Origin of the sequence: Saccharibacillus sp. WB 17, from assembly GCF_008634075.2 — a bacterium.
GTDB lineage: Bacteria > Bacillota > Bacilli > Paenibacillales > Paenibacillaceae > Saccharibacillus > Saccharibacillus brassicae.
The window spans coordinates 1-115343 of sequence record NZ_VPFK02000029.1; the positions used below are offsets into that span (position 1 = coordinate 1).

Below are 115343 nucleotides of genomic sequence, written 5' to 3' on the forward strand. Positions count from 1 at the left end.
GCGCCGGGCTGCGGGCCGTTCCCGTCGGCGCCCGGAGCCGCCGGTGCGCCTGCGGCGGGGCCGCCGCGAGGTCCGCGGCCTTCGCCGGGGCCGTGCGGCGCTTTCGCGTCGAACACGCGGTCGAGCTTTTCGCCCGCGCGCTTTTTGGCCTCGGCGAGGCGCTCGTCATGCTGCGCCTGCGTGATCTTGCCTGCGGCCAGTTCTTCGGCCAGCTTGGCCTGATGCTTCGACACCAGCAGCGCGATCAGCTTCTGCTCGTCGACCTGCTGTTCGGCTGCGATCGCCGACAGCGTCTTGCCGCTCTCCTGCTGCGTGCGCAGCTGCTCTTCCGTCAGGTTCAGCAGCGCGGCGAGCCCGGCCCGCTCGGCTGCCGGGCCGCCTGCGAGGCCGGGTCCGCCGTGCGGTCCGCGGCCCGCGCCGGGCTTGGACGGATCGAATACGCGATCGATCTTTTCGCCGGCGCGCTTTTTGGCTTCGGCGAGGCGCTCGTCATGCTGCGCCTGCGTGATCGTGCCGGCGGCCAATTCTTCGGCCAGCTTGGCTTGGTGCTTCGAGACCAGCAAGGCGATCAGCTTCTGCTCGTCGACTTTCTGTTCGGCGGCGATCGCCGACAGCGTCTTGCCGCTCTCCTGCTGCGTGCGCAGCTGCTCTTCCGTCAGGTTCAGCAGCGCGGCGAGCTCGGCCCGCTCGGCTGCCGGGCCGCCTGCGAGGCCGGGGCCGCCGCGCGGGCCTTTGCCGCCCTTGTCCGCTTGAAGCGGGTCCGCCGCCGTGCCGGCCGCTTTGGGTGCAGCGACCGAAGCATCGGCCGTTTTCGAAGCGGAGTCGGATGCCGACGCCGCATACGTATGCGTGACGGCGGCCGTACCTCCCGCCGCAAGCGTCAAAGCCAACGCGCCTGCCGCGATTTTTTTGTTCATCATGGTAAAAAGCCTCCCTGTCTGTTCCGTTTTGTGACGTTCATCCTTCCGACTTGTCGACTTCCAAAGTGTACCTGCCGTTTCTGTGAGGAACCTGATGCTGCGCTGAATGTTTGCTGAACGTCGGCCTCGCCGGGCATAACAAAAAGGCCGCAGCGCTCAAGCGCCGCGGCCTTGCAGGTAAATTCCGGGGTCGGAACCGGAACGCAACCGGGTAAGGCTCAGACCCGGGTGCGATAAGCAAGCAGCCACGTGTTCGATACGCCGGCCGCTATCCGCTCTCCGTTAAGCCCAGTATTCGTCGGGCTTGTAGGTGATCTCCGCGCCGGTGACGATCGTCAGCGTGGATGTCGCTTCGTCGTAGGCGACGTCGTGTTCACCGACGTAGAACCAATGCTTGACCGGCGGCTCGCCGGGCGGTTCTTCGAAATGGAACACGTTCAGTTCGCGCTGCATGCCGCGAATGTCTTCGGCCAGCCACGGGGAGATGCCCTGAATGGTCAGCACGGCGGCTCCGTCGTCGCCGGTCCGCTCAAGCGTATACGTGACATCGTCGGTTCCGCTGTTCACGAGCATCCGCCCCGTCACCGCATGCTTCACGAGAACGCGGTCGTGATCTTGAATCGTCATTGTCGCTTCCTCCTTTTGGCTTAGGGCAGATCGACGAGCATGTAGAAGACCGGCTCGGCAGCGGTCAGCGCAAGCTCGGGCGCGTCGGTAATGCGCGCCGTGTCGCGGCGGCCGAGCGAAGCGGTATCGCCTGCGCCGGCTACTTCAAGCTGTCCTTCGATCACGAACAGGAAGGTCCGGCGGCCATCGGCCTGCCGGAAGTCCAGACTCTGCCCCGCTTCCAGCCGGCTCAAATAGATGGTCATGTCCTGGCCCATATCGGTGACGCCTTCGAGTCCCTGGCCGGACGCGATCGGCAGCAGCGCGCCGTCGAGCGCCGCCGTGTCGAACTCGCCCGTCGTGTAGGACGGCTGCTTGCCCCGCTCGGTCGGCTCGAACCAGAGCTGCAGGATATGCACGTCTTCGTGCTCCGACGGATTATGCTCCGTATGGATGACGCCGCTGCCCGCGCTCATGCGCTGCACGCCGCCGAAGCCGGTTACGGCCACGTTGCCGAGGCTGTCTTCGTGGCGCAGACGGCCGGACAGAATGATCGACACGATCTCCATGTCGCTGTGCGGATGCGCGCCGAAGCCTTTGCCCGGCGCGATCACGTCGTCGTTGCAGACGCGCATCGGGCCGAATTTGACGTTCTCCGCGTCGTAATATTCACCGAAAGAGAAGCTGTGGCCGCCTTTGAGCCAGCCTTTATCGTATTCGAAACGCGAACTTGCCGGATAAGTCTGAATCGTCATGGGTCTAACCCCTTTCGTGTGCGAAAATGGCGAGGAGACGCGTGAGCGCCTTCTTTCTCTATTATTACTTTTAATTCGAGATTTTCAAGAGGAAAATAAAAATAAAGTTAGAAACTTTATAAAAATTAGCTGTGATCAGCGCCGAAGCCTCACTCACATGCCTCATGAGCTTCATACGCTTCATTATCACTCACATGCCTCATGAGCTTCATACGCTTCATTAGCCTCACTCACATGCCTCATGGGCTTCATACGCTTCCGAAGCTTCAATCCCGCTTCCTACACGCGGAAAATCTCCACCCCGTACGGCGCAAGCTCGATCTCGCCGTCGTAACGCTCGCCGCCGAGCAGCCCTTCGTCCTGCACCGCTTCGGCATACGTATCGCCGAGCCGGAACCGGCGCGTCTCGCGGCCGAGGTTCAGCACGAACAGGTACGTGCCCGACTCCCCGCTGCGGACGGACAGCTGCACGCCGGGCGGCAGGTTCCCGGCATGCACGATGCCGCGCGCCTGCGCAATGTCCAGCAGCAGGCTGCGCAAATAGTCGTCCTCGGGATGCGTGCCGAGATAATACGTCTCGCCGTGCCCGAACTCGTGCCGGACGATCGCCGCTTCGCCGGCGAAGAACGCGCTGCCGCCGTAGCGGGCCAGCACTTCGGTTTGCCTGTTCTCGATCGGGTCGAGAATGTCCGCCCACTGGCTGCCGGCGTACGGTTCGCCGTCCGCCGTATCGAGCCGCACGATGTCGCTGCCGAGCGGGTCGTATTCGCGGACCGTCACGCCCGCGCAGTCCGCCAGCAGTCCCGGCAGCGGCTGCATGACGCAGACGTTGTTCATGTTCTTGACGCCGGTGCGCGCCGTCAGCAGCAGCGTGCCGCCGTCGGCCGCGAAGCGCGACAGCTTCCCGGCGGCGGCATCGTCCAGCAGGTACAGATGCGGCGCGAGCACGAGCCGGTAGCCTTCGAGCGGCTGGCGCCAGTCGATCACGTCGCAGTCGATGCCAAGCTTCGTCAGGACGCGGTGATACGCTTTGATATTTTCGTAATAATCGAAATTGTCGGTCTGCTTCTGGATACGCAGCGCTTCAAGCTGTTCGTGCGACATCAGGATCGCGACTTTGGCGTCCGTGGACGTGCCTTCAAGCAGCGGAGCGAGCCGCCGCACTTCGGCGCTCATCGAAGCGAACTCGGCGAGCCGCCGGCCCGGCACGTTGCTGTGGTCGATCAGGCCGTGCCAGAACTGCTCCGCGCCGATAGCGGCGCTGCGCCAGCGGAAATGCACGACCGTGTCCGCGCCGCGCGCGATCGCCTGCCATGCATAGGCGCGGATATAGCCGGGCTGCGGCATGCGCCACATCGGCATCCAGGCGCCCGGCGAGCCGCTGAGCTGCTCCATGATCCAGAAGTTTTTGCGCTTGATGCCGCGGGTAACGTCCAGCGACAGCGCGCCGCTGTAGGGCGAAGTCGCGGCTTTGGCCGGCGACGTGTTCGGATAATAGTCGAAGGAAGCGAAATCCAGCTCCTCGCCGACCCGGTACAGATCCAGCCGCTGCGGATAGCTGTGGAAATTGTGCGTGATGAAATGATCCGGGCAGTAGGCCCGGATCGCCGCGATCTGCCCGGCCTGGAACTCGGCGACGGTATCCCACTGGAACCTGGCGAAATCGAGCAGGAACGACGGATTCTGATACGGCGAGCCGCCGAGCGGCGGCGTCACTTCGCTCCACTCCGAATACTCGCCGCTCCAGACGACCGTGCCCCATTCCCGGTTCAGCCGGTCCAGCGTGCCGTATTTGCGGTACACCCAATCGCGGAAGTCTTCCGCCGCCTGCGGGCTATGGCTGTCGAGCATGCCGAACTCGTTGTCCGTCTGCCAGCCGATCACGGCCGGATGCTGCGCGTAGCGCTGCGCCAGCTTGCCGACGATCCGCTCGCCGAACCTGCGCAGCGAACGGCTGTTGAAGCAGCGGTGGCCGCGCACGCCCGGCTGGAACACGCCGCCGCCTGGCAGGATCGGCAGCACGTCGGGGTATTTGTCCGTCAGCCATCTCGGCGGCGTATGGGTCGGCGTGCCGATGACCACGTCGATGCCGCGGCGGCCGAACAGGTCGATCGCCCGGTCGAGCCAGCCGAAATCGAACTCCCCTTCCCGCGGCTCCATCCGGCTCCACGCGAATTCGCCGACGCGCACGACGGCTACGCCCGATTGCTGCATCAGTTCGGCATCCGCTTCCCAGATCGATTCGTCCCAATGCTCCGGGTAATAATCGACACCCATTCGAACTTGTTCGTACTTCTTGATCGGCTGCTGCTGCATGATGACTTCCCCTCTCGTAGTCGCTTCGTGCTTTAGACATTCGAGGTTCCGCCGTCAATCCCTGCCCGATCGCAAACGTTTTCCGGTTAAAAGCCCCCGTCAGCCCTTTTCCGTACCCCGCTCTTCCGCAAAGACGCACACCCGGTTGCGCCCCTGCTCTTTGGCCCGGTACAGCGCGCGGTCGGCGGCTTCGATCAGCGCGGCCCCGTCCGGGCGGCCTTCGACAGAAGCGACGCCGAAGCTTGCCGTGATGCGGTATTTGCGCGACGGCGATTCGGACTCCAGCCGGACGCGGAACCGTTCCGCTGCCGTCCGGGCCGCTTCGGACGAAGTGTCCGGCAGCAGGACCGCAAACTCTTCGCCGCCGAAACGGACCGGAATGTCTCCGGCGCGGACTTCGTCCATGAGCAGCCGGCCCACATGCTTCAGCACCAGATCGCCTTCCGGGTGGCCCCACGTATCGTTGAACGTTTTGAAATAGTCGATATCGAGCAGGATAAGGCTGAGCGGCAGCGAGGCGGAACCGGACTCCCGCTGCGCGGCGATGCCGTCGAGCGCCTGCTCGAAATAGCGCCGGTTCCACAGTTCCGTCAGCCCGTCGCGCATCGCCATATTTTTGATCCGCACGGTCTCGCTCGCATTCTCCAGTGCGGTGACGATCATCGGCGACAGCTTTTCGAGCCGTTCCTTTTTTTGCAATGTGAAAAATCCGGTCCGGTCCGACATCAGATTCAGCACCCCGATCACGCGGGCTTCTTTGCGCAGCAGGATATGCATGGACGAGCGAATGCCGAGCGCGTACAGGCCGTCCGTAATCTCGCCTTCGGCGCGGTACTGCGACCAGTCTTCGTGCACCATCGAGAATCCGCCGTTCAGCAGTTCCTGGATGTCTTTCTCCTCGCCCGACAGCATCCGTTCGTCCAGCGACACGGTTCCTTCGGCGCACACGGCTTTGACGGAGAAGCTGCGGTCGGCATTCTGCGTAATGACGGACATGCGCTCGCACACGATCAGCGAACCGAGCGATTTCAAAATGCTGCGGTACGCTTCTTCCGGACTGCGGGACTGGTGCAGCGTATTGATCATCCGGTACGTATTTTCGAGCGTCTGCTTCTCTTTCTCCATCTCGTCGTGCATCCGCCTGAAATTGCGCACCAGCCGGCCGATCTCGTTGTCTTCGACGTAATCCGGCAGCCGCTCGCGAATATTGCCGTCTTCGTAGGAAGCGACGACGCGGTCGAGCTGCATGATCGGCCGCGTGATCCGCATCAATCCTTTTTGCAAATAATTCAACATCAACATCTGGAAAACGATAAAGATCAACGCGATTGCGCCGAACAGCAGGTACAGGCGGTTCAGCATCTCGGTGCGGCGTTCGCCGCGCAGCAGCTCGACCTGTTCGAGCAGCGAACGCTGCTGCATGCGGAATTGGTCCAGTTTTTGTTTGGCGGCCAAAAGTTCGCGTTCGGACACCGATTCGCCGGCCATCGTCGTGCGGATCTGCGCGTCGCCGAATTCTTTTTTCCAACCCAGGCCCGTATCGGTCAGCTGCCGCACCGCCTTCGTAAGTTCGGTCCGCCCCTTCATCTCGCGTACTTCAAGCAGCAGCGCGTCGGACGCGGACCGATAATTCAGGCTGCCCCGGTCGAACGGCTCCAGAAATTCCATACGGCCGGTCAACAGATACCCCCGCTGCCCCGTCTCCTGATCGACCATCGCGTTCTCCAGCCGCAGCAGCTGCGTCCGCAGATCGGCAGTCTGCCGCACCCCTTCGTAATTGGAAAAAAGCGACCGGACGAGATACGTAAATCCGAGCGCCACGATCAGCACGAATCCGATCATGAACACGATGCTCGCTTTGAGCAGTCCCGAACCGACGAACTTTTTTCCCTGAAGCAGGTCTTTGATCATCCTGTTCATGTACATTCTCCTTCAGCCGTTCCGGAGCGCCGAACGCGTCGGACGCATTCGGCACAAAACGTTCCGGCGGCAATTTTGCTGACGGTCCCTGCGCGAAGAACCTCTCTTATTTATCTGCCAAAAAACGAACTTTCATTAGAGCCATGCGGCACGAGAGCCGTGAAATACGCAAAAGCCCGGAAATGCGGACGCGCGAAAAAGCCGCCGGAACGTAAGTCCCGGCGGCTTGTCGAACGGGAATCGGCGCTTAGACCAGATTCCAGAACATGACCGTGTTGGCGACCGTCACCAGCGTGAACAGAATCGTGTTCACGAAAGCGGGCAGCCATACGTTATTCGTTTTCTCGAACAGTTTGCGCGCGTAGATCGCGGCGACGACCAGCACCGGCACGAGTGCGAACAGCAGGATGCCGTTCAGGTTCTGGGCCGGGTAGAGCGCCACGCCTCTGGCGAAGTCGAGGCCGTACTGGGCGATCAGCCACAGGATCAGGCCGCCCACGTTCAGGAAGATCGCAAGCAGGTAGCCGCCTTTGCGCGAGCGGGTATCCGCATTCAGCGCTACGGCGCTGACGAAGTAGTAGATCAGGAAGAACGGCATGTAGCGCAGTCCGGTCACGAAATGCTCGAACGTGAACGTGCGGACGGCGAACGTCCAGATCCGGAAGTCGGTGCCGAAGACCGCCTGCACGGCGAACAGCAGCAGATAGCCGATCGCGACGGCGATAACCGCCGTGCACAGACTTGCAACGATCGTCATCGGATTCAGGCTGATGCCGTAATCCGAGAAGCTGGCGCCGGCATGCTTTTTGTTGAAGTAGTAGAACGCGAACGTGATGAACGCCGTGATCGACGCGGACACGAGCGCCCAGTAGACGATCTGGTTCGTCGTCGGTTCGTTGAAGAACGGGCTAAGCGGCACGATGCCGTCCGCTTTGGCGAACAGAATCCACATCGCGGCCGAAACGACCGCGAGAATGAGGCCGCCGATACCAACGTGGCGCATTGCCGCCGAAGCGCCGGAACGGGCGAAGCCGATCACGGCCGCGACGACGGACACAACCAGCAGCACGATCGCGACGATCGTCAGCGTGTGCAGGCCGCCGGCCTGTTTGTCCATCAGCGTCGGGAACAAAATGGCCGGGATCAGGGCGCTGAAGACGACCGCGATCCAGTAAGCGGCTTTTTGCCCGCCGCGAATCGGTCTGGCCAGCGGAGCCGTGACCGCCGTGATCGATTTGTTCAGGAACGGCAGACGGAGCAGCAGTACCGACATCGGCACGATCATCAGGAAGAAGCCGATCATGGCGACGAAGTTGAACGCTTCCTTGAGCCACCAGATCTGGCTGTCCGAAGACAGGTTCGCGTCGACCTGGTTCGGAGACGTGACGCCTTCGAACGCGTGCGTGTAGAAGTCGATCAGGTAGCCGGTCGTTTCCGGCGAGAAATGGTTCCACGGGTGCGTCTGATTCGGCGTGTAGATGATACGCTCGCCGCTCTGCGAAGGACGCACGACCTGGTCTTCGACTTTGACGTCGCCGGAATCGACCGTGTAATACTGGCCCTGCTTCGCTTCTTCGGCGCCTTCGCCAAGTCCGAGGAACGCGCGGCCCGACAGCGTTTTGGCAAAGTCTTTGCGCATGACGGTGCCGACGATTTCTTTTTCCGCGGCCGTTTTCTCTTCATCGGATTTGTTGAAGAAGAATTCGTCGTAATGGCCCGCGATCATGCCGACCGTCCGGTCGCCGTAAGCTGCCATGAGCTGGTCCTGCGGCGCGACGGCTGCGGCATAGGAGAAGTCCGCGCCGACGGAAATGCCGGTATAGATCATCCGGTGTCCGGCCTGCAGCGAATTCATCTCGTCCATGTACATGGCGAGCAGCGTGGAGAAGCCGCCCATCGAGTGACCGCTGACCGCGAGGTACGCGTTGCCGTTTTCGTCTTTTTTCGTGTAATCCTGTTCGTACATGTATTTGGCGGCGTCGAACTGCGAGAAGATCCAGAACGTCGAGAACTGCTCGCCGACCTTGATGTCGCCGTCCCAGCGCGAATCGCCGTGATCGTACATGTCGAGCGCGAGCACGATATAGCCGCGGCGCGACATTTCGATCGCCGGCGCGTCCTGCATTTCTTTGGTGTTCAAATAGCCGTGCGTCGTGACGATAACCGGGCGGGGATCGTCCGGGCCGGCGCCTTTGGGCATGTACAGCAGGCCGTTAAGCGTGCCGTGATCGGCTTTGAACGAAATTTCCTTGACGTTGACTTTGTAAAAAGACGTGTTGAACATGCCGGCGAGCAGGCTGCCCAGCACGATCAGGATCAACGACAAAGCAAGCAGTCCGGCCGGTTTTCTGAATAGGTTGGATAAGGTTTTCACTGAGCTGTCTCCCTGCGACTCTGTGGTCGCTTCAATATGAACGCTTAAAATTGCGGAAGCCCGAATTGCGGATAACGAACAAGCGGGTGTGCAGGCGCAGGCGTAGAGCCTATAAGCGCGCAGGGCAAAGAGCCGGTCAGCCGGATATTCCCGGCTGCCGTTCGGCTCTGCTCCTCTTGTTCGCGCGGAACGGTTCTTACTTCAGGCTGTCCGACAGCTGCGTGAAGATCACGCCGAGCGCGTGCGCGCCCGCATCCGGATAGCCGATGCTGCGTTCGCCGACCGTACCCGCGCGTCCCATGCGCGCCACGATCTCCTCCGTCTTTTTGGCTCCCGCCACGGCCGCTTCCGCGCCTTTGGCAAAGGCCGTCTTGACGTCGTCTCCGGCCGCTGCGCTTGCCGTCCAGGCATCCGCGCACGGAACGAGCGCGTCGATCAGCGTCTTGTCGCCGACGACCGCCCCGCGTCCGAACGAACGCTCGCCGGTCGACTGGATGCCGGCTACCGCGGCCTGCAGCAGCTCGGCGAAGCCGGCCACGTCAAGTTCGGTGCGGTCGCCCGCCGAACGTCCGGCCGCGCGGAACGCGGAACCCCAGATCGGCCCGGAAGCGCCGCCGCAGTATTCCATGATAACGAGCGAGCACTCGTTCAGGAAGCCGCCGATCGAACGGTCTTCGTGCGACAGAATTTCTTTCCATTCGCGCTTGAGCTGCTTGAAGCCTTTGGCGACGCTCATGCCGAAGTCGCCGTCGCCGGCCTGCGAATCCAGTTCGCAGAACGGGATTTCGTTCTCGATGATGATCTCGCTCATCTTGTCGATCACGTACACGACGTTGTCGCGGGTCATCTTGCCGCCGGACACCTCGGCATATTCCGCCGGCGTCTCGACCGTAAACGAAGCCGAATCGGACACGTCGTCCGCGCCGGAGCGGCGCAGCTCCGTGTAAGCCGGCTGCACGACCGGACCGGACACCTTGAACGCCGGCGTATCGCTTTCGCGAGACAGCAGTTCCTTGAGTTCGTCGTCCAGCTTCATGAACGTGACCGACATGCCCGCCATATCGATGCTCGTCATGTAGTTGCCGACGAACGTGCGGTTGATCTTGACGTTCTTCTCCGTCAATTCGCGCGTGACCGCGTGATTGAACAAATACAGTTCCTGCAGCGGCGTCGCGCCGAAACCGTTGATCAGCAGGGCGATTTCTTCGCCTTCGCCGCCTTCGAGCTTCATGTCGCGCAGCAGGTCCGTGACCGTATGGGCGGCCAGTTGGTCGGCTGTCGCCATCTTCTCGCGGCGAATGCCCGGTTCGCCGTGGATGCCCACGCCGTATTCGATCTCGTCTTCGCCGAGCTTGAACGTCGGCGTGCCTTTCGCCGGCACGGTGCACGACGTCAGCGCGAAGCCGATGCTGCGCACGTTCGCCGCGGCTTTCTCCGCCGCCGCTTTGACTTCGGCCAGGCTGCGGCCTTCTTCGGCGGCTGCGCCCGCGATCTTGTGCACGAGCACGGTGCCCGCCACGCCGCGGCGTCCTACCGTGTAGAGGCTGTCTTCGACCGCGATATCGTCGTCGACGCGAACGTAATCGACTTCGATGCCGTCTTCGCTGGCCAGATGGGAAGCGTTTTTGAAGTTCATGATGTCGCCGCTGTAGTTTTTGATGATGAGCAGCGCGCCTTTGTTGCCGGCGGTCGATTTGATCGCCTGGTAGATCTGGATCTGGGACGGCGAAGCGAACACGTCGCCGCAGACCGCCGCATCCAGCATGCCTTTGCCAACGAAGCCGGCGTGCGCCGGTTCGTGGCCGCTGCCGCCGCCGCTGATCAGCGTCACTTTGTCCGCGTTGAGCTGCTTTTTCTGGATGATCTTATATTTTTGCACGAACTCCAGCTCGGGATGGGCCAGCGCTAGACCGCTGCCCATCTCCATGACCAGATCTTCCGGTTTGTTGATTACTTTTTTCAAAACAAAACCCTCCTCTATAGATAGCTTACAGACCTCTGGCCGCTTTGTACGCGCTGCCGATCCGGTCCGCGGTCTGAACGGCTGCCGCCACTTCTTCTACCGTAACCGGGAAAGGCATGGCGTGAATCGATTCTTCCGGGATGCACGCCTTCTCCGCGATTTGCATGAGCTGCTCGCGGGTAATCGACTTCACGCCGATATCCGCCAGGCAGACCGGCAGGCCGACGTCCAGACAGAAGTCCATGACCTGGTTGAGTTCTTCGGTCGGCGCGTTCTCCAGCACGAGCTGGGCGATCGTGCCGAACGCGACTTTTTCGCCGTGGAAATAATGATGCGCTTCTTCGAGGATCGTCAGGCCGTCGTGGATGGCGTGCGCGCCGGCCAGGCCGCCGCTTTCGAAGCCGAGTCCCGACAGCAGGATGTTCGTCTCGACGATATTTTCGAGCGCCTGGGTCACGACGTTCGCGTCGCAGGCCGCTTTCGCTTTGACGCCGTCTTTGAGCAGCATTTCGTAGCACAGCGTGGCCAGTGCCATCGCCGCGTTCGTGCCGATCGCCGGAGCCGTTTTGCCTTCTCTCGCGCCGCTTGGCAGACCCGCGTTTACTTTCGAGTATGAACGGGACGTCGCGCGGGCTTCGAAGTACGTGGACAGCGCGTCGCCCATGCCGGATACGAGGAATCTCGTCGGCGCGTTGGCGATAACCGTCGTGTCGACCAGTACCACGCTCGGGCTCTGCTTGAAGTACGCGTAGTCGTCAAAAGCGCCTTCCGGCGTATACAGCACAGCCGAGTGGCTCGTCGGTGCGTCGGTCGCGGCGATCGTCGGGCAGATGATCAGCGCTTCGCCCTGGGCTACGCATTTGGCGGCGTCGATCGCTTTGCCTCCGCCGAGGCCGATCACGCAGTCGCAGTTGTTCTCTTCGGCGATCTGCTGCAGACGCGCGACTTCCTGACGCGAACATTCGCCCATGAAACCGCTCTCAACGAACGAGATTCCGAATTTGGCTGCGGTCGCGTCCAACTTGTCTTTCACTCGCGCCGCGTCGTCCGGGTGAGCGATCAGCAGAGCCGATTTGCCGAACGAACCAACAAAGTAACCGAGGTTGAGCAGTTCATTTTCGCCTTGCACGTATTTCGACGGACTGATAAAAGCTTTTCTCATCTTAAATCCCTCCAGGTAGTGGTTTGTTTGATCGTAGAATTGCGGCCGTGAACAGGATATGAAAATACGATTTTAAAAGCCGTAAACGTTCGATTGCGCATCCTGATGCCGCTTTCTTTCATCATAATCTACAATTTTAAGGTTTACAGTGGACTTTCCAAGCAATATATTATAATTTGAAATCGTAATTTGATGTCCTTGTGTCTAAAGTTGTATCTTTTTGTCATCGCTTACATGCTTTTATGCGTTCCTGCATGTATTTAAAATCCCATTTTCGAAAGAAGGAACCCCCCATGACCGGCGAACCCCTCAGCATCCAGACCGTTTTCGATCTTGAAAAATGGGAACGTCTCCAGGATTCGCTCGCCTCCGTCACCAAGCTTGCCATCCTGACCGTCGATTACAAAGGCAACGCCGTTACGCGGCACAGCGCCTGCCAATCGTTTTGCAACGCGGTCCGCCAGGACGAAGACCTGCTGCCCTACTGCCAGAAATGCGACTCCCGCGGCGGGCTGGAAGCGGTGCGCTCGAACAAGCCCTACATCTATTTGTGCCATTACAACATTATCGATATCGCCGTGCCGGTCATGATCGACGGACAGTATATTGGCGCCGTCATGGCCGGACAGGTGCGCTTGTCCGACTCTTCCGCTCCGCCGGAGCTGGAACAGATTCTGACGTCCAAGAACAAGAAGCTGTACAGCGAGAAATGGGAAAAGCTCAAAGACCATTACGCCGATCTGCCGGTCATGTCGTATCAGGAGATCGTCACGATCTCCAATATGCTGTCGCTGCTGTGCAGCTACATCGTGGAAGAAGCGACGAACAAGAACCGGATCACGGAAATTTTCGACAAAGCGTCGGGCAGCGGCACGCTGCCGAGTCTGTCCGAGCTGCTGCCGGGCTACACGCTGCGCCACCCGGAGAACGCGCGCCGCGAAGCGGCCCATCTGCTCGCCGGAACGACGCTTGGCGGCGAGGCGGGCGACGGCGAACGCTGCGACAATCCCGTGCTCCAGCCGGCGTTCGATTATCTGTTCGCGCACAAAAACGAATCGGTGCCGCTCAAGAAAATGGCCGAGCTGTGCCATATCAGTCCGAGCTATTTCAGCCGCCTGTTCGCCAAGGAAATCGGGGAAAGCTATTCCGGCTACGCCGCCCGGCTGAAGATCGTGTGGGCGCGGCAGCTGCTGGAGCAGACCGACCTTCCGATCTCGCAGATCAGCGCGGAGCTGGGCTTCAACGAACCGGGCTATTTTATCAAAACGTTCAAAAAATACGAAAACGCGACCCCCGCCGTATACCGGAAATATTATCGGAAATAAAGCTCGGCCTTTTTGTCGGACCCAACCTGAGCGGATGCTTTGTGCATCGGTTCAGGTTTTTTTGGGCTCCGAGGCTTGCGCAGACGCCGAACAGGATGCTTTTTCCGCAACCGTCCGATGAAACGTCGAACCGCCGAACCGCTGAACCGTCGCAAGCCGGAGCATGAAGGATGATCGATCCGAAAAGCGACCTCAAGTCTCCGCCCAATAGAGAGTCCGGCTTCCGAATCCGGTTGTGTCGGAAAAGCGGACGTCGTTTGACAACGAAGCCTTGTTTCTTTAAGCTGGGTAGAACGAACGTTATACTTAGGTGGGGAGGGCTTGCGGCATGAGCGCCAAAAAAGAAGATCTGCTTCGCACGGCGGAGAACTTGTTTTACCAACACGGCTTCCATTCGATCGGGCTCAAAAAAATCGTCGGCGAATCCAATATCGCCATGATGACGCTGTACAACCATTTCGCTTCCAAAGACGAGCTGGTGTCCGAAGTGCTGAACCGCCGCGAACAGGACTATATGGACAAATTGCAAAGTGCCGCCGCGGGAAGGTTCGGTGACGGCCCGGCGGCGGACGATTCGGTCTACGTCCGGCTGGCTGCCGCGCACGCCCGATGGATGGCCGGCCGCGCGGCGCGCGGCTGCCTGTTCCTGCGGGCCAAGGAAGAGTACGGCGCGGACGATGCCCATCCGATCGTCCGGCTGGCCGACGGCCATAAGCGGCGCCTGAAGGAATTCGTCCGTGCCGCCGATCCCCGGCGTTCCGAAAGCGAAGCGATCCAGCTGTGCCTGCTGCTGGAAGGCGCTACCGCTTTGGCGGAAAGCGAAGGCCCGGACGCGGCGGGCGAACAGCTGCTTGATCTGACCCGCCGGCTGTTCGTCGGCGCGGCAGGATCGAAGCCGGCTGCGAGCCGGCCGTAATTCCGAAACAAAAACGGGAACCGGATTCCCGTTTTTATTTCTACTGTAAATATAGTGATCGTTCTATCTAAATTTTATTCGAAAAGGAGCGCTGTCTTATGAAATCGCTAATCGGTCCCGGCATGGCGATGGTCGCGGTGTGCTATGCGTTCGCCCGCTTCGCTTTTGCCCTGTTCCTCCCCGACATTTCGCGAGAATTCGAACTGGATGCCGCCGCCGCGGGCCGCATGCAATCGCTCAGTTATCTCGCTTACGTGCTGGCTTTGATCGTGTCCACCGCCACGCTGCGGGTGATCGGACAGCGCGGCACGATCCTCGTCACCGGAGCGTGCGCGATCGCCGGACTGACCTTGATCGCCGCGGCTTCCGACGCGCGCATGCTGTCGATCGGTCTGTTCGCGGCCGGACTCAGCACCGGCTGGGTATCGCCGGTGCTCGGGCAGCTCGTTGCCCGTTCGCTCGAGCCGCAGCGGCAAAACGGAGCCAACGCCCGCATCAACAGCGGCAGCGGAATCGGCATCGTCCTGTCGGGACTTGCGGCCATGATCTTCGCCGCTTCCTGGCGCGGCGCTTACGCACTGTTCGCGCTGGTCGGAGTCCTGACCGTCGCCTGGCTGATCTTCCGGCTGCGCGGCGTTCCGAACGAGCGGCCCCGCGGCGGCAGCCTCTGGAGCGAAGCGCGCAAATCGGGCCGTCTGCTTCCCGCTTCGCTGATCGCCGGGCTCGGCTGCGCCGCGTACTGGACGTATCTGATCAGCCATTTGCAGGCGGAGCAGCATCTGTCCGCGCAGACGGCGGCCGGGTATTGGATCGCAGTGGGAGCGGCCGGCATCGCGGGCGGTTCGGCCGGTAAAATCGCTGCCGCCCGGGGCCTTCGGCGCGTTTACCGTCTCGGCGTCGCGCTTCTCTCGGTCTCCGTCGCGCTGATTCCCTTGTCCGTGCCCGCGATCAGCCTGCTCTCGGCCCTTCTGTTCGGGGCCGCCTACGTCCTGCTGACCTCGCTGTTCATTCTATGGGGCACCGGCATTCCCGATGCTTCGCCTTCGGCGCAGATCAGCCTCTCGTTTCTCGCCCTGGGCGTCGGCCAATTCGCCGGCTCCTGGCTGGCCGGCATTTGGATCGAAGCCGTTGGGTACAACGCGGTGTTCCTGCTGTTCGCGCTTGTCCTCCTGATCGGCCTGCTGTTCTATCCGAACGCCGAAAAGCCGGCTCTCCCCAAAGAGCCGGCGGCTTGATAAGATGCGGGCGTTCCGGCTCTCCGCTCAGACGATCGCCGCCGCGCTGGCCTGCACGGTATCCAGCCAGCGCCGCGCCAGCAGGCCGTGCCCGGCCGTCGTCGGATGGACACCGTCCCAGATCCAGTACGCAGCCGGCGCAAGTTCGCATGCGGCGTCGAACGCATCCTGCAGCGGCACGAACACCGCGCCGAATTCGTCCGCCAGCCGCCGGACAGCGGCGCCGCAGGCTCTCGCCGCCGCGTTCCAGGCGGCCCAATCGTAATCCGTATGCCCGCCCGGCAGGATGAACGGCTCGCACAGCACGAGCCGCACAGCCGGAAGTTCCCGGCGGGTCCACGCCAGCAGCCGGCGGTAGTCCGCTTCGTAGCTCGCCGGATCGAAGCCGCCCGGCTCCGCGATCGACGTCAAAATATCGTTGACCCCGATCAAAATGCTGATCGTGTCGGGCCGCAGATCGATCGCGTCTTCCGTCCAACGCGCTTCGAGATCGCTCACCCGATTGCCGCTGATGCCGCGGTTGACGAACGCCGGCTGCTGCGGCGCCAGCGCGAAGCCGCGCTCCGCCGCAATCCAGAACGCATACCCGTGCCCGAGAATATGATTCGGGTCCGAGTCCCGCCCCCGATTACCGTCCGTAATCGAATCGCCCTGAAAAAGAATGTTCCGCGCTTCCGCACAAAATTCCGGACGAACTCCCCCGCGATTTCCTTCTTCTGGCCTCTGCCGCGACTCTCCCTGCCCTGCTATAGTCATTCCGATTCTCTCCTTTTCGAAAACGTTTCAAATCTTGACTATAGTATTCGCCGCGAAGCTTCGTCCTCCTGCTCCTTCCTTCCTTTCTTCCTTCCTTCCTTCCTTCCTACTCACTTGTTGCCTGCTGCCTGCTGCGCCATCTTGCTCACTTGCATTTTTTGCTTGTCTGCAAGGCCTGATGCACGCTTTCTTTATCATGTTTTTGAAAATAACGTCCTCACGACAGTTATTTTAATTGTGCGTACGTGTGCCGAAAAAATAACGTCCTGAGGACAGTTAATTTCGACGTTCCCTGCCCAAACAAGCAAAAATCCGCCGAATAACTGCTCTCTCGCAGTTATTCGGCGGATTTGTTGAATCGGGGCGCAAATAACTGCTTTCTCGCAATTATTTGCTTGGAGGGCGATTTTGAACGCGATCCGGGGCGGAAAAAGCTGTGCGAAGGGCGGCTTGCTATGCGGAATCCGGTTGGCTGCGGGCGGCGCGGCATGAATAGGCGTGCTTACGCCATACTGCGCACTCGCCCGTACTCTGCGGCTGCGAAACGACGAACATCCGCGCTTTCACGACCGCGGTTCTGTGTCCGCCGGCTCCGCTTCGCCCAACGCACGCTTTCATCCGCTTCCTCCAGCAAACTTCGCCTTTGCCTTTGCCTCCTCGCCTCTACTCCGCTTTGCTAAACGCACGCCTCCGTTCGCTTCCTCTTCGCCTTACTCGCCTTACTCGACGCGCGCTTCCGCCCGCCCTCACTCCGCTTCGTTCAACGCGCGCAGCAGCGTATGCCGGTTCAGGCGCACGGTGTGCGCCTGGCGCATGCTGCGCATGAACAGCTCGTCGTCGATGCCGAGCTCGACGCGGCTGGCGGGGCCGCCGACGGCGACCAGCAGGCCGCGGATCTCGCCCTCGGACGGCACGTCTTCGAGCCAGCCGCGCAGCGTCTCGCCGTGGCGGTCGATCGCTTCCGGCCGGCCTGCCGGATAGCGGCCGTGCTCGACGGCGCCGTGGTACAGGCGCGCGATTTCGGCGCAGGCGGCGCCGACTTTGGCGCCATGCAGCAGCTGGCGGTTGCCCCGGCGCAAATATTCCATCTCCCAGTAATGGGACAGATGGTGTTCTCCGCCGGAAGCGGGGTACGATTGGCCGAGCAGCAGCATCGCCAGGCCCGATTCGATCAGCGCGCTGATCAGTGCGAGGATGCCTTCTTCGGTGCGTCTGCCGATTCCGGCCGAATGTTCGACCGTGACGTCGAGCGCATGCTTCGTCATCTCGTACACGCGCTCGTCGTACGCTTCGCCGGACAGCAGATGAGACACTTTCCAATCGAACAGCGACGTATATTTGCCGAGCATGTCGCCGAAACCGGCGGCGATCATCTGCTGCGGCGCTTCGCGCAAAATATCCAGATCGGCGTAGATCGCGATCGGCGCGCAGGCCTGCACCGTCTGCTTGACGCCGCGAATGATGATCGGCGCGCCCGCCGACGTGAATCCGTCCACCGAAGGGGCCGTCGGCACCGACACGAACGGCAGGTGTGTCCGATGCGCGGCAAAGCGCGTCACGTCGTGCAGCGTGCCGGAGCCGACAGCGATCAGCACATCCGCTGCGCCGGGCGGCACATGCAGCAGCAGCTGCACGATCGAACGCTCGTCCGCGAGGACGTCGCCCTGGTCGTCCGGCAGAATCACGCATACGTCCGGCTCGATTCCTTCTTCGCGAAGCGATTGTTCCAACCGCGAACCCGCTATCCGCTGCGTCGTGCCGTCCACGACCAGCACCGGCCGCTTGAGCCCTCTGCGCTTCAATTCGCCCGCCACCAAATCCAGGGCGCCGGCTTCGAGCACGATCGTATCCAGCACGCCCGACGTTCCTCCTATGACCGGAGCCAGCTCTTGCAGAATCGGCCGCCAATCCGTCGTTACCGTAGACATTGTCATTCCTCCTTCGATGTTTCGGGCGCTGCCCGATAAAAGGTACGTACAACTTGAGCAAAGCAATAGCAGATCCTGCTTTCGGACCGATTCTCGCGGCGCCTGCTTGCGGACTTCGCCATGTAAGCGTCTCCCAAGTATTCTTTCCCATCTTAGCATATGGACGAGCGAAGCGGCAAAATCGCGCGGAACCTTCGCTTTCGCCGTACCGACCGCGCTTACAAGCCTGACATCGCCGCGCAGCGGACATGCCGGGCTTGCTCGCCTTCTTCAACCGAACCCCAGTCCGAACGCTTAACGCCGGCATACCGATTTTTTTTCACGGACCAATCTCTTTTTTCAGCAACCGGTCCCTTGTGCATCGATTCGTTCCGTCGTCTACGCGCGCTCTCGCTCAGTAGCCGATTTTGATCGACTGTCCTTCGACCGCGATGCCCGGAGACAACTTCAGGCTCAGCCGCTGGTCTTCGGAGAACCCGATCGTCTCGCCGTCCAGCAGCGTCGCGCCGCAATCCACGATATAACCGGTAATATGAAAAGTCAGTTCAAAGACGTTGACGAGATCTTCGCTTGAACGCAGCACTTCGATCTCTTCGTGCCCGAAATTCCGCAGCCCGACCGTATAGGAAGACACGCCTTCGTCCTCTTCGTACAAGCCGACGAACACCCAGAGCTGCACGGGCAGCTCGCCTTCTTTGAGCAGCATTGCATTGCGCACATACGCTTCCGCGGGCATCACCATCGGCGACATGTACATGGCCAGCGCATGCTCCTGTTTCAACAAGCTGCACAGCACCTGAGTAAACAGCACATGCCCGCTCAGCGGATCGGTCACTCCCGACACTTCGACCGTCACATGCGCCCGGTACCCGTCGATCTGCTTCGCGGCTTCGGACCACAGCGGATTGACGTCGCAGCGTTCTTCCACTTCGCTCTCGGGCAGAGGCTCGGTCACCAGCTCGCACGATACGCGCAGGCCGTCGGCTTCGAACATCATCCGGTTCTGCTCGGGCAGCGAGTTGGCTTCGAGATCCCAGTCGTTTTTCATATTGCGAATAAAGCGCGGAAAGTCGCACTCGGGTTCGCGCAGCAGCACGAAAGCCCGCAGCGTGCGACCGGACTCGGCCGGCCGCTGCCGACGTTCCCTGCGGATCCGTTCTTCTCCGGGGCGTTCGAATAATTCCATTGCCAAATCTCCTTTTCGTCAGAATGTTATTGAACATATACGGAATGTATAAATATGTAGGTTCGAAACTATCATTACCCCAACAAGCGCAACATTTAGCCTTGAACCGCGTAACTCCTGCCGGAGACTCACGGATACGACGCCAAACCGGGTACAGGGGATCAGATGCCTGCCGCCCGAACACGGGTTCCACACGCCGGTTAATAACCAAAAGTCCAAGTCCCGGGGAAAAAAGAGCAAAAAAAATAAACGTTCCGACGGCTGCCTGAGCGGCGGTAGGAACGTTTCCCGGGTGCGGAAGATGGTCGATCCGGTAGGTACGGTAGAGGCGATGGGTACGATCTATACAAGCGATGTGCTCGATAGGATCACTCCGCTCAATAGCTCAATACGCTCGCTGCACTCGACCCGACCCAGACGCTCGATTAAGAGCGTACCGGCACGATCCGGTACGGCGCGGCTTCCCCGCTCGCTTCTCCCGACTGCTGCGGCTCGATCGTCCAGCCGATCGACAGGACCGGCTTCAGGCGATCGCGTTCATCCGGCGTCAGTTCCGAAGCGACGCCTTCGATCCCTTCGCTGCGTTCGACTTCGGCTTCGCGGCCGAAAACGATACGAATCCACGTGTTGATACCGCCGAGCGTGTTATATTTGATCCGGTACCCTTCGGTCACGGCCCGCTCGAACGCCTCCGGCTGTTCCGCCTGAAGCGTCAGCAGCGGCTCGAAGCTCGGAATCGCTTCGTCACGGGAAGCGGGCAGGTCTCCCTGCGCCGTGCGGTGCAAAATCTCTTCGTCCGTGAGTCCGAGCGAGCGCACGCTTTCCAGCACGATCGCGTCCCATTGGGACAGCTTGACGCGTTCGGTGTTGTCCGCCGCGTCCGCTGCGGCCGTCGTTTCGTTCGTCGCGGTCGTGTCAGTCGTCTTGTTCGCCGCGTTCGTCCCGGTCGCTTCGGTCGTTTCAGCCGTCTTGTTTTTCTCGTTGGTCTCGTTTTTTTCGGTCATCTGCGTGTTCCTCCCTGTGCGCGGGTCGGCTTCCGATCCGCCGTTTCCTCCCACTGTACCGCAATCCCGCGGCGCTTGTACAGCGTCCCGGAACGCATGCGGACGAGCATTGGTGTTATAATGGAACCCGCTTGTGTTAGGATACGCCAAATCGATAGAAAGAAGCTGAAGCTCCCCATGATTGCCCGGATTTTACTCGACGTCGTTCTGCCCGTGTTCGTGCTTATTATCGCCGGTTCGGTCATGCAGCGGCTGTTCCGGCTCGACCTGTATACGCTGTCCAAAATCAATTTCTATTACATAACGCCGGCCGTCGTGTTCATGAGCCTGTACCAGTCGAACATTTCGATCGAACTGCTCGGCGGCGTGGCGCTGTTCTACAGCCTGTACGTCGGCGTGCTGTATGTGCTGTCGTTCGCCCTTACCCGCTCGATGAAATATTCCGGCGGGATGCGGGCCGCTTTTACGAACAGCGTGCTGCTCGACAACTCCGGCAACTACGGCCTTCCGATCAATCAGCTCGTGTTCGCTGGCTCGCCGCTTGCCGCTTCGATCCAAGCATTGATCATGTCGTTTCAGAGCCTGCTGACGTTCACTTACGGCGTCCTCTCGATTCAGGGCGCCAAACTGAGCGGCAACTACCGCAGCGTCATTATCGGCTTCCTCAAGATGCCGGTGCCGTACGCGCTCGTGCTCGGCTTCGCGTTCCACGCGTTCGCCGTGCCGCTGCCGACGTTCGTGACGCAGCCGCTCGGCTACGTCCAGAACTCGATGGTCGCCATAGCGCTGCTGACGCTGGGCGCGCAGATCGTGAAATATCCGCTGCGGCTCGGGCGGTCTTCGATCTATTTCAGCATGATCCTGCGGCTGATCATTGCCCCTGTGATCGGCTACCTGCTTATTCTCGCGCTGGGCCTGCAGGGACTGCCCGCGCAGGCGCTGCTGATCGCTTCCGGCATGCCGACCGGCGTCAATTCCTCGATTCTGGCCGAAGAATACGACAACGAACCGGACTTCGCCGCCCAGACCGTGCTCGTCTCGACGCTGCTGAACATCGTGACGGTGACGATCCTGATCACGATCGCGCAGGGATTGTAGGCGCGGCTTCGGCTCTTGGGAAGGGGAGCCTGCCTTGGCGTGTTACCTCGCGCGTTCCCGTTCGCTGAGACATCGCTCACAGCACCGGCTCAGCCGGCAGGGGTATAATGGAGCCGTACGCTCCGACGCAAAAATCCCGCAGCGGAACCCGGAATTTATCCGGCGCTGCGGGATTTTTACGTACCTTCATGAACCTCTGCATGATTCTCGTCGGACGAATTGGACTTACGGGACGTATCGGACATATCGGACGTACCCGACGGAATAACAAGCCAACCGGTCCGACCGGCGTTCCGAACCTACATCCGGAACGCCGTCGTCTTGTCCAGCAGCCTTCCGGTCATGCGGTTCAGCTCTTCCGAAGACGTAGACAGTTCTTCCATGATCGCCGTCTCTTCATGGATCGAGCTGGCGATCCGCTTCGCTTCTTCCGCGAACAGCACCGCGCGGTCGCTGATCTCGCCCGCGTAGCGGTGCGCCTGATCGACGCGGCCGGTCTGCTGCGAGATCATCGTCTCGATGCCGCGGGCGGAAGACGCCATGCTTCCGACCGAACCGTCCAGCCGTTCGAGCTGCTCTTCGACGGCGCCGGTATGCTTCGATTCCCGGTTCACCCGTTCGCTCTGCTGCTCGATCAGCGTGACGGTGTCCCGCACCTGATCCTGAATGCGGCGAATACGCTCGCCGATCTGGCCGACCGAATCCGCGCTCTGCTCGGACAGCTTGCGGATCTCGTGCGCGACGACCGCGAAGCCCGAGCCGTGTTCGCCGGCGCGCGCCGCTTCGATCGAAGCGTTGAGAGCCAGCAGATGCGTCTGTTCGGCGATGTCGCGGATCGAACGGTTGATCACTTCGATGTCCGCCGCTTCGCGCTCCAAATGGCCGACCATTTCCTGCGACCGTACGCTTGACGCGGCCAGTTCGCCCATGCCTTCGCGCAGCGAGAAGAAAATCTCCCGCGTCGCGCGCACGGAATCTTCCATGCCGCCCGACAGCCCGATCATTTCTTCCGAACGGCTCTGCATGCCGCGGAACGCGCCCAGCATCTCGTCGGCGTTGCGGCGCGAACTCTCGGTCGACTGCTGCTGATGCTCGACGCCTTCATAGATCCGGTCGACGCCGCCGGAGATCTCTTCGATCTGTCCGGCCGCTTCCGTAATCGCGCCGCTCATCATGCGCACGTTCTCGGACGTCACGCCCGCGCCGGACGCGATATCTTCGACCATGTCGCGCAGGCTGCCGACCATTTGGCGAAACGCGTCATTGAGCACGGTAATTTCGTCCTGCGCGGTTCTCGACGGCACGTCGACCGCGAGATTGCCGCCGGACACTTCCTGCGCCGTCTGCGCCAGGCGCACGATCGGCTTGGTCAGCAGCCTGGAGACGAGCCAGCCCAGAATGCCGCTCCACATGACGCCCATCAGCAAAATGATCGTCATGTACAACCAATCCGCCATCGAGCCCGCCACATAATCTTTCAGGAAAAAAATACAAAAAGCGCTCGTTGCATAGGTCACCCCGGAAATCAGGATAAATCCGGCGACCAGTTTGGTACCCAAACTCAGTTTCATCTTGGTTCTCCCCCGCCTCTTCGATTCCGTGCCTTTCCGCCCGCGATAGCTGCGCGCGGCAGGCACGCTGCACCGACCCCACCGCCAAGCGCCGATTCCCCCCGGAAGCGGCACTTGGCGGGATACAGCCGCCTTTTCTTCTTCTATATCGTCTTTGCACAAGGCGCAATGAATAAAAGACGAAATTTACTAGACATGTCAGCTATCTACATGAGTCGATTATCCCATACGAGCCGGGCATATTGAACCCCTTTGCCAAAAGAAAAAGGTCCTTTCCCGAGGGAAGGACCTTTTGCATGTTTGCTTTTTCGTCCGCTTAGCGTTTGTCGTGCCAGAAATTGACGGGCGTCATGCCCGAGTCGATCACTTCGAACGTATATCCTTTGCTTTTGAGCGTCTTGAGCACTTCCGGAAGCACTTTGAGGGTCGCTGCCTGGTCGTGCATAAGGACGACGGGAACGGTGCCCTGCCGCTCCAGCGTGTTGATCTGGTCGAGCACGCTGCGAATGACGCGGGTATGGTCGGTCTTGTATTTCCAGTCTTCCGAATCGACGTTCCAATCCCACAGACGGAAACCGGCGGACAGCACTTTATCGCGGTAGGCTTGCTTGAAATACGGCTTGCTGCCGTACGGCGTGCGGATCAGCGACGATTTGACGCCGGCCGCTTTGTAGAGCGCGTCGTTGTCTTGCTTCATTTCCGCAAGCGCGGATTCCGGAGACGCATAGAACTTGTTCTTGACGTGCGTCATGCCGTGCAGGCCGGCCGCGCTGCCGGAAGCGATCAACCGTTTGACCGATTTCGGATACGAAGCGATGTTCGGTCCGAGCATGAAGAACGTTCCGCGAGCGTCGTATTGGGCCAAAATATCGAGCAGTTCGTTCGTATGGGCCGTAGGACCGTCGTCGAAAGTCAGGTAAATCGGCTTGGACGAGACCGGCTTGGACGTCTTAGGCTTGTCTTGCGCCTTGCCGGGTGCTTGACTCGGCTTTGTCTTCTGCTCGATGAAGCTTTGCAGGTTCAGCTTCTGCTTGCCGCTCGTAATACGGACAAGCGGCACGCTCGCGTCGTAAGCGATCGCGTAATTGAACGTTCCCTTGAACAGCGACACCGGAACCATCAGGCGTCCCGCGCTGACGTAGGTTTTGAGGGAAGACGTCTTGGCGCCGCTGACCGCCTGCTGCTTGCCCGGGACGATGACGATGCTGTGCTTGCTGCCGGACACGAGAACCTGTTCGGTCGTGCCGCCGACTTTGAGCTGCAGCTTCTGCGCCGTCTCCCGCAGCGGTACGTACACGGACCCCGCGTTCATCTCGGCTTTGATTCCCGTCAGTTCATCGTTGTAACCGAGCAGAATCTCGCGGGTGCCGGCCGCTTCGGTCTTCGGCGGCGCAGCCGCCAGCAGCAGCACGGCCACCAGGAACATCAGGCCGCCGGTTCTCAACATGCGCTGCCAATCGATCTTTTTCATTTCGCTTACCTCCGTTTTTTTCCGGCAGGACGATCTTTTCGCAAAAGCGGTCGTCTGGAAGGCCGGATTGTACGGAATCTTCATGCGGGTGCTTCGACTGCTTGTGCCCGGCTCCAACTCCTGTGTCCCAGTATAGAGAGGCGGACAAGGCTATGTCTTTACACTCCGGTTAAAATAGGTTACAGATTGTTTGAATTTTCGCGTTTTTTCGACTAATCACGTTTTTAGTAAAATGGTCCTACCTATTTATTTAACGAGCACGTCAATTTCCTATTCACTGCTGAAAACAAATTTCCGAAATATACTTTAGACACAAGTTAGACACTTGAGAAACGAACGACCCCGTCGCCTGTCGCTCCGCCACTTGACACACAATTCCGCGTTTTCCTTGCTTTCATTCTTTTCATTCCTCAAATCCATATGTAAAAAAAGATTTAAGGAAAAATTAATGAACTTTTTGTGAAAGTGTGATATTGTAAATTTACATTCATAGAAGAGGTGACTTCACATGCCAATGCAAAACCGAGTCCAAGAACTGAGAAACCTGCTGCCACAAGAACACAAGGGCATTTCGTCCTACGTCGAGCATGCTCTCATATCGATCGATCAACTCGTTGAACAACATCGCTGCGAGAACGCCGCGCTTGCCATTTACGGAGACCGCATCAACGGAAACGAAGAGCGCGTATATTTCGACACCATCTCGCAAATCAAGGCGGATCTGCTCGCTACGCTCGAAAAAACCGTACAAGATGCGCTGCACACCGGCGATAAGAACTGGAGCAAACATTACAAAGACGGAATCAAAGGCTGAGCCGTATGAAAAACGACAGGAGTCGTTTACCCGAAAAAGAGACCTGACTTCCAACGACGCGTTGGGAAGCCGGGTCTCTTTTGCATGTCCGGACCCGAAAATCGAAGCCCGGCAGCTCCGGGAACGATTCGGTTACGGCATATGTCAAAATCTTAAGAATTTTTCTGAAATACGGTCGGGCTGCGCTCAGACGATGTCCAGCGGAACTTTGCGCCCCGGAGCAGGGAAAGCCTGCTCCAACTGCGCCAGGTCTTCGTCGCTCAAGTGCAGCCGCGCGGCCGCCGCATTTTCGAGCACATGCCCGGGACTCGACGCTTTGGGGATAGCTAGCGCGTCGCCGCTTCGGATGACCCAGGCCAGCAGCACCTGGGCCGGCGTCGCGTCCAGCCGCTTCGCTACCCGGCGCACTTCGGGACTGTCCATCAGTTCGCGGCGAAGCGATCCGCCCTGCGCGAGCGGGCAGTAAGCCATGATCGGCATGCCGACGCGGCGCTTCCACGGCAGCAGATCGTGCTCGATGCCGCGCGAACCGAGATGATACAGCACTTGGTTGATCTCGCAGCCGCGGCCTTCGGGCGCCGTCCACAGCTCTTCCATATCCGCCGTATCGAGATTCGAGACGCCCCAACGTACAATTTTGCCGCTTTGCTTCAGCTTCTCCATCGCTTCGGCCGTCTCGGCTAGCGGCACGCGGCCGCGCCAATGCAGCAGGTACAGGTCGAGCCGATCCGTCTCAAGGCGCCGAAGGCTGTTCTCGCACGCTTCGACGAGCTTCGCGCTTCCGGCATGGCTCGGCAGCGCTTTGCTGACGAGAAAAGCTTCGTCGCGCCGCCCGCGGAGCGCCCGGGCCACGACGCGTTCCGCGCCGCCGCTGCCGTACATCTCCGCCGTGTCGATCACGGTCATGCCCAGATCGAGGCCGAGGCGCAGCGCGTCGGCTTCCCGCTCCGCTTCCTGCTTGGCCTCGCCCATGTACCAGGTGCCCTGCCCGATCGCCGGCAGCGGCGTGCCGTCCGCAAGCTTGATCGTCCGCTGTTCAAGTGCCGCGCGGATCTCGTCCGTGTTCCGTTTATCCATTGTGATCCTCCTTCGCGTTCCCTGTATGGATGCTGCGGGAACCTGTCTGTACTCTATAAACAACTATCATAAACAACTATCGGCAAATTAAAACGGGGAGCCTTCAGGCTCCCCGTTCGGTCAGTTCTGCGGCGTCGCTGGCAAACGGAGCCGGTTCGCTCGCGAACAGCACGCCCGGCGGAAGCGGACGGCTGAAATAATAGCCCTGGAATTCCAGGCATCGCTGATCGGTCAAAATGTCCAACTGCCCTTCCGTCTCGATACCTTCGGCGATGACGTCCATGCCGAGGCTGTAGGCCATGGCGATGATCGTCTTGACGATCGCCTGTTCGCTGCCGCTTTCTTCGAGCCGCATGACGAACGATCGGTCGATCTTCAGACGGCTGATCGGCAGCACGCTCAAATAGCTGAGCGAGCTGTAGCCGGTGCCGAAATCGTCGAGGCTCAGCCGGATGCCCAGGCTGTTCAGCCGTTTCATGATCTCGATCGAAGCCGAAGCGTCCATCATCATGCTCTCCGTGATCTCAAGCTCCAGATATTTCGGTTCCAGCCCGGTCTCGACGAGAATGCGCTCGACCTCGAACTCCAGATCCGGCTGGTGGAACTGCTGCGTCGACAAATTGACCGAGATCGGCACTTTCGGACGCCCTTCGTCGTGCCAGCTTTTGGCCTGCCGGCACGCTTCGCGCAGCACCCAGCTGCCGATCTCGACGATCAGGCCCGTCTCTTCGGCGATCGGCACGAACCGGCCCGGCGGAATCATGCCGCGTACCGGATGATGCCAGCGCAGCAGCGCCTCCATGCCGATCAGTTCGCGGCCCGGCATGCGGTACTGCGGCTGGTAATGCACTTCGAGCTCGCCGCGTTCGATCGCTTTGCGCAGATCCGTCTCGATCTCGATCTTGAACAGCAGCTCTTCGTCCAGGTCGGCGGAATAGAAACGGTAGCCGTTCTTGCCTTCGCGCTTCACTTCGTACATCGCGGAGTCGGCGTTCTTGATCAGTTCCTCGCGGCTCTCCCCGTGCTCCGGGTACATGGCGATCCCGATACTTGCGCTGACGTAAAAATCGTTATCCTTGAGCGTGTAAGGCACCTGAATCACCGAGACGATCCGCTGCGCCAGCTGCGCGATCTCGTCGATCGACGCAAACGAATGGCAGATCAGCGCGAACTCGTCGCCGCCCATCCGCGACAGCGTCGCTTTGGCCGGATCGATAACTTCGCAGATGCGCTGTCCGACTTTCTGGAGAAAAGCGTCGCCGTACGCATGGCCGAGCGAATCGTTGATCATCTTGAAGCGGTCGATATCGAGCACCATGACGGCCAGGCGGCCTTTGCCCTGCTGCAATTCGATCCGCTCCTGCACGATCGTATTGAACTGCCGGCGGTTCGGCAGATTGGTCAGCTCGTCGTGGTAGGCCAGGTGTTCGACTTTGGCCTGCGTCAGCTTCTGCTCGGTAATGTCGCGCACGATCAAGTGGGTACCAGTCACTTCCCCGTCGACGCTCACCGGCACGCCGACGACGCCCAGATGGATCGCCTGCCCGTTCGGATGCACGATCTGCGTCTCGTAGGCGAGCGATTCCATCAGCATCGATTCCTGGTGGTGTTGTTTCGCTTTTCTATATGTGTCCGGATGGAAAAACTGCTGAAGCACCGTGATCGGACGACCGATGTAGTCGCCTCTTTGCGAGCCGGTCATGTTCAAAATGGCGGGATTCATATCGGTCACGATGCCCCGCATGTCGATCGAGATGATGCCGTCGGTGTTGTTCTCGTACAGCGCGCGGTACCATTTCTCCTGGCTGCGGATCATTTTGTCCTTCTGGTTCAACCGGCCGTTGATAAACGCGCCGTAAATCGTAAAGCCGATCAGCAGCATGCTGCTCAGCGCAATGATCAGGGCCAGACTCTGCATGTCGACCTGGTCTCCGCCCATCGCGACCGGATTGTGTTCGTGGATATGGAAGTTCGCGGCCGCCATGCCCGTATAGTGCATACCGGCGATCGCCACGCCCATAATAAGCGCGCTGCTGATTTTGTGGAGCAGCACGCTGCCTTCTTCCCGAAGCTTGCGCATCAGCGCAAGCGCCGCGATGGAGGCGGTCAGCGCGATCACGACGGACAGCGCGACCAGCCACGGATTGTAGGTGATCTTCATCGCCATCGCGGACATGCCCACGTAATGCATGTCGACCACGCCGGAAGCGAGCAGCAGCCCGCCGAGCAGCAGCGAACGCCACGTGAGCGTCTTGCGCGTGACGGTCCACAGCGCGATGAACGAGACGAGGATCGGCACGATCATCGACAAGATGACGATCGGAATATTGTAAGTCATCTTCATCGGCAGCTGCAGGGCGAGCATGCCGACAAAGTGCATCGACCAGATGCCGAGCCCCATCGACACGGCGCCGCCGGCCAGCCAAAATACGCGCAGCCTGCCGTGCGCCAGATGGATTCTGCCCGCCAGATTGAGCGCCGAATAAGACGCGAGAACCGAAATGATGCAGGAGACAAGGACCAGACCCGGGTTATAAGTACCCTGTACGATTTCCATGCGCTCCTCCTTTCCAACCTTTAATTTTGCAAGTTTTGATTTTGAACGAATGTTCACCTAAGGGGTATATCGGCAGAACGAGACTTTTTGTGCAGCAAACGCCGCAAAACGCCGCCGCGCGGGGCGACGCGTCTTCATTCGCCGCGTTCGTCTTCCAGATAGAACCGCAGTTCGGTATAAATCTCGACGATTTCCCGCATCGGCATGCGCACGAGACCGCTGGATGAAGGCGCGACGAAGTCGATGACGCCGTCCACTTCGGATTCCTTCTGGAAACCCCAAGCGGCTTTTTTGCGGCCCGTAAATTCCGTATAGACGCCTTTGCCCACGTAGCAGGCGACGCTCGGCAGATAGCGAGCCAGCTTTGTCCGCAAAATCTCGCGCCCTGCCCGGTATTCCTCGCGGGCGATGTCTTCGACGCCCCGGGTAGGCCGGGCGACGATATTCGTGAAGCCGTAGCCGAGCTTCAGCAGGTCTCCGTCTTCCCAGGGCGCATAGCGGCGGGAAGTCAGTCCCGAAGCTTCGAGGATCCGCCAAAAATTGTTGCGCGGATTCGCGTAATGGTGTCCGGTCTCGCCGGAGCGAAGACTCGGATTGAAGCCGACGAACAGAACGGACAAGCCGTCGTCCAGATGGTCGTTGATGTCCGGCATGAGAAGCGCACGCTCCTTGTCTTTGTTGGAAAAATAATGGGCCGACCTTCTTATTCGGACCTTTGATGGTCGAAAGTGAGGCTATCGGAAGTCCCGACGGTTGGGCAGCGGAAGTCAAACGTGCCAAGGAAGCGAGCGATCGGCCCGCTTCCTTGGTACGCATGCCGAAGCCTGCCGGTTCACTTTACAATCCGCATTTTTAGCGGTACCGTTAAGGGATGAATCCTTTTCTTCATTCGCTTACTTTTTCGCTACCCATTTATCATACAAGGAGTGGATCGCATGTACCAGCCGCACCCCATTTCCCATGAGTCCGACGCCGGGTCCGAAGCTTCTTCGGGCCGCGTGCTTGTCGTGACCGCGGTCGACGCCGAACGCGAAGCGGTGCTTGCCGGTCTTGGCGGCGACGACCGTTTCGACGTCGTCGCCGCCGGCGTCGGCGTCGCCGCGGCGGCGGCCGGCACGGCTATCGCGCTGTCGCGCGGCCGCTATGCGCGCGTCGTGAGCGCGGGCATCGCCGGCGGATTCGCCGGCCGGGCGGCGATCGGATCGATCGTCGTCGCAAGCGCGATGGCCGCTGCCGACCTCGGATCGGACAGCCCGGACGGCTTCCTGTCCGTGGACGCGCTCGGGTTCGGCTCGGCCGTCATCGCGGCCGATGCCGAGCGCTCGGCCGCCCTGCTCGGCGCGCTCGGCGAGGCCGGATTGGCCGCGTGCCTCGGCCCGGTGCTGACGGTGTCCACGACGACCGGCACGCTGGCAGGCGCGCAATCTTTGGCTGCGCGCGTGCCCGGCGCGGCGGCCGAAGGCATGGAAGGCTTCGGCGTCGCGGAAGCCGCCCGGCAGTTCGGCCTGCCCGCGCTGGAAGTCCGCGCGATCTCGAACGCGGTCGGCCCGCGCGATCGCGGTGCCTGGAAGATCGGCGAAGCGCTGGGCGCGCTTCGCACCGCAAGCTCACTATTCCCGGAGGTGTTTTTCGCTTGAAGATCGCATTTTCCCCTTGTCCCAACGATACGTTCGTGTTCCATGCCTTGACGCACGGCCTGGTAGAAGGCGCGCCGGAACTCGAAGTCACTTATGCCGATATCGATATTACGAATAATTGGGCCGCCGCCGGCGAAGGTCCGGAAGTCATGAAGATTTCCTACGCCGCGCTTCCGTGGGTGCTGCAGGATTACGCCCTGATTCCGTGCGGCGGAGCGCTCGGCCGCGGCTGCGGCCCGCTCGTGCTGACGAAGGAAGCCGGGGAGCCGGCAGCCCTTGCCGGCAAACGCATCGCCGTGCCGAGCGAACGCTCGACCGCGTATTTGCTGTTCCGTCTCTGGGCGGCGCAGGCGATTCCCGGCGGGATCGGCGAAGTGGTCGTCATGCCGTTCGACAAGATCATGCCGGCCGTACAGAGCGGCGAGATCGACGCGGGGCTCGTGATCCACGAAGCGCGCTTCACGTACGGGAACTACGGCCTGCACAAGCTGGCCGACATGGGCGACTGGTGGGAAAGCGACACCGGCCTGCCGATTCCGCTCGGCGCGATCATCGCCAAGCGCGGCAGCGTCGATGCCGGCGCCGTCGCCGCATGGGTCCGGTCTTCGGTGCAGTACGCCTGGGCGCATCCCGAAGCTTCCCGCGACTACGTGCTTGAACACGCGCAGGAGATGGATTCGGATGTCGCCGACTCGCATATCGACCTGTACGTTAACGAGTTCACGGCAGACCTCGGCGAAGACGGCTACGCCGCGATCCGCTCCCTGCTGACCCGGGCCGCCCGCGAAGGACTGGTCCCGGCTTTCGACGAACGGCTGCTGTATCCCGCCTGACCGGAACGGTTTTCGGAACACTTTTCCAAAAAGCCTTCGGCTCAACGGCCCGCAGCATCACTTCGGCTGTCGCCGCAAGAACAGTATCGCTGTCCGCACACGAAAACCCCCGATTCTCCTGCGGAGAACCGGGGGTTTTCGTGTGCGGCTTGAGGCCGACTCAGCGGTACAGTTCCGGACGGCGGTCGTCGAAGACCGGAATATGCCCTCTCGTCTCCGCCACGGCTGCCGTATCGATCTCGCCGCTCAAAAGTTCGTCTTTTTCCCCGGCTTCGGCCGTAATTTCTCCCCAGGGATCTATAATCATCGAATGGCCGGCAAAATCGTGGTCCGGGTCGCTTCCGCTGCGGTTGCAGGCGACGACCCAACACTGGTTCTCGATCGCCCGGGCCATCAGCAGCGCGCGCCAGTGGTCCAGCCGCTCGATCGGCCATTCCGCCACGACGAACAGCACCTGCGCCCCGTCGCTCATATGCGCGCGAATCCATTCGGGAAACCGGATATCGTAACATACGACGCCCGCGCTCGGAATGCCGTCCAGCTCGAACAATCCTTTTTCCGCACCGGTCTGCAGATGCAGATGCTCGTCCATCAATTGGAACAGATGCGCTTTGTCGTATTCCACGCACAGGCTTCCTTCGCGGTCGTAGATCAGCAGCGTATTGAACACGCCCTGCGCCGTGCGCTTGGCCGTCGAGCCGCCCACCAGATGGACGCCGTGCTTGCGGGCCGTTTCCGCGAGGAACGTTTTGGCGCGCCGCGCTTCGTCTTCCGCGATTTCGTCCAGCCGCGTCAGATCGTATCCGATCGTCCACAGTTCGGGCAGCACGATCAGATCCGGCTTCTCTTCCATCGCACGCTCGATCCGTCGTTCGACCTCTGCATAATTGCGCTCCGGGTCGCCGTACGCGATGTCGTACTGAATGCAAGTTATTTTCCATTTCACCATGATGTGGCCTCCTGTTCCCAGCCGCATGCCGTTTCCGCGGCTTGACGTTCCCTTTAAGCCTATAGGTCGAACCGTTCGATTGCAAACGCTCCCACCGTTGACACTCCCGTACGGGCATGCGATAATGCAAAAATATGCACCTTTCATAGCATCAACCGAACATCTTATCAAGAGCAGGCGGAGGGACCAGCCCGATGAAGCCCGGCAACCGACCCCATCAGGGGCACGGTGCTAATTCTTGCACGTTTGTCGTCACGCCCCGCCCCTGCGGAGCGCAGCCAAGCGGAGAGATAAGAAGAGACTTCCGCTTATTCGAGCCTCTTCCTCTCTTACGGGAAGAGGCTTTTTCGCGTCTCTTCGATTCGCCCGACTGCCCATCGTCTCGCCGCTTGTCATAAGTCCGGTACCTGCCGGTTCTTATACCGGCGATCTTTCGCGCCGCATATCGCGGAGGAGACGCCGGCCGGACGCGGTCACGCATCCGGAACACGCCCCGTCGTCCAAGTCCCGCGCCGGCAGCCGTCCGGATCGGCATGCTGCATGATCGATCCCGGCTGCAAAATACGCATGATTCCATCCTCAAATGCAATCATCCGGACCGCCGGCGCTTCAGGAACGGAAGTCCGTCGAACGACCAAGCTTTCCCGGCTTGATCGTTCGGCGGGCTTTTTTCCGTGTCCGTTTTCTTGCACTTTTTTGCTCTTTTTCGCGCGCACTTTTGAAATCTGGAATTCTTTTCCTTGTTTTGCCCATAAGAGGGTTCTTCGGTTTTCACGGGGTTTATGTATAAAATAAGACCTTTTCTCCGCAGTTCGATTCCTTCGTGCGCCGTCGTTCGCCCGCCTGTTCCTTGATCCTATTCGATACGGAGGCGATTTCCATGAAATTCGGTACGCAAGCGAAACTACGCGTCGGTTCCTCCTTCGCCGCCCTGCTGTTGGCCGCCGGTTCCTTAGGTTCGGCCGTGTCCGCCGCTTCTCCGACCGCCGCCGCTTCGCAGGAAGCTCAGACCGCGCTGCGCGTCAGCGTGACCGATGCCGTAACCGGCCGCCCGCTGCAGGACGTCGTCCTTACGCTGTATTGGGCCGACACGGCTTCGAACCGCGCGAACGGGCGCACGCCCGGGCAGGCGGTCGCGGGAACGGCATCCGCTTCGACCTCGGCGGACGCCGGACTGTCCGAACGGTGGATCGAACCGGGCGACTACGCGATCGTCGGCGAGAAAGCCGGCTATCTGCCGTTCGACAGCCGAACGGCCAAACCGGCCTCTTCGGCGAACGCGCGGCAGACAGACGGCACGGCGGTACGCGCGGCCGGCTCCGGACCGATCGCGTACGCTTTCGCGCTGACGCCGGCGCGGCATACGTATCCCGCCTATATGAACGGCTATACGGACGGAACGTTCCGGCCCGAACAAAATCTGATCCGCGCCGAACTGGCCGTCATCTTGCAGCGGACGATGAGCGCGGAAACTTCTCCTTCCGGCGCCGATTTTCGCGATATCGCGCCGGATAAATGGCTGACCGCCGGCGTATCGCTGGCCGCGGCCAAAGGCTGGATGCAGGGCACGGGCGGCGCGCGCTTCGAACCCGAACGCGACGTGACCCGGGCGGAAATGGCCCAGATTCTGGCCAACGTCTACGCCTGGCCAACGACCGGACCGGAGTCGGCGTTCGGCGATACGCGGGGACACTGGGCGTCCGCCGCTATTGCCGCCGCAGCCGCGAACGGCGCGATGGACGGTTACCCGGACGGCAATTTCCGTCCGGACCGTCCGGTCACGCGAGCCGAGACGGCCGCGCTGCTCAACCGGCTGATCGAGCGTCCCGCGGACGCCGGTCTGCCGATGACGTGGAGCGACGTCCCGTCGTCGTATTGGGCTTACGGCGACGTCATGGCCGCGTCGCTCGACCACACGCCGAGCAAGGCGCGCTGAGCGTCGGGCGTTGGCGGGATAGCGATAGGGCCGCGGAGCGCGGCGCGGCGTAATAAAGCACGAATCGCGGGGCTGATCGAAGAACGGATCGAAGCACGGACCGAAGAATGACGAAAAACCGCTGTTCCCCCGGCAGATGCCGTGGGAAAAAGCGGTTTTTCGCGTGCGCGGATACGTACGGGCGGTTCCGATTCAATCGGGTTCCGACCGGTTCAGACTTCCCCGGCCATCTCGCGCTGGAACCGGGCGATCGCTTCGTAATCGTCTTTGAGGCTGCGCGAGACGGAGATGAAGATCGGCAGCAGATGCTTGTAGACGGCGGCGTTCTCTTCGATCGGCTCGTGCCGGTGCGTGCCGCCGATCATGCCTTCGACGACGTCGAGCGAATCGACGCGGCCGAGCGCGTACAGCCCGAGCACCGCCGCGCCGAGGCAGGAGCTCTCGAAGCTTTCCGGCACGACGACTTCCTGATCGAAAATATCCGCCATCATCTGGCGCCACAGCGGCGAGCGGGCAAATCCGCCGGTCGCATGGATCTTCTGCGGACGGCCGATCTGTTCTTCCATCGCGAGCATGACCGTGTACAGGTTGAAAATGACGCCTTCCAGCACGGAGCGGATCATATGCTCTTTGCGATGATTCATCGTCAGGCCGAAAAACGATCCCCGCGCATCGGGATTCCACAGCGGCGCGCGTTCTCCGGTCAGGTACGGATGGAACAGCAGTCCTTCGCTGCCCGGGCGCACCTGTTCGGCGATCCGGGTCAACACTTCGTACGGATCGATGCCGAGCCGTTTGGCCGTCTCGACTTCCGAAGCCGCGAATTCGTCGCGCACCCAGCGAAACAGCATCCCGCCGTTGTTGACCGGTCCTCCGATCACCCAAAGCCCGTCCGCCAGCGCGTAACAGAAAAAGCGTCCTTTGGGATCGGTCAGCGGACGGTCCACGACGGTGCGGATCGCCCCGCTCGTTCCGATCGTCGCCGCGACGACGCCCAGGCGGATCGCTCCGACGCCGAGGTTGGACAGCACGCCGTCGCTTGCGCCCACGACAAACGGCGTATCGACCGCCAGACCCAGTTCGCTGGCCGCCGCCGGCTGCAGGCCGTGCATGACATGGGTCGTCGGCACGAGCCGGGACAGCCGCTCCGGCGTGACGCCGGCCACTTCCAGCGCTTCCTTGTCCCAATCGAGCAGTTCCAGATTGAACAATCCGGTCGCGGACGCGATCGAATGGTCGATGACGTAGTCGCCGAACAGCTTGAAGAAGACGTATTCCTTGATCGACACGAAGCGGGCGGAACGGTCGAACCAATCGGTCTGGTCGTGCCGCAGCCAGAGCAGCTTCGCAAGCGGCGACATCGGATGGATCGGCGTGCCGGTCCGGGCGTAGATGCCGTCTCCGTTCAGTTCGGTCTTCAGCTTCTTCGTCCAGGCGGCGCTGCGGTTGTCCGCCCACGTCAGGCAGCGGGTCACCGGAACGCCGTTTGCGTCGACGCCGATCAGGCTGTGCATGGCAGAGCTGAACGACAGCAGCAGAATCTGCTCCGGCCGCGCCTGCGCTTTGCGTACCGCGCCTCCGATCGACGAGAGGACGGCCCGGTAGATCTCGTCCGGGTCCTGCTCCGCCACCGAAGGTGACGGCGTATGCAGCGGGTACCCGACGTTCTCCTGCGCGACCACTTTGCCTGTCTCTGTAAAAACGACCGCTTTCGTGCTGGTCGTGCCGATATCGACGCCGATCATCATTTTTTCGTGCGTGCCGTGCGTACTGTTCTCATCCATGCCGGGGGACCTTCCTTCCGGGTGCGCAGACCTGCGCGTATTTTTGTTTTTTTACAGCAAACTGCGGCCCAAAGTCTCGTCCGAATCGTCGAAATACGCTTTGACGATCTGCCGGATATTTTCTGCGCTGCCCGATCCCAATCCTTCGATCACCATCCGGTGCTTGTCGGCGATCTCGTTCATCCGCCGCTCGCCCCGCGCGAATTCTTTTTCCGTCGTAAGCAGGATGACCGTCTTCACGATCGGGCGGATACTGCTCCACAGATGCCGGATGCGCGTATGCCCCGCGGCCTCGACGATTCTCTCGTGAAACGAAAAATCCTGCTGGGCGAACTCCACGCAGTCCCCGTGCGCGGCCGCCAGCTTCATCCGGTCGATATGCTGCCCGAGCCGGGCGATCAGCGCTTCGTTATTCTGCGCCGCAAGCCGCTGCTGGGCGAAACTCTCGATCAAATGGCGCACGTCGTACAGTTCCTTGACCGCGCCGAGATCCAGTCCCACCACGACCGCGCCCATCCGCTCCAGCCGGATCAACCCTTCGCCGGCGAGCGTCTTGAGCGCTTCGCGCACCGGCGAGCGGCTGGCGCCGAACATGTCCGCCACGCGGTTCTCCGAGATGACCGCTCCCGGCTCGATCTCTCCGCCGATGATCCGCAGCCGCAGCCGATCCGCTATGGATTCGCCGAGCGAAGCGCCCTGCAGCCAAGCCGAAGGATATTGCATATTGACCGACTCCCCGCTGCCGAATTTTGGCTCAGTCTTCCTTCACGACGGCATGGCCGCCGAATTCGTTGCGCAGCGCCGCGACCACTTTGCCGTGGAACGTATCGTTCTCCAGCGAGCGGTAGCGCATCAGCAGCGACAAAGCGATGACCGGCGTGCTCACTTCGAGATCGAGCGCTTCCTGCACCGTCCATTTGCCTTCGCCGGAACTCTGCATGACGCCGCGGATTTCGTCCAGATTCGGGTCTTTGGAAAAAGCGTTCTGCGTCAGTTCCATGAGCCAGCTGCGGATGACCGAGCCGTTCGACCAGACGCGGGCCACCGCTTCGTGATCGTAATCGAACGCGCTTTTCTCCAGCACTTCGAACCCTTCGCCGATCGCCTGCATCATGCCGTATTCGATGCCGTTATGCACCATTTTGAGATAATGCCCGCTTCCGCTCGGTCCGGTGTACAGATAGCCGTTCTCGACCGCCAGGTCCCGGAACAGCGGCTCGATCGTCGCGAACGCGTCCTTGTCGCCGCCGATCATGAAGCAGCCGCCGTTCTGCGCGCCCGACATGCCGCCGCTCGTGCCCGCGTCGAAGAACAGGATGCCTTTGCGGCCCAGCGTCTCCGAGCGGCGAATCGAATCTTTGTACTGCGAGTTGCCGCCGTCGATAATGATGTCGCCTTCTTCCAGCAGCTCCGACAGTCCTTCCAGCACGCCGTCGACGATCGGTCCGGCCGGGACCATGACCCATACGACGCGCGGTTTCGCCAGCTGCCCGACCAGTTCGGCCACGGATTCCGCGGCGATCGCGCCTTTGCCGGCCAGTTCCCGCCCCGGCTCCGGATTCACGTCGTTTACGACGACCTCGTGCTGGTTCTCCAGCAAGTTCAAGACCAGATTGTATCCCATTTTGCCAAGCCCGATCATTCCGATTTTCATCTGAATCACTCCTCCTGTATACCTGTATACAACTGATGTCCGTATTTTAACCCTTTTGCCTTGAATTTGTAAAGAAAACAGGACGGTTCCCGCTGCCGGGACACCGTCCTGCTTATCCATGCGCGGGGTTGGCAGTCGTTTAGGACAACTTTTCGCCTTTGCCGCTCAAAATTTTCATGATGCCGTTCTCATAGCCGACCTGGTACACGGACCGATACGTGGAGTACACTGTCCCCGAGTCCGTGATTTCTTCGGCGGTGATAAAGATCGTCACTTCCGTATTCCCGTCGACCGGCGCCGAATCGATCGAATTGATCACGACGGAGAGCGTATTCGTATAGCCGTTCGCGAAATCCGCATAACCGGTCCCTTTTTGCCAACGACTGCCCAGCAGCGCGTACGCTCCGCCGTAATTCCAGCCCGACAGCTCGTCGTAAAAAGCTTGCACGGTATATTCCGCCTGATCCTGCGCCGCTGCCTGTTCGATGGCCCGATTCTCGGCTGCCGCTTGCGCAGCCGCTTCGGCCGCCACCCTCGCTTCTTCTTCCGCGCGGCGCTGCTCTTCGGCTTCCGCTTTGTCCGCCTCGCGGCGCTCCTCCTCGGCCCGCTCTTCGGTCTCGATCCGGCCGTTCAGTTCGAGCAGCGCGGTATTCGCCGACGCGTACCCGAGCGCCGTCTCCACGATTGTGGCAGCGGAAGAGTAATTGTGTTCCCGCAGCATGCTCTCCGCCTGCGCGGAGCTGACGGAGACGATCTTGTCGACGATCCGCTCGCGCATATCGCGCGCTTCGGCGGTATCCGCTTCTCCGACGCCGCCGAGCAGCGCGATCAGCGCTTCCGCGTCGCCTGACGCTTCAAGCTGCTGCTCGGCGCGCAGCAGTTCCAGCCGGCCGCGCTGCGCGGCGGCGGCGTCCCGCTCGCGCTTGAGCAGTTCGCCCGGGCGTGTGCCAAGCTCCGCTTCAAGCCCGTCCAGGCTCTGCTCCGCCGCCTCCAGCTCGCGGCCGTCCAGCCGGGCGGCGACCTGCTCCAGCTCGCCCTGCGCACGAAGCGCCGCATGGAGCGATTCCGCGTCCGCGGCGATCGACGCGTCTTCGGGACGCAGCTCGGCGGCTTCCGCGAGCCGATCGAGCGCGGCGGAATAATCGCCGCCCTGCGCCAGTTCGCCCGCCAGCGCTTCGAGCTGCGCGGCCTGCCGGTCGATGCCGGCCCGGTACTGGTTCCAGCCGTACCAACCGCCGGCCACGAGCACGATCAGGCTGAGCAGCGCAAGCAGCGAACCGTAACGCGCGGCAAACGTCGGCTTCGGTTCGGGATAGCGGTAGCCGCTGCCGCTGCCGGGCGGATCGCTGCGCGTCAGCAGCACCGACGGCAGTTCGCCGGCGGCCGGGTTGGGGGCCGGGGCGGAGACCGCTTGGGAGGCCGGGGCGGACGGGTTGAGGGCCGTGTCGGGGGCTGGCGGAGCGGCTGATTGGGCGGCCGGTTCCGGCGTTGACCGGGACGTTGGTTGGGGTGTCGGTTCCGAAGCCGCTGGCTGCGCGGCCGGGTCGGGTATCGATTGGGTCGTTTGTTCAGGCGTCGATTCGCTTGCCGCCCGGGCCTGCGTTGGAGCCGGCGGCGCGGACGGCTGCGGCTCCTGCTTGATCAGGCGCGTGCCGCAGGCGGCACAGTACGCCGCCTCTTCCGGCTGCTTCGCTCCGCATTTCGTGCAGTACATCGTAGATCCCTCCTGCAAATAGGCATTTCGTATGAGTAAATAAGGAACAAGCAGGGGCGCAAGACCTCTTTGCTTGTTCGGCTGCTCATAATGTAGCATAATTTATGAGCTTTTAGGGTGACATTTCCTTAAAGGCAAAGAAATATCAAACTTTGCGGATCGCTGCTGCGTTTACTTCAGGGTTCCACAGTCTCGCAAACTCGCATCCGTCCCATACCCGATCCAAATTAAGTGCCTGAGAACACTTATTTTCGCCAAACCGTCTTCAATATCACGAATAACTGCATAGATGCATCTATTTTGCGGAAAAGAGCAGCTTTGGATACCTATATGCCGAAATAACGGTTCTCTCGCAGTTATTTTGTACAGAGCAGACCATCAGACCGAAATAACTGCCCCCACGCCGTTATTTTGCCCAGAACGGACCGACAGAAGGCGATCGCTGCCTTCCTGCCGCCCATTCGATAGAAAACAGGCACAAGGATGAAGCTTACGCGCAAGCCGCGAACCCGAACAGGAGGAGAAATTCGATGACAGCCTTACCGACGCATTACGGAACGTACGAGATCCCTTCGCTTATTCGGCAGTTGTTCGAGTTGGAACAGGAACTGCAGCAGGAAGATTTATCGCTGGACCGCGCTTTTCCGTGCATGCTGATCGAAGACGATTTCCGGTATTCTTTTACACCGCTTGATGTGATCCCTCTGGCCAGCACCGGCATGGACGGGATTCACTACGGATTGCTGACCGATTTCGGCCTGGCTCCGGATTTGGATCAAGCCTGGATCGTAACCGTATCGCCGATGGACTCCGATTGTCCCATCCGGCCGGTCGCCGCCAATTTGCTCGATTGGCTGCGGGCCATGTATACGGATGCCGATGCCCTGATCAACGCGTTCGAACACGGCGCAGACTATCGGGAATATGTCCGTACCCGGGAACCGCATGAACCGGACGAAGAAGCATCCGAGATCCGACGCCGTCTGGCGGAACGGTTCGGGATTATACCGATCACAGATATGGGCGCGTATCTGGACGAGATGCGAGAGCAGCGAAAACAGGCGGTCGACCGGGAGACGGAAGATGGAGTCGGCGTCGTGTCGACGCAGCGGACAGCAGATCTCGGCGGACAGGCCGCGGCAGGTCGGATTGTTCGCGCCGGCGATTCAAGTGATCCGGTGATCCTTGCCGAAGATCAGGGTGATCCGGTAATCCGTGCCGACGATCCGGCTGCTTCCGGCATGGAACACCTTTCGCCGACTGCGCTGCCTGCACTCGACCGGGATTTTGACTGGGGCGAGAGAAGAGAAGAAATCCAATCGTTCTGGGCACAGGCTTCTTCGGATGACAAACACGTGTTTTTGCGAAATGCCCAGTTGTATTCAATTTTCCAGCAGCCGTCCTGTCTGGAGTGGTTTATGGATCGGCTGAAACGGGACGGCCTGCCCGAGTATGCGGCGAACCTCGGTTCTTCGTTTGAATATATGCTTGAGCCGCAGGCGCAAGCATCGCATACGTCCGTCATCATGTGGAGCAGCGAATCGGCGTCGTACGGGGATGAACAGGACGATTAAACGCATAACCGCTTTCCGATCATCAATTTTCCGTATTAAAAAAGCTTCTCTCGACCGGCTTCGCTGCCGGAAGAAAGAAGCTTTTTGACGAGCTGTTTACTTGGGGTTCGCTTGCTTCTCGCCGACCCCCCGCCGGTTCGGCGTCACTTCTTGAACTTCCACTGCTGCGCCCGATTGTCCGGGTCGTATTCGGTCAGAATCGGCTTGCCGCCGCTGCCCGAGGTGAGCGCCAGGCCGTTCGCCGCGTTCAGCAGGAAGGTCTGTCCGCCTTTTTTGCGAACGATCCAGCGCTGGTTGTCGTAGCCGAGATAATCGTATAGTTGCAGCGTGCCGCGCCCGATATCGAGATCGAGCGCCTGCCCGGCGGGCGTGCGCAGCGATACCGAGCCTGCGGCGTCGCCGGTCGGCACGGCTGTCCAGAGCGGAGCGGTCTTCGGCTCCGACTGCTGGAGCCCGACGGCCGAACCGCGGGCGGCGCCCGCCGGCGCAAGCGCCAGAGCGGATTCGCGGTTGATCAGCGCGAAGCGGTCCAGCTTGGCGGCCGAAGTCCGCGTGAGGCGCACGTTCTGGAACGAAGCCCGGCCGCCGAAAGCATGCAGGCCGACCTGTCCGGTCGCAAACGTGCCGTCCCGCACGTCGAGCACCGGCTGGCCGTCCAGCCAGGCGCGGATACGCGGGCCTTTGGCCTGGACTTTGAGGGCATACGTGCCGCCGGACACGATCGGGGCCGGGAAGCTGCCGAGCACCTGCCGCTCCGCGAAGCTGCCGTTGATCTTGTAGAACAGCCGGACCGCGTCCATGTTCGGGTCCAGATTGAGATAATAGCCGCTGCCGCCGGCAGCGTCCGCGCGAAACAGCAGCGAAGCCGCGCCGCCTCCGTCACCCAGCTTCACGGTCGCTTCATATATGAAGTCGCCCGCGGTCCGCTTGGACATGGCCGTCGTATCGCCGCTGTAACTGCCGCGCAGGCCGTTTTCCGCGACGATCCACGCAGCCGCCGACGGAGCACGATCCAACGGACCGAGATTCGTCGCGAACTCGCCTCCGTGCACGACGACGGTCACGCTTGCAGCCGCTCCGCTTGGAGCCGAGACGGTCACCGCCGCTTCGCCCGGAGCGACGGAGCGAAGCACGGCCGATCTATCCGGCCCCGCCGTCACCGACAAGACCGAAGGGTCGGAACTGCTCCAGTTCAGGGGCGCTTCGGCGGACGAAGACGTGCGCGCAGCGGCCGACAGGGTGCGGACTTCGTTCAGCCCCATATCCACCTGCGCCGTGTCGAGCACGAGTTCGCCGCCGGCCTGCTTGGTCCAGACCGAATCGAGCGCGTAGACGTTCAGCGAACGGATCCGCACTTCGCCGCCCTCGGCGTAGAAGCTCATGCCGCGGCGCGCCGCGTCCGGGAAGATCAAGTCGGAGAAGACGACTTGTCCGTCGTCCGCGAACACCTCGACCGACGATTCGTCCACGAAGATGCGCAGCTTGACCGTCCCGTTGTCCGGTCGGAGTTCGGCTTCCTGGCGCAGGTCAAACAGCGGCGAGAAATCGGTCGTGCCCGAAGCGGAACGGTCGACCGACAGCTTGCTTTCGTCTACGGAATACGCGATATCCGTATGCTGCCCGCCTCCTTCGCGGACGCGGAAGCCGAACGAATCCGCCGCCGCCCCGCCCGCAGGCAGCTCAAGCTCGGCTTCGATCTCGTACGCGCCGGCGGACAATCCCTGCAGCGGATTCGGCGAACCGGCCGATACGGTCGTCTCGCCGATCGTGCGCAGTTCGCGGCGCAGACCGTCCAATTCGCCGATCGGCCGCTGAACGAGGCGCACCCCTTCCGCCGTGCGGGTCAGCGACAGCTCTCGCGGCAGGCTCAGCACGCCTTTCCAGCCGATCGTCGGGAAAGCGAACGGATAATCCCAATTCGTCATCCACGCCATCGTAACGACCCGGCCGTCCGGCGCCTCGGCGAACGAAGACGACGCGTAGAACTCTTTGCCCCAATCGGTCTTGAGCACCTGCCCGGCAGCGTTATCGTTGACGAATTTGCCGTCATCCGTCAGCTGCCCGACGAAATATTCGGCGTCCGAGCCTTCGGTCGCCGGATTGGCGCCCGTGCTGATCATGAGCACCCAGCGGATCTCGCCGGTGCCGTCCACCGGCAGCGGGAACAGGTCGGGACATTCCCAGACTCCGCCGCGCACGTAATCGCCGTAGCCGAAATTGTCCGTCAGCGTCCAGTCGGTCAGATTCTTCGAAGTGAAGAACCGGATATGGTCGCCGCCCGACACGACCATGACCCAGCGGTCGCGGGCTTCGTCCCGGACGATTTTGGGATCACGAAAATCCCAGTTCCCCGGATCATCGCCGTTCTTGCCCGGGTTCTCGATCACGATCGGGCGCTCCTGCGGGTAATGCCACGTCCGGCCGCGGTCGGAACTGTAGGCGATCCCGATCCGCTGGTTGCCGCCCGGCGCTTCGGGATTATAGGACGTGTAATACGCGATCAGGCCGCCGCCGTCCGGCGAGCCGTCGAACAAGCCGGAGACGTTATCCGGATCGGCGATCGCGGAACCGGACCAGATATGGCCGAGACCGTTCCATTCCAGCGCCAGCGGCAGGCTTTTCCAATGCAGCATGTCGGAGCTGACCGCATGCGCCCAACGTCCGCCGTCCTGATGGAACAGATGGTATTCGCCTTGATAAAAAATCATGCCGTTGGGATCGCTGGCCGAACCGCGCGGCGGCGAATAATGGTAAGCGGGGCGATAGGGTTCTCCGTAATACTCCGGCGTCGGCGTCATGTATGTATCCTGGAAAACGGCCGTGCCGCGAATTACCGTCAATCCGGCGGACTGTCCGCCGGGCTGAACGCCGGACGGCATCCCGCCGGCTTCGAGCGCCGCTTCCGCATAGCCGTCGACGTGCAGGCTGGCCCGGCCGTCTTCGACGACGATCTCCAGCCGATGCTTGACGCCGTCTTCGCTCGGATACGTGACGGACGATTCGGCGAGTTCGGCTCCGCCCGGCCCGATCAGCCGGGCCCGCACGCGGCCCTGCTCCCGCTCCAGCAGCGCCGCGTAGCCGCCCGTCCCGTCGCTGCCGGCGAGAAAGACCAGTCCGGCGGACATATCCGCCGAACCGGGCGACAGATCGCCTGTAAATACGAGACGGTCGGCAGCGGATGTCGCATACATCTTCGCCGCGGCGGAGCCGCCTGACGCCGTTCCCCGGATGCCGCGGTCGTCGGCGGTCCAGCTTCCTTCACTGATGATAGCGCTATCAAAATTAGAGTTCCAAATCGGTTCCTGCGCGGCCGTCGGCGCCGCTTCGGCTGCTTCCGCCCGAAGCCCGCCTGTCGGCAGCACGCCCAGCAGCAGCACCGCGCACAGCAGCGAAAAAGCCGTTTTTTTCGTATTCATGACATATCCCTCCCTGAATGGGTTCTTGTAAGATCGGTAAGACCGTTTGCCTTTCCTGCCAAATTCGCCCGCCGACGAAGCGTATGTCCGTCGGCGGGCGTTGGAAGGATGAATATCCGGATAAGCGATGAATAAGGACTTTAGCGGCGTGACGAATTTAAACGCCCGACAGACTTGTATCTCCGAGCCCGGACCGGGACTGTTCCAGCGCCCGGATGCCCAGCGCCAGCGCGCCGCGCAGGCCGGACTGCGTGCCGAGTCCCGGCGCGACGATATACTCGCCCAGCCCTTCGGCAAGTTCCGACGCCGCGACGTAGCCGTTCAGGCTCGCCGCCGCGCGCTGCCGGATCAGCGGCAGCAGATGCTCCTGCTGCATGACGCCCCCGCCGAGAATGATCCGGCGCGGCGACAGCAGCAGAACCGCCGCCGCGATCGACTCGGCGATATAATGCGCTTCGATCTCCCACGCGGGATGATCCGCGGCCAGTTCATGTCCGGGAACGCCCCAGCGCGCCTGAAGCGCGGGACCGGCCGCCATCCCTTCCAGGCAGTCGCCGTGGTACGGGCAGCAGCCGGCGAACGTATCGTCCGGATGCCGGCGCAGCCGCAGATGCCCGCCTTCGGGATGCAGCAGGCCGTGCAGCAGCCGCCCTTCGGCATACACGCCGACGCCGACGCCCGTACCGATCGTGTAATACACGCAGCTGTCCAGGCCGCGGGCGGCGCCCCAGATCGCTTCGCCGTAAGCGGCGGCGTTCACGTCGGTATCCCAGCCGTACGGCACGTCGAAGGAGCGGCGCAGCGTGCCGAGAAAGTCGAAGTTCGCCCAGCCCGCTTTGGGCGTCGTCGTGACGAATCCGTACGTGGCGCTGCCCGGGCGCAGATCGATCGGCCCAAACGAGCCGACCCCGATCGCCTGCACGCCGCGGCCGGCGAAATAATCGATCGCCTGCGCAAGCGTCTCTTCCGGCGGACCGGTCGGGAAGCTGATCCGGTCGTGAATCTCGCCGTCCATACTTCCGATGCCGCAGACGAACTTGGTGCCGCCGGCTTCGATCGCCCCGACCCGTACGGAATCCAGTGCGGAATCCAATACGGAATCGCCGAGATGCGGCGTCTGTTCGTTATCTCTCCCGATCATAATTCACGCCTCCCCGTGCGAGCCTGCAATCCGGCTGATCCGCACGAAGCGAAATACCGTGGACTCGTCGCCCGCGAAGACCGACAGCCGGTCCGACTGCCCACTTGGGAAGATCAGGTCCGTCATGACGAGGCGACCGCCGCCTTCGAACACTTCGACCGAAGACCGGTCGACGAAAATCCGCAGCTCCGTCTCCGACCCGGCCCCAAGCTGTACGCCTGTCTTCGTCTCCGACGCAGCTCCTGCGCTGTCCGCAGCCTGCATGGCTGCAGCGCCCGATTCGCGCTGCATGCCCGCTCCGCTGCCCGGCTGCGCCGTACGCGCCGCATGTCTTCCCGCGAAGTCCGCGTGGAAGCCGCACTCGCCCGACTGCGTACGGTCGATGTACAGCTCGCCGGCTTCCGCGTCGAAGCCGACCGGCGTTCCGCAGCTGTCGCCTTCGCGCAGCACGAACCCGAACGAGCGTCCGCTTTCGGCCCGGACTTCCAGCTCGTAGCTTCCCAGCCGCAGCGGCTCAAGCGCAAGGCGCAGCTCGGCCAGCGTCACGTCCGCAAGTTCCAGCACCGGCACGCGCGCTTCTTCCAGTTCCCGCGCCGGACGCTGCATCAGCGTCTCGGCGCCGTCCACCGTCTCAAGCGTCAGCTCCCGCGCGAGGGTCATCGCGCCGCGCCAGCCGTCGGTCGGCGTCTGGTTCGCATAGCGCCAGTTGCTCATCCAGCCGAGGTACAGCCGTCTGCCGTCTTCGTCCGGAATGTCCGACCAGCTGACGCCGGCATAGTTGTCGCGGCCGTGATCGAGCCAGCGCACCTGCTGCGAAGCTTCGTCCGGAGTGAACGTCTCGCCGTCGAACCCGCCGACGAAATACTGCGTCCGCGAACCTTCCGTTCCGCTTCCCCCGTCGCCGATACTGACCAGCATCACCCAGCGGCTCTTGGCAGGGTCACCATCGACGTGCAGCTCGAACAGATCCGGGCATTCCCATACGCCGTCATGCGAACCGATGCCCTGACCAAAATCACTGGTCCACGTCCACTGCTTGAGATCGGGCGAGCGGTACAGCGAGACGATCTGCCCGCAGGCGACGACCATGATCCACTGTCCGCTCGGTTCGTGCCGGAACACTTTGGGATCGCGGAAATCGGGCAGGTCGGCGCGTTCAAGCACCGGATTGCCTGCGTATTTGATCCAGGTGCGGCCTTTGTCCGTGCTGTAAGCGAGACTCTGGGTCTGCACGACCGGCGCATCCGGGCGTTCCAGATGATGGGTGAAGATCGCGACCAGACCCGGTTCGTCCGGGAAAAATCCGGTCGTATTCTGCCAGTCCACTACGGCGCTGCCCGAGAAAATCGTGCCGTGCTCGTCGGGTTCCAGCGCGATCGGCAGTTCTTCCCAACGGATCAGGTCACGCGTGACCGCATGTCCCCAATGCATCGGGCCCCATGTATCGCCAAACGGATGATGCTGGAAAAACAAATGGTATTCGCCGTCGAAAAACACCATGCCGTTGGGATCGTTCATCCACTTTTCTTTTGGGGAAAAATGGTACTCGCCCCGATGGTCGGGCTTGGTTGCTTGCATCGTCATTGTCTGTCCGCCTCCTGTGCCTTCTATATATACGTCGATTTTTGCGTTCATTGTTACGTCAATGTCCGGGCTGCCCGCGTGGTTCCGAATAGATTCAGGATTTCACGACGCTGCGATCGTAGCCGTCCTGCCGAATCTTGAGCCATTCCTGCAGGCCGAGCCGATCGAGTTCCGCCAGGTAGGCGTCCCATTCGCTGTCGGCTTTGCCGTTCTGGTACCATTCCGTGCGTTTGCGCAGCATGTACGGGAACAGGTCGGCTTCGATCGTGGAGAGCCGGTCCAGTTCTTCGATGCTGAAAAAGACGTTCGGATACGTGTTCTCCGCCTTCATATGCGGAACGAGCACTTTCTCCATGAGGTCCATCCGCCATTTGGCGTCGTCCGGCATCGTCGTGTATTTGCCGAAGTATTCGTCGAGAATCGCGAGCGGTCCGCCGATGCTCGTCTTCTGGCGCAGTTCGACCGGCGCGGAGCCTTCGAGCGGCAGATGCTTCAGCATTTTTTTGGCTTCGTCGAATTCGAAAATGTTCTGCTGGGTCTCGTCGCCGTAAGTGCCCCAGTTGTTCTGCACGGATTGGATCGGATCGTAGAGCTGATCGACCCATTTCGCCGTCGTGTCCAACTGCTTGTTCGTGCTGGTCACGACCATCGAGCCGCGGAAAAAGCCCATGCCGTTATTGCGCGTGACGTTGACTTCGCCGCTCGGTCCGGCAACCGGAGGCATCAGGTCGTATTTGTCGTTCATGCCGGTAATGTTCGCTTTGTCCCATGTGAAATACAGGCCGTAACGGTCGTCTTTGCCTTTGGCGACATACGTATTCCAGTCCTGCTGGAACGATTCGATATCGACCAGCTTGTTTTTGTACAGATCGTACACGTAATTGACCGCGTCTTTGTAGCCGGGCTCCGTGCCGGTGAACACCACTTTGCCTTCGTCGGTCACGACCAGATGCTCGGGATTTTCGCCCAGGCCGAACGCGGCGAACAGGAACGTCAGGTTCTCGCCGCCCGGCTTGTCGATAAACGACAGCGGAATCTCGTCGGCTTTGCCGTTGCCGTTCGGGTCCTGCGTCTTGAACGCGGTCAGCACGTCTTTGAGTTCGCCCGTCGTCTTCGGCATCTCAAGTCCCAGTTTCTTCAGCCATTCCACGTTGATCCACGGCATATCGTCAACCGACTGGATACGCTCTTTGCCCGAACCCAATTCCTCGATCCACGGGAACGCATAGATATGGCCGTCCGGCGCGGTAATCATCGAGCGATATTCCGGGTGTTCGTCGAGCACTTTTTTGAAATTCGGCATCTGCTGGTCGATCACGTCTTCCAGCGGCACGATCGCTCCGTCCTTGGCCAGCTTGAGCAGGTCGTAATCGCTGTACTCCGCGGCGAAAATGGCATCCGGCAGATCGCCGCTGGCCATCGCCAGATTGCGCTTCTCCGCGAACACGTCGCTCGTGTAGCTGGTCCAGTCGATATGCACGCCGGTCTTCTCTTCCAGCCGCTTGACAACGAGTTTCTCGTTCGGATCGGCCGGCGCGAGCGGGGAACTTGAAGTCAGCACGCGCAAAATCGGTTTGCCGTCGGCGGTCTGCTGCGGCTCGGACGAACCGCCTCCGCAGGCGGTCACAAGCAGCACGGTAGACAGGGCGGACGCGGAGAGCGCTTTTTTCCAATGCGGCAGACGAAGCTTTTTCATAGGGGGATTCCTCCTTGGGATGATGAACCTCGGTGAGCGGATGATCGGACACGGGCACGGCGGGTTGTCGGACGGTTTTATTTGAGGGAACCGACCATGACGCCTTTTTCAAAATATTTCTGGAAAAACGGATACATGACGATCAGCGGCAGGCTGGAGACGACGATGGACGAATATTTGATCATCTCCGACAGTCGTTTCAGTTCCGCCATCGCCTGCTGGTCGCCGATCATGCCGGGCGCTGCCTGATTCTGGATCAGAATCGAACGCAGCACGAGCTGAAGCGGGAACAACCTGGAGTTTTCCAGATAGATCATGGCGTCGAAGTACGAATTCCACTGCCCCACGAACGCGTACAGCGCCAGCACGAACATGATCGGCTTGGAGAGCGGAATGACGATGCGCATAAAGATCTTCAATTCGGAAGCGCCGTCGACGTTCGCGGCTTCCTTGAGTTCTTTGGGAATACTTTTGAAAAACGTCCGGGCCAGAATGATGTTCCATACGTTGACCGCCCCGGGAATGATGAGCGCCCACGGCGTGTCGAGCATGCCGAGCTGACGGATCAGCAGGTAGGTCGGAATGAGCCCGCCGCCGAAGAACATCGTGATCAGGAACAGCGTCATGACGAGCTTGCGTCCGGCCAGCGTATCGTCGGCCAGCGCATAGCCCGCGCAGACCGAGACGAGCACGGTGAAGATCGCGAACGCACCGGCATACAGCAGCGAGTTGAAGAAGCCGCGGATCATGGCGTTGTTGCTCAAAATTTTGCGGTACCCTTCCAGGCTCCAATCGGACGGGTTCAGCGACAGCCCCCGATTGAGCAGCACGGTCGGGTCCATAAACGAAGCGACGATGATATAGACGAACGGGACGACGACGACCAGTACGGCCAGCGTGAGGAACAATCCGTTCAAGACGAGCAGAAACCGGTCGAACGGCGTATTTTTGACAGTCATCGCGGTTCTCTCCTTTCCGGCAAGATTAGTAAAGGCCCTGATTGTCGTTCAACTTTTTGACGACGAGGTTGACAGTGAGCAGCAGGATGACGTTAATGACGGAGTTGAACAATCCGACAGCCGCCGAGTACGAATAATCGCCGGATTGCAGGCCGACTTTGTAGACGTAGGTCGCGATGATCTCCGAAGACGGCAGGTTCATCGACGTCTGCAGCAGATACGCTTTCTCGAAGCCGATCGACATGATGCCGCCCGCCGCGAGAATGAACACGATCGCCATGATCGGCTTGATCGTCGGCAGGTCGATATGCCAGATGCGCCGCATCAGGCTCGCCCCGTCGAGGCTGGCCGCGTTGTGCAGCTCCGGATCGACGCCGGCCAGTGCCGCGACGTAGATAATCGAAGCCCAGCCGGCGGTTGCCCAGATATCCGACAGGATGTACACCCAGCGGAAGTAGGCGGGATCGGTCATGAACATCAGCGGCTGGCCGAACACCCAGGTCGCGATCGCGTTGATCGGCCCTGTCGGGGACAAGAAGATGAACAGCATCCCGGCGATGACGACGACCGATACGAAGTTTGGCGCGTAGAGGAACAGCTGGATATTTTTTTTGGCTCCGGCTTTGCGGACCTGATTGAGCATCAGCGCAAGCAGGATCGGAATCGGGAAGCCGAACAGCAGCCCGTAAAAACTCAATTTAAGCGTGTTCATAAAAATGACTTCGAAATTGGGCGAGTACAAAAACTTTTCGAAATACTTCAATCCCGCCCATTCGCTGTTCACGATGCCCCGAATCGGGCTGAACTCCTTGAAGGCGATAATGGCGCCGTACATCGGAACGTATTTGAAAACCAGAGTCAATAAAAGCGCCGGCGCAAGCAAAAGGTACAGAAAGCCGTTCTTCTTGAACGAGCCCAGTCCGCTGCGTTCCGCCTTTTTGCGTTGAAGCAGCCGGCCGCCTTTTCCGGTCTCTGCCGAGTTTTCCATTCCCCTTCCTCCATTTCTTGCTTATGAATTTGGTCCCGATCGGTCGTAAGGGCTTACATTTCACATTTGACCGGTTCCGCGTTTACAATTTACCAGAGGGGAAGTTCATATGTCAACTCATTTTGTCAAAATAATTTTTACATTTGTTTGCTGTATATTAGGCATTAATGATTTCAATACTTTACATTTGTAAACTTCAGATTGCTATTTGGTCATTTTTGCGATACATTTGACTATGTAAGCCTTATCTTCGCGCCGCTTGCGGCCGAACTTTTCCACTCAACCGAACCGACAAAGGTGGACCGCATCCATGGCCAAAGAGAAAGTGACGATTCAACAGATCGCGGACGCGCTGGGCATCTCCCGCAACACGGCTTCCAAAGCGCTGAACGACAGCGGCGGCATTCCCGAAGAGACCCGTGCCCGCGTCATCAAAAAAGCGATCGAGCTGAAATACAAACAGTTCGCGTATATGGAAAGCGACGGTTTTCTGCCCAAAAAAACAGGCAATATCGCGCTGCTGACGACCAATCTGCCGAATACGTCCCATTTCGGCTCGCAGGTCATCAGCGGACTGGAGAAAAAGATCAGCATGGAAGGCTACAATCTGTCGATCCATATCGTGCGGGACGACGATCGGGGCGAACGGGCGCTGCCGGTCAATTTCGACGCTTCGGGCGTGGACGGCATCGTCTGCATCGAGCTGTTCGACCCCGTATACAGCCGCCTGCTGACGGAACTTGCCATTCCGGTCATCTTTATCGACTGCGCGGCGGACGCGGCGTATCCGGACTTCCGGGCCGACATCCTGCTGATGGAGAACGAACACAGCACCTACGGCATGACGCGCAGCCTGATCGAAGACGGCTTGACCGAAATCGGATTCGTCGGCGATTTCAATCATTGCAAAAGCTTCCGCGAGCGCTGGATCGGCTACGGACGCGCTCTGGCGGATGCGGGGCTCGACGTTCCGCGCGAACAGTCGATCCTCGACGAAGACCGCTTTTTCCTGTTCGAGAGCGACTGGATGGAGCAGCGGCTGCGGCAGATCGGAAAGCTTCCGCAGGCGTTCGTCTGCGCGAACGATTTTATCGCCGTCCGCCTGATGCGCGCGCTCAAAAACGGCGGCCTGAACGTGCCCGCCGACGTGCGCGTCTGCGGCTTCGACGACTCGCCCGAATCGCGGATCGTGGAGCCGCATCTGACGACGGTGCATATTTTCAGCAGCGACATGGGCGTCAAAGCCGGCGAAATGCTGCTGTCGCGTATCCGCAATCCGCGGCAGCCGCATCAGGTCACCCACCTGCACACCCAGCCGATTCTCCGGGAATCGACGGCGGGCGAATCTTCCGTGAATTCCGCCAAACCTTCAATGAAACGGAGCGATCTTCCATGATCAAAAACGACAAAATCAAAGCCGCCGAAGTCGACGTGACCGGCGTAAACGGCGAAGCGCTCGGCGTCATGGCGACAAGCGAAGCGCTCAAGCTGGCCAGAGAACTCGGCGTGGACCTCGTCTGCACCTCGCTCTATTCCAGCCCGCCTCCCTGCTCCCTGATCTCTTCCGGCAAAGCCAAGGAAGCCAAGCAGCAGGAGAAAAAAGCGGCCCGGCCGGCCAAGGTCAAAGAAATCCGGCTGACCGCCAGCATCGAAGAACACGACTACGACACGAAAAAGAACCAGGCCCAGCGCATCCTCGCCGGCGGCGACTCCGTCCAGTTCGTCGTCAAAGTGTCCGGCAAAGACGGCGCGAAAGCCAAAGAACGGCTGGAAGAACTGCTCCGCGACCTGCAAGGAACCGGCGTCCGCAAAACCGGCATCCAGGTCAGCGGCAAGCAGGCGGCGGTGCAGGTGGACCCGGTGTAGGCGGAACCGGTGTAGGTGGACCCGGTGCAGGTGGACCCGGCCGAAAATAGCTGCGTATGTCCAACTATTTCCGTCCTGATCCGCGGTTTCGCCGAATAAGTGCGACAGAGCAGTTATTTGGCGGGTTGGGGCGCGATCAGGCGGGAAAAGTCGAAAATAACTGTCCTCAGGACGTTATTTTCGATTTTGCACCTATATAGAAGAAAATAAGAGTCGTGAGGACGTTATTTTTGAAAATAGACCGGAAGGAAGTGACGATATGGACACCGGCAGCCTCCCCGGATTGAACGATGCGCTGTATGCGCTGCTGGACGGAACCGATCTTGGCGGGAAAACGCATATCGCGCTGACGCTGCATACGGTCGACGAAGAAGGCTACCCGCATCAGGCGATGGTCAGCGCCGGCGAAGTGTGGGCGGAAGACCGGAATCGGCTGCGCATCGCGCTGTGGATCGGCACGGGCACGACAGCCAATCTGCTGCGCAGCGGCCGGGCGCTGCTCGCGGTCGTCCACGGCGGCGTGTCGTACACGGTGCGGCTGCGCGCCGAAGCGCTGCCGGAGCTGGCAGGCGCGCGCCATCCGCGCGCGCGCTTTGCCGCGGACGTGACGGACGTGCGCGCGGACGTCGCCAAATACGCGACCCTGACCGGCGGCATCACGATCGACCTGCACGATCCGCAGGCGGTCGTCGAGCGCTGGCAGGAAACATTGGAGGAATTGAAGCAATGAACGAAAACGACAAGGAAATGACTCCGGCGCAGATACAGGCGCAGGCACAACCACAAGCGCAGATGGAGTTCTCTTCGGCTGCAGCCGGAATGATCGGATCGGTGGAATCAACTGGATCAGTTGGATCAGTTGGATCAGTTGGATCAGTTGGATCAAACGGATCAAACGCCTCTGACGACGGCACCAGCGAAGGTGCGCTGTTCGAGTTCAAGCATTTCCCGCGTCTGGAGACGCCGCGGCTGATTCTGCGCGAAGCGAAGCCGGAAGACCGCGACGGACTGTTCGCGCTGTACGCCGACGAGGAAGTGATGCGCTACATGCCGCTCGATCCGTTCCAGTCGGTCGAAGAAGCGGACGACGAGCTGGGCTGGCACGCCCGCATTTTCCGCGAAGGCACCGGCATTCGCTGGATGATCGAAGACCGCGACTCCGGCGAGTTTGCCGGAACGTGCGGCTTCCTCGGCATCGAGCGGGAGCATAACCGGATGGAGATCGGCTACGACCTGGCGCCCGCTTTCTGGGGCCGGGGCCTGATGCCGGAAGCGGTGCGCGCCGTTCTCGGCTTCGGCTTCGGCCCGCTCGGCGCGAACAAGATCGAAGCGCGGGTCGACCCCGGCAACGCCGCTTCGATCCGCCTTATGGACAAGCTCGGCTTTGTTCAAGAAGGGCTGCTGCGCCAGCACGAATACGAAAAAGGCCGCTACGTGGACCTTGCGGCTTACTCGATGCTGCGAAGCGAACACGAGCAGGATCACGCTTTGCCGCTCCCGCACAACGGATAACGTCTGCCGATTTGCAAAAAGAGACCGCCTTTGCATGTGCAAAGGCGGTCTCTTTTGATAAACCGATTCTATAAACTATACTCTAGCACCTTAACCCAGATAAAAGTAAAGTTACGTCCCCTGAAACGTACTTAAAGCATGTGCGTTTCAGGCGAACGTAAACCTCTGATTAGATTTGGTCAACGTACTCGTTATTCAGAAGATTAACCGTGCCTGGAGTGTCCGAACTCTTAAGCGCGTTCCGCAGCTCTGGCTGTACGCTTGCGAATCTCGGATTCCGCGTCTTCGGTAATTCGCTCCGCGATCCAGGCGTTGATACTTTTGCCTGCGATCCGTGCCGCGGTTGCTACGGAACGATGCTGCTCGGGAGCCAGGCGCAGCATTAATTTTCCCGAAAACGGCATGACCCAGATAGCATTTGTACTCCATCATGGCGCAAAACCTGCCTCTCTCAAAAATTTTCTTGCCGATTTTAAGTCGCCTTTATCCGTTTCTTTTTCCGGATGCGGTCGATGAAAAACGGCTCTTACCTCGTTCAACTTTACTCGTACACAGTCCTGCTTTTCAATAACCGTATAGCAAAAAGCACAAGCCTCGAAGGCCTGTGCTTTTTCACGTGTGTATCGGTACTGCGTCTGTTACGTTCACTGGCTGCACCCGCTCACTGCCCGTACCCGTCCGTGCCTCCGCGATACTTCGCATAGGCCGCATAAGCGATATAGGCCGCGGTCAGGATGGCGTATAGATAGCGCACGTAGCGGAACCAATCTCCGGCTTCCGCCATTCCTCCGAGCGCCGAAGCCGCCACCAGAACGATCACCATCAACCCCGCATTTTCCACAAAATGATACTCCGCTCCGTCACGCCGCAAACGGTACGCGACAAATCCGGCCGAGAGCAGCATCAATCCGAACATGATATAAATGAGCAAGCTTCATTCCCTCCCCGCCGTCTCTATCGTCCATTATAGAATATTTCGGTGCAAAGAGGCGTATTTCGTCAATGAGCCGCGCTCCGGCGGCCCTGCCTTCGACAGACGGAGGCGTCCGTTCCCGCTGCCCGCGATGTCCGCCGCGGAGTCTCTCTCCGCTTTGTTCGCCGCTTTGAGGCGCAGTTCCTTCTTGAGCGCGAAAAGCGTCTGCAAACCGGCGTAGCCGCCGCCGAGCACGACGATGACCGGCGCTTCCCGGACCGGACTCTTTTTCGTCGCAGCGGCATGCGCCCGGGCTTCGCCTGCCGGAGTTCCGGCGGCTGGCCCTTTTTTGGCCTTATCGTTGTTACCTTTGGCTCCCCGCAGAAGATCGCCTCGCTGCTCATCGCCTGCCGTTTCCCCTTTTTGCACATCGTTCTCCGCACTTCCCGCCTGCCGCTTGTTCCCATTCCTGTTCATGTTCTTGTTCGCGTCCATGTGCATCGCCCCTTTGCCGTTTGCCCATGAAACGATTGGCGTCCGCTTTTTGTGACAACCCGGCGCAGAAACCGCAAAAAAAGCCGTTCACCCGTGAACAGACGGGCAAACGGCCTTGCGACTTCCGCTTGATTTCCGAATGCGGTTCAATCCCCCGCTTCTTCCTGCACGCCCTGCCCGTTGTACAGGCCGCTGTAGAATCCGCCCTGCGCCAGCAGTTCGTCGTGCGAGCCGTGTTCGAGCAGGCCCCCGTCCTTGAGGACGAGAATCTGGTCGGCCTGGCGAATCGTGTTCAGCCGGTGGGCGATGACGAAGCTGGTGCGTCCCTTCATCAAGCGCTGAAGGCCCTGCTGGATCTTGATCTCGGTCACGGTGTCGATACTGCTCGTCGCTTCGTCGAGAACGAGAATCGCCGGATCGGCGAGCATCGCCCGGGCGATCGCCAGCAGCTGCTTCTGCCCCTGGCTGATACCGCTGCCGCCGTTGGTCAGCTTCTTGTCGTACCCGCCTTGCAGCCGGACGATAAACGAATGCGCATTGGCGAGCTTGGCCGCTTCTTCGATCTCTTCGTCTGTCGCGTCGAGACGGCCGTAACGGATATTTTCGCGGATCGTGCCTTCGAACAGGAACGTGTCCTGCAGCACAAAAGCCATATGCGAGCGCAGGTTCTCGCGCTGGATACTGCCGATCTCGCGGCCGTCGATCGTGATCCGGCCGCTGCTGGCGTCATAGAAGCGCGACAGCAGCTGGATCAGCGTCGTCTTGCCCGCGCCGGTCGGGCCGACGAGGGCGATCGTCTCGCCGGGCTTGGCCTCAAACGAGATGTCCGACAGCGTCGTCTGCCCTTCGTCGTATCCGAACGACACGTCTTCGAACTTGACCGCGCCTTCGATCTTGTCGAGCTTCGACGCCTGTCCTTCGTCCTTGTTCTCCACTTCTTCGTCCATGATCTCGAACACGCGCTCCGCGCCGGCGATCGCCGACAGCAGCGTGTTCCACTGGTTCGCCAGATCGTTCAGCGGCCGGGTGAACTGGCGCGCGTATTCGACGAACACGATGATGACGCCGATCGTCACCTGGCCGTTGATGGCCAGAATACCGCCGATGCCCGCCACGAGCGCGAAGCTCAGGTTGTTCAGGCTGTTCATCAGCTTCGGAATCATGCCGGAAATGGTCTGCGCCCAGAAGCCGGACAAGCGGATCCGTTCATTGCGTTCCGCGAATTCGCGTTTGACCCGGTCTTCCTGGGAAAAGGCTTTGATAATACGTTGGCCGGACAGCGTCTCTTCGATATACCCGTTCAGATCGCCGAGATTGCTCTGGCGCTCTTTGAACAGCGGTCCGGTGCGCCGCGTGATCCAGCGCATGCCGAACGCCATCAGCGGCACGACGATAAAGGTCAGCAGCGTAAGCAGCGGGCTGAGCGACAGCATGACGCCAAGCGTCCCGAACAGGATCAGAATGCTGGAGAAGATCTGGATCGCCGAGCTGTTGAGCGTGCCGCTGACGTTTTCCATATCGTTCGTGACCCGGCTCATCAGTTCGCCCTGCTGGCGCTTGCCGAAGAACGGAATCGGAAGCTTGTGCAGATGGGAAAAAAGATCGACCCGCATCCGGTACACGGTCTCCTGCGCGATCTCGATCATCCAAATGCTCTGGAGGAACATGGTCAGCGGGCTGAGCAGGTAGACGACGCCGAGCACGAGCAGGAATCCGGCCCAGCCGAGTCCCCACAGCGCTCCGTCCCCGCCCAGATAATCGTCGACCGCGACCCCGATCATGTACGGGCCGAGCAGCGACAGCGCCGAGCTGATCAGTACCATGAACAGGACGAGCCCGAGTTTGAGTTTCCGGCGGGCCAGGTATTTCCAGATCCGTACGAGCGTACCGGAGACGTTTTTGGCCCGCTTTTTCTTTTTGTATTCGCCGCTTGCCTTCGACGGGTCGCCGATTACGGGCGGCCGCGGCTGGCGGAAGGCTTCGGTCAGCGCGTTAGGCATGCAGCGCTTCCCCCTTTTCAAATTGGGATTCGTAGATATGGCGGTACAGTTCCGACGTCCGCATCAATTCGTCATGCGTGCCGCCGGCGATCAGCCGTCCTTCGTCCAGCAGCAGAATCAAGTCCGCCGCCTGGGTCGAGCTGATCTTCTGGGTAATGAGGAACGTCGTGCACGAGATGTCTTCCAGCGCTTCGAGCAGCCGACTCTCGGTCGCAAGATCGAGCGCGCTCGTGCTGTCGTCGAGAATCAGGATCGACGGACGGCGCACAAGAGCGCGGGCGATCGACAGCCGCTGCTTCTGGCCGCCGGACAGGTTCACGCCGCGCTGGCCGAGCCGGGTCTCGTACCCGTTCGGCAGCTTCTCGACCGTCTCGTGAATCTGGGCGATCTTCGCTGCTTCTTCGATCTCTTCGAACGAAGCGTCTTCGCGGCCCCAGGCGATATTCTCGCGGATCGAGCCGGTGAACAGCAGCACTTCCTGCGGCACGTAGCCGATGCTGCGGCGCAGATGGCCCGTATCCCAGTCGTCGATGCCGCGGCCGTCGATCGTGAGCGTGCCCTGGTCGCGATCGTACAGATGGGGAATAAGCTGTACGAGCGACGATTTGCCGGAGCCGGTTGCGCCCATGATCGCGACGCGCTTGCCGGCTCCGATCTTGAACGAGATATTCTCCAGCACTTTGATATCGCTCGTCGGATACTTGAACGAGACGTTGCGGAATTCGACCGCGCCTTCCATCGCCGGCACTTCGGCGCGCGCACTGGCCGTCTTCGCCGCGCCGGAAACGGCCGCGTCGGTGCCGGAAGCCTGAACCGGCCGTTCTTCGGCCGCGATCTCGCCGTTCTGCGTATCGAGCACTTCCTTCACGCGCTGCGCCGAAGCGCCGGCACGCGAGAACGTTACCGCGATCCACGAGAAGGCGGACAATGCGCCGATCGTGCGCAGCGCATAGTTGGCGACCGCGACGACTTCGCCGACGGTCGCGCTGCCGGATGCGATATCCGCGCGGCCGAACCAGAGCACGGCGACGATCGCGGCGTTCATAACGAGCATGATAAACGGCATCGTCGTCTCGGTCAGGCGCAGCGCGGACACCGTGTTCTTCATCAGCTTGCCGCTGGAAGCGGCGAAGCGTCCGTTCTCGTGCTTCATGCGCACGAACACGCGGATCAGGCGGATACCGGTCAGGTTCTCCTGAATGACGCTGTTGACCTTGTCGAGCTTGCGCTGCACGTTCTTGAACATGGCGCCGGCCCGGCGCATGATCCACAGGACGAACACGAGCAGCAGCGGCACGGTCAACGCGAGCAGCAGCCCGAGCTTGAAGTTGACGACCATCGCCATGACGACGCTGCCGACGACGACGAGCGGCACGCGGGTCATGAAGCGCAGGCTCATGAAGATGGTGTCCTGCAGCTGCGTCACGTCGCCGGTCATGCGCGTGATGAGCGACGAGGTGGCGAAGCGGCTGAAGACGGAATACGAAAACGATTGCACTTTATCGTACAGCGTCTCCCGCAAATCGCTGGCGAAGCCCTGGCTGGCGAACGAAGCGAAGAAGGAACTGGCGACGCCGGCCACAAAAGCGAAGATCGCGCCGACGATCAGAACGCCTCCCCACATCCAGACGACGCCGAGGTCCGAATTGGCGATCCCGTCGTCGATGATTTTGGAGATCAGGTAAGGCTGCGCCAACTCGACGGCAAGCTCGATGACCATCATCAGCAGCGCCAGCAGCGATGCGGTACGGTACTTCTTTAGAAAGGCAAAGACTAACGACATGATCATTCCTCCGAACCGGGCAGCAGTATTGGCAAAAAAACAAACGTGAACATTTTGACGAACAGGCGGGCAAGCGACAGGTTCCATTATAGCGAATCGCGGCTGACATCGGGCTGACAATCGTTAACCTTTTTACAAACCGCTGCGTCTTTCCTTACATATTGCATCGATTAGCCATTATTTACCCTTCCCTTCGGCACACTAACTTCATTTAAGGCCAGAAAGTTAAAATTTCGCATATTTATGCGTGATTAACCCTTTTTCGAACGGGTAACTTTTAAAAAGACTGCAGAAATCTCTCAGAAGGAGTGAATCACATGTCCAATTCTCCAAGAATGAGCGACAAAGTATCCGTCGTGACCGGAGCCGGTTCCGGCATCGGCCGGGCCGCCGCGCTGCGGCTGGCCGAAGAAGGCGCCCGCGTGGCGCTGATCGACCGCGATTCGCAGTTCGTCGAAAGCGTCCGCGCCGAGATCGAAGCCGCCGGCGGCCAGGCGATCGCGCTGACCGTCGACATCTCCGCCCCGGCCCAGTACCGCGAAGCGCTCAAAGAAGTCGTGTCCACATACGGGCGGATCGATACCCTCTTCGCCAACGCAGGCATCCTCGGCGTCGTCGGACCGATCGAATCGATCGAAGACGACGAGTGGGACGAGACGATCACGAACAACGTCAAAGGCACGTTCACGAGTGTCAAATACGCGATTCCCTATCTCAAGGAAGCCGGCAAAGGCAGCATCGTGCTCACGAGCTCGCTCAGCGGCACGCGCGTCTTTTCCCAAAAAGGCTTCTCCGCCTACAGCACGTCCAAAGCGTCGATCGCCGCCTTCGGCCAAATGGCCGCGTTCGAGCTGGCGCCGTCGAATATTCGCGTGAACGTCGTCGCTCCCGGCACGATCGATACAAATATTTTTAGCAGCAAAGACAAAGAGCCGGAAGCCGACGACATGAACACGAAGCCTGTCGAATACCCGGAAGGCACCGTCCCTCTGCCCGAAGGCAACGGCAAGCCCGAGCAGGTCGCAAACCTCGTGCTGTTCCTCTCGTCGGAAGAATCCGACCATATCAGCGGCGCCGTCGTGCATATCGACGGAGCGGAATCGCTGTTTGTGGGTTAAAAAAAGAACAAGGCCTCCGAATCGAAATCCTGATATCGGAGGCCTCTTTTTTATTGGGTCGTCCTCACCAATCTTTTCTGTTTTTTGCGATTTGATAAGCCATTTCGTTTTTCCTCGGACCTACGGCGTAGATCTCCACGATCGTAACATCTGCCCGTTCTTCGGCAATTCGATAAACGGTTGAATATAGGATTCCGAAGACATCAGTCAATGTTCACCTCGTCCGCATGATCGAAAATATCTTTCAAATCCTCTTCGTCAAGCTGCATATTTTGTACGGCTTCCGCAAACGACAATGAAGGCTGATGTTCTCTTTCCTTCGCTTTGAGCATCAGATTTTCTTCGCTGAGACGCAAAAGTTCATCCTGCATTTCCTTGAGCCTCTCTTCTTTGGCGCGATAGTGCCGCAAGCTGGTGACGACTCCGGCCGCTTCTTTTTTCTTGCTGTTTTGAATAATATAGACGTTCTCTTCGCCGTCTTCGGTCGAAAACTCCTCCAACACCAAAGCCAGTTTGTTTTTGCGGGTCGCTTCGCTTATGTTCATGACGTTATTCATAAAAAAATCGATATTGCCCAAAGTGGACGCGGTTTGATTGATCTTGTGCCCTTCTTGGCGCCGTGCCTGTTCGCTTGTGAGTTCCATTTTTGTTCTCCTTTCTTAGCACCTTCTCTATCACTCATTATATCACACGCAAAATGACATTTTGTAAGACATCTTAACGCATTCGATTAAAAAAGAGTCCTTCAAATAAAAAAAGAAGCATCTCAAACGGATGCTCCTTGCGCAATGACGTCTAATGATCTCTTGCCCTTTTTTATACGATCGTCGCCGAATTCCCGAACACCCGTCGTCCGATCTGCCGTTTTCCGCCGTCGAACTCAAGCTTGAACGTCTCTTCCGCCTTGATGTCCTGCGAAGAGAAGCCGAGCATGACGTCGAGCTGCACGTTCTCCAGCACAAGCTTCAGGTCGCGGTCGTGGTAGCCGATCGAATCGAACGCGATCGCAAATTCCAGCGATACGCGGCCGCCGGCCGGGATGCTTACGCGTTTGTACGCTTTGAGTTCGCGCTCCGGCTGCAGGACGCTGGCGTATTTCTTGCGCACGTACACTTGCACGACCTGATCGCCTTCGCGCTCTCCGCTGTTCACCACGTCCGCCGTCACCTGGATGCCGTCGGCCGTCTGCTCGAACCGGACGTTCTCCGCTTCGAAGCTTGTGTAGCTCAATCCGTAGCCGAACGGATACAGCGGGGCCAAGTCCATCTCCAAATATTTGCCGCGCCAGAACTGCTTGTGCCCGGTCGCGAGCTGCGAATAATGCACCGGCAGTTGGCCGAGCGCTTTGGGCAGCGTGACTGACAGCTTGCCGCCCGGATTGTACGTGCCGACGAGCGTCTCCGCGATCGCTTCCGCACCGCGCATGCCCGGCTTCCATGCTTCGAGGATGGCGTGCATCGACTGGCTCTCTTCGAGCAGTTCGAGCGGACGCGCGTTGCACAGCACCAGCACGACCGGACGGCCGGTTGCCTGGAGCGCACGCAGCAATTTTTTCTGCTCATGCGACAGGCAGATCTCTACGCGGTCCGTCGATTCGCCGCTGTCGTTCTCACGTCCCATACCGCTCGTGTCGCCGCAGACGGCGATGATGACGTCCGCGTCCTTCGCCGCTTCCACAGCTTCTTCGATCTGGTCGAAATCGGCGTCGCCGTTGTAATCGGTCGTGTCCTTGATGCCCGTCTTGTAGACCACTTCGGCATTTGGCAGCGCGCTTTGCAGAGCTTCATACACGGTCGGCATGTCCTGATGGTACAAATCTTCGTAACGGGTCCCTTTTTTCTTGAAAAAGAGCGTCCGGGCCAGCACTTCTTCTTCGGTCAGCCCTTCGGAATGGTAGTACATGTCTTCGATATGCGCCGGATACGAATAATCGCTGTAGCCGAACTCTTTGACGTGGGCGAGCGGTCCGATCACGGCGACTTTGCGCACGGACGGGTCGAGCGGCAGCAGGCCGTCTTCGTTCTTGAGCAGCGTCATCGTGCGCAGCGCCATTTCTTTGGACAGTTCGACCATGTCGGGCGTGCAGACGGATGCGTCCACGGCGTCTTCGTCCACGTAAGGACGGTCGAACAGGCCGAGTCGGAATTTGAGGTCCAGCACTTTGCGCACCGCGTCGTCGACGAGTTCCTGCTCGACCTGCCCGCTCTCCACCAATCCCGGCAAATATTTCTCGAACATGAAGTCCAGTTCGCATTCGATGCCCGCTTCCAGCGCAAGCTTCACCGCCTGTTCCTGCGTCTCGCAGTATTCCTGGAACGATTGGATCAGCTGGATACCGTTGCCGTCCGAGACGGTCAACCCTTCGAAGCCCAGTCGGCCCTGGAGCATGTCGCGCAAAATAGGGGCGGACGCGTGCACCGGAACCTGGTCGATCTCGTGATACGCGGCCATGACCGACAGCGCGCCCGCATCGCGGATCGCCGCTTCGAACGGTACCGCGTATTCGTCCAGCAGCTCGCGGTCCGTCACATGCACCGGTCCGCAGTTGCGGCCGCCGTCGCTGATGCCCTGCGCCACGAAATGCTTGAGCGTCGCGATAATGCCCTGCGTCAGGTCTTCGGACTGCAGGCCGCGCACGTAGGCGGTGCCGTATTGGCTGACCAGGTACGCGTCTTCGCCGAACGATTCTTCGTAACGGCCGTAACGGTGGTCGCGAATGACGTCGACGACCGGGCCGAGCGCCCAGCGTTCGCCGGTCGCGAGCATCTCGCGGCGCATCGCGTCGCCCATGCGGCGGATCGGTTCTTCGTCGAACATGGCGCCGGCGCCGATGTTCTGCGGGAACAGCGTATGGTTACGGCTGAGCACGCCCGAAGTCGCTTCGGTCATGAACAGCACCGGAATGCCGAGCCGAGTCTCTTCCATAAAATGCTTCTGGATCGTGTTCATCGCGCGCGCCATCTCCGCCGGGAGCAGGTCGGTCGCCCCGCCGATCCGGCTGATGTATCCGCAGCCGTGCGGCACATTCTTGTTCGTCAGCTCTGCGGAAAACACGAAATTTTGCACGTCCGAGATCATGCTCCCGGTCCGCGCGGAAGTGAGCTGCGCGACTTTCTCGTGCAGCGTCATCTGATCCAGCAGATGGTCCAATCGCTCGCCGATCGGTCTGGATGCGTCTTTGTACGTCATGTTCTGTACGTCCCCCTTTGGTTGGCGCGCTTTAAGCCGCTCGCTATGTAAACGCTTTAATTGCTGTTTTTATTATATAAAACCTTTTCGGAAAAAGCTACGTCATGTCCGCGAAAAGAAAAAGCGATCTTTATGCGCGAAGAGAGTTGCCAAATGTAACTGTAGCGACGCTTAACAACGTTTAGCAGCACTTAACGCTCGAACACCCCATGCTAACGAATCCTAGTCACGCTATTTACCGTTTTATTCGCTTTTCGACATTTTAACGAATCGTCAGCACGCTATGGGGTCCGAATAGACCTGGAATCGACCTTATCGGGACGAATAAGGATATGAGGATTCGTTAGATTCGCAAAAAAGCGAAATAACGGCAAATAGCGATAGGAGGATTCGTTAGGTGTTAGGTGCAGGCTGCGCTGCGGAGTGCAGCCTGCGCGATGCTGTGGAGTGCAGGCATCTTTACTTTCCGCAGCCGGAAAGTGAGCGCACGCAACACGAAAGGCCCGTCTCCTCCAGGAGACGGGCTTTTTGAAATACTTTTCCCTCGCGGGATAGGGCTTCGCTTTTGCATGAATGAAGCATGCGCGATGAAGGCCGCTCCGTCGAAGCGCATGCTGCGCCTTAAAGCGGAGGCATCGTCGGCGGCCGCGTGTCGTCGTTTTCTTCGACTTCGACCGGCGCGGTGAACGCATCGGCTTCAAGCAGAGGCGCGACCATCGCGGCCATCTCGCTGCGCGTAACCTTTTTGTTCGGGTTCAGCGTTCCCGTCTCGGTCGGCACAATCAGACCGGCCGCGTAGGCGGCGCCCACATCGTCGAGCGCCCAGACCGGAATATTGCCGACGCCGCCCAGACCTTCGGGCAGCGGCTGCGATTCCAGATGCGCGGCGCGGGCGACCATGGCCGCCGCTTCGGCGCGCGTGACCGGCTGTTTCGGTCCGAAAACGTCGCCGTCCAGATAGCCTTCGTAGAGGCCGGCCGCTGTCAGGCCGCCGACGTAACGGATCGCCCAATCGGGGATCGGGTCCGTGAAATAAACGTCGAAAATGCTGCCGTTCGCGTTCATCGCCCGGCCCAGAATAACACTAAAGTCGGCCCGGCCGATTTCCGCTTGCGGGCGGAACTTGCGGTCTTTGGCTGGCTTGACGATCTCGGCTTCGTACAGGGCCAGAATCGCTTCGCGGTTCGGATCCTTGAGAATATCGTAGAACGGGTCCGGCACCGCAGGCACGGCCGGGGTCGTCGGTTTGACGGTCGACGGCGTTCCGGTCGATGGCGTCGTCGGCTTGACCGTCGACGGCGTTCCCGTTGGCGGAGTCGTCGGCGTTGTCGTCGACGGCGTTCCCGTTGGCGGAGTCGTCGACGGCGTTCCGGTCGACGGCGTCGTCGGCCGGGTCACCGGCCGGGTCGACGGTACGAGCGCCGGCTGGGCCGGCGTCACGGCCGGATCGACGGCGGCGGGCTCGACGTCAGACGCCGCGGATGGCGTCGAAGCGGACGGCGTCGCGGCCGCGGGCGTTTCGCCCGAAGCCGGTACGGCGGTTTCGCCGGTCGGCGCCACTTGAGGCGAAACGGTCTCGCCGGACGAAGGGGCGGCGGAAGCCCCGGATGAGTTCGAAGGGGCTGTCGTTTGCGCTTTCGCGGCCGGCAGGTTCAACGACGGCGAGAGAATCAGCGCCGCAGCGGCGAGAATCAGAATACGTTTGCGTACTTTGCTGGTAGTCGGCTTGTGCATAATCGATATCTCCTCCTTTTTCCTCTACTACCATACAAAAAAACGCCCCGCGATGCAAAACGCTTCCAACGTACTCTCTCCCGCTGCCACTCCGGCGATATGCGAACGGGCCGCTGCGATCGTCGCTGCAATACTAACTAGCAGGCTTTCGGATCGAGCGCCGCTTCGATGTGCATGCCCTTCAGCTTGAGCGCGCCGAGACGGCTGCCGTGCGGCAGCGTCGTCAGCGGCGCTCTCTTTTCCCATACCGCAACATACGAACCCGGCTCCCTGCATCGCAGCATTCGGACACATTGCTTTAAGCGATATCGTCACGCATAATGGTTGAATGATCATTTACCGACACAAGGAGGATTTTTCAGATGACTTTAAAAAGCCGCTTTGACTTCCACACGCAGATCGACCGTCTGCAGAGCGCTTCGGAGAAGTGGGATTCCCGCGAAAAAATATTCGGAGCGCCCGACGCGCTGCCGCTCTGGGTCGCCGACATGGACTTCGCCGCGCCGCAGGAAGTGCTCGATGCCATGCACAAACGGGTGGATCACGGCGTATTCGGCTATACGTTCCGCACGCCGGGCTATTTCGATTCGGTCGTCAACTGGATGCGCGAGCGGCACGATTGGAACATCGACCCGGAATGGATCACGTTCACGCCGGGCGTCGTGCCTGCGCTCGCTTTTGCCGTCGAGACGTTTACGCAGCCGGGCGACAAAATCGCGATCCAGACGCCGGTCTATCCGCCGTTCTACAACGTCGTGCGCGAGAACGGCCGCGAACTGGTGACCAACCCGCTGATTGCCAAAGAAAACGGCGATTACGAGATGGACTTCGACGATCTGGAGCGCAAACTGGCGGACGGCGTCAAGATGCTGATCCTGTGCAGTCCGCACAACCCGGTCGGACGGATCTGGTCGCGCCCCAACCTTACCCGGCTGGCGGAGATCTGCCTCAAGCATGGCGTACTCGTCATCGCCGACGAGATTCACGCCGACCTCATCTTCGAACCGAAGTCGCATATCCCGTTCGCTTCGGTCTCGGAAGCCGCGCGCGATAACTGTATCGTCTGTACCGCGCCGAGCAAAACGTTCAACCTGGCGGGATTGTGCGTGTCGAACATCGTGATCCCGAACGAAAATCTGCGCCTCGCCTTTGAACGCACCGTCGCCAAAATGCACGGCCTCGGCTCGATCAGCACGCTGGGCGCGACAGCGACCGAAGCGGCCTACACGCACGGCGGCGAATGGCTCGACGAACTGCTGGTCTACGTCCGCGCCAACATGGAATACGTGCAGGCGCAGATTGCGGAGCATCTGCCGGAACTGTCGGTCAAGCTGCCGGAAGCGACCTATCTGCTGTGGATCGACTTCCGCGGCCTCGGCCTGAACGCCGAGGAGCTGAACCGGTTCCTGCTGCACGAAGCGGGCCTCGCCCTTAACGACGGCACGATGTTCGGCGTCGAAGCCGCGGGCTTCATGCGCATGAACGTCGCCTGCTCGCGCGTGATCGTGGAACAGGCGATGGAGCAGTTGAAAACGGCGGCAGCCGAGCTGCGCTCCTCCCGCGCGCAGGGCTGATTCGCGGATGTTGACGCAGGGCTCGGGTGCGAGTTCGGACCCGGGTTCGGACGCGGATTTAGGCGCAGGTTTGGACCCGGGCCCGGGTACGGTTTCGGGCGCGGACAGTTGTGAATAAAGTTTGAATGTGGAAAAAAGCTTCCGAGTTGGCTTCGGGAGCTTTTTTTGCGTTTAGCGTTTTATGTTTTGCGGGGGATGGAAGTTGGGTTGGAGGGGAATGTTGCTTTTTGATCAACATTTCGACCCTCGATCGCTCTTTTTACATGAAATGTTGCCTTTTGATCAACATTTTGAGTGAAATCGGCCGTTGTAGAGGCGAATAGGCGGAAAATGTTGCTTTTTAGGCAACATTTCGGCCTTTGATCGCTTTTTTCGGTCAAAATGCTGCCTTTTAATCAACATTTCCCCCGCGGCCTCCATTTCAAACTCGCCCATCCTCCACGGCATTTGCATCCAACCCTTCAACCTTCGACCTCTCATCTCCAATCTTCCACTCATCCAACTACCCAATCAAACTCCAAAAAGCGCACTCCCCTGCTATCCCGGAAAAGGCGCCTCCATCTGGCTTTTCTTCATTACTCTAAACTCTCTCGATTCCCGGAACCCTCGAATCCCTCGGCCCCCGGCAATCCGCACTCTCCGGAATCCCCGACAATCCTCACACCCCGGAGACCGTACCGGCTCCCTGCTTGCGCCGCACGTTGCGCATGACGAAGCGGCTCTCCGGCAGCGCCGGCATGCGGGACAGGCTCAGGCCAAGGTCCTGCGCCGGTACTTCGTATTCCAGCCGGTTCGCCAGATACTCCAGGCTTACCGCCATGGCGTCGATCGTCAGCCATTCGCCGGCGCAGCGGTGGTCGCCTCTGCCCTGCGGGATCAGGTCGAACGGGCTGCCGCCCCAATGCTCGAACCGCTCCGGCTTGAATGCGTCCGGTTCGTCCCACAGCTTGGGATCGTGCGTCGTGCCGTAGATATCGAGCAGCACCATCGTGCCTTCTTCGAACTCGTGGCCCTGCCACGTAAAATCGTGGATGACCGAGGCGCCGAGAAACGGCGTAAACGGATAATACCGGCGCGTCTCCTGCACGAACCACTGCCGGTATTTGCTTTCGTCCGCGGCCAGCTTGGCCCGGTAGGCCGGGTGCTCGTGCAGGGCGATCGCGCTGAACACGACGTAGCGCCCGATCGCCACGATCGGCCGCACGATATTGATCAGCTCGATCGCCGCCATCCGGGCATCCAGTTCGCGGTCCTGCAGATCGCGGTGGAACGCCATCGCATAAGCGGCCGTGTCGGCCGGAGCTTTCACCTCGCCGGCGCGCAGGTCGAGGATGTAGCCTTCGAGCCAGTCTTCGATGCGTCTGCGCGCCCGGCGGCCCGCCGCATGCCGCGGACCGACCGCACCGAAAGCCTCGACCATATCGCCCATGTCGTCGGCACGCTGCCGGGCGGTCTCTTCTTCGACCGGCACGCCGGCCCAGCGGCACGCCGCGCGGTACAGCAGTTCCTGCGACTCGCCGAACAGCTCAAGCTGCTCAAGCTTTTCCCATCTGCCGGCCGCCGCTTCCCATTCTTCCGCCAGCAGCTTCATGAACACGTCGAGCCGCTCGCGCGACATGAGCGACATGAACAGCATCTTGCGGTGGCGATGCGCGTCGCCGTCCAGCGTCTGGATCGCGTCCACGCCGAACAGCGATTTCTGGATGCGTTTCGGAATCGCGCCGGATCGTTTGAACTTCGTCGTATCGTAGAACAGCTCGGCCGCTTCCTTGCCCCCGATGCAGATCGCTTTTTGCCCGAGCAGCCGGGTCTGGAAAATTACCTCGTTCGCCGCAAAAGAAAACGCGAAAAAAGTCTCGCGTTTCGTGCAGAAGCAGTGAACCAAACCGCCGCCGCGGACGATAACATAGTTAGCTGACAGTTCGGCGCCTTCGTATTTTCACGTATTCAACCTCAACCAGAAAGAAGGGAAACCCGCTACATGCCGACCAAGTTCGAAAGACATTCCTCCACCCTCATCTTCTATACGCTGGAATCGCTGTTGATTTCGTTGTATCCGATTTTTGCAATCCTGTGGCTGACCGGACTCGTGTCCCTCGCAAGCACCCTGACCGTGCTCGGCATCAATGTCCTGCTGATCGGTGGCTACTACGCCCTCTATCGGGGAACCGCCGGCAGGGAATGGGGCAAATACGCGCTCGTCCTTGGCTGTTTCGTAGTCGGCAACATTCTGTTCCTGTTCATCCCGAGCGGCGTGATCTGGGTCGCGATGTTCATCTACGTGACGCTGTCGCTCGTCTATCTGTCGAAGCCCGTCGTCGTGCTGGCGGCGATCGCCGGCGTGCTCTCCCTGACGTTCCAACTGCTGCTCAATCCTTACGTGCCAGCGTATTCCGCGTTCGATTACGCCGTGATATACATCGTCATGATCATGGTCGGCGCCTGCAGCTATGCGGTGTGCGTCATCGGGCGCAACATGCTGGACGAATCGGTTCGGCAAAAAAACGTCATCGAAGAACTGCTCGGCAAAGTCGAAAGTTCTGCGATCGAGCTCAAAACGTTCGGCGAAGCGGTCGCTTCCGGCGCGGGCGAGACGAGCCGGCTCGCGGAAGAAGCCGCCGGCAGCTTCTCCGAGATCTCCAAAGGCATCGAGATCCAGGCCGAGAACATTCAGGAAATCAACGAAGCGATGATCCAATCCGGCGACAATATCGAGCGGATCCGGCGCGAGACGGGCGAGATGAACGCATTGTCGCTCAGCACGACGCGGCTGACCGAAGCGGGCAGCCTCAAAGCGGCCGAGCTGCGCGGCGACATGTCGCATATGCGGGGCAGCATGAGCGAGACGGCGGCGCAGGTCGGCCTGCTGAACCGGTATGCCGAAGAAGCGCAGGCGATCCTGACCGCCATTACCGAAATCGCCAACCAGACGAACCTGCTGTCGCTGAACGCAAGTATCGAAGCGGCCCGGGCGGGCGAACAGGGCCGCGGCTTCGCGGTCGTCGCCGGCGAGATCCGCAGCCTGTCCGGCAACGTGCAGACGTCCGCCGCGGACATAGCGGGGCTGCTTGAGCAGATCCGCAGCCAGACGGGCGTCGTGGCCGACTCGGTGCGCCTGAACGAATCGACGATCGAAGGGCTGGAGAGCCGGACATCCGAGACCGGCGAACTGTTCGGGCGCATTACGCAGGACGCCGCGAACGTGCTGGCCAAATCGGCCGAGATCAGCGAGAATATCAACAGCCTGCGGCAGTTCAACGGCGGCATCGCCGGCCAGGTGTCCGACTTCTCGGCGATCAGCCAGCAGACGTCCGCTTCGGTCGAACTGGCCGCAAGCGGCGTCTACCGCCAGCGCGATGCCGTGCGGCAGATAGCCGACAGCGTGACGCAGCTCGACGGCATGATCGAAGCGCTGCGCGGATTGACCCTGCTGCAGGGTGACGAACCGGGCAGCGTGAAAATTTCCTAAAAAGTCCTTTTTTATAAAAATATTTTCTCCCTGCACAACTTTTATCCGGGTCGCCTCGTCCGAACAGGAAGAGGTGATGGCATGCGCAGTATTTACGAACTTGTCCGCTCCAAAAAGAATCGAACCGAAGCTTCCAAATCCGAAGCATTCAAATCCGACACAGGCAAAGCCGCCGCAGACAGCTCCGCAGCCGGCCAACCGCAAAGAGTCAAGCCGCGAGTCTTCGCCTGGCTGCTTCCGCTTGCGCTGCTGGCCGGCTGCTCGATCGAAGCGAAGCCCGAGCCTCCGCAGCCCACTTCGGCAAACTCCGCTTCCGGGCAGGACGCGGTGCCCCGGGAGCTGACCATTTCCAAAAATACCGTCAACAGCAGCCGGGATGAATGCAAAGGGACCCTCGACTACCTGGGCGCCTTGATGTTGAACGATAACTACTACTTCCAGAACCGAACGACCGAACAAATTCCGCCCGGGCTAATCGGCGAGAAAATAACGGAAGTCGGTTACACGTTATCCGACGATGCCTGCCAGGATTACGTGATGCGAAACGGCGACGCTACTCTTGTTCCGACGGGAACTCCGATTTATAAGATGAACGGGTACCGTTCTTCCTTCCGCGTCATAACCGGCGGGCAAATCTTTGAAGTCAACGACAACCCACAGGCCAGGACGATCGGCGACCTGTACGATATCGAAGGCAAAGTGCTGCGAATCAGCCGGGAGAGCGGGAATGACGGCAGCCCCATGTGGGATTTCAGCGCAGCGGATACCGAAGCGTTCATCGCCGATATGCTGTCCCTGAACTACGTCGGCTTCGACGAGATTTACAAAAACAACCCGCCCGAGAATAATATCTTTCTGCGTATCCATCTGCGGGACGGCACTTCCATGAGGATCACGTACGGCCCCAAAGCCAATACGCTGACGAGCGGGGCTTACGGGACCGAACGGATGCGCGAAATCGTGTTAAAACGTCCGTGAGCCGCTGTCGGTGCCGATGCCGATGCCGCTGCCGTCGGAAGCTTCGGTTCGGACTCCGGACTGTACAGAGCTTTCCTGTCTCTTACTGATAAAAAATACCGATAAAAAAAGCTGCAAGGACGCTTTCGCGTTCCTGCAGCTTTTTTGCTGTCCAATCTGCTACGACTTCTTGCCCACCTGCGCCAGATCGTCCAGCCGGATATGCCCGATCTCGTCGACGATCAGGTCCGCCTGCGTCAAGTCCTGGTTGCCGGAGTTCGGATTGACGTATCCGATACAGGCCATGCCGGCCGCTTTGGCGGCGGCGATGCCGTGCCGGGCGTCTTCGAGCACGACGCAGCGCGCCGGATCGGCGCCGAGCAGCTCGGCCGCGCGCAGGTACACGTCCGGCGACGGCTTGCCGCGCGGCACTTCTTCGCTGCTGACGACGAAATCGAATTCGCCCTGCAGCCCGAACTTGTCCAGCACCGCTTCGATGAAGACGCGGGGCGACGACGACGCGATCGCGCGCGGAATGCCGCCTCGCCGCAGCTCCGCGAGCAGCTCCCGAATGCCGGGGATCGGCTCCATTTGCGCGGCGTGCAGCACGCCGAGCTTGATGCCGAGCTGGTATTCGATAATCTCTTCCACCGTCTGGCTCATGCCGTATTCGCCGCGCAGGATGCTCCAGAACTCCGGATTGGTCATGCCGACGTATCCTTCGAGCTGCTCCTGCGTAATCGAATGGCCGTAATATTCCAGCACCTGCCGGTCCACGTCGAAGTGCAGCGGCTCGCTGTCGATAATGACGCCGTCCATGTCGAAAATAAACGCTTCGATCATCGTTTTTCTCCTCCTCGTATCGCGTATTCCTTTTCACCTTAACCGGAGCCGCTTTTTTTCGCAAATTCTTCATCGTTTCGACGATTGCCCCGGGCCGCATAAGTACGTATAATATTTCACATAGGGTCATTCCTTTGAAAATACGTTATTCAAATTTGAAATCCGATCCGAAAGGACTTGAACACTCATGAGATTCTCTATCGGAATGCGGAATATCAAAACGGCCGTCGCCGTACTGCTCAGTATTCTGATCTCTTTCGCGCTCGATCTGGAATATCCGTTCTACGCGGCTATCGCTACCGTCATCGCCATGGAAAGTTCGATCGCAAGTTCCTACACCGCCGGCAAAAACCGCACGATGGGCACGCTCGTCGGCGCCGCTTTCGGCGGTTTGTTCGCTTTTATCGAGCCGCATAACGCTTATCTGTCCGCCTTCGGCATCGTCTGCGTCATCGCGGTCTGCAATCTGCTGAAATGGAACAAATCCGTCTCGATCGCCTGCATCGTGTTTCTCGCGATCATGCTCAATCTGCGCATCGGGGAGCCGCCTTTTCTGTACGCTCTGCATCGGGTGCTCGATACGCTGCTCGGGATCGGCGTCGCCGTTCTCGTCAATTATTTCCTGATTCCGCCCAAGCACGACCGCAATCTGGAACGGTCGAGGCTGGCGGTGCGCCGTCATCTGACTTCGCTCGCCCACCAACTGCTGCGGCAGGGCGGAGGCGTGCATATCAGTCCGCTCAAAAAAGATCTGGCGGCTCTGCAAAAAGCATGCGACACGTACAAGGAAGAATTCGATCCGGTCCGCAGCAAAAGCCAGGATCTCGTCTCGCGTATCGAGCAGGAACTCGACGTCTACCGCAATACGTATTCGCATATGCGCATGATCCGCCTGCTGACCGACCACGATCCCGAAGGCATCGCGAACATCGGCAGCAGCCTGCTGCAGCACTCGAATCAACAAGCCGACGGCGCCTTGCCTGCCGATGCCCAGGCGGTCATCTACAGCTATCACGTCGCCTGCATCCTCGGCGAACTTCAGACGCTGGGCCTCCTCGTGCCGACGCATATCGCGTATCCGTTCGAAACCGTCCCGGCCGGCGCACACTCCGGCCCAGCCCCGGACCCCGCGCGGCGCAGCGGCGCTCAGTCCGCTCCCGCGCAGCCTGACGGCGCTCCGGCTCGGCCGCCCGGCCCCGTCTCCGGGCCCAAGCCGTATTCCGTGCCGGGCCGCTCCTGAACCAAAAAGCGTTCCGGGTACCCGGAACGCTTTTTGTGTCGCAGAGCGGCGCCATGCGCCCAAGACCGAAACCGGCCCCGGCTCGGCGAATAGCGCCTGCCCCACTTACCGGTACTGCCGCATGAACCGTTCCATCAGGTACGTGAACGGTTCGTTGTAGTAGCTCGGGAAGTACATATCGCTGCCGTGGGTGCCGAACGGCATCTCGACGAGCGCAACTGCGTCGTTCCCCGCTTCGCGGTAAGCCTGGACGAAATCGCGGGCGACCTGCACGCCCACGACGCCGTCGTTGACGCCCTGGTAGATCAGGGCGGGCGGACTGTCGGCGGTGACGAGCAGCGACGGATCGGACAAGCCGTCCGCTCCGCCGATGCCGAGGTCTTTCGCCAGTCCGTTGGCCGGATAGAACGGAATGATCCCTTTGACCGTCATGCCGGGATCGAACAGCCCTTTGAATTCCGGGTTGGCCGGCGCAAGTCCCGCCGCGGCCGCGAGCTGTCCGCCCGCCGAACCGCCGGAGAAGAAGACGGACTGCGTATTCGCGCCGTATTCGTCCGCATGTTCGACCATATACGTCGTGAACAGCCCGATATGCCGCACCATGTCGCCGATATCGAAATCGCCGACGACCTGCTCCGGCACGACGGCCGATTTCACGAATTTCTCCTTGTTGCTCAGGCCGTACTGCACGTCGAACACGACGTATCCCTGAGCGGCGAAATATTTGTTCATCTGGGCGTAGTTGCCTGCGCCCTTGTCCCCGATCGTCCAGCCGCCGCCGTGTACGCGGATCAGCACGGAGTTCTGCCCCGGCAGATTCTGCGCGCCGGCCGGCGGCATGTACACGTCGAACGCCAGCTTCTTGCCGGCGTCTTTGCCTTCGATTCCTTCATAGTAGACGATATCGGTCTTCACCCGGTAATCGCCCGTCTTGGCGCCGTAGAAGTAATCCGGCAGCAGAAAAGCGCTGCGCATAAACGCGGGATCTGCCACGCTCATCGGATCTTCGCCGAACGCTTTCGTATACGCGTCCTGCGCTTCGTTCACGATCTTCGGCGCGGAAGCGAGCGGCAGCGCGCAGCCGATCAGGATCAGCAGGCCGGCCAGCCGCACGGCGCCGCGGAACGTCGAGCGCCAGAATCCTTTTTTGAGACCGTACATTTTGACCAGCAGCGCGGCCGCCCCGAGAAAGATCAGGCCGAAGAAAAGCGCGTATTCCGGCACGATGACTTCCAGCAGGCCCGGATCGATGCCCGCCACCAGAACGGCGCATATGTACAAGCCCACCGCCAGATTAAGCAGAAGCCAGATCGTCAGCAGCCCTTTGCCGATCCGGCCGAGAACGCTGCCGCCTTTTTGGCCGTATGCCGAGTAGCCGCCGCTTCCGCGCGCGTCTTCCTTATCCTCCGTGCCGGACTGCATCCGCAGCCAGGCGATGACCGCGCCGAACGCAAGCAGCGCAAGCAGGATGATCGCCGTCGCCATATGGCGCGAATCGTGATCGGACAGCGAAGACGACGCCATCGTATTGAGGATCGGTACCGCCGCAAGGCCCAGCCCATGCAGCACCAGATACCCGTATTCCCAGCGGCGGTTGACTCCCCGGCCCATCGCCAGATGCAGATTGCCGAGCAGCGTCAATAGCAGCAGAACCCCGTACAGATTCCACCAGCCCGCCGGCTGGTCGGTCAGGACGTACCAAATGCCGAGCAGCAGCGACACGAGATTCGCCGCCAGCAGCATCAGCGTACCGAACGTGCGGACCCTGCCGCCGCGCCCTCCTCTTCCTCTAGAATCGTATCCTCCCATTGCGTACAAATCGTTCTCTCCTTTCGACTGTTCCGGTTCTTTTCGACTTCCTTCTATGTATCCTACTCTCCCCGGGCCTCTTTTGTCGAACGTACGCGGCCTGCTCTCTTGTGCCGACGCCGTTTCGAAGCCGCAGAGTTCCCTATTTCGTAAACCCGGCGTCAAAATTATTTTCCCATCGTAAATATTGCCTGTTCCTCTCTGCGATCGGCGTCCGATAATGGTATGATCCGCTTAGACTTTCGACCATTTACGGAAAAGGGGATTGCCATGTCTCAGCTCGCCGCTTCCAAGCCGCCCCGCCGCACCCGCAAACGCGGGAACGCCGGGTTGTTCCTGTCGCTTCCGGTTCTGTCCTGGGCGCTGTACGATTTCGCGAACACCATTTTCTCTTCGAACATCGTTACGATCTTTTTCCCGCTGTATTTGCAGCAGGTGCTCGGCGGGGACGCGCGCATGGACCAGATCGCCAGCACGTTTATCAGCTACGCCAACGCGGCCGCCGGGCTGCTGCTCGTCATCTTCACTCCGCTGCTCGGCGTCTGGATGGACCGGACCGGCCGCAAAAAAGCGCTGCTCGTCCCGTTCGCGCTCGCCGCGATCGCCTGCACGTTCCTAATGGGCTTCGCCGCATACACCGACAGCCCGTCGTCGCTGCTCGGCCTGCCGCTGTCGATCGTGGCGGTGCTGCTCTTTTTTACCGCGGCCAAGTTTTTCTACAATTCCAGCCAGCTGTTCTACGACAATATGCTGCCCGATCTCGCGACCGGTTCGCAGGTGCCGCTTATCTCCGGCTTCGGCGTAGCGGTCGGCTATGTCGGCACGCTGATGGGCCTCGTCGTCTACCTGATCGTGGGCAGCGGCGATTACCCGCTCGCGTTCGTCCTGACCGCCGTGCTGTTCCTGCTGTTCTCGCTGCCGATCATGACGCTGTACAAGGAAAAAGCGCCCGTTCCCGCGTTGAAAGCAGAGAATGCGGCGAGTGCGGTGAGTACGGCGAACAAGTCTTTTTTCAGCGGATACCGGGACATCTACGCGACGTTCAAGGAAGCGAGGCAGCACCGGGCCGTGTTCACGTTTATGGTCGCCTATTTCTTTTTCAATGACGCCGTTGCCACCGCGATCGCCATGATGAGCATCTACGCTACGGCCGTCATGGGCTTCAGCGCCGGGCAGTTCATCCTGCTGTACCTCGTGGCGACCGTCTGGGCGATCATCGGCTCGTTCGCTTTCGGCCATATTACGCGCCGGTTGGGCGGCAAAACGGCGTCGGGACTCGTCGCGCTCGTGCTGATCGCCGCGCTGGTTCTGGCCGCCGCCGCTTTCTCGGACGCCGTTTTCTGGGCCGCGGCCTGCCTGTACGGCGTCGCGATGGGCTCGCTCTGGGTCACGTCGCGCACGATGATCGTCGAACTGTCTCCCCCGGACAAAAGAGGGCAGTTTTTCGGACTGTTCGCTTTTTCCGGCAAGCTGTCTTCCGTGCTCGGTCCGCTCGTGTACGGTTCCGTGACGTGGGCGCTGTCGGGGTACGGGACGCTTGCGAGCCGCGCGGCGCTGCTGTCGCTCGTCGTCATGGCCGTGATCGGACTGTTCGTGCTGCTGCGCGTACCGTACCGCAAACCGGCGGAAGAAGTCGGCCTCTGACTATCGGCTGCGCCGATTCCGCCCTGCCGAGACCTGCTCCGACCGGCGGACGGTTTCGGCTTTTTTGCGTCTCTTTTGTCGAAATTCGGGTTAGAGGCGCACGCAAAGGGTATTTTATAGATGGAGCCGCACACGGGAACATCCCGTATTGTGCGAGGCACAAAACGTTTCTTGATTTTACGCAACCCTTTCACACAACCATTTTACGCAACCGGATGGCTTATGCCGCTGCATGCGGCGCAGGTCCGATCCGTCGACGACGAGGAGGAGTTTGGAATGACGACGAGTTTAACCGCAAAAGTAAAGCTGAACAACGGCGTGGAAATGCCCTGGTTCGGTCTGGGCGTATGGCAGGTTGAAGACGGCGACGAAGCCAAAAATTCCGTCAAAGCGGCGATTAAAGCCGGTTATGTCGGGATCGATACGGCAGCAGCTTACAAAAACGAGAAAAGCGTAGGCGAAGCAATCCGGGAATCCGGCGCCAACCGCGATGATCTGTTCATCACGTCCAAAGTGTGGAACGGCGATCAGGGCTACGACGAGACGCTGGCCGCTTTTGACGCCACGATGGAGAAGCTCGGGCTCGACGTGCTCGACTTGTACCTGATCCACTGGCCGGTCAAAGGCAAATACAAAGACACATGGCGCGCGATGGAAAAGCTGTACAAAGACGGACGCATCCGTTCGATCGGCGTCAGCAACTTCCAGCCGCATCATCTCGACGATCTGCTTGCGGACGCGGAAGTCGTGCCTGCGGTCAATCAGGTGGAATTCCACCCGCTGCTGATCCAGAACGAACTGCTGAACTACTGTGCGCAAAAAGGCATTCAGGTAGAAGCCTGGTCCCCGCTCGCGCGCGGCCTGCTGTTCGATAACGAAGTCGTTAAGGGCCTCGGCGACAAATACGGCAAATCCCCGGCGCAGATTCTGCTCCGCTGGGTGCTCGACAAAGGTGTGGTCGTGCTGACCCGCTCCGTCAAGGAGAGCCGCATCGTCGAAAATGCCGATCTGTTCGATTTCACGCTGACGCCGGAAGACGTGACCGCGCTCGAAGCGCTGAACAAAAACGAACGCACTGGCCCGGACCCGGACAACTTCAACTTCTGATCCGGTCCGAACCGATCGGAAGCCGGGCATAAACAGAAAGTTGAACCGCCGTCTTCCTTCGGGAAGGCGGTTTTTTTGAGACGGCGCCGGGCGCCCACACCAACGATTTCCGGGGAGGTTCACATGTCCACATTGACCAAAGCCATTTCGATTGCCGCCCGCTGCCACGAAGGCCAGACGGACAAAGGCGGCAGCCCTTACGTCTTCCACCCGCTGCGGCTGATGCTCAAAGCGCTTACCGAACAAGAACAGATCGTCGCCGTGCTGCACGACACGATCGAAGACAGCGACCTGACGCTTGACGACCTGCGCAGCGAAGGGTTCGCCGAAGAGATCGTCGAAGCCGTCGATCGCCTGTCGCGCCGGGAAGACGAGAACTATCACGAATTCATTCTGCGCATCAAGGAGAACCGGTTGGCCTCGCGGGTAAAGATCCTCGACCTGCAGGACAATATGGACCTGACCCGCATCAAAAAGCCGTCCGAGAAAGACCGCAAGCGCCTGGAAAAATACAGCCGGGCGCTGGATACGCTGCTGTCGCACGACGGGTAAGGCCGGTAAGGCGAGTGCGGCCAAGGCGGATAAAGCCAACGCTGATGAGGTCGATAAGGCGGATCAGGCGGACTGCAAGCGCAGCAGAGGAGCGGACGAGCGGATGAATGTAAGGTCGCGTATTCAACAATAATCATCCCCATACACAGGCGAATAGGGTTGGATGCTCCGGGATGAAGAACGAATCGATACGATGGAGGATACAAAAAAAGCCCCGTGAACTTGGCGATTACGCCAAAATTTGCGGGGCTTTGGTAGTGGTCGGTACGGGCTGTTTTGAAATCATTCAGACTGTGCCGTTCAAGCCGAACGGTCTCGCTGCTTTACTTCTGCCTACCCGTCGCTCGCCGAGACTCCGTCACGCAGGCGGCCAACAAGCAAAATCCGAAGCTCAAATCCCAGGCCGTCATCGTATAGACAGAGAGACGTTCGAACACGGCGGGGTGGCCTAATACCCGGGTGACCATGAGCGCCAACGCGGCCAGCCCCAAGCTGCCGAGCCCGATACCGAGCACGCTCAGCCGGGGACCGAACCGCAGCAGGCGGCCCGATGCGGCTCGGCCCCGTCCGTCGATCTCGGCCGCACTTCGGCGCCGAAGCGACAAGCCGGCCAAGATCAGCGCCAGATTGCCGCCGACGATCGCCAAGCCGGCTCCGACGACGTGCGGGCTCACGCCGTCATACGATTCGCCCGGAAAATAACCGACCATGAAGTTGCCAATGCCGTGGACGACGGCCGCCGCGCAGGCGAGCCTGCCCCATTTGCCCCGGAGCAGCGGCAGCGCAAGCACATACCCGAGCACGAACAACAGGCCGTGCGCCTGAAACCCGAAGTTCATAACGGCCGCAAGCGGCGACAGAATCTCGCGGCCGTCGACGGTCAGCGACCGGGCAACGCCCAGATCGCTGATGTAATTGTAGGCATAGTCGTACGGCGGATTGTGCCAGGCGGCAGCCGATATCGCTTCCGTCCCCACATAGATCAGGGCGGCCAGCATGAACGCGATGCCGCCCGCCGCCATTCGGCCGTGAAGCCGGTCGTGCGTCCGGTTCTCCTGCTGCATCATAGATTCGATTCCTCCGCTTCGGTCGAATAGGGACGAATAAGGCTCGGCGGCGTCAGGCGACGAGCCTAACGCCGCTGCCTCTGCCCGCTTGCTTCCCCGGCTTATTACCCGTATATGCGCCGAATGACCTCTTTGAATTTCGGGTTGCGCATACTCCGCGTTGTGGATCTGGCCCCGGCGAGTCGGTGAGTTGGAACGGGGCGAGATAAGTGTAGGCAGTTCGCTCCGGTGAGCCGGAGTAGGGCGAAATAAGTGCATACAATTCGCTCCGGTAAGCCGAAGTAGGGCGAAATAGGGTGAAATTAGTGCGGGCAGTTCGCCCCGGCGAGCCGGTGAGTCGGAGCGAGGCGAAATAAGTGCGTACGGACCGTTATTTCTTCGTCTGACGGCACCGCTTCGAAATAAATGCATGAGAGCAGTTATTTCGCCTTAAATCTCCTCTTTTCATCGAAATCGGGGCAAATAAGTGTCGTCACGCAATTATTCGCTCAAACCTGGCCTAAATCGCGTAATTAACTGTATTTTCGCATTTAATTGGGTCAGGACCTCCGAAAACGTTCGATTTGCAGGTTTGGCCAGAGCAAAAAGCCGCGTGCGCCCATGTTTGGCGTTAAGCGACTCTCCACTTCCACTTCATGATCAGTGTGGGCGGCCGTTTAGATCTCGTCAACGACGACCTTGCCGTTTGCGTCAAGCAAAGGCGTAAGTCCGCCGGTCGAGTTTGGAAAACTCCACGCGTAGACATAATTGACGCCGGTCTCGCGGTCGACGAGAACGGTGATTTGGGTCGCCCCGATCTCGGGTAGATAATCCGTCGACTTTTCGTAAAAGCGGCTTTCTTTGGACGGGCGGATCAGCATGTCGGGTTCCTCCTTGAGGGTTTTGGGTTAAGGGCTTGGCTTTGGGTGCTTCGGTTTACTGGAGGTCGTGCCGCGGAACGGGCTGGGGGACATTACGGGAAATTCATGAGATTCGGGAGAGTCGGAACATTCGCCTGGACCTACGCTGCCACGCGCGTAAAGGCTGCCTTGGGTGCAAAGGCTATCGTGCGTACAATGATGCGGCCGGACCGGACTCGGCGCCTCGTGCCCTGCGCGCGACTCGCGCGTCTATCGAAGCCCCGCCGGGGCTTCCAGGATCCGGCGGATCGTACGGATCCGCTCGGGATCGACCGGCGCGGACGGATCGCCGCCGACGCGGGCCGCGGACCCGATATGGATCCGGTCCGCGCCCGTCGCGTCCAGAAACGGACGCAGATTGTCCGGCGTCAGGCCCGCGCCGGCGAGAATGCGCGGCGGCCGCCCCGCGGAGCGGCGCAGCAGCTCAGCCAGCTGCGAAGCCCCCTCGGGCGCGCCCGGCGCTCCGCCCGAGGTCAGCACGTCCGTCACCTGCGGGTAGACGGACAGCGTGTCCAGCGCGCGGCGGAGATCGACGGCCTCGTCGAACGCGCGGTGAAACGTGAACGCGAGGCCCGGCCCCGCGTTCAGCAGTCCCGCCAGCGCGGACTCGTCAACCGTCCCCTGCGGCGTCAATACGCCGGTCACGACGTCAAGTCCGCCTGCGGCGAGGATGCGGCGAATATCCCGCCGCATCTGCTCCCGTTCGTCTTCCGAGTAGACGAACCCGCCTCCCCGCGGCCGGACCATGACGCGGATCGGCACCTGCACGGCGCGGCGCATCTCCGCCGCCTGCGACAGGTCCGGCGTCACGCCGCCGGCCCCCGGATCGGCGATCCATTCGATCCGGTCCGCGCCGCCCGCTTCGGCGGCCGCGGCTTCCTCCGGCGTACACGCAATAATTTCAAGCAGCATCTTCGCATCCTCCTTCCGATGGATGAATCCATGATAACGCAGGCTTCGCCGGCAAGTCACGCACGGCACCGTCCCGGGCTCGCCGCATCACTACCGTTACGCGGTTGCAGCCGTTTAGCTGCCTTGCGGTCGCGGCTACCGGGCTGCGTCGCCGCTTGATCCGGCAAGCGTTTGATGCTTACCCCGCGCTAACGGATCTACATGACGCTTAGCGCCCGGAATCGACAGTTTCCCGCTTTTAACGGATCGAGGCAACGCTTGGACTCGAAAAAAGCGATTATTCGAGCCTCCCCTGTTTGGGCCGCCTAACGGACATACGATCCGTTAAGCCCCAAATCACGCCCAAAAAAGCTCTCTAACGGACATACAACCCGTTAAAAAACCAACCCAAAACAAAAAGGAGAGGCGGCTCGCCTCTCCTTTTGGCTGCCTTACGGCTACTCAAGTCTTCTCTTGTCCATGCAGTCTCCGCTCACTCCACGCGGCCCCGCTTGCTTCCGTCCGCCTTCTCCGCCTAGCGGAACTCCGGCGGCGTGCGGCGAGCCACGCCGGTGCGCAGCGCCGCTTTGACGACGGCGTCGCGGATACGGTCGACGACTTTGTCGTTGAACACGCTCGGGATGATGTACTGCTCGTTCAGTTCGTCGTCTTCGACGACGGACGCGATCGCCTGCGCGGCGGCGACTTTCATCTCTTCGTTGATGACGCTCGCGCGGCAGTCCAGCGCGCCGCGGAACATGCCGGGGAAGCAGAGCACATTGTTGATCTGGTTCGGGAAGTCGCTGCGGCCCGTAGCCATGACGCGCACATGTTCTTCCGCAAGTTCCGGATCGATCTCCGGGTCGGGGTTGGCCATGGCGAACACGATCGGATCGGGCGCCATCGACTTGATATGGTCCAGCGTCAGCAGGTTGGGACGCGATACGCCGATGAATACGTCCGCGCCGGCGATGACATGTTCCAGCTGCCCCGTCTCTCCGTTCGGATTGCAGTTGTCCGCGATCCAGTCCCATGTCTCGTTGTCGTATTTTTCCGCTTTGTGCAGCGCGCCGCAGCGGTCGACGGCGATCAGGTTGCGCGCGCCCGCCGACAGCAGCATTTTGACGCACGCCGAACCGGCGGCTCCGATACCGAGCACGACGATCTTGGCGTCTTCGAGCTTTTTGCCGACGATGCTCAGCGCATTCAGCAGGCCGGCCAATACGACGACCGCCGTTCCGTGCTGATCGTCGTGAAAGACCGGAATGTCCAATTCTTCGGTCAGGCGGCGCTCGATCTCGAAGCAGCGCGGCGAACCGATGTCTTCAAGATTGATGCCTCCAAAAGCGGGAGCGATCAGCTTGACGGTCCGGATGATCTCTTCGGTGTCTTTGGTATCAAGGCAGATCGGGAAAGCATCCACGCCGGCGAACTGCTTGAACAGCATCGCTTTGCCTTCCATGACGGGCATGGCCGCCCGGGGGCCGATATCGCCCAGGCCGAGCACCGCCGTGCCGTCCGATACGACCGCGATCGTGTTGCGCTTGATCGTCAGCGTGAACGCTTTTTGCGGATCTTCGTGAATCGCCATGCAGACTTTTGCGACGCCGGGGGTGTAGACGTGAGACAGGTCTTCGCGGTTTTTGACCGGCGATTTGGCCATGATCTCGATCTTGCCGCCCAGATGCGCGAGGAATGTCCGGTCCGATACGTTGACGACTTTGACGCCCGGCAGCGCTTCGACCGCCTGAAGCACGGCATCGCGCATTTTTTCCGGCAGGTTGACCGTGAGATCCCGGATCGTATGCTCGGGACTGGCGTGGATAACGTCGATCGCGACCACGTCTCCGCCTCCGTCGCCGATCGCGCCCGCCACTTCGCCGAATGTCACCTGTTTTTTGTCCATTTGCAGCCGTATGATCATGCTCGTTCCAAGGGCCATCGTCTACCTCCTGAGAATACGTTTTGGCGGCAGGCGCATAAGCTCGCCTGCTGACTGATAACGCTTACAATTCAAATTCGGACTTATTATAGCATAGTTCGCAAACAAAAGATTCCCCCGCGCTCCTCATGGTATAATGGGGAAGACAGAGATCCGGCACGGATCAACCCGCAAGCCGGTTAGACAGAGACCAGAAACCGTAATTAATCGCGCAGCGCCGCGGAATATGCGCGGCCGACGCAAACGGAGGGAAACGCATCATGGAGAGAAGCATCATCTTTTTCGACCTGGACGGAACGCTGCTGAACGACGACAAACAGATCAACGACTCGACCCGCGAAGCGATCACCGCGCTCAAAGAGCAGGGGCATATCGTCGCGATCGCCACGGGACGCGCGCCTTTCTTTTTCGATCATATCCGGGAAGAACTGAATATCGACACCTATGTCAGCTATAACGGCTCTTATGTCGTGCTGGAAGGCCAGGTCCTGTTCACGAACCCGCTGAACGAGCCCTCGCTGCAGACGCTGACCGACCTCGCTCTGAAGAACGAGCACGCCATCGTCTACATGGATCACGAAGACATGCGCGCCAACGTGCCCGACAGCGAACGCGTGCTGGAGAGCATGGGCACGCTCAACGTGGGCATGATGCCGACGCACGATCCGCTGTATTACAAAGGCCGCTTTATCTACCAATCGCTGCTGTTCTGCGCCGAAGGCGAGGAAAAAGCGTACGAGGAGCAGCTCGAAGCGTTCGATTTCGTTCGCTGGCATCCGTTCTCGGTGGACGTTCTTCCGGCCGGCGGCAGCAAGTTCAAAGGTATCGGCAAAATCACGGAAAAACTCGGCATCCCGCTGGAGCGCCAATACGCTTTCGGCGACGCGCTCAACGACCTGCAGATGCTCCGGGGCATTCCGAACAGCGTCGCGATGGGCAGCGGCCTGCAGGAAGCCAAAGACGCCGCCAAATGGGTCACGACTTCGAACAACGAAGACGGCATCGCCCACGGCCTCAAGCTGGCGGGTCTGCTGTAACCGGACGCCCAAAGCCAGAAGCGCTACCCATCCCCACAGAATCGGAGGCACACCATGGAACCAAGCATTATCTTTTTCGATATTGACGGCACGCTCGTGGACGAACGCAAGCAAGTTCCCCCGTCCGCGAAGGAAGCGGTGCTCGAACTGAAACGCCGGGGCCATATCGTCGCGATCGCGACCGGACGCCCGCAGTTCATGTTCAAGGAACTCCGCGAAGAACTCGGCATCGACACCTACGTCAGCTACAGCGGGCAGTATGTCGTGCTGAACGGCCAGGTGCTGTACACGAACCCGATCGACACGCGCGCCGTGGAGCAGATGACGGAGATCGCCCTGAAGCACAATCATCCGGTCATCCTGATCGACGACGAACAGATGACGGCGACCGTGCCGGACGACGAATTCGTCGCGCAGGGCTTCGGCATGATGCTCAACTACATTTCGCTGTCGACGCCGGACCCGCACTTTTACAAAGAGCGGTTCGTCTATCAGGCTTCGCTGTTTTGCAGCGAGGCGGACGAAGCGCTGTACGACGCGATCTTCCCTTCGCTGTCTTTTATCCGCTGGAATCCGCTGTCGGCCGACGTGCTGCCCGCGGGCGGAAGCAAGCTCGAAGGCATCCGCAAAATCACGGACAAACTCGGCATCCCGCCGGAGCGCCAGTATGCGTTCGGCGACGCACTGAACGATCTGGAGATGCTCGGCGGCATTCCGAACAGCGTCGCGATGGGCAACGGCCTGCCGGAAGTGAAAGCGGTCGCCAAGTGGATCACGAAGACGAACGAAGACGACGGCATCGCGCACGGATTGAAAATGGTCGGCCTGCTCTAGAAAAGGTCGGCTCCGGCTGCTGAGATCGGATCGCGGTGGCGGTGGCGTCATGCGGACAAACAGGACCCTGTTCACGTTAGGTGAACGGGGTTCTGTTTGTCGTATCCGCTCGCGCGGGGCGACGGGGCGTGCGAAGCAGAGCGAAGGGGCCTGCGCAAAAAGGCGACGGGCATGCGCGAGCGGATGCGCTTTTGCTGCGCTTTTTGGCGCCCTTGCTGCCGCTGTGACGCTACGCCGCCGTGCGCTCGCTTGTCCGCCGAATGCCGCCGCTCCGCCCTTCCGCCCGACGAGATCTCTGCTCGGAGACGAGAGCTCAGCTCAGAACGGAGAAATAACTGCCTGAGCACAACTAATTTTCCGTCTGACCGCTTCTTTTTCGAAATAAGTGCGCCACGATCGTTATTTTGCCTAAAAAGAAGATCGAGTCTCAAAAAGAGCCGAAATAAGTGTCGTGAGGACGTTATTTGTAAGGCGGGCTCGTCTGCGGGAAAAATAAGTGTCTTCAGGACGTTATTTCGGAAAAAGAGTGCGGCGGGATGGGATGCGATAGGATTCGAGGCGATGAGATGGGATTTTTTGGATGCAGTTTGATGCAATTCGATGCGTTCTGACGTGTTCTGGCATACTCTGACGCGTTCCGATTCTCCCTCCATCCGCCTCGATCGGATCTCCTCGCAGTCCGCTTCGAATCGCCTCCGATTCCGTGTGCTATAATGAGAAACAGACTAATTCAATTTCCTGGAGGTTCAACCCGCATATGCTTACTTTTGAACAAAAAATCGCGATTCTGGATTCGTTTCCGGAACTGGAACGCAAAGACGTGTCGCTCGGCCGGGTCAATTACCATTTTGAAGGCAGCGCGCACGAGAAAAAAACGGTCGGCTACCGCTTCCATCCGAACGGCAACGGCTACGTGTTCGCCGGGCTGATCGGCGGTTACGAGCCGGACGACAAAGGCTTCGTCAACGTCCGTGACTTCACGGAAGAACAGCTGCGCGAGATCGTCGAAGCGTCGATCCGCTCGCTGGCTCCGGGCGCGGATTCCGCCGCCCGCAGCCCGAAGCCTGCCCAGGCGGCTGCGCTTCCGGCCGCTCCGGACGACGAGATCTGGACAGACGGCAGCGGACAGGAACTGATCCTGAAGCTGGAAGACGAGACCTATTTCATCTACTCGGGAGCCAGCCTGGAAATGGCGTTCGAGACGCTCGACGAAGCCAACGAGTATCTCGCCGAAGAAGGATTCTCGCGCAAGTAAGCGCGCGCTCCGCCCGATCCACGGCGCTGCCTGGCGCAGCCGCCGCACCCAAAAACCGCCGCAGGCGCGTTCCGAGGAACGCCGCCTGCGGCGGTTTTCATATAGCTGCGTCTTGCCGGGATTCTCTCTGTCCCGCTCTCCCGGGGCTTCTCGCTTCTTGCCGGGATTCTCTGCCGCCCGGCTGTCCCGCTCTCCCGCTTCTCCCCCGCGTCCCGCTACGAAAATATCCCGCCGATCGCCGTCAGCGCGGTCGTCCACGGCGAACGTTCGCGCAGAGCCGAGATGCCGTGAATAACGGCGACCCATTCGTATTCACTGACGCCGCCGCTTTGGGTATCGTCGGTCTGGAGCCAGTATTCGTCGCTTTGGAGCCGGCGCCGCTTGAGATCGACAAAGGCGGCTTGGCCTGTGCCTTCGATCCGGTAGCCGCCGACGTCTTCCTCGATCAGATACTTGCCACGATCGCCGGCGTCGTATTCGAAACGCGTGTCGGAAAAAGCCGATTCCCGGCTCAGCGTGCCGGCGACTTCTTCTTTGGCGTTCCGGACCGTCCAGCGTTCGGACAATCGTTCCCGGTAGGCACGGTACAGCACGTAGTCGTCGCCGTCGAGCACGCAGAGGCCGTCCGCTCCTTTGAAGCGGTAATCGACCGATCCTTTGCGGCTGCCGCCGATCTGCCGGATGGTGCTTTTGCCGAACCTTTTTTTACCGCCAAAATACAGTTCCATGCCTGCCTCCCTTTCGATTCGCCGCCGCTGCGCCGCTTACGGCCCGCCTATGTCCAATCCGTGCCGATGCCCTGCGCGTCGTCCGGGTCCATGCCTTCGCCCTGCGCGTCGACCAGATCGGCCTGCATGTCTTCCGCGACCGACTGAATGTCTTCGGGCGTGATCTGGATCAGCACATACCCTTCTTCGTCCCGCTTGCGGATCGCGTCTTCCCGGAAATAGCGCGGACTGCCCGGAGCGCCTTCGTCGTCGTACACGAGCAGCATGCCTTCGCTTTTGCGCAGCAGCAGCCCGTCCCGCGCCTTGAACTGCCACGGCCCGCTGTACGGCTCTTTGCTGACCAATCCGTAATAATCGACCTGCTTTTGCAGGTTCTGCCAGTATTCTTTTTTCTCGTCGCTCCACTTTTCGTCCATCCCCGCAAAAGCCGCCAAAATCGACAGCTTGAGCTGCGGATAGTCTTTTTTCAATTCGATCACCGCTTCGCACGCCCACAGATCGACGCCGTATTGACCGGGAGTGAGGACCCATTCCAGCCCTTCCTCGATCAACGGAATCAGGCGCCGCTTGATCGCTTCGCGAATGAACGGAATGCCCGGATGCTTCTGGTTGAAGATGCCGAGTTCGTTCGCGCGGTAGCCGGTAACGAGCAAATTTTTCACGCTGGTACAGCCTCCCCGTAACCTTTTGCCTTCTATTTTACCATAAGCGCAAGGTCGTTTTCCCGTCTGCCCGCCAGCTGCGCCCGATCCGCCGCCATTCTAGGAAGACGAAGACTGCTGGCGTTTGCGAATCGCGTTCACTCCCATGACGACCGCGACCAGCTCGTAATCGTCCAGCCGGGAACGGTTGCTCAGCACATAGGCGTCGGTTCGCATCCAGCCGTTCGTTTTGGCGAAACTCGCGACTTCCGCACTGTCTTGCGTAATCGAATAGTCTTTGGAAAAGTTCGGCGATTCGATCTCGTACACTCCGCGCTCGCCGGCATCGTATTCGAACTTTTTGCTGAGCAGCGTGAAACGCGGCCGCAGTTCGCCCTGCTCGTACTCCTGGGCATCCAGCACGTTCCACCGGTTGAGCATCATGCGGAATTTGCCGGTGTACCGCAGTTCGTTCTGCGGGCCGTAGACGTCCACAGCCGAGCCGAACGAGCTGCGAAGATCGAGCTGTCCGACCGCTTCGCCGGCTTCGTTCATGATGTCTACAGTCCCTGCGCCAAAAAATTTATCCGAAAAATACAAGTTCATCTCTGCGCCTCCTTGGTCTGTCCGGTTATATCTGCCCAAGCCTATTTACCCGTAAAAAGCCCCTGTCTCCCGCTTGGGTGCCAAACGACTCATTTGCTTGGCATCTTGTTTGAACACGGGAGTAACCCGGTTAATGGGTTCCAACCGACTTTACACCATGCGATACATCCTCCAGCTTTTTGTCGGTAAAAAAAGAACCGGAAGGATGAATAAAACGTTATGAAGAAAAAAGTTACGGCCGCTGTACTGACACTTGGATTGACGCTGAGCGCTTCCGCCGGCGTGTACGCAGGTTCCAACCTGCAGGAGATTCGCGCTTCGCTAAATAGCGGTCTCAGTCTGATCGTGAACGGAACAGCCTTTACCCCGACCGACGGCAACGGCAAAGCGCTTGCCCCTATCACCTATAAAGGCACGACCTACCTGCCGGTACGTTCGATCGGCGACGCGCTGGATACGTCCGTTACCTACGATGCCAAGAACAGCCGCGTCGTGATCGGCAGCACAGCCACGACGCCATCGACTACGGCACCAGCACCTACAACGCCTCCACCTAAGACGCCGTCGACCACGACGCCTGCTCCTACGACACCGTCGACTACGACGCCTACACCTACAACACCGTCGACCACGACGCCTGCTCCTACGACGCCGTCGACTACGTCCCAGCGTCCGCAGCATATCCCGGCCGATTTCCCTCTGCCGGCCGATGCCAAAATCTTCGACCTCGTCGAAGGCGTGGCCGGCGGCACGGGTACGCCTTCCGCGACGTTCCGCTACACGACGAAGCAGGATCTGCTGTCGCTCGGCAACCAATACAAGCAGTATTTCGTCCAAAAAGGCGCGACCAGCAAGTCCGAGCAGGTGAGCGCTTCGGCCTTCACTATCGTAAACGCGGGCAGCTCGTTCTCCGTTACGCTCGACGCCAAACCGGGCACCGGCAACAACCAGGGCTTCAACGTGATCGACGTGGTCTGGAGCGGCAAATAAAGCGATTACCGCTTGATCCGCGCCAAATCCCGACCGTCATTTGGTTTGCCGCTTAGCCTCAAAAAAAGCTTCGCTGCCCCGCAAAGGGGTAGCGAAGCTTTTTGGTGTGCGGTCGATTGCGGGCTATGCAGACAGCGCAGGCGCCCGCCTCTCCTCGCTTCCTTTTCCCGAATCATGCTATTCTAACCTAAAAGCCGCACAACGGGCAGCCGAAAGGAGCGAAAGCCGATGGAGCAGGAACAGCCGCGCAAAAAGTACCGGGTCGGCGTCGAAGTGACGCTGGACGTGATCGGCGGAAAATGGAAAAGTCTTATTCTCTATCATCTGGTATCCGGCAAGAAAAGATTCAACGAACTCAGGCGCCTCATACCGGAGATCAGCCACAAGATGCTGGCCCAGCAGCTGCGGGAACTTGAGCGGGACGGCGTGCTGCTGCGCTGCGATTACGAAGAAGTACCGCCCAAAGTCGAATACGAATTAAGCGAATACGGGAGCGAATTCATCGGCGTGCTGGACTTTTTCTGCCAATGGGGCGAGGCCCATCTGGACCGGGTGTACGGAGACCGGCGCATGATGCTGGACGACCCGTTCGAACCGGAAGCCGACCTGCCGGGTACCGCGGATTGACGGTCTTTGGGCGACCTGGGCGATTCGGCTGAGTGGAGCGTTCGATGAGTGGAGCGTTCGCCGAGTGGAGCGGTTACCGAAAAGTGCGTACTTACGCAGATCTTCTCCGGCTTCTACAATGGGGTCAAGAGGGATACGAATCCACCCGTTCCGCCCGGATTCGCTCCCGCCCATTCGAACATCAGGAGGTCTGACCGATATGAAGAACACTTTGATCATTGCCGCTCATCCGACGTTGGCGTCTTCCCGCGTCAACCGCAAATGGCTGGAAGAAGCCGCGAAGTACCCCGAACAGATCACGATCAGCTCCCTGCACGAAAAATACCCCGACGGCGTCATCGATATCGCTGCCGAGCAGGCGCTGGTGGAAGCGCACGACCGGATCGTGCTGCAATTTCCGTTCTACTGGTTCAACTGCCCGCCGATGATCAAGCAGTGGCTGGACGAAGTGCTGCTGGAAGGCTGGGCTTACGGCGACGGCGTCGACCTGTTCCGCAGCAAAAGCATCGGTCTCGCCATTACCGCCGGAGGACGGGAAACCGACTACCGGCCGGGAGAAGCTTTCCGCTACGAGATCTCCACGCTGCTGACTCCGTTCGAAGTGACGGCAGCCTATATCGAGGCGGCATACGAGACGCCTTTCGTATACTACGGCGTCAACTCGCGCACGAACGACGAAGAGATTCGGCGAAGCGCGGAACGGTACATGGACTATTTGCTGCAGCCGCGGCAAGTTTCGGTTCCGGCGGAGTAAGGCGAATCATTGGGAATCGGTGACCAACGCGCTGATGCCCATGACGACCGCGACCCACTCGTAAGGTTCGATTCGCGGGAAAGGAGCTCGCAGTACGTACGCATGGGGACTGAACCACTTGTTCGTGTTGGCGAAAGAGGCGATCTCCTCGTCGTTTTCCGTAATATAAAATTCTTTGAGCGAAAAAGGGGCATGAATGCCGTACAGCCCTCTCCGGCCTGCGTCGTATTCGAAGATCCGGCCTGCGAGACTGAATTTCGATCGCAGTTCGCCCACTTCTTCCCCGTTCGCCTCGTAAACCATCCAGCGGCGGCGAAGATTGACCGTCTCCAGCTTGCCTGCATAGAACAATTCGCCGGACCTGCCGTAGACGTCGACCGAAGGGCTGAATACGCTTTTGAGATCCAGCCTGCCGATTTCCGTTCCCCCTTCATCCATAATTTCCGTTACGCCGGTGCTTAGAAAGTTGTCTTTGAAAAACAGTTCCATGCGGCCCCGCCTCCTCCCGTTTTTTATGGACCGTAAAGCTTTCTTTATCTTTTTACCCAGACCGCTTTTACCTACACCCTTGAACATCGCCAAGTTTTCCACACAGCAAAAGACGGACTCTGAAGAGTCCGTCTTTTCGCGTATTTCACTGCACTTTCGTCTTCACCGACTGCGTCGTCACCCATTTGCCCTGCTTGTCGTAAGCCGCGACGTCGACGGTAATCGATTTGCCCCTGTATTTGGAAAAATCGAGCTCGGCCGTCCACGGAGGATTCGTAGCCGCGCCGACCTGCTTGCCGCCGATCTTGTAGACGACCCGGCCGAGCGTCGGCGACCACGTCTTGACGTAGCCGGACACGCTCAACTTGCGGGCCGGAACGGTCGTCCCGATTGGATTGTACGACAACGTCGTGTTTGCGCCGATCCCGCTGAGATAGAACGGGTTCGCGATCGCTTTTCGATACGCCGCCAGCATCTTGTCGTTGTTGGACAACCCGTAATATTTGACCCGGTCGGTCGTGCCCTGCGTGTCGACGTCGAACCAGAACGCCGCTTTGACTTTCGGGTATTTCATCGGCAGCGTCGCGTAGAGCTGCTGCGTCTGATAGACGGACCACTCGGTCACGTCGCGCATTTTCTCCGGGTACATGTACGAGACCGAACCTTCCGCGATCATGATCGGCTTCCGGTCGGCGTACCAGCCGTAGACCGCGTCCAGCTTGGCGATATGGCTGCTGCGGTCGATGCCCTGCTTCAGCGGGTCCGCGGACGGATTGTAGATCGAATAGAGGCTGACGCCGACCCAGTCGACGTATGGGTCGCCCGGATAATAACTGCGGAGATTGTCGATCGGATTGGCGCCCGGCGCCCATACCATCGCGACGTTGCCTGGCGCTTCTTCGTGGAAAACGTCCGCGACGAGCCGGAATTTCTCGATATACGTTTTGGGCGTGCTTTTCCACGGTGTCCAGTTGCCGTTCATCTCGTTCGCGAAACGCAGGAAGATCGGCACGCCGGAAGCTGCGGCGTCCCGGGCCAGCTGCCGCAAATACGCGTCATCCCGTACCTGGCCCATGCCCTGCAGCGGCTGTACGCCGAGTTCGATCGCCGTGCCGCTGCGCTTGGCCGCGTCGAGATGCGACCGGATCGTGGACAGCGGCGTGCCGTACGTGAAGTAGATCAGGTATCCCGCGTGCTTTTTGCCGGTAAATTTCGGATATTCGTCCGTATAGAATTTGCCGCTCGTCGCATGCACTTTCGGGTTCTGCTCCGCGTACGCGCCGAGCAGGATGCCGTTGGCCGGTTCGAGCGGAGCCAGACCGCGCTCGCGGCCCGCAAGCGCCGCTTCGGACAGCCCCGTTCCGTAATAGAGCTGCACCGAACTGCGCAGCGCATCCGCTTTGCGTTGGACGGCGATACTGTCCTGCACCAGATTTACCTTGGCGTAATACGCCGATTCCAGATCCCAGCTGACGACGGCCCGGTCGTAGCGCTTGAGCTTTACGTAAGCTTCTCCCGCATTGCGGTACATCCGCCCGGCGTTGCCGTAATCGCGGCTGGCCGCCATCTCCCGGCCGGCCTGCTCGTATTTGGCGATCGCCTCGGCATACCGGCCCTGCTTGTCCAGCCGCATCGCTTCGTTATAGACGTTCCAGACGCTGTAGGCATGCGCCGTTTCGGGCCGCGCCGAAGCCGCCGTCCCCGTGATCAGCGCGGCCGCCAGCAGCAGGGCGCCCCATTTTCCGAACCATTTGCCGGTCCCCCGAATTCCCAACCTGTTCATCCCCTTTATCTCTCTGTGATGTCTCTGCAATCTCTCTGCGGCCTGCCGTTTCATGCTTTCTGCAGGCCATCTTTTCCTATATCGGCCAAAAGACCCCTTCCTTGAAGGAAGAGGTCTTCTGCAAAATCGGTTTACAGCGTGAAGCGCGCAGCAAGCCGTTGAAGTTCATCGGCCATTTCCGACAGCGACGCCGCGCCTGCGGACATCTCCTGCATGGAAGCCGCCTGCTGCTCGGACACGGCCGAGACGTTCTGGATCTCTTCGGCGGTGTGCTCCATCCGGCTTCCGCCTTCCATGATGGAAGACGCGACTTTCTCGACGACCTGCACCATCTCGCCGGAAGCCTGCGCCGCCTGTTCGCTCTGGCGGCCCACCTGCTCGACCGTGCGGCGAATATCGCCGAACAGGTCGCCGGTTGCCCGAATCGCGTCGCGTCCGGCAGAGACCTGCCCGGACGTTTGCGCGATGATCCGGCTGAGCTGCTGCGCGTCTTCGCGGACATTGTCGATCATGTCGATAATCTGCGACGCCGACGCCGACGACTGCTCGGCCAATTTGCCGACTTCGCTTGCGACGACGGCAAAGCCTTTGCCGTGTTCGCCCGCGCGCGCCGCCTCGATCGAGGCGTTCAGTGCAAGCAGATTGGTCTGCTTGGCGATATTCGTAATCAGCTTGACGATTTCGCCGATCTCCAGCGAACGCCGGTTGAGCGTGTCCACCGCCTCGGTCATGCCGTCCATGCCGACGACGGTCGCTTCCATCTGGCGCACGGCTTCGTGCACCACTTCGCCGCCCCGTTCGGAACTGCCGCTTGCCGTATGCGCCGATTCGGAAGTCTCCGACACTCGGTCGCGGATCACGACGATCTTGTTCAGCATCTGCTGCATGAGTTCGCCGCCCGAACGCGAAGCGTTCAACTGCAGCTCGCTCGTCTCGGCCATGCGCTGCATCGAATTCGCCGAATGTTCCGCGCCGTCCGCGCTTTCCTGCGCGACCGACTTGAACTCTTCCGCGGACGCGGAAAGCGCTCCGGCCGTCCGGCCCACTTCGAGCAGAATATCGCGCTGATTGCGGCCCATCTGCTGCAGCGAAGACGCCAGCTGGCCGAGTTCGCCCTTCAGCCCGGTCGGCAGGTCGTCGATCTTGTCCAGTTCGCCGGCCGCCATATAATCGACCTGCCGGATCATCGAACCGAGCGGACGGGTAATGCTGCGCGAGATGAGCAGCGTCAGCAGCACGGCGAGCAGCACGGCGATGACGAGCGCCGAAATGGAGATGATCAGAATGCGGCCCGTGGCTTCGGTCTGCGCTTCGGCCGAAACGTTCATCGCCGCCACTTTTTGATCCAGCGTCCCGTGCAGCGCTTCCGTCATCTTCGTGACGAGTTCCTGCGTCTGCTGCTGCAAAGCCGCGGCTTCGTCGTCGCGGTTCACTTCCGACAGGTCCAAAATTTGCGTGACCGATTGTCCGTAACCGGCGGCGGCCTGCTGGAACTGAACGGCGCCTTCGCGTTCTTCGTCCGAAGTCTGCTGCGCGGCGTACGCTTCGATCTGCTCGTTCATCTCGCGCATGGCCAGTTCGATTTGTTCGCGGCTTCCGCCCATGTCGGCATCGCTTGTCTCCAAAATATTGCGCATCGTCAGCTGATCGATCGTCTTGAGGCGGTCATTGATCTCTTCAAGCATGACAACACTCGGAATATCGTGCGTTTTCAACTGCTCCGCCTGTTTTTGCAGCGTCTGTGTCCCCATATTGGTCAGACTGTTCAAGATAATGATCAATACGATCATCGTGCCGAATCCACCGAATAACTTCTGCTTAATCGTAAGTTTCAACTGTCTGTCCTCTTCTCTGGTGTCTGTATAATTTCCCTAAATTTAATTGCTCTCCATAGTATTTCGGCAGGCGGCTTGCTTTTGTTAAGGAGAATGTCATTTTTCGACAAAAAAAGACCAATCGGCGGCAGCCGATCGGTCCGACAGGTGTTGCGCTTGCCCGGCAGCGAGTCTTAGAACGCCGGATACGTGTCCGTGTACTCTTCTTCCAGAAACTTCACGACTTCCGGTCCGCGCATACGCTCGGCGAGCTTCAGCAGCGCCGGATCGTTTTTGTTGTCTTCGCGCGCCATCAGCGTAATCGCGAACGCCTCCATGTCTTTTTCGACGATCAGGGCGTCTTTCTTCGCCGACAATCCGAGCGGTTTGGCGTAAGCCGGATACATCGTAACGAGGTCGGCGTCGTCCATCATGCGGTTGAGCGTGAGCAGGTCGACTTCTTTGAACTGCAGGTTTTTCGGATTCGAAGTGATATCCTGCAGGCCCGCCTTGATGCCCGCGCCCTCCTTGAGTTCGATCAGATCGTTCTGTTCGAGCAGCAGCAGCGAATGCGCGATGTTCGGCGGATCGTTCGGGATGACGACGATCGCGCTGTCCGGCAGTTCTTCGATCGATTTGTGCTTGCTGGAGTAGCCCGCGTAGAGCGCGTTATAGACCGGCTGGATCGGCACGATCTTGCTGCCCCGGGCTTCGTTGTAGGCTTCGGCATAAGGAACGTGCTGGAAAAAGTTCGCGTCGACTTCCTTGTTCGCCAGCGCGTCGTTCGGTTGGATATTGTCGGACATCTCCACGATCTCCAGGTTGATGCCGTCTTCGACGAGCAGCGGCTTGACGAGCAGCAGGATCGCGTCCATCGGAGCCGGCAGCGAAGCGACTTTGATCGTGGTCATCTCCGTGCTCTTCTTCTCTTCGGGTGCGGCGGCGCCCGAAGCGTCCGAAGCGCTGCCGGTCGTGTTGGACGAAGTCGAAGCGCTTTGGCCGCAGCCGGCCAGAACGAGCAGCAGCGCGGTCAGAATCAAAATCAGGGACTTTTTCATGGTAAGGGTATACCTCCGTTTATTTGGATAAAATAAGATGGTTCCAAAAGTGCCCGACCGTCCTTGTCCTTACCTTTTGTCGATCTTGCGCGACAGGGCGCTGCCGGCCACCTGAACGATCTGGACGAGCAGCACCATCAGCACGATCATGCAGATCGTCACGTCCATCTCGAAGCGCTGGTACCCGTAGCGGATCGCAAAATCGCCTACGCCCCCGCCGCCGACGATGCCGACGACCGTGGAATACGAGATGAAGCTGACGATGGACGTCGTCAGGCCGAGCACGAGGCCCGAACGCGCTTCCACGTACAGAAACTTCCAGACGATCTCCAGCCGGGAAGCGCCCATCGAACGGGCCGCTTCCACGACGCCGCGCGGCACTTCCACCAGCGCCTGCTCGACGAGGCGCGAATACCCGGCGATCGCCACGATCGCGAGCGGAATCGTCGCCGCCGTCGTCCCGATCGTCGTCCCGACGATCGCCCGCGTGATCGGAAACATGAACACGACCAGCAGCAGAAACGGGAAAGAGCGAATAACGTTCACGAGCGTGTTCACGAACACGGACACGCTCCGGTTGGCCAGCATCTCGCCCGGCCGGGTCAAATAGATAAGCGTTCCAAGCGGAATGCCCAGAATTATGGCCGCGACGGTGGACATGCCGACCATGTAGAACGTCTGTCCGATCGCTTCCCAGATCTGCTCATGATACTGGGCCCAGATCTCCATGATTCGATCAAGGCTCATGGCGTCTCCTCCTCGCGCACCGTGCCGAGAATTTGCTCCCGGTACGTCAGCTTCGGACGAATGCCTTCGTCCGCACGCTTGGGCAGCGCAAACGTATCGACGACTTCGCCCATCTCCATAACGGAGACGCTCGTGCAAATCTGCCTGACCACTTCCATCTCGTGGGTCACGACGACGATCGTCACGCCGAGCGTCCGGTTGATATGCAGCAGGACGTTCAGCAAATCTTCCGTCGTCTGCGGATCGAGCGCCGAAGTCGGCTCGTCGCACAGCAGCAGCCTGGGGCTGCTGGCCAGCGCCCGCGCAATGCCGACGCGCTGTTTCTGGCCGCCGCTGAGCCGCGCCGGATACTGCCCGGCCTTGTCTTCCAGACCGACGAACTTCAGCACTTCGCCGATCCGGCGTTCGCGGTCGCGCTTGGGCGTTCGCGCAAGTTCCAGCGCCGAAGCGACGTTGCCGTGCACGGTGCGGTTATGCACCAGATTGAACTGCTGAAAAATCATCCCGATCGAGCGCCGCGCCTCCCGCAGCTCCCGTTCGCCCATACCCGTCAGGTCGCGTCCTTCGAACAGCACTTTGCCCGTATCGGGCCGCTCCAGCAGGTTCATCAATCGCAGCAGCGTCGATTTGCCCGCGCCGCTCGTGCCGATAATCCCGTGAATGCCGCCCGTCTCGATCTCCATGCTGACCGGAAGAACGGCCCGAAACGTTTGTCCCTGTGCCGTGTACGTCTTGCTGACTTCCTGCAGGGATAGAATGGCCGATCCCTCCTTGTACCACTACTTTTTTGTTCTGTTATATTCTTTAATCGACTAAATTATAAGGTAATTGAGCCTCTGTGTCACCATTTTTAAAAAGAATTTTAATATTCGCTTTACAATCGGCGCAGCGGCGGGCATGCTTGTTTGCGCAAGAAAACAATCCCCGCTGCCGCAAAAACGTTTCGATCGTTTCTTTACCCGAAAACCGATTTTTCGGGACGCTACGCGCGCCGCCTCGGACGCTGCGCGAGCAGGACCGCCCGAAGCAGCAGGCCCGACGCGGCGCCGTACAGCAGATGCGCTGCCAGCCACCAGGCCCACGCCGGCAGGCTGTCGATCGGCGGCGTGCCTCCGGCAGACAGCAGCGTCGTCGGATAGAGCAGCAGCCCGACGACGCCGCCGATCAGCGCCGTAACGCCGATCATCGACGCCGTGGACGGCATGCGGCGATACGCCCTTTTTTGCCAAATCCAACCCAAAATCAGGCACAGCGCGGCGGAAATGAACAGATGTATGACAAATTCCGTTACCTCGGTCAACCGAAACTCTTTGAGTACCGGCACATAGTCCGCGTTCAGCAGCAGGCGATAGACGCGGTGTCCGCTCAAGTCCTGCGCCGCTTTGAGCGTCAAGCCGAGCAGCGTGCCGGAAGCCAGGCCGGCTGCCGCAAAAGCAAGCAGAAACGCGGCCGATCGTTTGGGGTTCAAGCCGTTCATGCGTATTCTCCATCCTCTCCATAGGCCGCTTGTGGCGGTCAGCCGCCGCGGTCTCTATTGTTTATAACCCCGGAAGCGGGCATCGGATCACAAAAAAGGACGGCCGTCTCCGGCCGTCCCNGACGTCGCCTCCGGCGTACAGGAAGCCGGTCTCGACCAGCGCCGTCGGCATGCTCGATTCGCGGTCCACGTGCAGATTCTGGTACTTCGCTTTGCGGTCCGGCAGGCCGGTCGCGACGATCACGTATTTGTGAATCGTCTCGGCCAGCTTTTTGCTCTCCGGCTTCGTGTACAGCGTCTCGGTGCCGCTCGTCGGCTTCGTCCCTTTGGGCATGCTGTTCGCATGGATCGAGACCATGACGTCGGCGTCGACGCTTTCCGCGATATCGACCCGACCCTGCAGCGAGACGTCGGTATCGTCGCTGCGCGTCATGATGACGTCGAGGCCGTCCACCCGTTTGAGCAGCGCTTCGACTTTGAGCGCCATACCCATATTGACTTCTTTTTCCGTGAGCGTCGGTCCTCCGCTGTAGATCGCGCCCGTCGCTTTGCCGCCGTGTCCGGCATCGATCACGACGACTTTCTTCCCGTCGTCGCCGATGCCCGGCGTCGAAGGCCCGCTCGGCTTGTTCAGATCGATAAAGATCAGGCTGCCTTCGCGGTACACTTCGTAGCCTTTGGCTTTGTTAAGATCAATGACGATCCGGACCCGCATCGGCGAATCGTCGTTTAGCGCGAAGCGGATTCCGGTCACGTCCGGCGAGCCGGATGCCGCGATCTGCCCCTGCTGGCCGATCAGCAGACCTTGTCCTTCCGCGAACAGCGGACTGAACGAAGTGTTCGGCAGATCGACGACGATCCGGTTCGGCGAAGCGATCGCGGACACTTTCGGTTCCGCACTGCCGCTCACCCCGATCATGACCCGGTTCTCGCCGAAGCTGATCTGCTCGACCGACGAAGAAGCCTGCGGACTGCCGCCCGGAACGGGCTTCGGCGGATCGACGTCATCGTTCGGCCCCGATTGATTCGGCGCTTCGAGCGGAGGCGGCGACTGCAAAAAGACCGTCTGCGCGCGGTTATCCCATTTGACCGTCAGTCCCATCTTCGTACCGACCAGGCGCAGCGGCACATACGTCGTATTGCCCTGCGAAAAAGGAGCCTGTTCGAGCATGATCGTGCCTTCCGGCGCGATCGCCGCCGTGCTGCCGAGCGTAAGCGTGAGCTTGTCGCCCGGACTGCCTACCGTCACCTGCCGGCTGGCCGAATTCCAACCGACCGGATATCCGAGTTCCTCCGAGATGACCCGGATCGGAACCATTGTCGTGCCTTTTACGGTCAGTACGTCTCGGGCCCCGGTCACTTCCCTGTCATTCAGGACGATCTTCGTGCTTGAAGCCGCTTGAACGACCTGAATCGACAGGAAAAACACCGCCGCCAAAGCAAGCACCGTCGCGATCCACCTTTTTGCGTATCCCGTACGCCGAACTTTTGCCATCATCCTTTTTCCACCCCGTACCCTCTCCTTGTCGTTGAAATGTTGAAAGCGCCAATCGGCTCATCACAGGTATAGACGCCTGCGCAGCGCGCAAAGTTTCCGTTTCGAGCTTTTTTTGTCAAAAACAAAAAAGAGTCCGGCGTTTCCCGAAGGAAACGCGGACTCCTGTGCGGACCCGGCCGGGAAAAAGCCCCCGGTTCAGCTCTCCTGCTTCTCCATCTCTTCGCCCAACCGGAGCAGGTAATCCGGCGCGTCCATGCCGTCGGACACCATCATCTCGATCAGGCACAGCTTGTCGCCGCGCTGCATTTCCGCTTCGCGGAACGCCCGCGCCAGCTCGCCGATCGTCCGGACGCGCTGCGTGTAAGCCCCGCCGCCGAACGCTTCGACCAGCTTGACGTAATCCCAGCCCGGAATCTCGTTGTACGTCTGTTCTTCGACCGGCACCCGGAAATTCAGCACCTTCTCGATCGTGTAGCCGCCGTTGTTGAGCACGAACACGATCGGCTTGCAGCCGTGATCCATCATCGTGCTCAGTTCCTGCACGGTCAGCTGCAGCGATCCGTCGCCGGTAAACAGCAGCACCCGGCGTTTGGGCGCCGCCACGCACGCGCCGAGCGCGGCCGGCGTCGCGTAGCCGATACTCTGCCAGCCGCCCTGCCCGATATAGGTCGCGCCCTGCGGCAGCTTGGTCTGCGACAAGCCGTAGGCAAACGTGCCGGTCTCGGCCACGATGACGTCTCCCGGCTGGAGCAGCCGCTGAATGAGCGGATAATAGTCGTCGGCCCGAAGCGGCTTGCTGCCGTCAAGCTGCGTGCCGCTGTTGTACGGATGTTCGGCCGCAGGAACCGGCAGCGCCGCCGTCAGTCCCAGCGCCGCAAGTTCGCGCAGCATGTCCGCGCCGAGCACGTCGGCATATTCCTGTCCGCCGATCACGACGGATTCCGGCTGGATCACGATCATCTTCTTCGGATTCAGCTCCGCCGTTCCGCCGCCCGTATTCGTATCCGAAGGCACGTAACCGGCCACGATCAGGCAGTCCGCGTTCTCCACGACTTCGCGTACTTTCTCGCTTCCGAGCGTTCCGCCGTACATGCCGATATGGTTCGGATGGCTTTCGTCGAAGCCGCCTTTGCCCATGATCGTCGACGCGGCCGGAATCTGCATGGCCTCCGCGAGTTCCCGCACGAGCGGTTCCCATTTCCAGCTTTTCACTTTGGCGTCGCTCAGCAGCACGACCCGCTCGGAAGACTTGAGCAGTTTGCGCGCCTGCCGCGAAGCCGACTTCAGGGAAGACTCGCTCGTCTTCGGCTGTTCGATCTTCGCCGCCTTCGTCGCAAGCGGCTGGTCCACGAGGTCGATCGCGACGGACAGATAGACCGGCTTCTTGGTCCGCTTCGCGATCTCGATCGCTTTCGGGATCTCGGCCATCGCGTTGGCCGGCGTCAGCACGGCCGTGTACGCGGAGATCGGCTCGTACATGCGGCGGAACGCATCATAATCGCCGTCCATCAGCGTATGGTGCATCAGCTTGTGCTGCTTTTGCTTCTCCGATTTCGGTGAACCGACGATATGGATCACCGGCACGTTCTCGCTGTACGAGCCGGCCAGCGCGTTCGTCGCGCTCAGCTCGCCGACGCCGAACGTCGTAATAAGCGCCGCGAGCCCTTTGATCCGGGCATAGCCGTCGGCTGCGTAGCCTCCGTTCAATTCGTTGCGGGTCGGCACCGCCGTGATGCCTTCGCGGCTCTCCAGCGTGTCGAACAGCGTGAAATTGTAGTCGCCGGGCACACCGAACACTTCGGTCACGCCTTCCTTTTTCAGACAGTCGAACAGATAGGTGCCGAGCGTCGCCCGACCTTCTCCCTGCGTGTTCGAGCGAATTTTTCCCATAATCGATTTAGCCATAACACACACACCCTTCCCGTGATCGCGCGGCCGACCCGGTCGGTCTTGGACCGGCCGGTCGGCCTCTATCCTATGATTACCCCGCAAAAGACCCTACAGGTCAGTAATTTTAAAAATCGCCGAATCCGCCATATGACGCCGGGCGGATCGCGGGTGTTCGCCGGTACATTTTATACGACGTTTCATGCGGCGTGTGACGCGGACTCCGATACGGCATCCATCCGCCGGGATCAGCCTTTGATCTGCTCCAAAATCTGCGGGTCTTTGATCTGCCCGTCTTCCGCCAGCAGCACGATCTTCGACAGAATCTCCGCCGTGCGCGGATCTTCGTCGAGGAACGGCAGGAAGAAGCGGCCGCGCTGCCCGGCATGGACCGGGATGATATTCAGGGCGCCCGTCGCCTGCTTGTAGGCGATGCCGCTGCCCAGATGCACGGCGTATTCGCCGAGCGTCCCGTCGATCCGGGCATAGCTTCCGTCCAGCCGGACATTGTTCTTGCCGAGCAGAAGCAGCGATTCGCGCACGATCGCGGTGCGCAGCTCGATCGTCGTCAGGCTCGCTTCCGGATCGACGCCGCCGACATGGGCGACGCTGACGACGAGGTCGGCATCGCGCATAATTTCCGAGAACAGCACCGGCGGCACGTCGGTGAGCGGAATCGGCCGGTGCGTGCGGCGGTCGCTGAACCGGATCGTTTCCAGCGCCGGCGCTTCGGTATCCGCCGGCGAGAACCAGTCGGCCATCGCGTACAACGTCGCGATGATATTGCGGCTGTAATCGACGCGCTGCAGCCCTTCTTCGTAGCTGACCGTCCAGCCGCGGCCGCGCAGCAGCGCAACCGTCTTGCCCGGCTGCACCTGATGTCCCGCATAGCGGGACGAGAACGCGCCCGAAGCCCGCTCGTCCGCGTTCGGCAGATACAATTCGCGGAAGATCTGCTTGAACGGCTGGCGCTGCGCCTGCGCGCGGCCTGCCTGTCCGTCCTTGCCGTGCTGCCCGTCGCGCAGGCCCCGCTCGATCAAGTCCCGCTGGAACAGCGGCCACTGCCCGCTGGCGTGCAGATCGACCGGATGCGCGAGAACCAGCGCGGCTCCGCCGTCAAGCGGCAGGTTCGCGCCGCCGGCAATATCGAGCAGCGCCGAATCGGCGGCCCGGAAATAGCCGACCCGGGGAAGGTCCGGCGATGTCTCCTCCAGACGGAACACGAGCGTGTCCAGCAGCGGCGACACGACCGGATTGCCGTGCAGCTTAAGCAGCTCGGACACGGCGAACGCGGCCGCCGTCTCCATGGAACGTTCCAGCTCGCGCACGAAGCGGCGATGCTGCTCGGTCAGGTCGGCTTTGATCTCTTTGAGCCGAACGACGACTTCATCCTTGTTCAGCCGGGAAGGGATCGACTTGAGCGCTTTGCCGCCTTTCTCCACTTCGATCTCCGGCAGGCCCCGTTCGTCGATGACCAGCTTCATGCGCACGTCGCCGACTTCGGTCGGCTGCATATGGATGCGCAGATCGTCCATCTTGCCCGCTTCCATGTCCCACTGGAGGCGGATCGCATCCGCGTAACCCGCGCTGCGGGCCAGGTTGCCGAGCGCGATCTGGCCGGCCGCGCCTTCGCTCGCCCGCCGCTGGGCGCCGAACTGCCGGCTCTCCAGCAGAAACTTCCGGATATAGTCGTAGCGTTCGCGCAGATCTTTCTCCTTGCTGCGCGCGAGCGGAATCAGGCTGTAGGCCAGCAGTTGGTCTTTGCCGCGCTTGGCCGTGACCTGCGCGCGGACTTCGCCGAGCTTCAGCCTGCCGAGCACCGCGTCCGCGAACAGCTGCGAGCGGCGATGGTTGGAACCGCCCGAGATGTATTTGGCGCAGTCGTACAGCAGCTTGAAGCGTTCGGCGCCGATCGCTTTGTACGCTTCTTCGAACCATTTGACGTCGAACGCGCCGTCGTTGAACTCCTGCGGCGTAATCGGCGAATAATGCGCGACGATCGTTTCTTTTTCCGCGGAGAAGCTCTCGTTAATATGGGCGTGGAAATACCACGCGGCGCTGCGCAGTCCCGGCCAGTCCAGATGCTCCGCCACGATCCCGATCCACTGCGGCGCGTACATGGACGCTTCGAGCAGCCGCCGCTCCGACAGACCGGTGCCGCGAAGTTTGCCGGCAAGCGCGGCCGCGTCGTCGCCTTCCGCCGGATAGCAGTTTTTCAGCAGGGCGCTGAGCGATTCTTTTTTGGTCAGATTGTCGCCGTATCCGTACATGTAGCCGCGCACGAACGTCTCGCCGCCGAGGCTGACGAGAATGCGCAGCAGGACGTCCACGCCTTCGATCCGCTGCAGGGCGGACGTATACGAAGTCGCTTCGGTCGCCAGATCGCCGCGCGCAAGCTCGATGTCCAGCAGCCGGTCGACGATTGTGCGCAGGATGCCCTGCAGCGCTTCGCTTCGCGTAAGCTCCTCCGGCGGATTCGACGTCAAAGTGCGCAGCAGGTATGGAGCCTCTTCGCCGAGCAGCTGCTTGTAGATCTCGTTGTCGCCGAGCAGGCCGAGCGTGTGCGCCTTGAACAGCATGCGGATATCGAGCGACGACCCGCGCTGGCCTTTGAACGATCGGCGCGCCTTGTCATAGCGATAGCCCAGCGAGATGCAGCGCTTGAACGAAGCGTCGTCGTACGCGCGCCGGCGCAGCAGGGCGTTCCAGTCCTGGGCCAGCACGAGCCAGATCGGACGGTCTTCTTCCGGCGCGTCTCCCGGGAATTGTGCAAACAACCGTTCCAGCGCCGAAGCCGCCGCCTCGAAAGAGAGTGCCGGTGCGCTGTCTTCGAAAAAGGCACCCAGCAGCATGACGACCGCCGAAGCGTAGCGGCAGTCTTCGAGCAGCTGCCAGCCCGCTCTCAACGACTCCAGCGGATACAACCCCTGCACGTATTCTGCGCGCCAATCCGCGAGCAGAGGCATACGCTGCATTTTCTGGTAATCGTAGTAAGACGCGAATTCGCCGTAATGATCGCCGACCTTGCCGGACAGCCGCTTCGTGGTGGCTATCAGGTACAGACCGAGCAGTTCTTCGGGCCCGAAGCCGCTCTCTTGTACGTACTTCCGCCATTCGTCGGCCAGCGGATACCGGTCAAGCGCGGATTCCCGCTTGTAATCCGGTTCCAGCACCGCGTTGTAAGAGCCGATCGCCCCGTAGGAAAACGGACGGAATTCCGCGCCGAGCAGCAGCTTTTCGGTGGCGCCCGCGTAATGCTCCACTTCGTATTCCGTATCGCGCAGCGTATGGATCAATTCGTCCAGGCCGCGGATAAACGTGCCGGCCCGCTCGGGATCGAGCGAGAAGAGGCGGTCGAAGTCAGCCTGCGGGCCGGACGCCTCCAGCAGCCACGGTTCGATCGCTTCGGGATCGCAGAGCCCGAAGCCTTTGGCGGCGGCCTGCTCGCTCCGCTGCGGCGCGTCCAGCTTTTGCAGCAGCTGCGACTCTTTGGGCGTCGGCTCCGCGACTTGCTGCGCGAGCGGCAGCAGCGCTTCGTAATCGCCGGCCCGCTCCGGGTCGGCCGACAGTTCGGTCAGCAGCTCCAGGCCGGCCAGCCGCTGCAGCTCCGCCTTGGCGCCGAGCAGCCGGTCCAGCGCGCTGGCCAGCGCTTCGCGCGGCTGGCCCAGCAGCAGGGCGATCGCGCTCTGGCGCAGCGAACCGGTCTTGAGCTTCAGCATGCTCTCGACGCGCCGCAGCTCGTCGTCGCTCAGCCGAAGCATCCCCGCCCGCTTGAGCGCCGTCTCGCGGTTGCGGATATTTTTGTCCGCCAGCGTATCGAAGATGAACCCGCGCTGCTCCGCCGAATCCGGCCGCGTCAGGAAAAACTTCAACAAATCGTGGCGGCTGTCCGCGCTCATCGAACCGGACAGCCCGATCAGGCGTCCCACCCATTCGGGGTCCATGTCGTAGGCGGCCAGATACATCATTTTGCGCAGCACATCGGCCGGGTCGTACGTATACGACAAAAATTCGAGCGCGCCGGAAGTGCCGGTCACCGGCTTGGAAGGCCCGTCCCCGAGCAGCGACTCAAACGCTTCGAACTGCCTGCGGCGTTCTGCCTTATCGCTCAATTCCGGCGCTTCCCGCAGGTCCAGCTTGCTCGGCCCGCCTCCCAGCCACGGCATCGGCGGCTCGTCTTCGTCGGGCATCCCCCATTGTACGGCATATTCGTATGTATAATTGACGAGCATCCAGTGCAGCAGCTCCGGGTCGCGTTCGCCGCCGTGCAGCAGTTCGACCGCGGAAGCGTGCTTGAGCTCCGAGCGCTGGCTCATGGACAGGACGTATTGAGCCGCCACTTTGCGGTAATGCACACTTCCGGCCATAATCCCGCGCACCTGCTTCGGCAGCTCCGCTTCCTCGATCCACGCCTGCGCGAACAGCGAAGCGTAGACTTCCTGCGCGTTGTCCGATTCGAGCCAGCCGGCTCGCGTCTTCGGATCGGACAGCGCCGCATGGAGCCGCTCCAGCATCTTCGCGGCGACCCGCGAATCGGACGCCTCGAACGGCAGCCCGGTCCAGACGCCCGCGGCGCGGACGACGGACGCGTAACGGACGAAGCCCTGATCGAGAATCAACTTCAGCAAATAGGAAAAAGCTTCCGGCGTCCCGAAGTCCATACTCTCCACGATCGACTGCCGCAGCCCTTCCTGCAGCCTCGCCGCGACGAGCAGGTCGCCGACCAACCCGTGCATGTCCGGCCGATGGCTCATCAGCATGCCGGCCAGCATCTCGCGGCTCAGCAGAGCAGTCTGGTTCTCGCCGAGCACGATGTCGCGCAGCGCCGATTCGACGCCGGCCTCGCGTTCGTCGAGCTTCTGCGCGATCAGGTCGGGCAGCGACTGGCTAATCCGGTAAAAAGACCGCGTGCGCCCGTTCGAGCTCGAATAGTCGCGCTGCGTCAGGTGAAGATCCAGCGAAAAGTCCGACGCCTCCATCCACAGATGCCCGACGAGGTTCGTCAGGATGCGTGTCAGATGGGCCGACAGGTCCGCCGTACGAAACGGCCGCCGCATATAGCCGCTTGAATACGGATAATCGGCCGCCTGCTGCGCCATCCGCCGGACCCGCTGCGCGGCCGGTTCTCCCGCCAGCGCGGACATGACCTCTTCCAGCGGCCGCAGCAGGCTTCCCTCGTCGCCCTGCGCCCGCTCCAGAAGCAGCCGGCGCATGTTCCGCACACTCTCCTGATGTTCGCTCACGTAACCTTCTTCGACGATTTCGCACAGGCAGGCCGCGAGCTCGGCGTCCGGCCCTGCGAGCCGGCCCGCCGTTTTTTTCAACGTTTCAAAATACTGTTCTTCCTGCCGAAACTGCTCTTCTTCGTTCATGATTGGTGCCTCCTCGATCGGGTTGATGAGATCAGCGGTTCCAGAACCCGCCCGCCAGCATCGTAAAACGCATGAATATCACTTCGTCGCCGTCCGCAAGCGTCAGCGGAACGTCGAGCCCCGTCACTTCTTCCTGCCGCACGAACACCCGGTACAGCCCGTCCTCGAATCCCAGCACAGCCGCGGCCACGGCTTGTTCGGCGTCCGGCGATTTCTCTCCGTAGACGGCGCCGAAACCGACTTTGCCCCGTTGGGCGCCTTCTTCGACCTGCTGCTCCGTCAAATACGGCAGCAGATGGTCGCCGGCCAATTTCTCTTCGAACTGCGCGACCATCAGCCGCACGGTCTGGTCGATCAGTTCGCGCAGCGTGCGCGGCATGCCCGGCAGATCGAATTCGCGGCCCGCCACGCCGCGTTTGCGCCCCGCGCTTTTTACGATTGCGGTCAGCTTCATATGACTTCCTCCTCCATGGACAGACCGATCGGACGGCCCGAAAAAGCGAATGAACGTTCGCATATGTACAGATTCATTTTACCAGAATGCAAGATAGAAAAAAACCCGCCGCAGGCATGAACGGGTCTTCTTCGTTGATCGGACAGATGCCGACGCCGGCTTCGTGCGGACTTTTCCGCCGAAAAGCACGGACCGGACGCCGATCATTCTTCCAGCGCGGTACGCGCCAGCATCTGAAGCACGGCGTCTTCCATCGGCGGATTGTGCAGGCCGGCCCGCACGTCGCGGTAATACCGCTCCAGCGGCAGGCTGCGCGACAAGCTTGCGCCGCCGACGATCTTCATCGCCTTGTCGACGACCTGCGCGGCAAGATGGGTCGCATTGTACTTGACCCAGCCGAATTCCGGCCGCATGGAAGACCGCTCCTCCGGCCGGGTATCCCAGCGATCGGCAATATCGTACAGCGCCGTACGCGCCAGGCGCAGCTCGCTGTCGATCTGCCCGATCCACTGCCGGATATGAGGCAGCGTCGCGATCGGTTCCTTGAGGCTGTTCGGCGTGTAGTTTTTGGCGAAGTTCAGCGCGTAATCCCGCGCCGCGTACGCGATGCCGAGATAGCAGGCCGGAATATGCAGCATCCAGCCGTCTCCGTCGTCGATCCCGCCTTTGGCCTGCCCGGGCGCGTAGATGCCCATCACCTGTTCGTCGGGCACGAACACGCGATCCAGCACGATGTCGTGACTGCCGGTGGCGCGCATGCCGAGCGTGTCCCATGTCTCCTCCAGCGTGACACCCGCGGCTGCCCGCAGGTCGGCCGCGCGGCGCTCGGACGCTTCGGCGCGCCGCGCGATCTCGGCGAGATCGGGCAGCGCGACCCCGCCGTGAGCAAACGGCGAAGATGCCGGCGCCTGACGTTCGGGCTGAGGTTCCGGCGCAGCGGAGGCTGCGGCGTCAGAGGCTGTGGTGGTTGCGTCAGAGGCTGTGGTGGCGTCGGCGGAGGAAGAGGCGGCATTGCCGTTTTTACGGCTCGGTGCGCCGAGCCGGATAATAAAATCGCCGACTTCCGGCGAATTCTCGATCCCGGCGCTGACGATATAGTCCGTCAGCAGCGGACTGAGCGTGCTGTACGTCTTGCGTCCGGTCAGCGTCCAGCCGCCTTCGACGCGAACCGCCGTCGTCTGCGGGCGGCCTCCACGCGTCGGGCTGCCGGTCGCGCGCTCGCTCGCAAACTTGTTGATCATCGCGCCCGAAGACGCCACATCCCGGCAAAAATCCGCATAGCCCGGTTCCGGCCAAATGTCCGTCTCGCGGTAATGCAGCATCATGCCTCCGTGCCAGCCCGCGCTGAGCGCGGTCGAACCGTCCCCGCGCGCAAGACGCTCCTGCACGAGCAGCCATTCGTACAGCGACACGCCGTCGCCACCCTGCTCTTCCGACAGCGTCAGCTTGGCGTAACCGCCGGCTCTCAATTCCTCGAAGTTTTCGAACGGAAACGACCCTTCCCGATCATGCTTCGCGGCACGCTTCGCAAAACGTCCCGCCAATTCGTCCGCCCAGACCGCAAGCTTCTCTTCCCGTTCGTTTCTGACAAAGGCGTCGATCGCTTTTTTTCTCAATGCCGCTCATCCTTTCTGTCTGCCTGTTCCTGATTTCCTTCTATTATAAAGAAACCGAGAACGCGAAAGCAAAGCACCGGACTCGGAATTTCGGTAGAAGATCTGTTTGGAAGGGAGGCGCGGTGCCGGGGCTGAGGGGGATATGTGCGGGCGCGGTGCAGGATGCGGGGTACTGGGGTATACGCGGGGCCGTGCAGAGTGCGGGGTGCAGAATGCGAGGTGCTGCGGAATGTTTGGAGAGACCGGATGTGCGGTGCGTAGCGCTCGGGGATACGGGAAGCTTGACGTTCTGGATTCCTGAAGCCGCGGGATGCTTGGAGCGTCAGTGGGCTTGAAGCGGCGGGAGGATTAAAGCCGCGAGATTCCTCGAGATTCGGGATTCCGAAGAATCATTAGCCTGATATTGGCGCTTGGGCTCGTTCGCTTCTGCGCCGACCGTAACGAACCGTAGTCACGCTATTTTGGTTTTAACGCGCTTTTTTCCAAACTAACGAATCGTGATAACGCTATTGGGCCTGAATTGCTTTAAATCGGCCTTTTTCGGGCCAATAAGGATACAGCGATTCGTTAGATTTAGAAAAAGGCCGAATATCGGCAAATAGCGATAGGAGGATTCGTTACGTACCGCGTGGGGCGTGATGGGGATGCGGATTGGATGTTGGCGGCGCACGATTGGGTACAGCGGGTACGCAGGTTGAATATTGGCGGGCGTATGCTTGGACACAGTCGGTATGCAATTAGGCTGACCCGAGTACGCCGAACCCCCGGCTTCAAGTTCGGCTAACCTCCACTCCAGACTCCGGAAGCCGCTATTTCACACATCCCGAATACGCCAAAAAACCCAAGTTTCCGTAGGGAAAGTCGGGTTTTCGGACATACTGAAATTGCCTTTATAGTCTTTTGGCCATTTTGTAATCGGTCACCTCGTAGCCGGCTTTGCGGTATACGTGCAGCGCGGTGGCATTATGCCCGAATACGTGCAGCCCGATCGAGACCGCTCCGAGCGAGCGCGCCGTATCGTCGAGCGCCCGCATGGCGGCTTGGCCGTATCCTTGATTGCGGCAGGACTCGTCGATAAAAAACTCGTATACAAAAGCCTGCTTCCCTGCCGGCGCATCCGACAGGCTGATCCAGACGCAGCCGACGTCGGACGACTTGTCTTCTGCGAGAATCCGGTAGACATGCTGATTCGGAGTCGCCGCTCCTTCCGGAAAATAACCCCGGTAACTCTCCGCGGAACGCTCCAACGCTTCTTCTTCCGTCCAGGCGCCGGCCTTGACCTTGTCCTGCGCGTATTCCGCGATGGACCGTGCCAGAAACACGTCGAATTCTGCGGCGCCTATCGGCGTCAACGTCACCTGATGCATCTCTGCCAGCCTCCTTTCGCTTATCCCTTTTCGGATCGCGGCTCCGCCTCGACTACCGCTTGGCAGCTCGCCGCCTCACTCCGCCCTGCCCATCGCTCGGCAGGGCGTCCCCGCGTCCGTCCTGCGTTCCAATCCGCCGTCAAGCCCCGAATCTTTTGCGGTATCCGCACTTGCGGCACAGCTCTTCCACCGCTTCGCGGCGGGAAAAACCGTAGACGAGATCGTTGGCGCGCTTGCTCTCGACGATCTCGGAAAATTCCTGCTCCAGCACGTTGCCGAGATTGATCACGCCTTCGCCGTCCAGGCAGCAGGGCACGACGGTGCCGTCGACCAGAATGGCCGCATGGCTGCGCAGCGCGTGGCAGAAGCCTTTGCCGTCGTCTTCGGGCGCGCTCAGGCTCGGCCATTGGAACTCGTGGTCCTGGTTCAGGTAGACGTTGCCCGATACTTTGAGCCCTTTGCCGCGCTCGAACCGTTCCTCGATCCGGTAATCCAATGCGTATTCGCGCTCAATCAGTTCCAGTGTCTCGCGATTGCGGCTGCGCGCGGCGTTGGTCATATTGTCTTCGGTCAGGTTCCACAGGCGGAACGAGAAGATCAGCTTGCCGGACACTTCATGCTGCGAAGCGTCGCGCACGAACGACAGGATATCGGCCAGGTAACCGTTGCGGTCGGTCGAACCGGCATGGCCGTCGAAGCTGTGCAGCGAAAAGTTCATCTGGCGCAGCGCCGGCTTGCCCAGCAGCTTGTCGCGGTTTTTGGCGATCAGCGTGCCGTTCGTCGTGATGTTGACGTTGAAGCCGCGCTCGTGCGCCAAATCGAGCAGGACGTCGATTTTGGGATGCAGCAGCGGTTCGCCTTTGACATGCAGGTAGATGTGGTTCGTATGCGGATCGATTTTGTCCAAAATCTGCGCGAACGTCTCCGGCTTGATAAACTTCGCCTGACGCGCCGTCGGTGGACAGAAGTGGCAGGACAGATTGCAGACGCTCGTAATTTCGATATATACTTTTTTGAATGTTTTCAAAAGTTGACGCTCCATTTCCGGTGTAGGTTCTGTGTCTATTATGTGTTCCGGGGAGCAAAAGCTCAACCCCCGAAACGAACCATTCTCCCGAATCCGGCAGCAAAAGCCCGCCCCGCACGGGCAGGCGGTCAAATGAGCGCTTTGCGCATCCGCTGCAGCGACAGGCCGGGCAGCTCGTCCGTTACCCGGTAGCCGAGTCGCTCGTACAGCCGCCGGGCATCCGGGTTGCCGAGGCTGACCGTCAGCGAGCAGGCGGTGAAGCGCTGGCGCAGCGCCTCTTCTTCGGCAAAAGCGATCAACTTCGAGCCGATTCCCAGACCGCGTCCGTGCGGCAGGGTCGCCAGCGCCGCGATATGGAATTCGTCGCCGAGTCCTTCCTTCAGGCCGGTCAGCGCAAGCAGTTGGCGCGGATGAAGCAGATGGTACGCAATCAGCGGAAGCTTGCGGTAAGCCAGCAGCCGGGTGAACGTCGGCCAGGCCAACTGCTCCAACCGGGAAGCGGGGCAGCAGGTAACGACGCCCATCGTCTCGTCTCCGTGCTTGGCTTCGTACGCGTATTCGTGGCTGAAGCGGTTGCGATCCGCGCGCCACAGCTTGCGCATGACGCGTTCCACCGTCCGGACGTCGCGGCTGCCGATCAGCGCATGAGCCGTTTGACCCATGGCCATCATGAGCAGCTTGGCGCCGACCGTCGAACGGGGATCGGCTTTTACGATGTTCGGCATGTATCTACACTCTCCTTATGTCTGTCTAAAAAAGATCAAATTCCCGGCCGCATATCCAGATGTCCTTCGCCGCGGTCGATCCGCCGTCCGATCAGATTCTCGACGACGATCGTCACCGTGCCGACCGCAAGTCCGGTCAGCGTCTCGATGCCCGTGCCGACATTGTGCTTGAGCTGCCGGCACACTTCGGGAATGCGCGCACCGAAGCGCACGTCGATCCGAAGCTCGACGTCGAGGAAGCGGTCGCGAAGATGCAGCGCGATACGGCCGCTTTTGGCGGCTGCGCGCAGCCGGTCCGAAGAGGCGGTTGAACCGTCTTCCTTCGGACTCTTTTTTTCAAGCGCGATCCCTTCGATCACGATCCCTTCCGTCTGCGCCAGCGCGCCGGCCACGATCTTGCGCAGCGCTTTCTCCGCCACTCGAATATGCCCGTAACCCGTCTCGATCTTCATGCTTCGTCCTCCTTGAGGGCCGCAGGCCCGAATAGGTTATCGACGTCCATCGGGCCCGAGTCCCCTGCACAGCGTATCCGCCACGAGGCTGACCGCCGCGCGGGGCGCGAGCACACCCGCCCGGATCTGTTCCCACGCCAGAAACAGCAGCGAATACGCCGTGCCCCACATCCATTCCGGCTGCAGTTCCGCCCGGAAGACGCCCCGCTCGCGCAGCCGCTCGAACGCTTCCATGACCGGCTGCCGCAGCTTCTCGTACGCTTGCTCGATCTCCGGATTTTCGTTGACCGAAGCGTCGTGCACGAGAAAATGTACTTTGTCGCCAAGCGGCACGAGCGCTTCGATCAAGTCGGTCACGTAACGTTCCGCCTGCTCCTCGTCGAACGCCACGCCCGCGATCGCGGTCCGAACGACTTCGATCGCCCGGAAGCCCAGCCGGACCATCAGCTGCTCTCGGCTCTCCACGTAACGGTGCAGCGTCGCGATGCCGATACCGGCCTGCTGCGCGATCTCGTTCAGCGAAGCGTTCGGCTTCTCGATCAGCAGTCCGGTCGCCGTGTCCAGAATATGATTCATGCGGATCTGATTCGGTTGAGCCGGCCGGGCCGGCACCGATGTTTTTCTCATGACGCCTCCTCCTTCTCGCATTCCACCGGGAGATACGACAAGCTATCTTTTGATAGTATAAACTATCACCTCTTCCCTCATTTTAACCGCTCCGTTCACCGAAATCAACTTCGCGTACGAGTCCTGTACCCTTAATGGTAGGCGCAAAAAAGCGGGCACTCTGCTGGAGAGTACCCGCTTCGAATGAAGAACAAGCCGAGGCTGCGCATAGCGCTTTGCCTTATGGAATCAGTGCGACGCGGCCGGTCGGCCCGGAGCGCCTGCCTGCCCGGCAGCGGCCGGTGCCGGATTGTCCGGCTGCAGCCGGACGCGCAGCAGCGTAATCGCCCAGGTGACGAGCGCGATCAGCAGCAGATGCAGCATGAATGTGCCGGCTCCGTCCCCGTTGTAGATCAGGCGCATAAAGCCCTGAATACCGTTCGGCGCCGGCAGGAAGCTGCCCAGATGACGATAGAACGGCGCCAGCATATCGGCCGGGATGATATTGCCCGCCGTCATAAGCTGGATCGGCACGAGCGCGACATTGAACAGCGGAGCCGCGTTGCCCAGCAGCGCAAAGCTCATCTGCGTCAGGCAGGCGCTCGCCAGGAAGACGAGGCTCAGCAGCAGCCACAGGCTCCACAGCGAAGAGGCCGGTTCGGCGAACAGCCGCGACACAAGCACGATCACGAGCGGAGCGGCGACGCAGATCAGCAGAAGCAGCAGCTGGCGGCTCCAGAAAATCGCCCATTTGCCGGTGCGGTGCTTCATGATCTGCGCGGTGATGTTGAACTGGATATTCATCGTCATCATCGCGATGTACGGAATGAAGCCGAGGATCATCGGCAGCATCGTGACGGCAAAGTTGCTCTGTTCGTGCGTTTTGACGATTTCGGCCCGAATTGGCGCAGCGGCCACTCCGCCCGATACCGCCGCGTTCATGCCGTCGGTGATCTTCGTCGCGGCGCCTTCCATCATCGCGGCCGCCACCTGGGACGTGCCCTGATTGATGTAGTAGGTCAATTCGGCGGAACCGCCGCGCAGGGCCGATTCAAAATCCGCCGGGATGCGAATGACCATCGCGTAATCTCCGGCGTCCATCGCCGAATTGGCCTGGTCCAGATTCGCGACGGCGGTCGTGCCGAACGGAGCGGAATCGGCGAGGTTCTGCGAGATCTTCTCGCCGGCTGCGCCCGCTTCGTTGACGACGGCAGCCTGCAGACGGTCGATCCGCTGCGTCGCGCCGTCGTAGCCGGTCATCCACAGCAGGACGAACAGCAGCGGTACGAACAGCGCGAAGACGATCCCGACCCGGGTCGTCGTAATGCTCATCATGGTCTTGAAAGCTTGTTTCATGAAAAAAATTCTCTCCTCTTGTAAGTCGTTCCTGCTTCGATTCATGCTTCACAGTGACTCAAATTTAAATGGTTGAATGTGCATCTATTTGGACAAAAAAAGTCATCCGGATACATTCCCGAAAATTCGGTTCAGTACCCGAATGAACAAATTCAACTCTTCTTCCGTCAATCCTTCGATCGCTTCCGCGTTGCTCGCTTCCATCAGCGGGGTCAGCATCCGTTCGACATCCCGACCTTTGTCCGTCAAATGCACGAGCACGCTGCGCCGGTCGGTCGGATTGCCGCGCCGCACGATCATCTCTTTGTGTTCGAGCTTGTCCAGCACTTTGCTGATCGACGTCTGATCCCGCGAGTGGATCGCGGCCAGCTTTTTCTGCGAAATGCCGTCGGCCAGCGTCAGCCTGTGCAGCACGCCGTACTGTTCGGGCGTCATGTCTGCCCCGGCCGTGATCTTGCCGGCCGCTTTGGCATAGGCCAGATAAGTTCGCGACAGCAGGAAGCCAAGCGTATCGGCTTGATGGTCCATGCGCATTCTCCTCAGGCGTTCGAACGTTTCCGTCGTGCGATTCGCCGATATAGTTGCATGTGCATTTATTGCACACGCTATTATATCGGGCAAATCGCCGGAAAGTCAACTTAAATTTCGTCCGGCCGGCGCAGCACGAGTCCGATCAGCTCCGTGCGGAGCGTCTGCATGGCGTCGCTCCGCTCCATCTGC

Annotated in this window: 93 protein-coding genes, 1 pseudogene and 1 riboswitch (1 of these 95 running past the window's edge); of the genes and pseudogenes, 27 read left to right on the top strand and 67 right to left on the bottom strand. The window is 60.4% G+C overall.

The window, feature by feature from the left end; translation table 11 throughout:
- The 8 genes and pseudogenes from FTE24_RS15850 to FTE24_RS15885 all read right to left on the bottom strand — a co-directional run.
- Positions 1 to 920, bottom strand: a pseudogene (locus FTE24_RS15850) (hypothetical protein); the annotation flags it as partial.
- 282 nt (positions 921 to 1202) lie between these two features.
- On the bottom strand, positions 1203 to 1547 hold the full coding sequence (locus FTE24_RS15855) for a hypothetical protein (protein WP_150232009.1): 345 nt from the start codon (positions 1545 to 1547) through the stop codon (positions 1203 to 1205).
- Between the two features lie 20 nt (positions 1548 to 1567).
- Positions 1568 to 2281: a pirin family protein gene (locus FTE24_RS15860; RefSeq protein ID WP_150232011.1), complete on the bottom strand. Its 714-nt coding sequence runs from the start codon at positions 2279 to 2281 to the stop codon at positions 1568 to 1570.
- Positions 2282 to 2560: 279 nt separating this feature from the next.
- Positions 2561 to 4597 carry a beta-galactosidase gene (locus FTE24_RS15865; RefSeq protein ID WP_150232013.1) on the bottom strand — a complete coding sequence of 679 codons (2037 nt, stop codon included), beginning with the start codon at positions 4595 to 4597 and terminating at the stop codon, positions 2561 to 2563.
- Positions 4598 to 4696: 99 nt separating this feature from the next.
- The gene (locus tag FTE24_RS15870; protein ID WP_237401786.1) at positions 4697 to 6517 is read right to left on the bottom strand and encodes a sensor domain-containing diguanylate cyclase; all 1821 of its coding nucleotides are present in this window, start codon (positions 6515 to 6517) and stop codon (positions 4697 to 4699) included.
- A 247-nt stretch (positions 6518 to 6764) separates the two neighbouring features.
- Positions 6765 to 8891 carry a serine aminopeptidase domain-containing protein gene (locus FTE24_RS15875; protein ID WP_150232015.1) on the bottom strand — a complete coding sequence of 709 codons (2127 nt, stop codon included), beginning with the start codon at positions 8889 to 8891 and terminating at the stop codon, positions 6765 to 6767.
- Between the two features lie 196 nt (positions 8892 to 9087).
- Complete coding sequence (dhaK, locus tag FTE24_RS15880) at positions 9088 to 10854, bottom strand: dihydroxyacetone kinase subunit DhaK (RefSeq protein WP_150232018.1); 1767 nt, start codon at positions 10852 to 10854, stop codon at positions 9088 to 9090.
- A gap of 25 nt (positions 10855 to 10879) precedes the next feature.
- The gene (locus FTE24_RS15885) at positions 10880 to 12016 is read right to left on the bottom strand and encodes a glycerol dehydrogenase (RefSeq protein WP_141448688.1); all 1137 of its coding nucleotides are present in this window, start codon (positions 12014 to 12016) and stop codon (positions 10880 to 10882) included.
- 293 nt (positions 12017 to 12309) lie between these two features.
- Here FTE24_RS15885 and FTE24_RS15890 point away from each other — a divergent pair, with 293 nt between their 5' ends.
- From FTE24_RS15890 to FTE24_RS15900, 3 genes are all read left to right on the top strand, one after another.
- Entirely contained in the window at positions 12310 to 13341 is a 1032-nt protein-coding gene (locus tag FTE24_RS15890) for a PocR ligand-binding domain-containing protein (protein ID WP_150232019.1), read from the top strand.
- A gap of 328 nt (positions 13342 to 13669) precedes the next feature.
- Positions 13670 to 14257, top strand: a complete 588-nt coding sequence (locus tag FTE24_RS15895; RefSeq protein WP_150232022.1) for a TetR/AcrR family transcriptional regulator — start codon at positions 13670 to 13672, stop codon at positions 14255 to 14257.
- 98 nt (positions 14258 to 14355) lie between these two features.
- Positions 14356 to 15492 (top strand): MFS transporter, encoded by a 1137-nt coding sequence (locus FTE24_RS15900; protein ID WP_150232024.1) that lies wholly within the window; start codon positions 14356 to 14358, stop codon positions 15490 to 15492.
- Between the two features lie 27 nt (positions 15493 to 15519).
- On the opposite strand, the gene FTE24_RS15905 is transcribed toward FTE24_RS15900, so the two are convergent.
- The 4 genes from FTE24_RS15905 to FTE24_RS15920 form a co-directional block, all read right to left on the bottom strand.
- Positions 15520 to 16248 (bottom strand): SGNH/GDSL hydrolase family protein, encoded by a 729-nt coding sequence (locus FTE24_RS15905; RefSeq protein ID WP_150232026.1) that lies wholly within the window; start codon positions 16246 to 16248, stop codon positions 15520 to 15522.
- Between the two features lie 746 nt (positions 16249 to 16994).
- Positions 16995 to 18176 carry a sn-glycerol-1-phosphate dehydrogenase gene (locus FTE24_RS15910; RefSeq protein ID WP_150232029.1) on the bottom strand — a complete coding sequence of 394 codons (1182 nt, stop codon included), beginning with the start codon at positions 18174 to 18176 and terminating at the stop codon, positions 16995 to 16997.
- 394 nt (positions 18177 to 18570) lie between these two features.
- The gene (locus tag FTE24_RS15915; protein ID WP_150232031.1) at positions 18571 to 19362 is read right to left on the bottom strand and encodes a DUF4261 domain-containing protein; all 792 of its coding nucleotides are present in this window, start codon (positions 19360 to 19362) and stop codon (positions 18571 to 18573) included.
- A 425-nt stretch (positions 19363 to 19787) separates the two neighbouring features.
- Positions 19788 to 20366 carry a hypothetical protein gene (locus FTE24_RS15920; protein ID WP_237401787.1) on the bottom strand — a complete coding sequence of 193 codons (579 nt, stop codon included), beginning with the start codon at positions 20364 to 20366 and terminating at the stop codon, positions 19788 to 19790.
- Positions 20367 to 20543: 177 nt separating this feature from the next.
- On the opposite strand from FTE24_RS15920, the gene FTE24_RS15925 reads away from it, so the two are divergent.
- A complete protein-coding gene (locus tag FTE24_RS15925) occupies positions 20544 to 21464 on the top strand; it encodes an AEC family transporter (RefSeq protein WP_150232034.1) in 921 nt (306 codons plus the stop codon).
- 299 nt (positions 21465 to 21763) lie between these two features.
- Here the strand turns inward: FTE24_RS15925 and FTE24_RS15930 are convergent, their stop codons facing one another.
- Together FTE24_RS15930 and FTE24_RS15935 are read right to left on the bottom strand one after the other, a co-directional pair.
- Positions 21764 to 23035 carry a methyl-accepting chemotaxis protein gene (locus FTE24_RS15930; RefSeq protein WP_150232036.1) on the bottom strand — a complete coding sequence of 424 codons (1272 nt, stop codon included), beginning with the start codon at positions 23033 to 23035 and terminating at the stop codon, positions 21764 to 21766.
- A 316-nt stretch (positions 23036 to 23351) separates the two neighbouring features.
- Positions 23352 to 24506, bottom strand: coding sequence for a polysaccharide deacetylase (locus FTE24_RS15935; protein ID WP_237401788.1), 1155 nt, complete (start codon positions 24504 to 24506; stop codon positions 23352 to 23354).
- A 508-nt stretch (positions 24507 to 25014) separates the two neighbouring features.
- Here FTE24_RS15935 and FTE24_RS15940 point away from each other — a divergent pair.
- Entirely contained in the window at positions 25015 to 25320 is a 306-nt protein-coding gene (locus tag FTE24_RS15940) for a hypothetical protein (RefSeq protein ID WP_141448679.1), read from the top strand.
- 186 nt (positions 25321 to 25506) lie between these two features.
- Here FTE24_RS15940 and FTE24_RS15945 read toward each other — a convergent pair whose 3' ends face one another.
- From FTE24_RS15945 to FTE24_RS15955, 3 genes are all read right to left on the bottom strand, one after another.
- Positions 25507 to 26397: an aldo/keto reductase gene (locus FTE24_RS15945; protein WP_150232038.1), complete on the bottom strand. Its 891-nt coding sequence runs from the start codon at positions 26395 to 26397 to the stop codon at positions 25507 to 25509.
- A 103-nt stretch (positions 26398 to 26500) separates the two neighbouring features.
- Positions 26501 to 28954, bottom strand: a complete 2454-nt coding sequence (locus FTE24_RS15950) for an EAL domain-containing protein (protein WP_150232040.1) — start codon at positions 28952 to 28954, stop codon at positions 26501 to 26503.
- 134 nt (positions 28955 to 29088) lie between these two features.
- Complete coding sequence (locus tag FTE24_RS15955) at positions 29089 to 29607, bottom strand: mismatch-specific DNA-glycosylase (protein WP_150232042.1); 519 nt, start codon at positions 29605 to 29607, stop codon at positions 29089 to 29091.
- A 282-nt stretch (positions 29608 to 29889) separates the two neighbouring features.
- Between FTE24_RS15955 and FTE24_RS15960 the strand changes: the two genes are divergently transcribed.
- Both FTE24_RS15960 and FTE24_RS15965 read left to right on the top strand, forming a co-directional pair.
- The gene (locus tag FTE24_RS15960; RefSeq protein WP_150232045.1) at positions 29890 to 30591 is read left to right on the top strand and encodes a futalosine hydrolase; all 702 of its coding nucleotides are present in this window, start codon (positions 29890 to 29892) and stop codon (positions 30589 to 30591) included.
- Positions 30588 to 31424 (top strand): 1,4-dihydroxy-6-naphthoate synthase, encoded by an 837-nt coding sequence (locus FTE24_RS15965; RefSeq protein ID WP_150232047.1) that lies wholly within the window; start codon positions 30588 to 30590, stop codon positions 31422 to 31424. The genes FTE24_RS15960 and FTE24_RS15965 overlap by 4 nt, the downstream gene beginning before the upstream one ends.
- A 160-nt stretch (positions 31425 to 31584) precedes the next feature.
- Here the strand turns inward: FTE24_RS15965 and FTE24_RS15970 are convergent, their stop codons facing one another.
- Positions 31585 to 32370 (bottom strand): carbon-nitrogen family hydrolase, encoded by a 786-nt coding sequence (locus tag FTE24_RS15970; protein WP_141450490.1) that lies wholly within the window; start codon positions 32368 to 32370, stop codon positions 31585 to 31587.
- A 164-nt stretch (positions 32371 to 32534) separates the two neighbouring features.
- Positions 32535 to 32670, top strand: a riboswitch (SAM riboswitch).
- A gap of 583 nt (positions 32671 to 33253) precedes the next feature.
- Here FTE24_RS15970 and FTE24_RS15975 point away from each other — a divergent pair.
- Positions 33254 to 34309, top strand: a complete 1056-nt coding sequence (locus FTE24_RS15975) for an S-layer homology domain-containing protein (protein ID WP_150232048.1) — start codon at positions 33254 to 33256, stop codon at positions 34307 to 34309.
- Between the two features lie 212 nt (positions 34310 to 34521).
- Here the strand turns inward: FTE24_RS15975 and gntK are convergent, their stop codons facing one another.
- From gntK to FTE24_RS15995, 4 genes are all read right to left on the bottom strand, one after another.
- Complete coding sequence (gntK, locus tag FTE24_RS15980) at positions 34522 to 36093, bottom strand: gluconokinase (RefSeq protein WP_150232050.1); 1572 nt, start codon at positions 36091 to 36093, stop codon at positions 34522 to 34524.
- A gap of 51 nt (positions 36094 to 36144) precedes the next feature.
- On the bottom strand, positions 36145 to 36816 hold the full coding sequence (locus FTE24_RS15985; protein ID WP_150232051.1) for a GntR family transcriptional regulator: 672 nt from the start codon (positions 36814 to 36816) through the stop codon (positions 36145 to 36147).
- A 31-nt stretch (positions 36817 to 36847) separates the two neighbouring features.
- Positions 36848 to 37747: a phosphogluconate dehydrogenase (NAD(+)-dependent, decarboxylating) gene (gene gnd / locus FTE24_RS15990; RefSeq protein WP_141448669.1), complete on the bottom strand. Its 900-nt coding sequence runs from the start codon at positions 37745 to 37747 to the stop codon at positions 36848 to 36850.
- 139 nt (positions 37748 to 37886) lie between these two features.
- On the bottom strand, positions 37887 to 39461 hold the full coding sequence (locus FTE24_RS15995) for a zinc ribbon domain-containing protein (protein WP_150232053.1): 1575 nt from the start codon (positions 39459 to 39461) through the stop codon (positions 37887 to 37889).
- A 530-nt stretch (positions 39462 to 39991) separates the two neighbouring features.
- On the opposite strand from FTE24_RS15995, the gene FTE24_RS16000 reads away from it, so the two are divergent.
- Positions 39992 to 41035 carry a hypothetical protein gene (locus FTE24_RS16000; RefSeq protein WP_150232055.1) on the top strand — a complete coding sequence of 348 codons (1044 nt, stop codon included), beginning with the start codon at positions 39992 to 39994 and terminating at the stop codon, positions 41033 to 41035.
- 143 nt (positions 41036 to 41178) lie between these two features.
- Here FTE24_RS16000 and FTE24_RS16005 read toward each other — a convergent pair whose 3' ends face one another.
- The 6 genes from FTE24_RS16005 to FTE24_RS16030 all read right to left on the bottom strand — a co-directional run bounded on the left by FTE24_RS16005 (position 41179) and on the right by FTE24_RS16030 (position 50819).
- Complete coding sequence (locus FTE24_RS16005; RefSeq protein WP_150232057.1) at positions 41179 to 44451, bottom strand: GH32 C-terminal domain-containing protein; 3273 nt, start codon at positions 44449 to 44451, stop codon at positions 41179 to 41181.
- A 157-nt stretch (positions 44452 to 44608) separates the two neighbouring features.
- Complete coding sequence (locus FTE24_RS16010; RefSeq protein WP_150232059.1) at positions 44609 to 45592, bottom strand: ROK family protein; 984 nt, start codon at positions 45590 to 45592, stop codon at positions 44609 to 44611.
- A gap of 3 nt (positions 45593 to 45595) precedes the next feature.
- Positions 45596 to 47170, bottom strand: coding sequence for a glycoside hydrolase family 32 protein (locus FTE24_RS16015; protein ID WP_415663183.1), 1575 nt, complete (start codon positions 47168 to 47170; stop codon positions 45596 to 45598).
- Between the two features lie 100 nt (positions 47171 to 47270).
- Positions 47271 to 48872, bottom strand: coding sequence for an ABC transporter substrate-binding protein (locus FTE24_RS16020; protein ID WP_150232063.1), 1602 nt, complete (start codon positions 48870 to 48872; stop codon positions 47271 to 47273).
- Between the two features lie 77 nt (positions 48873 to 48949).
- Positions 48950 to 49831 carry a carbohydrate ABC transporter permease gene (locus tag FTE24_RS16025; RefSeq protein WP_141448663.1) on the bottom strand — a complete coding sequence of 294 codons (882 nt, stop codon included), beginning with the start codon at positions 49829 to 49831 and terminating at the stop codon, positions 48950 to 48952.
- Positions 49832 to 49856: 25 nt separating this feature from the next.
- Positions 49857 to 50819, bottom strand: coding sequence for an ABC transporter permease (locus tag FTE24_RS16030; RefSeq protein ID WP_150232065.1), 963 nt, complete (start codon positions 50817 to 50819; stop codon positions 49857 to 49859).
- Between the two features lie 310 nt (positions 50820 to 51129).
- Here FTE24_RS16030 and FTE24_RS16035 point away from each other — a divergent pair, with 310 nt between their 5' ends.
- The 4 genes from FTE24_RS16035 (at position 51130) to FTE24_RS16050 (ending at position 54197) form a co-directional block, all read left to right on the top strand.
- Positions 51130 to 52215 (top strand): LacI family DNA-binding transcriptional regulator, encoded by a 1086-nt coding sequence (locus FTE24_RS16035; protein WP_150232067.1) that lies wholly within the window; start codon positions 51130 to 51132, stop codon positions 52213 to 52215.
- Positions 52212 to 52685 (top strand): translation initiation factor IF-3, encoded by a 474-nt coding sequence (gene infC / locus FTE24_RS16040; protein ID WP_150232069.1) that lies wholly within the window; start codon positions 52212 to 52214, stop codon positions 52683 to 52685. The genes FTE24_RS16035 and infC overlap by 4 nt, the downstream gene beginning before the upstream one ends.
- 259 nt (positions 52686 to 52944) lie before the next feature.
- On the top strand, positions 52945 to 53415 hold the full coding sequence (locus FTE24_RS16045) for a pyridoxamine 5'-phosphate oxidase family protein (RefSeq protein ID WP_150232070.1): 471 nt from the start codon (positions 52945 to 52947) through the stop codon (positions 53413 to 53415).
- Positions 53412 to 54197 (top strand): GNAT family N-acetyltransferase, encoded by a 786-nt coding sequence (locus tag FTE24_RS16050; protein WP_237401789.1) that lies wholly within the window; start codon positions 53412 to 53414, stop codon positions 54195 to 54197. The genes FTE24_RS16045 and FTE24_RS16050 overlap by 4 nt, the downstream gene beginning before the upstream one ends.
- A gap of 230 nt (positions 54198 to 54427) precedes the next feature.
- Here the strand turns inward: FTE24_RS16050 and FTE24_RS16055 are convergent, their stop codons facing one another.
- The 5 genes from FTE24_RS16055 to FTE24_RS16080 form a co-directional block, all read right to left on the bottom strand.
- The gene (locus tag FTE24_RS16055; RefSeq protein ID WP_150232076.1) at positions 54428 to 54601 is read right to left on the bottom strand and encodes a toxin-antitoxin system HicB family antitoxin; all 174 of its coding nucleotides are present in this window, start codon (positions 54599 to 54601) and stop codon (positions 54428 to 54430) included.
- A gap of 257 nt (positions 54602 to 54858) precedes the next feature.
- Positions 54859 to 55128: a hypothetical protein gene (locus FTE24_RS16065; protein ID WP_150232078.1), complete on the bottom strand. Its 270-nt coding sequence runs from the start codon at positions 55126 to 55128 to the stop codon at positions 54859 to 54861.
- A gap of 33 nt (positions 55129 to 55161) precedes the next feature.
- Positions 55162 to 55605 carry a hypothetical protein gene (locus FTE24_RS16070; RefSeq protein WP_150232080.1) on the bottom strand — a complete coding sequence of 148 codons (444 nt, stop codon included), beginning with the start codon at positions 55603 to 55605 and terminating at the stop codon, positions 55162 to 55164.
- A gap of 146 nt (positions 55606 to 55751) precedes the next feature.
- The gene (locus FTE24_RS16075) at positions 55752 to 57605 is read right to left on the bottom strand and encodes an ABC transporter ATP-binding protein (protein ID WP_150232082.1); all 1854 of its coding nucleotides are present in this window, start codon (positions 57603 to 57605) and stop codon (positions 55752 to 55754) included.
- On the bottom strand, positions 57598 to 59388 hold the full coding sequence (locus FTE24_RS16080; RefSeq protein ID WP_150232084.1) for an ABC transporter ATP-binding protein: 1791 nt from the start codon (positions 59386 to 59388) through the stop codon (positions 57598 to 57600). The genes FTE24_RS16075 and FTE24_RS16080 overlap by 8 nt, the downstream gene beginning before the upstream one ends.
- 317 nt (positions 59389 to 59705) lie before the next feature.
- On the opposite strand from FTE24_RS16080, the gene FTE24_RS16085 reads away from it, so the two are divergent.
- Complete coding sequence (locus FTE24_RS16085; RefSeq protein WP_150232086.1) at positions 59706 to 60506, top strand: SDR family oxidoreductase; 801 nt, start codon at positions 59706 to 59708, stop codon at positions 60504 to 60506.
- 203 nt (positions 60507 to 60709) lie between these two features.
- Here the strand turns inward: FTE24_RS16085 and FTE24_RS16090 are convergent, their stop codons facing one another.
- The 4 genes from FTE24_RS16090 to FTE24_RS16105 all read right to left on the bottom strand — a co-directional run bounded on the left by FTE24_RS16090 (position 60710) and on the right by FTE24_RS16105 (position 65713).
- Complete coding sequence (locus tag FTE24_RS16090) at positions 60710 to 61150, bottom strand: hypothetical protein (RefSeq protein WP_150232088.1); 441 nt, start codon at positions 61148 to 61150, stop codon at positions 60710 to 60712.
- Between the two features lie 172 nt (positions 61151 to 61322).
- On the bottom strand, positions 61323 to 63695 hold the full coding sequence (locus FTE24_RS16095; RefSeq protein ID WP_150232090.1) for a glycoside hydrolase family 3 N-terminal domain-containing protein: 2373 nt from the start codon (positions 63693 to 63695) through the stop codon (positions 61323 to 61325).
- 621 nt (positions 63696 to 64316) lie between these two features.
- A complete protein-coding gene (locus FTE24_RS16100) occupies positions 64317 to 65429 on the bottom strand; it encodes an S-layer homology domain-containing protein (protein ID WP_150232091.1) in 1113 nt (370 codons plus the stop codon).
- A 137-nt stretch (positions 65430 to 65566) separates the two neighbouring features.
- On the bottom strand, positions 65567 to 65713 hold the full coding sequence (locus tag FTE24_RS16105; protein ID WP_160441792.1) for a hypothetical protein: 147 nt from the start codon (positions 65711 to 65713) through the stop codon (positions 65567 to 65569).
- A gap of 78 nt (positions 65714 to 65791) precedes the next feature.
- Here FTE24_RS16105 and FTE24_RS16110 point away from each other — a divergent pair, with 78 nt between their 5' ends.
- Positions 65792 to 67003, top strand: a complete 1212-nt coding sequence (locus FTE24_RS16110) for a MalY/PatB family protein (RefSeq protein WP_150232093.1) — start codon at positions 65792 to 65794, stop codon at positions 67001 to 67003.
- Positions 67004 to 67661: 658 nt separating this feature from the next.
- Here FTE24_RS16110 and FTE24_RS16115 read toward each other — a convergent pair.
- Positions 67662 to 68888 carry a cytochrome P450 gene (locus FTE24_RS16115; protein WP_237401791.1) on the bottom strand — a complete coding sequence of 409 codons (1227 nt, stop codon included), beginning with the start codon at positions 68886 to 68888 and terminating at the stop codon, positions 67662 to 67664.
- A gap of 96 nt (positions 68889 to 68984) precedes the next feature.
- Here FTE24_RS16115 and FTE24_RS16120 point away from each other — a divergent pair, with 96 nt between their 5' ends.
- The gene (locus tag FTE24_RS16120) at positions 68985 to 70472 is read left to right on the top strand and encodes a methyl-accepting chemotaxis protein (RefSeq protein ID WP_150232097.1); all 1488 of its coding nucleotides are present in this window, start codon (positions 68985 to 68987) and stop codon (positions 70470 to 70472) included.
- Positions 70473 to 70553: 81 nt separating this feature from the next.
- Positions 70554 to 71450, top strand: a complete 897-nt coding sequence (locus tag FTE24_RS16125) for a hypothetical protein (protein WP_150232099.1) — start codon at positions 70554 to 70556, stop codon at positions 71448 to 71450.
- Positions 71451 to 71609: 159 nt separating this feature from the next.
- Here the strand turns inward: FTE24_RS16125 and FTE24_RS16130 are convergent, their stop codons facing one another.
- Positions 71610 to 72272 (bottom strand): HAD family hydrolase, encoded by a 663-nt coding sequence (locus FTE24_RS16130; RefSeq protein ID WP_141448641.1) that lies wholly within the window; start codon positions 72270 to 72272, stop codon positions 71610 to 71612.
- 205 nt (positions 72273 to 72477) lie between these two features.
- Between FTE24_RS16130 and FTE24_RS16135 the strand changes: the two genes are divergently transcribed.
- The gene (locus FTE24_RS16135) at positions 72478 to 73512 is read left to right on the top strand and encodes an FUSC family protein (RefSeq protein ID WP_237401792.1); all 1035 of its coding nucleotides are present in this window, start codon (positions 72478 to 72480) and stop codon (positions 73510 to 73512) included.
- 105 nt (positions 73513 to 73617) lie between these two features.
- Here FTE24_RS16135 and FTE24_RS16140 read toward each other — a convergent pair whose 3' ends face one another.
- Positions 73618 to 75321: an alpha/beta hydrolase gene (locus tag FTE24_RS16140; RefSeq protein ID WP_237401798.1), complete on the bottom strand. Its 1704-nt coding sequence runs from the start codon at positions 75319 to 75321 to the stop codon at positions 73618 to 73620.
- A 270-nt stretch (positions 75322 to 75591) separates the two neighbouring features.
- Here FTE24_RS16140 and FTE24_RS16145 point away from each other — a divergent pair, with 270 nt between their 5' ends.
- From FTE24_RS16145 to FTE24_RS16155, 3 genes are all read left to right on the top strand, one after another.
- A complete protein-coding gene (locus FTE24_RS16145; protein WP_150232105.1) occupies positions 75592 to 76965 on the top strand; it encodes an MFS transporter in 1374 nt (457 codons plus the stop codon).
- A gap of 276 nt (positions 76966 to 77241) precedes the next feature.
- A complete protein-coding gene (locus tag FTE24_RS16150) occupies positions 77242 to 78072 on the top strand; it encodes an aldo/keto reductase (RefSeq protein ID WP_150232107.1) in 831 nt (276 codons plus the stop codon).
- Between the two features lie 123 nt (positions 78073 to 78195).
- On the top strand, positions 78196 to 78624 hold the full coding sequence (locus FTE24_RS16155) for an HD domain-containing protein (protein WP_150232109.1): 429 nt from the start codon (positions 78196 to 78198) through the stop codon (positions 78622 to 78624).
- A gap of 323 nt (positions 78625 to 78947) precedes the next feature.
- Here FTE24_RS16155 and FTE24_RS16160 read toward each other — a convergent pair whose 3' ends face one another.
- The 4 genes from FTE24_RS16160 to FTE24_RS16175 all read right to left on the bottom strand — a co-directional run bounded on the left by FTE24_RS16160 (position 78948) and on the right by FTE24_RS16175 (position 83423).
- Positions 78948 to 79691, bottom strand: a complete 744-nt coding sequence (locus FTE24_RS16160) for a DUF998 domain-containing protein (protein WP_160441793.1) — start codon at positions 79689 to 79691, stop codon at positions 78948 to 78950.
- A 656-nt stretch (positions 79692 to 80347) separates the two neighbouring features.
- The gene (locus FTE24_RS16165; RefSeq protein ID WP_150232113.1) at positions 80348 to 80551 is read right to left on the bottom strand and encodes a DUF6440 family protein; all 204 of its coding nucleotides are present in this window, start codon (positions 80549 to 80551) and stop codon (positions 80348 to 80350) included.
- Positions 80552 to 80800: 249 nt separating this feature from the next.
- Positions 80801 to 81502 carry a copper homeostasis protein CutC gene (locus tag FTE24_RS16170; protein ID WP_150232115.1) on the bottom strand — a complete coding sequence of 234 codons (702 nt, stop codon included), beginning with the start codon at positions 81500 to 81502 and terminating at the stop codon, positions 80801 to 80803.
- A gap of 514 nt (positions 81503 to 82016) precedes the next feature.
- Positions 82017 to 83423 (bottom strand): NAD-dependent malic enzyme, encoded by a 1407-nt coding sequence (locus FTE24_RS16175; protein WP_141448629.1) that lies wholly within the window; start codon positions 83421 to 83423, stop codon positions 82017 to 82019.
- A 257-nt stretch (positions 83424 to 83680) separates the two neighbouring features.
- Between FTE24_RS16175 and FTE24_RS16180 the strand changes: the two genes are divergently transcribed.
- The 3 genes from FTE24_RS16180 (at position 83681) to FTE24_RS16190 (ending at position 86549) form a co-directional block, all read left to right on the top strand.
- Positions 83681 to 84460: a Cof-type HAD-IIB family hydrolase gene (locus tag FTE24_RS16180; protein WP_150232117.1), complete on the top strand. Its 780-nt coding sequence runs from the start codon at positions 83681 to 83683 to the stop codon at positions 84458 to 84460.
- A gap of 54 nt (positions 84461 to 84514) precedes the next feature.
- Entirely contained in the window at positions 84515 to 85294 is a 780-nt protein-coding gene (locus tag FTE24_RS16185) for a Cof-type HAD-IIB family hydrolase (RefSeq protein WP_150232118.1), read from the top strand.
- 757 nt (positions 85295 to 86051) lie between these two features.
- Positions 86052 to 86549 carry a hypothetical protein gene (locus FTE24_RS16190; protein WP_150232121.1) on the top strand — a complete coding sequence of 166 codons (498 nt, stop codon included), beginning with the start codon at positions 86052 to 86054 and terminating at the stop codon, positions 86547 to 86549.
- A gap of 215 nt (positions 86550 to 86764) precedes the next feature.
- Here FTE24_RS16190 and FTE24_RS16195 read toward each other — a convergent pair whose 3' ends face one another.
- The 3 genes from FTE24_RS16195 to FTE24_RS16205 all read right to left on the bottom strand — a co-directional run bounded on the left by FTE24_RS16195 (position 86765) and on the right by FTE24_RS16205 (position 88524).
- Positions 86765 to 87277: a hypothetical protein gene (locus FTE24_RS16195; RefSeq protein ID WP_150232123.1), complete on the bottom strand. Its 513-nt coding sequence runs from the start codon at positions 87275 to 87277 to the stop codon at positions 86765 to 86767.
- A gap of 47 nt (positions 87278 to 87324) precedes the next feature.
- Positions 87325 to 87939 (bottom strand): SLOG family protein, encoded by a 615-nt coding sequence (locus tag FTE24_RS16200; protein WP_150232124.1) that lies wholly within the window; start codon positions 87937 to 87939, stop codon positions 87325 to 87327.
- 99 nt (positions 87940 to 88038) lie between these two features.
- The gene (locus FTE24_RS16205; protein ID WP_150232126.1) at positions 88039 to 88524 is read right to left on the bottom strand and encodes a hypothetical protein; all 486 of its coding nucleotides are present in this window, start codon (positions 88522 to 88524) and stop codon (positions 88039 to 88041) included.
- A 219-nt stretch (positions 88525 to 88743) separates the two neighbouring features.
- Here FTE24_RS16205 and FTE24_RS16210 point away from each other — a divergent pair, with 219 nt between their 5' ends.
- From FTE24_RS16210 to FTE24_RS16220, 3 genes are all read left to right on the top strand, one after another.
- Entirely contained in the window at positions 88744 to 89514 is a 771-nt protein-coding gene (locus FTE24_RS16210) for a stalk domain-containing protein (RefSeq protein WP_150232129.1), read from the top strand.
- A gap of 228 nt (positions 89515 to 89742) precedes the next feature.
- On the top strand, positions 89743 to 90141 hold the full coding sequence (locus FTE24_RS16215; protein WP_150232131.1) for a winged helix-turn-helix transcriptional regulator: 399 nt from the start codon (positions 89743 to 89745) through the stop codon (positions 90139 to 90141).
- Positions 90142 to 90340: 199 nt separating this feature from the next.
- Complete coding sequence (locus FTE24_RS16220) at positions 90341 to 90895, top strand: NAD(P)H-dependent oxidoreductase (RefSeq protein WP_150232133.1); 555 nt, start codon at positions 90341 to 90343, stop codon at positions 90893 to 90895.
- 6 nt (positions 90896 to 90901) lie between these two features.
- Here FTE24_RS16220 and FTE24_RS16225 read toward each other — a convergent pair whose 3' ends face one another.
- The 20 genes from FTE24_RS16225 to FTE24_RS16320 all read right to left on the bottom strand — a co-directional run.
- Entirely contained in the window at positions 90902 to 91384 is a 483-nt protein-coding gene (locus FTE24_RS16225) for a hypothetical protein (RefSeq protein WP_150232136.1), read from the bottom strand.
- Positions 91385 to 91529: 145 nt separating this feature from the next.
- The gene (locus tag FTE24_RS16230; RefSeq protein WP_150232137.1) at positions 91530 to 93167 is read right to left on the bottom strand and encodes a glycosyl hydrolase; all 1638 of its coding nucleotides are present in this window, start codon (positions 93165 to 93167) and stop codon (positions 91530 to 91532) included.
- 131 nt (positions 93168 to 93298) lie between these two features.
- On the bottom strand, positions 93299 to 95002 hold the full coding sequence (locus FTE24_RS16235) for a methyl-accepting chemotaxis protein (RefSeq protein ID WP_150232139.1): 1704 nt from the start codon (positions 95000 to 95002) through the stop codon (positions 93299 to 93301).
- Positions 95003 to 95175: 173 nt separating this feature from the next.
- Positions 95176 to 96039, bottom strand: a complete 864-nt coding sequence (locus FTE24_RS16240; RefSeq protein ID WP_150232141.1) for a MetQ/NlpA family ABC transporter substrate-binding protein — start codon at positions 96037 to 96039, stop codon at positions 95176 to 95178.
- Positions 96040 to 96108: 69 nt separating this feature from the next.
- Positions 96109 to 96786, bottom strand: coding sequence for a methionine ABC transporter permease (locus tag FTE24_RS16245; protein ID WP_202111888.1), 678 nt, complete (start codon positions 96784 to 96786; stop codon positions 96109 to 96111).
- The gene (locus tag FTE24_RS16250) at positions 96783 to 97544 is read right to left on the bottom strand and encodes an ATP-binding cassette domain-containing protein (protein ID WP_150232143.1); all 762 of its coding nucleotides are present in this window, start codon (positions 97542 to 97544) and stop codon (positions 96783 to 96785) included. Before FTE24_RS16250 ends, FTE24_RS16245 begins: the two co-directional genes overlap by 4 nt.
- A gap of 224 nt (positions 97545 to 97768) precedes the next feature.
- On the bottom strand, positions 97769 to 98263 hold the full coding sequence (locus FTE24_RS16255) for a hypothetical protein (RefSeq protein ID WP_150232144.1): 495 nt from the start codon (positions 98261 to 98263) through the stop codon (positions 97769 to 97771).
- Positions 98264 to 98324: 61 nt separating this feature from the next.
- Positions 98325 to 99761, bottom strand: coding sequence for an N-acetylmuramoyl-L-alanine amidase family protein (locus FTE24_RS16260; protein WP_160441794.1), 1437 nt, complete (start codon positions 99759 to 99761; stop codon positions 98325 to 98327).
- Positions 99762 to 99956: 195 nt separating this feature from the next.
- Complete coding sequence (locus FTE24_RS16265; protein ID WP_150232148.1) at positions 99957 to 101666, bottom strand: alpha-keto acid decarboxylase family protein; 1710 nt, start codon at positions 101664 to 101666, stop codon at positions 99957 to 99959.
- A 230-nt stretch (positions 101667 to 101896) separates the two neighbouring features.
- Positions 101897 to 107020, bottom strand: coding sequence for a DUF4132 domain-containing protein (locus tag FTE24_RS16270; protein WP_150232150.1), 5124 nt, complete (start codon positions 107018 to 107020; stop codon positions 101897 to 101899).
- 31 nt (positions 107021 to 107051) lie between these two features.
- Positions 107052 to 107474, bottom strand: coding sequence for a hypothetical protein (locus FTE24_RS16275; protein WP_150232152.1), 423 nt, complete (start codon positions 107472 to 107474; stop codon positions 107052 to 107054).
- A gap of 203 nt (positions 107475 to 107677) precedes the next feature.
- Positions 107678 to 109090: an acyl-CoA dehydrogenase family protein gene (locus tag FTE24_RS16280; protein WP_150232154.1), complete on the bottom strand. Its 1413-nt coding sequence runs from the start codon at positions 109088 to 109090 to the stop codon at positions 107678 to 107680.
- A gap of 890 nt (positions 109091 to 109980) precedes the next feature.
- Positions 109981 to 110457: a GNAT family N-acetyltransferase gene (locus tag FTE24_RS16285; RefSeq protein ID WP_150232155.1), complete on the bottom strand. Its 477-nt coding sequence runs from the start codon at positions 110455 to 110457 to the stop codon at positions 109981 to 109983.
- A 139-nt stretch (positions 110458 to 110596) separates the two neighbouring features.
- Complete coding sequence (locus FTE24_RS16290) at positions 110597 to 111484, bottom strand: radical SAM/SPASM domain-containing protein (protein ID WP_141448609.1); 888 nt, start codon at positions 111482 to 111484, stop codon at positions 110597 to 110599.
- A 128-nt stretch (positions 111485 to 111612) separates the two neighbouring features.
- Positions 111613 to 112209: a GNAT family N-acetyltransferase gene (locus FTE24_RS16295; RefSeq protein WP_150232157.1), complete on the bottom strand. Its 597-nt coding sequence runs from the start codon at positions 112207 to 112209 to the stop codon at positions 111613 to 111615.
- Positions 112210 to 112244: 35 nt separating this feature from the next.
- Positions 112245 to 112661 (bottom strand): Asp23/Gls24 family envelope stress response protein, encoded by a 417-nt coding sequence (locus FTE24_RS16300; protein ID WP_150232160.1) that lies wholly within the window; start codon positions 112659 to 112661, stop codon positions 112245 to 112247.
- Between the two features lie 36 nt (positions 112662 to 112697).
- Entirely contained in the window at positions 112698 to 113288 is a 591-nt protein-coding gene (locus tag FTE24_RS16305) for a TetR/AcrR family transcriptional regulator (protein ID WP_150232162.1), read from the bottom strand.
- A 228-nt stretch (positions 113289 to 113516) separates the two neighbouring features.
- The gene (locus FTE24_RS16310) at positions 113517 to 114623 is read right to left on the bottom strand and encodes a YhgE/Pip domain-containing protein (protein WP_237401794.1); all 1107 of its coding nucleotides are present in this window, start codon (positions 114621 to 114623) and stop codon (positions 113517 to 113519) included.
- Between the two features lie 102 nt (positions 114624 to 114725).
- On the bottom strand, positions 114726 to 115151 hold the full coding sequence (locus FTE24_RS16315) for a MarR family winged helix-turn-helix transcriptional regulator (protein ID WP_160441795.1): 426 nt from the start codon (positions 115149 to 115151) through the stop codon (positions 114726 to 114728).
- Between the two features lie 110 nt (positions 115152 to 115261).
- Positions 115262 to 115343 carry the 3' end of a hypothetical protein gene (locus FTE24_RS16320; protein WP_150232166.1) on the bottom strand. It continues 143 nt past the right edge of the window, so 82 of the gene's 225 nt are visible here — the last part of the coding sequence; its start codon lies off the right edge, out of view; its stop codon occupies positions 115262 to 115264.

What these genes read in the sequence shown, in the direction of transcription:
- gntK (WP_150232050.1), bottom strand. Translation starts at nt 36,093, where the DNA reads ATGGATGAGAACAGTACGCACGGCACGCACGAAAAAATGATGATCGGC.
- FTE24_RS15955 (WP_150232042.1), bottom strand. Translation starts at nt 29,607, where the DNA reads ATGCCGGACATCAACGACCATCTGGACGACGGCTTGTCCGTTCTGTTC.
- FTE24_RS15950 (WP_150232040.1), bottom strand. Translation starts at nt 28,954, where the DNA reads ATGGAAATCGTACAGGGTACTTATAACCCGGGTCTGGTCCTTGTCTCC.
- FTE24_RS15905 (WP_150232026.1), bottom strand. Translation starts at nt 16,248, where the DNA reads ATGACTATAGCAGGGCAGGGAGAGTCGCGGCAGAGGCCAGAAGAAGGA.
- FTE24_RS15915 (WP_150232031.1), bottom strand. Translation starts at nt 19,362, where the DNA reads ATGGAATTATTCGAACGCCCCGGAGAAGAACGGATCCGCAGGGAACGT.
- FTE24_RS15860 (WP_150232011.1), bottom strand. Translation starts at nt 2,281, where the DNA reads ATGACGATTCAGACTTATCCGGCAAGTTCGCGTTTCGAATACGATAAA.
- FTE24_RS16310 (WP_237401794.1), bottom strand. Translation starts at nt 114,623, where the DNA reads ATGAAACAAGCTTTCAAGACCATGATGAGCATTACGACGACCCGGGTC.
- FTE24_RS15890 (WP_150232019.1), top strand. Translation starts at nt 12,310, where the DNA reads ATGACCGGCGAACCCCTCAGCATCCAGACCGTTTTCGATCTTGAAAAA.
- FTE24_RS16095 (WP_150232090.1), bottom strand. Translation starts at nt 63,695, where the DNA reads ATGACGTACAAAGACGCATCCAGACCGATCGGCGAGCGATTGGACCAT.
- FTE24_RS15940 (WP_141448679.1), top strand. Translation starts at nt 25,015, where the DNA reads ATGCCAATGCAAAACCGAGTCCAAGAACTGAGAAACCTGCTGCCACAA.
- FTE24_RS16185 (WP_150232118.1), top strand. Translation starts at nt 84,515, where the DNA reads ATGGAACCAAGCATTATCTTTTTCGATATTGACGGCACGCTCGTGGAC.
- FTE24_RS15920 (WP_237401787.1), bottom strand. Translation starts at nt 20,366, where the DNA reads ATGACCGAAAAAAACGAGACCAACGAGAAAAACAAGACGGCTGAAACG.
- FTE24_RS16085 (WP_150232086.1), top strand. Translation starts at nt 59,706, where the DNA reads ATGTCCAATTCTCCAAGAATGAGCGACAAAGTATCCGTCGTGACCGGA.
- FTE24_RS16295 (WP_150232157.1), bottom strand. Translation starts at nt 112,209, where the DNA reads ATGCCGAACATCGTAAAAGCCGATCCCCGTTCGACGGTCGGCGCCAAG.
- FTE24_RS15930 (WP_150232036.1), bottom strand. Translation starts at nt 23,035, where the DNA reads ATGAAACTGAGTTTGGGTACCAAACTGGTCGCCGGATTTATCCTGATT.
- FTE24_RS16195 (WP_150232123.1), bottom strand. Translation starts at nt 87,277, where the DNA reads ATGGAACTGTATTTTGGCGGTAAAAAAAGGTTCGGCAAAAGCACCATC.
- FTE24_RS16160 (WP_160441793.1), bottom strand. Translation starts at nt 79,691, where the DNA reads ATGATGCAGCAGGAGAACCGGACGCACGACCGGCTTCACGGCCGAATG.
- FTE24_RS16100 (WP_150232091.1), bottom strand. Translation starts at nt 65,429, where the DNA reads ATGCACAAGCCGACTACCAGCAAAGTACGCAAACGTATTCTGATTCTC.
- FTE24_RS16070 (WP_150232080.1), bottom strand. Translation starts at nt 55,605, where the DNA reads ATGGACGCGAACAAGAACATGAACAGGAATGGGAACAAGCGGCAGGCG.
- FTE24_RS15900 (WP_150232024.1), top strand. Translation starts at nt 14,356, where the DNA reads ATGAAATCGCTAATCGGTCCCGGCATGGCGATGGTCGCGGTGTGCTAT.
- FTE24_RS15855 (WP_150232009.1), bottom strand. Translation starts at nt 1,547, where the DNA reads ATGACGATTCAAGATCACGACCGCGTTCTCGTGAAGCATGCGGTGACG.
- FTE24_RS16110 (WP_150232093.1), top strand. Translation starts at nt 65,792, where the DNA reads ATGACTTTAAAAAGCCGCTTTGACTTCCACACGCAGATCGACCGTCTG.
- FTE24_RS15865 (WP_150232013.1), bottom strand. Translation starts at nt 4,597, where the DNA reads ATGCAGCAGCAGCCGATCAAGAAGTACGAACAAGTTCGAATGGGTGTC.
- FTE24_RS16275 (WP_150232152.1), bottom strand. Translation starts at nt 107,474, where the DNA reads ATGAAGCTGACCGCAATCGTAAAAAGCGCGGGGCGCAAACGCGGCGTG.
- FTE24_RS16265 (WP_150232148.1), bottom strand. Translation starts at nt 101,666, where the DNA reads ATGGCTAAATCGATTATGGGAAAAATTCGCTCGAACACGCAGGGAGAA.
- FTE24_RS15910 (WP_150232029.1), bottom strand. Translation starts at nt 18,176, where the DNA reads ATGTCTACGGTAACGACGGATTGGCGGCCGATTCTGCAAGAGCTGGCT.
- FTE24_RS16080 (WP_150232084.1), bottom strand. Translation starts at nt 59,388, where the DNA reads ATGTCGTTAGTCTTTGCCTTTCTAAAGAAGTACCGTACCGCATCGCTG.
- FTE24_RS16255 (WP_150232144.1), bottom strand. Translation starts at nt 98,263, where the DNA reads ATGAACGGCTTGAACCCCAAACGATCGGCCGCGTTTCTGCTTGCTTTT.
- FTE24_RS15975 (WP_150232048.1), top strand. Translation starts at nt 33,254, where the DNA reads ATGAAATTCGGTACGCAAGCGAAACTACGCGTCGGTTCCTCCTTCGCC.
- FTE24_RS16050 (WP_237401789.1), top strand. Translation starts at nt 53,412, where the DNA reads ATGAACGAAAACGACAAGGAAATGACTCCGGCGCAGATACAGGCGCAG.
- FTE24_RS15895 (WP_150232022.1), top strand. Translation starts at nt 13,670, where the DNA reads ATGAGCGCCAAAAAAGAAGATCTGCTTCGCACGGCGGAGAACTTGTTT.
- FTE24_RS16120 (WP_150232097.1), top strand. Translation starts at nt 68,985, where the DNA reads ATGCCGACCAAGTTCGAAAGACATTCCTCCACCCTCATCTTCTATACG.
- FTE24_RS15870 (WP_237401786.1), bottom strand. Translation starts at nt 6,517, where the DNA reads ATGAACAGGATGATCAAAGACCTGCTTCAGGGAAAAAAGTTCGTCGGT.
- FTE24_RS16205 (WP_150232126.1), bottom strand. Translation starts at nt 88,524, where the DNA reads ATGAACTTGTATTTTTCGGATAAATTTTTTGGCGCAGGGACTGTAGAC.
- FTE24_RS16190 (WP_150232121.1), top strand. Translation starts at nt 86,052, where the DNA reads ATGCTTACTTTTGAACAAAAAATCGCGATTCTGGATTCGTTTCCGGAA.
- FTE24_RS15885 (WP_141448688.1), bottom strand. Translation starts at nt 12,016, where the DNA reads ATGAGAAAAGCTTTTATCAGTCCGTCGAAATACGTGCAAGGCGAAAAT.
- FTE24_RS16025 (WP_141448663.1), bottom strand. Translation starts at nt 49,831, where the DNA reads ATGACTGTCAAAAATACGCCGTTCGACCGGTTTCTGCTCGTCTTGAAC.
- FTE24_RS16300 (WP_150232160.1), bottom strand. Translation starts at nt 112,661, where the DNA reads ATGAAGATCGAGACGGGTTACGGGCATATTCGAGTGGCGGAGAAAGCG.
- FTE24_RS15995 (WP_150232053.1), bottom strand. Translation starts at nt 39,461, where the DNA reads ATGTACTGCACGAAATGCGGAGCGAAGCAGCCGGAAGAGGCGGCGTAC.
- FTE24_RS16035 (WP_150232067.1), top strand. Translation starts at nt 51,130, where the DNA reads ATGGCCAAAGAGAAAGTGACGATTCAACAGATCGCGGACGCGCTGGGC.
- FTE24_RS15945 (WP_150232038.1), bottom strand. Translation starts at nt 26,397, where the DNA reads ATGGATAAACGGAACACGGACGAGATCCGCGCGGCACTTGAACAGCGG.
- FTE24_RS16175 (WP_141448629.1), bottom strand. Translation starts at nt 83,423, where the DNA reads ATGGCCCTTGGAACGAGCATGATCATACGGCTGCAAATGGACAAAAAA.
- infC (WP_150232069.1), top strand. Translation starts at nt 52,212, where the DNA reads ATGATCAAAAACGACAAAATCAAAGCCGCCGAAGTCGACGTGACCGGC.
- FTE24_RS16005 (WP_150232057.1), bottom strand. Translation starts at nt 44,451, where the DNA reads ATGAATACGAAAAAAACGGCTTTTTCGCTGCTGTGCGCGGTGCTGCTG.
- FTE24_RS16210 (WP_150232129.1), top strand. Translation starts at nt 88,744, where the DNA reads ATGAAGAAAAAAGTTACGGCCGCTGTACTGACACTTGGATTGACGCTG.
- FTE24_RS16010 (WP_150232059.1), bottom strand. Translation starts at nt 45,592, where the DNA reads ATGATCGGGAGAGATAACGAACAGACGCCGCATCTCGGCGATTCCGTA.
- FTE24_RS16240 (WP_150232141.1), bottom strand. Translation starts at nt 96,039, where the DNA reads ATGAAAAAGTCCCTGATTTTGATTCTGACCGCGCTGCTGCTCGTTCTG.
- FTE24_RS16140 (WP_237401798.1), bottom strand. Translation starts at nt 75,321, where the DNA reads ATGGGAGGATACGATTCTAGAGGAAGAGGAGGGCGCGGCGGCAGGGTC.
- FTE24_RS15935 (WP_237401788.1), bottom strand. Translation starts at nt 24,506, where the DNA reads ATGAAAAAGATCGATTGGCAGCGCATGTTGAGAACCGGCGGCCTGATG.
- FTE24_RS16135 (WP_237401792.1), top strand. Translation starts at nt 72,478, where the DNA reads ATGCGGAATATCAAAACGGCCGTCGCCGTACTGCTCAGTATTCTGATC.
- FTE24_RS16015 (WP_415663183.1), bottom strand. Translation starts at nt 47,170, where the DNA reads ATGCAAGCAACCAAGCCCGACCATCGGGGCGAGTACCATTTTTCCCCA.
- gnd (WP_141448669.1), bottom strand. Translation starts at nt 37,747, where the DNA reads ATGAAAATCGGAATGATCGGGCTTGGCAAAATGGGATACAATCTGGTC.
- FTE24_RS16105 (WP_160441792.1), bottom strand. Translation starts at nt 65,713, where the DNA reads ATGCTGCGATGCAGGGAGCCGGGTTCGTATGTTGCGGTATGGGAAAAG.
- FTE24_RS16220 (WP_150232133.1), top strand. Translation starts at nt 90,341, where the DNA reads ATGAAGAACACTTTGATCATTGCCGCTCATCCGACGTTGGCGTCTTCC.
- FTE24_RS16225 (WP_150232136.1), bottom strand. Translation starts at nt 91,384, where the DNA reads ATGGAACTGTTTTTCAAAGACAACTTTCTAAGCACCGGCGTAACGGAA.
- FTE24_RS16230 (WP_150232137.1), bottom strand. Translation starts at nt 93,167, where the DNA reads ATGAACAGGTTGGGAATTCGGGGGACCGGCAAATGGTTCGGAAAATGG.
- FTE24_RS15985 (WP_150232051.1), bottom strand. Translation starts at nt 36,816, where the DNA reads ATGCAATATCCTTCGGCTTGGCTGCAGGGCGCTTCGCTCGGCGAATCC.
- FTE24_RS16215 (WP_150232131.1), top strand. Translation starts at nt 89,743, where the DNA reads ATGGAGCAGGAACAGCCGCGCAAAAAGTACCGGGTCGGCGTCGAAGTG.
- FTE24_RS16000 (WP_150232055.1), top strand. Translation starts at nt 39,992, where the DNA reads ATGACAGCCTTACCGACGCATTACGGAACGTACGAGATCCCTTCGCTT.
- FTE24_RS16170 (WP_150232115.1), bottom strand. Translation starts at nt 81,502, where the DNA reads ATGCTGCTTGAAATTATTGCGTGTACGCCGGAGGAAGCCGCGGCCGCC.
- FTE24_RS16165 (WP_150232113.1), bottom strand. Translation starts at nt 80,551, where the DNA reads ATGCTGATCCGCCCGTCCAAAGAAAGCCGCTTTTACGAAAAGTCGACG.
- FTE24_RS16045 (WP_150232070.1), top strand. Translation starts at nt 52,945, where the DNA reads ATGGACACCGGCAGCCTCCCCGGATTGAACGATGCGCTGTATGCGCTG.
- FTE24_RS16150 (WP_150232107.1), top strand. Translation starts at nt 77,242, where the DNA reads ATGACGACGAGTTTAACCGCAAAAGTAAAGCTGAACAACGGCGTGGAA.
- FTE24_RS16245 (WP_202111888.1), bottom strand. Translation starts at nt 96,786, where the DNA reads ATGAGCCTTGATCGAATCATGGAGATCTGGGCCCAGTATCATGAGCAG.
- FTE24_RS16030 (WP_150232065.1), bottom strand. Translation starts at nt 50,819, where the DNA reads ATGGAAAACTCGGCAGAGACCGGAAAAGGCGGCCGGCTGCTTCAACGC.
- FTE24_RS16075 (WP_150232082.1), bottom strand. Translation starts at nt 57,605, where the DNA reads ATGCCTAACGCGCTGACCGAAGCCTTCCGCCAGCCGCGGCCGCCCGTA.
- FTE24_RS16315 (WP_160441795.1), bottom strand. Translation starts at nt 115,151, where the DNA reads ATGGACCATCAAGCCGATACGCTTGGCTTCCTGCTGTCGCGAACTTAT.
- FTE24_RS15925 (WP_150232034.1), top strand. Translation starts at nt 20,544, where the DNA reads ATGATTGCCCGGATTTTACTCGACGTCGTTCTGCCCGTGTTCGTGCTT.
- FTE24_RS16055 (WP_150232076.1), bottom strand. Translation starts at nt 54,601, where the DNA reads ATGCCGTTTTCGGGAAAATTAATGCTGCGCCTGGCTCCCGAGCAGCAT.
- FTE24_RS16145 (WP_150232105.1), top strand. Translation starts at nt 75,592, where the DNA reads ATGTCTCAGCTCGCCGCTTCCAAGCCGCCCCGCCGCACCCGCAAACGC.
- FTE24_RS16090 (WP_150232088.1), bottom strand. Translation starts at nt 61,150, where the DNA reads ATGGAACTCACAAGCGAACAGGCACGGCGCCAAGAAGGGCACAAGATC.
- FTE24_RS15960 (WP_150232045.1), top strand. Translation starts at nt 29,890, where the DNA reads ATGTACCAGCCGCACCCCATTTCCCATGAGTCCGACGCCGGGTCCGAA.
- FTE24_RS16305 (WP_150232162.1), bottom strand. Translation starts at nt 113,288, where the DNA reads ATGAGAAAAACATCGGTGCCGGCCCGGCCGGCTCAACCGAATCAGATC.
- FTE24_RS16125 (WP_150232099.1), top strand. Translation starts at nt 70,554, where the DNA reads ATGCGCAGTATTTACGAACTTGTCCGCTCCAAAAAGAATCGAACCGAA.
- FTE24_RS16155 (WP_150232109.1), top strand. Translation starts at nt 78,196, where the DNA reads ATGTCCACATTGACCAAAGCCATTTCGATTGCCGCCCGCTGCCACGAA.
- FTE24_RS16020 (WP_150232063.1), bottom strand. Translation starts at nt 48,872, where the DNA reads ATGAAAAAGCTTCGTCTGCCGCATTGGAAAAAAGCGCTCTCCGCGTCC.
- FTE24_RS16270 (WP_150232150.1), bottom strand. Translation starts at nt 107,020, where the DNA reads ATGAACGAAGAAGAGCAGTTTCGGCAGGAAGAACAGTATTTTGAAACG.
- FTE24_RS16285 (WP_150232155.1), bottom strand. Translation starts at nt 110,457, where the DNA reads ATGCATCAGGTGACGTTGACGCCGATAGGCGCCGCAGAATTCGACGTG.
- FTE24_RS16130 (WP_141448641.1), bottom strand. Translation starts at nt 72,272, where the DNA reads ATGATCGAAGCGTTTATTTTCGACATGGACGGCGTCATTATCGACAGC.